This window comes from Mycobacterium sp. AT1, assembly GCF_002043095.1.
Taxonomy (GTDB): Bacteria; Actinomycetota; Actinomycetes; order Mycobacteriales; family Mycobacteriaceae; genus Mycobacterium.
The window spans coordinates 56,873-150,370 of the sequence record NZ_MVOC01000059.1 but is presented as its reverse complement, the minus strand read 5'-3'; the positions used below and the strand labels follow the sequence as shown (position 1 = coordinate 150,370).

Below are 93,498 nucleotides of genomic sequence, written 5' to 3'. Positions count from 1 at the left end.
CGGACCGCGAAGATGCCACGCCGCCGGCGCACCCGCGCCCACCAACGCGCCCACGACATCACCGCCGAACGAGCCACCAACCACCACGCGCGCACCACCACACCAACACCCGCCGTCGTGCCCGACGGAGACCTTCTCTACGAGGACACCTTTGGTAGTGATCCAAGCCCGCCGCCCTTCTGATACCCGACGGAGACCTACGGTCCCTACGCTCGCGATGTGCGAAGACTGTTCGCGGCGACAGTCCTCGCCCTCACCGCGGCGTTGACGGCGCCGTTGGCATCAGCGCTTCCCGACGCCGCACCGGCGGGGGCCGTCGTCGCCCCACCCGACGGTCCCGCGCAGGCCTGGCTGGTCGCCGACATGGACACCGGGCGCATCCTGGCCGCGAAGAATCCGACCGGTTCCTACGCCCCGGCGAGCACCATCAAGACGCTCTTGGCGCTGGTCGTGGTGGACAACCTCAACCCGAATTCCTTTGCCAGGGCCAACGCGTCGCACGACCGCGTCGAGTGCTCGTGCGTCGGCCTGACCCCCGGTCAGCCCTACACCACCCGCCAGCTGCTGGAGGGCCTGCTGATGGTGTCGGGGAACGACGCGGCAAACATGCTGGCCGACATGCTCGGAGGTCAACGGGTCGCCGTCGCGAGGATGAACGCCAAGGCCCAGCAGTTGGGTGCGCGCAGCACCAGGGCGGGTTCGCCGTCGGGGCTCGACGGGCCGGGCTGGGAGTCGTCTACCACCCCGTTCGACCTGGCGCTGATCTTTCGTGCGGCACTGGGCAACCCGGTGATCGCCACCATCCTTCGGCAGCCGACGGCCCAATTCCCCGGCAAGACGCTCACCGCTCAGAACGAGCTGCTCGCCCGCTATCCCGGTGACCTCGGCGGCAAGACCGGCTTCACCAACCTGGCCCGCAAGACGTATGTAGGTGCGGCGCAACGCGGAAACCGCCGCCTGGTCGTCGTGCAGATGTACGGCACGGGTGATCTTTACCCGCAAGCGGTCGGGCTGTTCGACTGGGGTTTCAGCCAGCCGGCGTGAGCCCGCCGTCAGTGACAGTGCACGTGCTGAGTTGCGGTGCCCGCACTGACGGGGTCTTCCGGCAACTCCGGCCCGATCCGGTCGACGAGTGCGCCCGCGGAGTGGACGGTCCTTCCGCCGACCACGGTCAGCTCGGCGTGCTGGCCGAGCAGCCCGGTCGGTGACTGCTCGTGGTCGTAGAGATCGCTCGACCACACCACCAGGTCGGCCAGCATGCCGACCGCGATCCGACCCCGGTCGTTCTCGAGGTGCCAGGCCCGGGCGCCGTGGACCGTATACGCCTCCAGAGCCCGGTCGAAGCCGACGCGCTCGTCGGGCGTCCACGAATTCGATCCGTCGAGTCCGGCCCGGGTGGCGGCCGAGTAGACGCCGACCAGCGGATCCATCTCGCCGACCTGCCAATCGCTCGAAAAGGCAACCGTCGCACCGGAATCGAGGAGGCTACGGAACCGCCACGCGCGGTTCCACCGCTCCTCGCCCACGTTCTCCATCCAGGTACCGGCGACCAGATCCGGCGAACAGTGCCGAGGCTGCATGGCCGCGGTCACCCCCAACGCCCTAAAGCGTGGCAGGTCGTCGGGATGCAGGCACTCGACGTGCACGATGCCGTGCCGGCGGTCGCGTGTTCCGTTGACCCGGGCGGCCTGCTCGATCGCGTCGAGCGTCAGCCGGATCCCCGCGTCGCCGGTGGCATGCGTGTGGGTCTGGAAGCCCATCCGGTCGAGTTCGCCCAGTACACCGACCAATTCGCGTCCGGGATAGCTGGGGCGCCCGCGAACACCGGGCCGATTGGCGTAGTCCTCGAGCATCAGCGCCGTGTGCGGCTCGATCACGTCGTCGGCGTACAGCTTCACCGGGCCGAGCCGCAGCATCGGGTCGGCACCGGCACCGTCGACGGCGTCCCGAAGGCGCTGACGGAAACCGCCGTCGGCACCCACCGGATGGAACAGCGCTGCGATCACCCGCGAGGTCAGGACGCCGTCGGCCAAAGCGCGCTCGAACAGCGCCAACTCGGCAAGCGGCACCTGGGGTTCGACGACGGTGGTGATTCCCAGCGCGGTGGCCATCCGCATGCTCGACCGGAGCTTGCGGTACCGGCGCTCCGGCGAGTACATCGGGATGTCGGCCTGCAGTGCGGTGAGGCCCGCCTCCGTCATCGCGCTGGTGTAGAAGTCGGTCACCCAGCCGGTCGGCTCGCCCGACTCGTCGCGTTCGGGGCGTCCCCATGCGACGTCGACGCCACCTGCGATGCCGAGCACGGCGAGTGCGGCGCGGTTCAGCCAGACCGAGTGCTGGTCGTAGGTGGTGACGAAGATGGGCTTGTCGGTGAGCCCGTCGAGGTCGGCGGCACTGGGGCGCCGACCCTCGACGATCGAATACACCGCATTCTCGGCACAGATCCACCCGAGATCGGTTCGGCGCGTGGCGAATTCGCCAATCCGTCGGCGCACCTCGGTGAGGTCGTTGGCGCCTTCGAGGGATACCGCGTCCTCGTCGAAGCCCAACAGCAGGTGGTTGTGACCGTCGACGATGCCGGGGGTGATCAACCGGCCCGGCGCCTCGATGCGGCGCGTGGCGGCCGGTGCGTCCGCCGCGGTCCCGACGTAGCTGATCCGCCCATCGGTGACGCCGACCGCTTCGGCCCACGGCGCCGCGGCGTCGAAGGTGCGCACACGCGCCCCGGTGAGGAGGAGATCGGTCATCGGTCGCCCTCCTCGTCGTCGACCTCGAGCAGCAGCAGATGGGTGCCGGCGCGGCTACGCAGATATCCGAAGTAGTACAGGTACCCGGCCGTGACGATGCCGACGGCGATGCCCAGACTCGGCCACTGGGTGGGGTCGAGCAGTCCCATCACGAAGATCGCCGCGATCGCGACGAGGGCGACGACCGGCGGCAGCGGCCAGAGCGGCATCGAATAGCCGGTCCGGCCCGACGTGCGACGCATCACGATCGCCGACAGCGCGATGAACCCATAGCTGAAGGCCAGCGTCGACCCGGTGGCGTTGAGCAGGAGGTCGACGGGAATCAGGCAGCCGCCGACGGCGAACACGCCCATCACCAGGGTCGCCACCCACGGCATCTTGGCGGTCTCGGAGACCCGGGTGAGCGGCGCGGCGATCGCCTGCGGCAGGGCCTGGTCCCGCGCCGCGGCGAACAGCAGCCGGCCGGACTGCAGGGCGATCGCGATGATGGCGTTGACGATCGCCAGTGCGATCGAGACGAAGACGAAGACCGTGACGGCATGACCGGCCCGCTCGTCGAGAAACGCCTCGACCGGTAGGTCCGCGCCGAAGAGGTCCGCGAGCGAAGTCGTGCCGAGCATGATCGCGGCCAGCGGGATGATCTCAGCGAGAATGGTGATGACCGCACTCCACAGCACGGCTCTGGCGATGGTACGGCGGGCGTTCTTCGTCTCCTCGGCGAAGTACACCGCACCGCCATATCCGTTGAACGAGAAGATCCCCTGGGTGACGGCGATGACCAGCCCGGCGATGCCCAGCGGCGCCAGACCACCGGTGGCGGCGTCGAGGGCCTGCGGCTCGAACAGTGCGGTGATCGGACGTTCGACGTGCACTAGACCGAGCACCGAGAGCAGCGCGAGCGCCGCCATCTCGATGAAGAGGAACGCTCCGGTGACCCAGGCGTTGGTTCGGATGTTCAGGCACGCGGTGCCCGTGGCCAGCACCGTCACGACGACGGCCGTCCACACGGGATCCAGGCCGCCGATCGCGACTCCCAGGTATTCCGCCACCCCGAGGGCGAAGACCGCCACGATCAGGGGCAACGTGACCAAGCCGACGAAGAAGACCGCCACCCCGGCGGACGGTCCGAGGGTGCGACTCACCAGTGAGTAGTCGCCGCCGGCGACCGGATGGCGCGAAGCCAACTCGGCATAGCAATAGGCGATCAGGATGCTGATCACGCCCGCGATGGCAAAGCCCCAGAACACGCCTGTGCCGTAGGCGCCGAGTGCGGCGCCACCGAGGACGAACACGCTGGAGGCGGGCGAGATGCCAGACAGCGTGATGAGCACGTTGCCGCCGACGCCCAGTGACCGGGACAGCGTGCCGTCGTAGGTCGGGGCATCGGTGGGGGGTGTGGTGCCGGCCGCGGTCGGCGGCGTCGCATGGGTCATGTCGTGGTCTCTGATGGTGGGGCCCGGGCTCGCCGGAATTCTTTGACGTTGTTGTCGAAGAATGATCCCGAGGTTGGCATGTGATCTCGATTACTGTCAACCCCATGGCCCGACCGCGTAACCAGGGAGCCCGACGCCAAGCCCTCATCGAGGCCACCTACAGCGCCGGCCAGAAGCATGGACTGCGCTCGCTGTCCCTGACCGACGTCGCCTTGCAGGCCGGCCTCAGCAGGGGCACGGTGCTCTACTACTACGACGACCTGGATGCACTCCTCGTCGAGGCGCACGCGGCCGGGGTGGAGCGATTCTGCGACCAACGCGATCGGTTGGTCGGGGCCACCGACGACCCGCGGGCAAAACTCGGCATCGCGATCGCGGCGGGTCTCCCGAGCGGCCCCGACGACGCACTGATGCGCATCCTGTACGAATTCGACGTGCTGGCAGGCAATTCCGCGCTTCACGATGACCTCGTCCAACGGATGTACCTGCGTCAGATGGACACCTACCGTGGAATCTTCGCCGAGGGTCGACGCAGCGGCGCCTTCACCCCCGCCTTGACCGACGACGTCCTCGCCATGAACTTCGTGGCGCTCGAGGACGCCTATGGTCTGCACGTCGTCGCGGGCAACGCGCTCGTCACGGTGGCGTCCGCCGAGGCTGCGATGCGCGCGGTCGCCACCCAACTCGGCTGCGCCCCCAGTTAGCCGACCACCACGCTGGCGCGGGTAGACCCCTACGGCCGCCCACCGTCAACTAAGGTCACCCTAATCTCATCCGCGCGGGCTGTTCCGCGCCCTCGACCAGGGAGCCACCGTGACCGGCCAACGCGACTTTTCACTGCTCGTCGCCTTCGGTACCGACATGGGAAACGCCGAGGACGCCGCCATGACGTTCACCGAGGCCGTCGCGACCATCGGCGTCGAGGCCGAAGCCGTCGAGTTGAACCAGCTCGACGTCGCCGAACTGCAGTCCGCGACCCACTTCGTGGTGGTCTGCTCGACCTTCGGCGACGGCGAGTTCCCCGACAACGCCGTGCTGTTCTGGGAGGCTTTCAGCGCCGACGACGCCGAGCGACTCGAGCACCTGAGCTTCGCGGTGTTGGCCCTCGGCGATCTCTCTTACGAATTCTTCTGCAACGCAGGCAAACTGCTCGACCAACGACTCGAAGCCCTCGGCGCAACCAGGCTGACCGACCGCGTCGACGTCGACGGCCCCTACGAGCAACCCGCGCAGGCCTGGACCACCGACCTGGTCAAGCTGTTGCAGAGCACCCGCACCCCGTCGGCGACGGAGACGGAGACCGCACCCCCGGAACTCTCCCCGGCACCGAGTCGCGACCGCCACCTGCCGGTCGACGCGCGCCTCGTCGTGAATCGGCGGTTGACGTCTCCACCGTCCGACAGGGAGGTACGCCACTACGAAATCGACCTCACCGGCTGCGAAATCGCCTATTCCGCAGGCGATTCCATCGCCGTGCACGTGACGAACGACCCCGCCCTCGTCGACGCGATCCTGGCGCACTTCGGCGTCGGCCGCGACCACGCCATCGCCGACCACGACGACCCGCTCGGAGTGCTGCTGGCCGAGCGCTTCGAGATCCGCACGCCGTCGCGCGCCCTTCAGTCGCTGGTCGCGGCGAGGACGGCCGACGAGGAGGCCGCGGCCGCGCTGAGCGCCGACGCGGTGGCCGCCCCGGGCTCGTGGGCCTACGGCAAGGACGTCCTCGACCTGCTCGAGCTTGCCGACGTCACGGTCGACGAACTGTTGGACACCCTGCGCCCGTTGCAGTTTCGCGACTACTCGATCGCGTCGAGCCCGTTGGTGCACCCCAACCACGTGCACCTGACGGTGGCGACCGTGCGCTACGACGCCGGGGTTCGCCGCCACGGCGGGGTGGCGTCGACCTTCCTCGCCGATCGCGGTGACGTGGTCGCAGTCCATCTGCGCCCGAATCACACGTTCCGCCTGCCCGCGGCCGACGTTCCGATCGTCATGATCGGCCCCGGCACCGGGATCGCACCGTTCCGCGCCTTCCTGCAGGAGCGCCAAGCCACCGCTGCCCCGGGACGTTCGTGGCTGTTCTTCGGCGACCGTCGCCGCGCGACGGACTTCCTCTACGGTGACGAACTCCGAGACTTCGAGGCGTCGGGCACGCTGACCAAACTCGACCTCGCGTTCTCCCGCGACCGTCCCGGTGACGGACCGAAGGAGTATGTCCAGCAACGCATGTGGGAGAACTCGGCAGAGTTGTTCGGCTGGCTCCAGGACGGTGCCTACCTGTACGTCTGCGGCGACGAGAAACGGATGGCCAAGGACGTGCACGAGACGTTGCACCGCATCATCGCGGCCGAGGGTGGCCTGGATGCAGAGTCGGCGCACGCCTACGTCAACGACCTCGTCAAGACCCACCGCTACGTGCGGGACGTCTACTAGCGGTAGACGCGTCCGCGCAGGACGATCACGTCAGGGTGGTCGAGCACGCCAGGCTCGCGCGGATCCTCGGCGTAGCAGACGAGATCGGCCGACGCCCCATGCTCCAGTGCGGGCCTGCCAAGCCAGGCCCTGGCGTCCCAGCTTGCCGCCCCGAGGGCATCCGTTGGGCTCATCCCGATGGCTGCCAACGCGGCGATCTCGTCCGCGATCCGCCCGTGGGCGACCGTGCCTCCGGCGTCGGTCCCCGCGAAGATCGGCACCCCGGCGTCATGCGCGGCACCCACGCGCGCCGAGCAGGAGGCGTAGAGGTCACGCATGTGTTTGGCATAGGTCGGGTACTTCGCCGCGGCCTCGGCGATGCCGGGAAAGTTCTCGACGTTGATCAGCGTGGGCACCAACGCGGTGCCGTGCTCGAGCATCATGGCGATGACGTCGTCGGTGATGCCGGTGCCGTGCTCGATGCAGTCGATGCCCGCGTTGACCAACCCCGGCAGCGCGTCCTCCCCGAACACGTGCGCGGTCACCCTGGCGCCCTCGGCGTGCGCGGCGGCGATGGCTTCGACCAGCACGTCGTCGGACCACAACGGCGCGAGATCGCCGACGCCCCTGTCGATCCAGTCACCCACCAACTTCACCCAGCCGTCGCCCCAGCGGGCCTGCTCGGCGACCACGGCAGGCAGCTGCGATTCGTCCTCGACGTCGATCGGCAGCCGCGGAATGTAGCGCTTCGGCCGAGCCAGGTGGCGACCCGCGCGAATGATCCGAGGCAGGTCGTCGCGGTCGTCCATGCTGCGAGTGTCGACCGGCGAACCCGCGTCACGCAGCAGCAGGGCGCCGACATCCCGTTCGGTCTCGGCCTGGGCGACCGCCTCGTCGAAGTCCGTCGGCCCGTCGGCACCCAGCCCGACGTGACAGTGCGCGTCGACGAGCCCGGGAATGATCCACCCGCCGTCGACGACCGTGACGGCGTCGGCCACCGGGTCAGAACTCAGGACACCGTTGACGACCCACCACTCGACGGGCTCCCCGTCGGGCAGCCCGCGGCCCCGAAGGTGGAGGCGCACCGACTTACTTCTGGCCGGGGAACTTCAGCTTGGACAGATCGAAGTTGGCCAGACCCGGAGGCAACTCGTCGAGACCCTTCGGCATGTTGGACAGGTCCGGGAAGCCGGCGGGCACGCCACCTGCGCCCAACGGATTGGGCGTCCTCGGTGGAGTGGGTCCCCGGCCCTTCTTCTTGCCAGCCTGCTTGTTCTTGCCCTTGGCCGCCTTGCGCGAAGAACCCTTGCGCGCGAACGGCATTCCCATCTGACCGGCCATCTGCGACATCATCTTGCGGGCCTCGAAGAACCGGTCGACGAGCGAGTTCACCTCGGCCACCGCGACACCGGAACCGTTGGCGATGCGCAGCCGCCGCGAGGCGTTGATGATCTTCGGGTCGGCTCGCTCGGCGGGCGTCATGCCGCGGATGATGGCCTGCACTCGGTCGAGCTGGGTGTCGTCGACCGCGGCCAGGGCGTCCTTCATCTGACCGGCGCCGGGCAGCATGCCAAGCAGGTTGCCGATCGGACCCATCTTGCGGATCATCAGCATCTGCTCGAGGAAGTCCTCGAGGGTGAGCTCGCCGGAGCCGATCTTGGCGGCGGCGGCCTCGGCCTTCTCGGCGTCGAACACCTGCTCGGCCTGCTCGATCAGGGTGAGGACGTCACCCATGCCGAGGATGCGACTGGCCATCCGGTCGGGGTGGAAGACGTCGAAGTCGTCGAGCTTCTCACCGTCGGAGGCGAAGAGGATCGGCACGCCGGTGATCTCGCGGACCGAGAGCGCGGCGCCACCGCGGGCGTCGCCGTCGAGCTTGGTCAACACCACGCCGGTGAAGCCGACACCCTCGCGGAAGGCCTCGGCGGTGGTCACGGCGTCCTGGCCGATCATCGAGTCGAGGACGAACAGCACCTCGTCGGGGTTGACGGCGTCGCGGATCGCGGCCGCCTGGTTCATCAACTCCTCGTCGATGCCGAGCCGGCCCGCGGTGTCGACGATGACGACGTCGTAGTGCTTGGCCTTGGCCTCGGCGAGACCGGCCGCCGCGACCGACACGGGGTCACCCGCCTTCATCGCGGCGATGTCCTCGCCACCCGGCGACACGCCGGGGTGCGGCGCGAACACCTGCACGCCCGCGCGCTCGCCGACGATCTGAAGCTGGTTGACCGCACCGGGGCGCTGGAGGTCGCACGCCACCAGAAGCGGCGTGTGGCCCTGGGTCTTGAACCACTTGGCGAGCTTGCCCGCCAGGGTCGTCTTACCGGAACCCTGCAGGCCGGCGAGCATGACGACCGTGGGTGGGGTCTTGGCGTAGGCCAGCTTTCTGGTCTCACCACCGAGGATGCCGACGAGTTCGTCGTTGACGATCTTGACGACCTGCTGGGCCGGGTTCAGCGCACCCGACACCTCGGCGCCCTTGGCACGGTCCTTGACGCGGGCGATGAAGGCCCGCACGACGGCAAGGGAGACGTCGGCCTCTAGTAGGGCCAGGCGAATCTCGCGCGCGGTGGCGTCGATGTCGGCTTCGGTGAGCCGACCCTTGCCACGCAGGCCGGATAGGGCCCCGGTCAATCGGTCGGAAAGCGATTCAAACACGTGGTTAGCCTAGCTGGCGGCCCACTAACTGGCCTCCGGCACTGCCTTTGGCGGGCTCGGCGTCGGAAGCACGGCGTACAGGTCGCGCTCGAGTTCCTTGCGCGCCTCGAAGACGTCGCGGGTCACATCCCCGGCCTCCTCGTCGGTGGCCAGGGCGGGCACCACGATGCCGAAGGCGTCCACCACCGTCGACCCCAGCGTCGTGACCTTCGCCCAGGCGATGTCGACGCCGTCGCGTTCGACGACGGCCGTGAGCCGCGCCAGCAGCCCGGCCCGGTCCGTGCTGCGGATCTGCAGCACGAACTCGCCGGGCGACGTGCCGTCGAACCAAAGGATCCTCGGGGGCGCGGGAGCGTTGATCGGCACGGCGTCGGGGATGTCCCCCGCCCTCGTCGTGTTGACGCTGGCGGACTCGCGGTCCCGGCGTTCCAGCGAACCGATGACGTCCAGGTCGCCACCAAGGGCCAGGACGAACTGTTCGCGCAGCAGCTCGGCAGCCGGTGGTGTGCCGAAGTGCGGCGAGACGACGAAGGTGGTGATCGCGACACCCTCGTGGATGGTGACCGACGCCGAGTGCACCCGCAGCGAGTTGAGCGCGAGCACCCCGGCGGCCTTCGACAGCAGACCGCGACGGTCGGGCGCGATCATCACGACGTCGAAGACGTGCGGACTGTCCGACGCCGTCAACTCGACGTGCACGCCGTGATCGGCGGCCAACGAAACATGCCGGGGGTCAATCGGATCGGGCGTTGGCAACGGCTCCCCCGCCATGACGAGCCGGCAGCGGCGCACCAGGTCGCCGATCAGCGACGCCTTCCAGTCTCCCCACACGCCGGGACCGGTGGCCAGCGAGTCCGCCTCGGCCAGCGCGTGCAGCAGCTCGAGGAGCACCGGATCCCCGTCGAGCGCGTCCACGACCGACGCGATCACCTTGGGGTCCTGCAGGTCGCGGCGGGTCGCGGTGTCCGGAAGGAGGAGGTGGTAGCGCACCATCTTGGACAACAGCGCGACATCGGACGGCCACAGCCCCAGCCTGGTGCCGATCTGGATCGCCAGATCCGCACCGATGACGCTGTGGTCGCCACCGCGGCCCTTGCCGATGTCGTGGGCGAGCGCGCCGAGCACCAGCAGATCGGGTCGCGACACGCGAGTGGTGAATGCGCTTGCGCGCGAGATGGTTTCGACGAGGTGGCGGTCGACGGTCCAGATGTGGACGACGTCGCGGGGCGGGAGGTCCCGCACCGCGCCCCATTCGGGAAACAGCCTGCCCCACAACCCCGTTCGATCCAGTGCTTCGATGGTGGAGACGGTGGCGGCACCCGCGGCCAGCATCACCAGCAGGTCCTTGAGCGCCTGCCGGGGCCACGGGGTGCGGAGTTCGGGTGCCGCCTCGGCGAGCCTGCTGAGCGTCGACGACGACATCGGCAATCCCGTGGTCGCCGACGCGGCCGCGACGCGCAGAATCAGGCCGGGATCGCGTTCGGGACGGGCGTCGCGGGCCAGCATGATTTCCCCGCCGTACTCGACGACGCCCTCGTCGACCGGACGCCGCACGGGTCGGCGCAGGACCTTCAAACCGCGGCGCGGCAACGCATTCGACGCGGTGCGGATTCCGGCGTCGACGTAGTAGCTGATGGTGCGGGCGGCATCGCTGAGCATCCGCGCCAGATCGAATCGGTCACCGATGTGCAATGCGGCGCCGATCTCGTCGGCGTACTGCGCCAGCAGCATCTCCCTGCCGCGGCGCGAGACGCGATGCAGTTCGGTGCGGACGTTGAGCAGGGCGAGGTGCGCGTCACCCAGTGACCCGGTCGGCGAGGCCAGCGACCGGCTCGGATATGCGTCGGCCAGCTGCGCGATGGCCAGTGCGTTGAGAAGTTGAACGTCGCGCAGACCCCCGCGGCCGTTCTTCAGGTCGGGCTCGGCGCGGTGGGCGATCTGGCCACTGCGCTCCCAGCGAGACCGCGTGTGTGCGACGAGTTCTTCGAACCGCGGCGCGATACCGGTACGCCACTGACGACGTGCGCCGCCGACCAACAGCGCCGAGAGGTCGGCGTCACCGGCGATGTGTCGCGCGTCGAGCATGGCCAGGCCAGCCGACATGTCCTCGCTGGCGACCTTCAGCGCCTCCGGCACGGTGCGGACGCTGTGGTCGATGTGAATGTTGGCGTCCCACAACGGGTACCAGAGCAGTTCGGCGACCTGGGACACCACGTCGCGCGGCATGTCGTCGTGGACGAGCGTCAGGTCCAGGTCCGAGTAGGGAAGCAACTCACCGCGCCCCAGTCCCCCGGTGGCGACGATGGCGAAACCACTGGTTGCCGTGATGCCGATCTCGGCAGCCTTTGTCGTGAGCCAGAATTCGTGCAGGTCGAGCAGCGCGTCACGCAGCGCCGCGGAGTCCAGCCGCGCGCCGCCGGTCAGCAGCTGGTCGGCCGCGGTGGCCAAATCCTTGGCCGGACGCGGCGATCCCGCCGCAGGCGCCACCCAACGAGAGGCGCCTGCGGCGGGATCTGGTGTCTGCCTGGTCATCTCGGTCCTCCCCGGACTCGCTGTTGGTCATCTGTCAACCACTTGCTGGGTGCGTGTCCGGGAGACGACGCCTAGATCACCGTTCTGACGTCAAATGGCGTCGGTCCCACGCTCGCCGGTACGAACCCGCACCACCGTGTCGACCGGGCTGACCCACACCTTGCCGTCGCCGATCTTGCCCGTACGGGCGGCCTGAACGATGACGTCCACCACCTTGTCGACGGCGGACTCGTCCACCAGGACTTCGACCCGCACCTTTGGCACGAAGTCCACCGAGTACTCCGCACCGCGGTACACCTCGGTGTGGCCCTTCTGCCTGCCGTAGCCCTGCACCTCGCTGACGGTCATCCCGAGGATGCCCGCCTGCTCGAGACCAGTCTTGACGTCCTCGAGGGTGAACGGCTTGACGATCGCCGTGATCAGCTTCATTTAGTCAGAGTCCTTTCCGGAAAACTCTTTGCACCTGTGATTATTTCCCGATCACGCGAGTTCATAAGCCGTTTCCGCATGCTCGGCCTCGTCGATGCCGTTGTGCTCTTCCTCTTCGTCCAGTCGCAACCCGATCGTGAACTTGACGATATAGGCCACGATGGCGGTGCCGATCGCCGAGTACAGCAGGACCGCACCCGCTCCGACTGCCTGCCGCCACAGCTGGTCGAAACCGCCGCCGTAGAACAGGCCCGCGACTCCGGCGCCCGTCTCGGGAGCGGCGACCAGGCCGACCAGCAACGTGCCGGCGAGACCACCGACGAGGTGGACGCCGACGACGTCGAGCGAGTCGTCGAAGCCCAGCTTGAACTTGAGTCCGACCGCCAGCGCGCACAGCACGCCTGCGACGACGCCGATCACCAGTGCGCCGACGACGTTGACCGACGAGCAGGACGGGGTGATGGCGACCAGGCCGGCCACGATGCCCGACGCCGCGCCGAGCGAGGTGGCGTGTCCGTCGCGGATCTTCTCCGTGAGCAGCCAGGCCAGCATGGCCGCAGCGGTGGCCACCGTCGTGGTGACGAAGGTCGAACCGGCCAAACCGCCTGAGCCGACGGCGGATCCGGCGTTGAACCCGTACCAGCCGAACCACAGTAGGCCCGCACCCAGCATCACGAAGGGCAGGTTGTGCGGACGCATCGGCGATCCGGGCCAGCCCTTGCGCTTGCCGAGGATGATCGCCAGCACCAAGCCGGCCGTACCGGCGTTGATGTGCACCGCGGTACCACCGGCGAAGTCGACCGCGGCGAGTTTGTTGGCGATCCAGCCGCCCGTCTCACCGGTGAAACCGTCGAACGCGAAGACCCAGTGTGCGACCGGGAAGTAGACGACCGTGACCCACAGGCCCGAGAACAGCAGCCAGCCGCTGAACTTCAGGCGGTCGGCCACGGCGCCGGAGATGAGGGCGACGGTGATGATGGCGAACATCAGCTGGAAGGCCACGAAGACCGACATCGGGATCGTGCCGGCCAACGGAATGTTCACGGCGTCAGCGGCTTCCACCCCGGCGCTGGGATCGGCGACCACGGCCGCCGCGGCGTTGCCGCCGATGATTCCCTTCAGACCCCAGTACTGCGTCGGGTCACCGACGAAGTTGAACTTGTCGTTGCCGAAGGCCATCGAGTAGCCGTACAGCGCCCACAGCACCGTGACCACGCCCATCGAACTGATGCTCATCATGAGCATGTTCAGCACGCCCTTGGCGCGAACCATGCCGCCGTAGAAGAAGGCCAGTCCAGGTGTCATCAACAGCACGAGTGCGGCGCTGGCCAACATCCATGCCGTGTCGCCGGTGTCCGGCGCACCCATTATCGGAAATCCGTCCACTCCCAGTTTCCTCCTTCGCCCATGCCACGGTTAGTCACCGATGACCTAGGCCAAGACAATGCGCACTCGTTGTTTCGCCAATGAGCCGCCCGTGTTTCGCCGATGTGAACGGATCGGGCGATTGCGTTTCGTCGGGGTTAACCGCCTCGTCAGCGCATTGTGGGCCGGGGTGAATTGCCCTAACCGAGGAGCGCGTCGACGAAGGCGGCGGGTTCGAACGGCGCCAAGTCGTCGGGGCCCTCCCCGAGCCCGACCAGCTTCACGGGCACGCCGAGCTCCTGCTGCACGCGAAAGACGATGCCGCCCTTCGCCGTACCGTCGAGCTTCGTCAGGACGACGCCGGTGATCTCGACGACCTCGGCGAAGACCCGCGCCTGCGGCAGGCTGTTCTGCCCGATGGTGGCGTCCAGAACGAGCAGGACTTCGTCGACGACGGCGCGCTTGGACACCACCCGCTTGACCTTGCCGAGCTCGTCCATCAGACCCGTCTTGGTGTGCAGGCGGCCCGCCGTGTCGACGACGACGACGTCGGCGCCGGTCGCGATGCCGTGGTCGACGGCGTCGAACGCCACCGACGCGGGATCGGCACCCTCGGGGCCGCGCACCACCTCGGCGCCGACGCGGGCCGCCCAGCTCTGCAACTGGTCGGCGGCCGCGGCGCGGAACGTGTCGGCGGCACCGAGCACGACGCGACGTCCGTCGGCGACGAGGACTCGCGCGAGTTTGCCGACGGTCGTCGTCTTGCCCGTCCCGTTGACACCGACGACCAGCAGCACCGACGGCTTGTCGGCATGCGGCAGCGCCCTGATCGCGCGGTCCATGTCGGGACGCAGTTCGTTGATCAGGACCTCGCGCAGAACGGCTCTGGCGTCGGCTTCGGACCGGACGCTGGCCGCGGCCATCTTGGCGCGCAATGCGGTGACCACCGATTCGGTGACCACCGGGCCGAGGTCGGCGACCAGAAGGGTGTCCTCGATCTCCTCCCAGGAGTCCTCGTCGAGGTCACCGCCGCCGAGCAGCCCGAGCATGCTGCGACCGAGTGCGTTCTGCGATTTGGACAGCCGCCCACGCAGGCGTTCCAGCCGGCCGTCGGTCGGCGCGATGGGGTCGATCTCGGGAAGGACGACGGGCGCCTCGGCGGGGGCCGCGGGAGGCGCCTCGACCTCGGCTTCGGGGGCCTCTGCTTCGGGGGCCTGGACCTCGAGATCCTGGACTTCGGGGGCTGACGGTTCCGGCAGCTGCACCTCGGAGATGGACCGCTTCGGCGCGTCGCGCGGGATCGTCGCGTCGTCCCCGACGGCGGGGAGACCCTCCACGTCCAGCAGGTTCTTGGGTCTCGTCGGCGGTGGTGTGACCGTACCCGTGGCCTCGGTGAACGAGATCGTGGACGACGCCGTGTACCCGCCGGACTTGTCGACGGGCTTCTCCAGCGCCGTCGTGTCCGTGGATGACAGGCTGATCCGTCGCCGCCGGTATCGCACCAGCCCCACGACGAGTGCAACCACGATGAGGACGGCGATCGCCGCGAGGGCGATGTAGAGACCTAACAGCTGACCTTGAGTCACCGGGTCATTCTCTCAGGGTGGGTTCCCCGGCCTGAGTCAGGTAGTCGTGGTGACGAGTTCCTGGCCACGCATCCGCTGGGAGATCACGGTGGTGATGCCGTCCTCGCGCATGGTGACGCCGTACAGCGCGTCGGCGATCTCCATCGTCGGCTTCTGGTGGGTGATGACGATGAGCTGCGACACCTCGCGAAGCTGCTCGAAGAGACTGATCAGCCGCCGCAGGTTGACGTCGTCGAGAGCCGCCTCGACCTCGTCCATGACGTAGAAGGGTGACGGCCGGGCCCGGAAGATCGCGACGAGCATCGCGACCGCCGTCAGGGACTTCTCGCCGCCGGACAGCAGGGACAGCCGTTTGATCTTCTTGCCGGGCGGCCGGGCCTCGACCTCGATGCCGGTGGTCAGCATGTCGGCGGGATTGGTCAGCACCAAGCGCCCCTCGCCGCCGGGGAACAGTGTCGCGAACACCTGGGTGAACTCGCGCTCCACGTCGGCGTACGCCTCTGCGAAGACCTGAAGGATGCGGTCGTCGACGTCGGTGATCACGTCGAGCAGGTCCTTGCGGGCGCCCTTGACGTCCTCCAACTGGGTGGACAGGAAGTTGTAGCGCTCCTCGAGCGCCGCGAACTCCTCCAGCGCAAGGGGGTTCACCCTGCCCAGCTCGCCGAGCTCGCGCTCGGCCTTCTTGGCTCGCCGCTCCTGGGTGGGACGGTCGAACGGCATCGGCGCGGGCGCCGTCACCTGCTCGCCGCGCTCCTTGGCCTGCTCGTACTCGGCCATCTCCAGCTCCGTCGGCGGAAGGGGCACGTGGGGGCCGTACTCCTCGATGAGGTCGTCGGTTGCCATGCCGAACTGTTCGAGTGCGTGCTGCTCGAGTTGTTCGATGCGAAGCGCCGCCTGCGCCTTGGCGACCTCGTCGCGGTGCAGGGAGTCGGTCAGCGCGGTGATCCTGGCGTTGAGTTCGTTGACCTCGTGGCGCACCAGGTCGAGCGCCTCGGTGCGATGACTGCGCTCGGTGGCCAGGGCGTCCCTGGTGCGACCGGCCACGGCGACAGCGACCGCCAACCGCGCGGCGACCAAGCGCCCCGACTCCGCGACCGCCGCCGCCACCGCGGCGGCATGCTCCCTGGCGACGCGCGCCCGCTGTGCACGCAGTCGTGCCTCGCGTTCGGCCGTGGCCGCACGACGGAGCGAATCTGCCCGCCCGCGAACGGCATTCGCGCGTTCCTCCGCGGTTCGCACCGCCAGCCGCGCCTCGAACTCGGCGGTTCTCGCGGCGTCGGCGGCGGCCACCGACTCGTGACGGTCGACGGGCTCGGAGTCGTAGGTCGGCACCTCTTGGGCGTTGCGCAGCCGCTCCTCGAGGGCGGTCATCTCCTCGACGGTCTTCATCCGGCCGGCTTCGAGCTCGTTTCGCTGACCGTTGAGCCGCTGCCATTCGCCTTCGGCGGCCCTGGCCTCCTGGCCCAGCCTGCCGAGTTGCTCGTAGATCGCCGAGATGGCGGCGTCGGATTCGTTGAGTGCCGCGAGCGCGTCCTCGGCGGCGTCGCGGCGGGACTCCTGCTCGGCGAGCGCACCCGACAGCGCGGCGGACAGCTCAGAGACCTGCCGCTCGGACGCCGCCAACTCCGCGCGTGCCTTCTCGATCTCGCCGGTGATCTCCAGGGTGCTCGGCTTGCGGTCGGAGCCGCCGGTGAGCCACCCCGCACCGACGAGATCCCCGTCGGTGGTCACCGCCCGCAGTTCGGGACGGGCCGCCACCAGGTCCAGCGCCGAGGTCAGATCGGGCACCACGACCACGTCGGCGAGCATGGCCGCGGTCGCACCGCGGAGCCGCTCCACCGGCTCGACGAGGTCGACCGCCCAGACGGTGTCGACGGGCAGGTCACGGTCCGACTTTCCTTGCGGCGCTGCACCTTCGGGCCAGTCGCCGAGAACGATGGCGGCCCGTCCGCCGTCGGCCGCCTTGAGCGCCGCGACGGCGGAGCGCGCCGCGCCGAAGCTTTCGGCCGCCACCGCGTCCGCTGCCGAACCGAGCACGGCCGCAACGGCCGCCTCGTAGCCCGGGCGCACCCGCAGCATCTTCGCCACCGAGCCGAGTAGTCCCGAGCCGTCGTGGTTCTTCTGCAGCCACGCAGCGCCGTCCCTGCGGTCCAGGCCCACCGCCAACGCGTCGATGCGTGCCAGCAACGACGCCACTTGGCGTTCGGCGGCCCGTTCGGCGGCCTGCAGTTCGGACACCCGCTCGTCGGCGAGCCGCAGGGCGGCGACGGTGCGATCGTGCTGGTCGTCGAGGCCGACCTCGCTCGCGTCGAGCTCGGCGACCCGGCTCTGCACGTTCTCGAAGTCCATCCTGGACTGTTCGACGCGCATCGCGGATTCTTCGAGGCTGACGGTGAGTCGCGCCACGCCCTCGTCGATCGACTCCACCCGGGTGCGCATGGTGTCGACCTGGCCGGAGAGCCTGGCCAAACCCTCGCGGCGGTCGGCCTCCGCGCGGGCGGCGGCCAGATGAGCACGTTCGGCCTCGGCCGCGAGGCGTTCGCGTTCGCTCAGCTCCGCGCGCGCCGCCTCTTGGCGGGCCCGGCACTCCTCGAGCTCGAAGAGCAGCTCCTGCTCGTGCTCGGCGACCATCTGGGCCTCGGCGTCGAGTTCGTCGGGATCGGGGCCCTGAGAAGCCTCGACGTCGGCGTCGAGCAGTTGAGTCCGCTCACTGGCGATCCGCACGGTCGCACTGACGCGTTCGGCGAGGGCGGACAGCCGAAACCACGTCTGCTGCGCCGCTTCGGCCCTTCCGCTCAGACTGGAGACCGCGCTCTCGTGGGTCGACAGCTCGACCGTCGCGATCTCCAGGCGGGTGCTGATTTCGTCGTGCTCGCGCCGCAGCGTCGTCTCGGCCTGATTGGTGTCGTTGAACTCGGTGCGCCGGGCGACCAGGTCGTCGGCCGCCAGCCGCAGGCGGGCGTCGCGCAGATCGGCCTGAATGGTCTGCGCCCGCCGGGCCATCTCGGCTTGGCGGCCCAGGGGTTTGAGCTGACGTCGCAGCTCGCTGGTCAGGTCGCTGAGGCGGTTGAGGTTCGCCGACATCGAGTCGAGCTTGCGGACCGCCTTTTCCTTGCGCTTGCGATGCTTGAGCACCCCGGCGGCTTCCTCGATGAACGCGCGGCGGTCCTCGGGGCGCGACTCGAGGATCTCGGAAAGCTTGCCCTGGCCGACGATGACGTGCATCTCACGGCCGATGCCGGAATCCGACAGCAATTCCTGGACGTCCATCAACCGGCAGCTGTTGCCGTTGATCTCGTATTCGCCTGCGCCGTCGCGGAACACCCGACGGGTGATAGACACCTCGGAGTACTCGATCGGCAGGGCGTTGTCGGAGTTGTCGATGGTCAGGGTGACCTCGGCGCGGCCCAGCGGCGCCCGCGAGGACGTGCCCGCGAAGATGACGTCTTCCATCTTGCCGCCGCGCAGGGTCTTCGCGCCCTGTTCGCCCATCACCCAGGTGAGGGCGTCGACGACGTTGGACTTGCCCGATCCGTTGGGGCCGACGACACAGGTGATGCCCGGTTCGAAGCGAAGAGTCGTCGGCGAGGCGAAGGACTTGAAGCCCTTCAGCGTCAGACTCTTCAGATGCATGACGTGCGAGCTTACCTGCGAGGTTGCTATCGCTCGGTGAAGCCCTCGATCGGATCGCCGGGTTCGGACCAGTCGTCGACGACCAGGTCGACGCTGCCCGGGGTGGTGCCACCCCGAAGCAGTTCGAGCAGTCGCTCACACGAGGCGCGGGGACCGCGGGCGACGACGTGCACGCGACCGTCGTCCTTGTTCGCCGCGAAGCCCGTCAGCCCGAGTTCCAGCGCCCGGGCGCGCGTCCACCATCGGAACCCCACGCCCTGCACTCGGCCGTGAACCCACGCGCTGAGGCGGACGTCGTCGCTCACTTCGGAGTGACCTCGAACGTGACCTCGGTGCCCTCCTTGAGCGTGCGGCCGACGGTGCACACCTTGTCGATCGACCGCTCGACGACGACGACGAGCTTCCGGATGTCCTCTTCTGACAGCGCAGAGAGGTCGAGTTCGAGCTTCTCCTCGAGCAACGGGTAGAGCTCCCGCTCGCGGTCGGCGGGGCCCGACACGTGAATGGTGGCCGCGTAGTCGTCCCCGAGTCGGGTGCGCAGGGGGTGGTCGCTGCTCATCCCGCTGCAGGCGGCCAGCGCGATCTTGAGGAGCTCACCGGGGGTGAACACGCCCTCGACGTCCTCGGAGCCGACGAGCACCTCTGCGCCGCGGCTGCTGTGGCCGGTGTAGCGGCGCACTCCGGTGCGCTCCACCCATAGATCTGTCATGCGATTCCCTCTCGGCGGTACTCGGTGGTCAGGTGCGTGGTCGTGGCTGGCGTGGTTTCGGCTGGCACCGTGGGCAGTAGAACGACGACCGGTTCATGAACTTGTCGCGCGTCATGACGGCGCCGCAGCGGCGGCACGGCTCGCCCTCCCGGCCGTAGGCGTCCAGCGACCGGTCGAAGTAGCCCGACTCGCCGTTGACGTTGACGTACAGCGAGTCGAACGACGTGCCGCCTTGGCCGAGCGCGTCGGTCATGACGTCGGCGGCGTGGCCGAGCAGGGCATCCAGCGTCGGCTTGGTCAACGTCTCCGCGATGCGCGCGCCGTTGACCTTGGCCCGCCACAGCGACTCGTCGGCGTAGATGTTGCCGATGCCGGACACCACCGTTTGGTCGAGCAGTTGGCGTTTGATCTCGGAGTGCTTGCCCCGCAACACCTTTACCACGGCGGCCCGATCGAACAGCGGGTCGAGCGGATCGCGTGCGACGTGGGCGACCGGCACGGGCACCTCGGTGCCGTCGACGGTGACCAGATCGGCCAGCATCCAGCCACCGAAGGTGCGCTGGTCGACGAAGCTCATCGCCGTTCCGTCGTCGAGCAGGGTGGCGACCCGCAGATGTTCGGTCTTCGCAACCTCGCCGAGCAGCATCTGCCCGCTCATGCCGAGGTGGACCACCAGGGCGTCGCCGCTGCCGAGGGTCAGCCACAGGTACTTTCCGCGCCTGCCCGTGCCGGTCACGACGTTGTCGAGCAGCCGCGCCGTCAGATCGACGGGGCCTTCCTGGTGGCGGCGCACCGCGCGGGGATGGTTGACCCGGACCGCGGTGATCGTCCGCCCGACGACGTGGGCGTCGAGGCCACGCCGGACGACCTCGACCTCGGGTAGCTCAGGCATCCCGCTCGGGCTTGCCTGCGGTGAGGGCGTCGGCAAGGTCGTCGGTGCCCAGTGCCTGAATCGCCTTGTAGGCCGCGGCGGCCGCCTGCTGCTCGGCTTCCTTCTTGGTCCGGCCCTCGCCGTGGCCGTAGTCCTCGACTCCGACGACGGCCCTGGCGGTGAAGTGCTTGTCGTGTTCGGGGCCGCTGGAGGCGATGACATAGGCGGGCACGCCCAGCCTGCGGGCCGCCGCCAGCTCCTGCAGGCTGGTCTTCCAGTCGAGCCCCGCGCCGAGGTTCGCCGCGGCCTCGAGAACGTCGGAGAACAGCCGGATGACGACGTCGCGGGCGACCTCGTGGCCGTACTGGACGTACGTTGCCCCCAGAAGCGATTCGACCGCGTCGGCGAGCAGGTTGGCCTTGTGCGCGCCGCCGCTGCCGACCTCGCCGCGACCCAGCAGGAGGTAGGCACCGAGGCCGTCGGGTGTCATGGTCCTGGCGATCTTGGCCAGCGCCTGGGTGTTCACCACGGCGGACTTCAGCTTGGCCAGCTCGCCTTCGCTGCGGTCGGGGTACCTGGTGAAGATCTCCGCCGTGATCACCAATCCGAGCACGGCGTCGCCGAGGAACTCGAGCCGCTCGTTGGTGGGCAGCCCGCCTGCTTCGTAGGCGTAACTGCGGTGGGTGAGGGCGAGGGTGAGCAGATCGTCGGGAAGATCGACGCCGAGCGCTTCGAGCAGCGGGGTCCGGTCGACCGTCACTCGCGGCCCCCGGCGTCCGGATCCGTCGGGTTCTCGTCGACGGGCTTCATCGCCGCGAGCTTGGCCCACCTGGGGTCGACGACGTCGTGACCGTGCGGCTCGGCGTCGTTCTCGAAGTCGGCGAGCGGGGCCCCGCACTCCGGGCACAGTCCTGGGCAGTCCTCGCGGCAGACCGGCGAGAAGGGCAGCTGCATGCCGACGGCGTCGATGATCGGCTGCTCGAGGTCGACGGTGTCGTCGACCACGCGTCCGACTTCGTCGTCGTCGTCGGTGGTGGCCTCGGTGGCGCTGTCGGGGTACGCGAACAGCTCGGTGAGGTAGATCTCGACGTCTCCCGTCACCGGGGTCAGGCAGCGGGCGCACTCACCGCTGGTCGGCGCCGACACCGTGCCGCTGACCAAGACGCCCTCGGACACCGATTCGAGGCGCAGGTCGAGGGCGACGGGCGCACCCTCGGGAATGGCGATCAGCTCGATGCCGATCCGCGACGGCGAGGACACCGTCTCGTCGTACGTGATCATCGAACCGGGGCGCATGCCCAGCCGCGAAATGTCCAGTACGAAGGGCGATTGGTGGCCGCCCCGGGTGATGCCACGGGCACCGTGTTTCGACTTTCCGGCCATTCGTCGATCCTACGGCGGCGGTCCACCCCGTCCCGAATCCGATCGGGGCGGGGTGGTTCCGGTGTGTCTACCGTTGGGCGTAGTCGTGCGTGCCTGCGGCGGTGCGCAGCTGGTGGCGTCCACGCCCGACGGAGCGCAGCGTGCCGTTGAGGTAGTCCTCGAATTCGGCCAGCTTGCTGTCGACGTAGATGTCGCATTCCCCGCGGAGCCGGTCGGCTTCGGCGTGGGCGGTGTCGATCAGGCGGGTCGCCTCCGACGTCGCGGTTTGCACGATTTCGGTCTGCGAGACCAACCGCTGTTGTTCCTTGATGCCCTCTTGGACGGCCTTCTCGTAGGAGAGGTTGCCGTTCTCGATCAGGCGGTCGGCTTCGGCCTTGGCCCGTCCGGTGCTGGCTTCGTACTCGCGCTTGGCGGTCGACATGATGCGGTTGGCCTCTTCGCGGGCCTCCCCGACCATGCGCTCGCTGTGCTGACGCGCCTCGCCAACCATGCGGTCGGCCTGCGCCTTGGCATCGGCGAGGATGCGGTCGGCCTCGCCGCGAGAGTGGTTGAGCAACGAGTCGGCCTCGGCGGTCGCGCTGGCGACCATGGAGTCGGCGTGATCCTTGGCCTCGCGCAGCATGCCGTCGCGGGCGTCCAGTACGTCTTGGGCGTCGTCGAGTTCGCCGGGGATGGCGTCCTTGATGTCGTCCAGCAATTCGAGCACGTCGCCGCGGGGCACCATGCAGCCAGCCGTCATCGGCACACCGCGGGCTTCCTCGACGATGGCTCCGAGCTCGTCAAGCGCCTCAAATACTCGGTACACGGCAACACCCTCCCGGCCTAGTTGGTCGTTACCAGTGTGCCTGGTGTTACTCGTGTGACTCGGTACGCCACGCCGGTGAGTTGCGCGTTTCCCGCCACGCCGCTTCCCCGGCGCGCCGAGGGTCAGCGGGCGGCGAGCTTGGACCGCAACCGCACGTTGACCGGCTCCGGCAGCAATTCCGACACGTCGCCGCCGAGCATCGCGACCTCCTTGGCCAGCGACGACGACACGAAGGAGAACCGCGGGTTGGTGGCGACGAAGAACGTGTCCACCCCCGACACGTGCTTGTTCATCTGCGCCATCTGCAGCTCGTATTCGAAGTCGGTGCCCGACCGCAGCCCCTTGACGATGGCCGACAGCCCGCGCGAGGTCACGAAGTCGACGACCAACCCGGTGCCGCTCTCCACGCGCACGTTCGGCAGGTGCGTCGTCGACTCGCGGATCAACTCCATCCGCTCGTCGGCGGTGAACATCCCCGACTTGTTGGGGTTGACCAGCACGGCGACGACGACCTCGTCGAACTGTGCAGCCGCCCGCTCGAACACGTCGACGTGGCCGAGGGTGACGGGGTCGAACGAGCCTGGGCATACGGCGCCACTCATGAGCGACGACGCTACGCGATCTCGACTTCGCCGAACTCCAGGCGGGTGTCTCCGTACCGGCGCTCCCGCCCGGCCACCCACCCGGCGGGCCAGACCACCACGGGCGCCGAGGCCGGGCGCTCGAGCACCGCGACGGCGCCGGGCGCCACCCAGCCCTTGTCGGTCAACGCCGAGAGCACCGCCTCCACGTCGGCCGACGGCACCTCGTACGGCGGATCGGCGAACACCAGGTCGGCGGATCGGCCTGCGCCCGCGGCGAGCACCGACGCGACGGAACCACACCGCACCGCAGCACCCGTCGCGCCAAGCGCCTTGACGTTCTCCGCGATGACCGCAGCCGCGCGCCGGTCGGCCTCCACGAAGACGGCGGTCGTCGCACCACGCGAAAGCGCTTCCAGGCCAAGGGCACCCGATCCCGCGTACAGGTCGAGAACCGTCAGGCCAGAGAAGTCGAGTCGAGCCGCCAGTACGTTGAACAAGGACTCGCGAACCCGGTCGGTGGTGGGTCGGGTGCCCGTCCCGGCACGACCCTGCGGCACCGCCAGCCGGCGGCCCCCGAACCGACCCCCGATGATCCGGGTCAGTGGATCACCGCCAGGAGGTCCCCACCTTCGACCTGCGCTGTCGCCGAGACCGCAACCCGTTCGACGGTGCCCGCCTTGGGAGCGGTGATCGCCGCCTCCATCTTCATGGCCTCGATGGTCGCGATCGTCTCCCCCGCCTCGACGGACGCACCGGCCTCGACGTTGATCGTCACCACCCCGGCGAACGGCGCCGCGACGTGGTCGGCGTTCGTCCGATCGGCCTTCTCGGCGGCGGGCACCGTGTCGGCGATGCTCTCGTCGCGCACCACGACCGGTCGCAGCTGGCCGTTCAGAATGCACATCACCGTCCGCATCCCCCGCTCGTCGGGCTCGGAGATGGCCTCCAGCCCGATGATGAGGTCGACGCCGCGGTCGATCTGGATGCGGTGCTCGTCGCCGTAGCGCAGGCCGTAGAAGAACTGGTTGGCCGACAACCGCGAGGTGTCGCCGTATACCTCGCGGTGCTCCTCGAATTCCCTTGTCGGCCCGGGGAACAGCAGCCGGTTCAGCGTCCGCTGCCGGACCGCGCCCGGCTCGGCGAGCAGCGCCTCGTCCTCGGCGCTGAGCTCCTCGGTCGGCTTGGCGGGCGAACGTCCGGCCAACGCCTTGGTACGCAACGGTTCCGGCCAGCCGCCGGGCGGATCCCCCAGCTCGCCGCGCAGGAACCCGATGACCGAGTCGGGGATGTCGAACGTGGCTGGATCGGCGGCGAATTCCTCGGCCGTGGCGCCCGCACCGACCAGCGCCAGCGCCAGATCGCCGACGACCTTCGACGACGGCGTGACCTTGACCAGATGGCCCAGCACCTTGTCGGCGCCGGCATAGGCGTTCTCGACGTCCTCGAACCGGTTGCCGAGGCCAAGCGCGTTGGCCTGCTGGCGCAGGTTGGACAGCTGACCACCGGGGATCTCGTGGCTGTACACCCGCCCCGTCGGCGCAGGCAATCCAGATTCGAAGGGCGCGTACACCTTTCGCAGTGATTCCCAGTACGGCTCCAGGTCGCATACGTTGCGCAGCGAGAGCCCGGTGTCGTACGGGGTGTGCATCGCCGCGGCGACGATGGAGGACAGCGCCGGCTGACTGGTGGTGCCCGCCAGCGGCGCAGCCGCACCGTCGACCGCGCTGGCGCCCGCCTGCCACGCGGCGGTGTAGGTCGCCAACTGCCCACCGGGCGTGTCGTGGGTGTGCACGTGCACCGCCACGTCGAACCGGCTGCGCAGCGCCGAGACCAACGTCGTCGCCGCGGGTGCCCGCAGCAGACCGGCCATGTCCTTGATCGCCAGCACGTGCGCCCCGGCCTCGACGATCTGCTCGGCGAGCCTCAGGTAGTAGTCCAGCGTGTAGAGCGTCTCGCCGGGATCGGACAGGTCGCCGGCGTAACACAGCGCCACCTCGGCGACCGCCGTGCCGGTTGCCCGGACGGCGTCGATCGCCGGTCGCATCGAGTCGACGTTGTTGAGCGCGTCGAAGATTCGGTAGATGTCGATGCCGGTGGCCGTGGCCTCCTCGACGAACGCGGCGGTCACCGTCTCCGGGTACGGGGTGTACCCGACGGTGTTGCGCCCCCGCAGCAGCATCTGCAGGCAGATGTTGGGCACCACCTCGCGCAGCGCCGCCAGCCGCTCCCAGGGATCTTCCTTGAGGAACCGCAGCGCGACGTCGTACGTCGCGCCACCCCAGCACTCCAGCGACAGCAGCTCGGGGGTCATCCTCGCGATGTAGGGCGCCACCACCAGCAGACCGGAGGTCCGCACCCGGGTGGCGAGAAGCGACTGATGAGCGTCGCGGAAGGTGGTGTCGGTGACGCCCACCGCCGGCGAGTCCCGCAGCCACGCCGCGAACCCCTCGGGACCCAACTCGAGCAGCCGTTGCCTGCTCCCGGCCGGTGGCGTCGACTCGGTGTCCCTGACCTCGACGTCGGGCAGCTTGTCCTGCGGGTAGACCCGGTCCCGGCTGCCATAGGGCGAGTTGACCGTCACCTCGGCGAGGTAGTTGATCATCTTCGTACCGCGGTCGGCCGAGACGTGAGCGGTCAGCAACTGGGGGCGTTCGTCGATGAACGACGTGGTGACCCGACCCGCACGGAAGTCGGGATCGTCGACGACCGCCTGCAGGAACGGGATGTTCGTCGAGACCCCGCGGATCCGGAACTCGGCAAGCCCTCGCCTGGCGCGCGTGACCGCGGTGCTGAAGTCGCGGCCCCGGGTCGTCATCTTGACCAGCATCGAGTCGAAGTGCGCACCGATCTCCGCACCCAGGGTCGTGCCGCCGTCCAACCGGATACCCGCACCACCCGGCGACCGGTACCCGGTGATGCGTCCGGTGTCGGGACGGAAACCCTTGGCCGGGTCCTCGGTGGTGATGCGACACTGCATCGCCGCACCCCGCACGCGAATCGAATCCTGGCTCAGCCCAAGGTCGGCGAGCGTCTCCCCCGCGGCGATGCGCAACTGGCTGGCGACCAGGTCGACGTCGGTGATCTCCTCGGTGACGGTGTGCTCCACCTGAATCCGCGGGTTCAGCTCGATGAACACGTGGTTGCCGCGCTCGTCGAGCAGGAACTCCACGGTGCCCGCACACGTGTAGCCGATCTGCCGCGCGAAGGCGACCGCATCCGCACACATCTTGTCGCGCAACTCTTCGGACAGGTTGGGGGCCGGCGCGAGTTCGATCACCTTCTGATGCCGCCGCTGCACGCTGCAGTCGCGTTCGAACAGGTGGATCACGTTGCCCTTGGTGTCGGCAAGGATCTGCACCTCGATGTGACGGGGGTTGAGCACCGCCTGCTCGAGGTAGACGTTTCCGTCGCCGAACGCCGACTCGGCCTCACGGCTGGCGGCCTCGATCGCCTCGGGCAGCGCGTCGGGATCGGTCACCCGCCGCATGCCGCGGCCACCGCCTCCGGACACCGCCTTGACGAACAACGGGAATGCCATGCCGGCCGACGCGGCCACCAGGTCCTCCACCGAGGCCGACGGTACCGACGACGCCAGCACGGGCAGACCCGCGTCGCGGGCCGCCGCGATCGCACGGGACTTGTTGCCCGTCAGCTCCAGGACATGGGCACCGGGGCCGACGAAGGTGATGCCCGCCTCGGCGCACGCGGCCGCCAGTTCGGGGTTCTCCGACAGGAAGCCATACCCCGGGTACACCGCGTCGGCACCCGCGTGGCGGGCCACGCGGATGATCTCGTCGATCGACAGGTAGGAACGCACGGGGTGACCCGGCTCACCGATCTGATACGACTCGTCGGCCTTCAACCGGTGCGGCGAGTTACGGTCTTCATAGGCGTACACCGCAACCGTCGCGATGTTCATTTCATACGCCGCACGGAAAGCCCGAATGGCTATCTCACCACGATTGGCGACCAGGAGTTTGGAGATCACGCGCGATACCCTAACGCGCGAGCCGCCGGCACCGGTCTAGATCAGCGTCGACCAGTACGCCCAGAATCGAATCACGATCAACAGGATCAGTCCCGTGAACCACAGCGCGACGAGCGACCATCGCCACTGATGCACGGCACGGGCAAAGGCGTTGCCCGCCAACGGCCGCAGGGCGATCGACGACACCACCGCCAACAGCGGGATCGTCATGGACCACACCACCATGCAGTACGGGCAGAGGGCTCCGATGACGTACAGGCTCTGGTAGATCAGCCAGTGGACGAAGACGGCGCCGAGAAGCGTTCCGACGGCGAGCCCGGCCCAAAACCACTGCGGCAACGACACTTTGGCAACTGCCAACACGCCGGCGACCACGACGACGCTGAACGCCACGATTCCGAGCAAGGAGTTTGGGAAGCCGAATTCCGACGCCTGCGGGGTGACCATCACCGAACCGCAGGACAGCACCGGGTTGATGCTGCACGACGGGACGTACGCGGGGTCGATCAGCAGCTCGATCTTCTCGATCGTCAGCGTCAGCGCCGCGGTGAGGCCGACGGCTCCGGCGATCAGCACCCAGACTGCGCTGGGCGTCCTCACCCGTACACCAGATCCGGACCGCGCCGGCAGGTCCGACGCGGTCTCGTCCGCAGCGGTCGACGTCATCTGGTGGTCGTGGGGGTCGCGGGCGTCGGGGCGGGCGCGGGGGCGGGTGCGGGTGCGGGTGCGGGGGCCGTCGCGGTGGGCGTGCCACCCGGCTGAATCGGGGCCTGTGCGGCAGGTGCGGCGGTCACGCCGGGAATGTCGCCGACGATCTCCTTGATCTTGGCCACCAGCGCGTCGGGCGTCGAGAACTTGTAGTCCTCGCCGTTGATCCGCACCGTCGGCGTGCCGGTGACGTTGGTCGCGGAGGCCAGCCCCTTCACCATGTCGAGGTAGCGACCGTTGTTGATGCACTCCGGCACCTTGCCGACGACGCCGGCTTGGCGCGCGGTCTCGATCAACTGCGCATTGGTCGGGAAGGTGGTGCCCGTCTCGCTCGGCTGCTGGGCGTACATCGCCGCGTGGAAGCGGCGGAACGCCTGCTTGTCCGGGGTGGTGTCCTCGTCGGCGACGCAGTAGGCGGCCGCACCGGACCGCGACGAGTAGTTCTGGTTCGCCGGGCGGTCGAGGATGGCGACCATGTAGAAGTCGGTGGCGATCGCGCCGCTGTCGATCAACTTGCTGATCGTCGGACCGAAGGTCTGCTCGAAGTTCCCGCACACCGGACAAAGGAAGTCCTCGTACAACGACACCACGGCCTTCGGCTCGGTGGTGCCCTCCTTGGTGATCACGTTGCTGGTCGCCACGCGGATCGACTTCGCCTCGCCGCCTGCGGGCTTCGTGCTGCCGGAGGTCACGATGTAGGCGACCAGAGCCACGGCGAAGATGACCACGACCGCGGTGAGCCCGACCTGGATCATCACGTTGCGCTTGCGGTCGGCAGCCTTCAGGTCGTAGCTGGCGGTCTTCTTGGGTTTCGTGGACACGGCACTAGGGTACCGGCGGTCCGCGAGTGCTCCGTCAGCCCCGGCTCAGGTGCGCCCGAACAGCCGAGACGACCTCTGCGGTGGCGGTGGCGCTGGCGCCACCGAGCGGAAAGAAGTTGGCGAAGGCGTGCACCACGGGGCCGAATTGTCGATGGTCGACGGCGACACCCGCCGCGGCAAGCGCCTCGGCGTACTGGTTGCCTTCGTCGCGCAGCGGGTCGAACCCGCCCGTGAGGACCATCGCGGGAGGCAGCCCAGACAGATCCTCGGCCAGCAGCGGGGAGACGCGAGGGTCACTGGTGTCCAGCGTCGACCCGGCCAGGTAGTTGTCCCTGAACCAGTCCATGTCCTTCTTCGTCAGGAAGTACCCGTCGGCGAACAGCGTCTTGGACCTGGTGTCGTTGGCGAAGTCGGTGACGGGGTAGAGCAGCAGTTGCAGGGCAGGCAGGGCGAAGCCGTCGTTGCGCGCCAACTGCGACACCACGGCCGCGAGGTTTCCGCCCGCGCTGTCGCCGCCGACGGCCACCCTGGCCGGGTCCGCGCCGAACTCGGTCGCATGCTCCACCGCCCAGCGGTACGCGGCGTAGCAGTCGTCGACCGCGGCGGGCGCGGGGTGCTCCGGTGCGAGCCGGTAGTCGACCGCAAGGACGTGAACTCCCGCGTCGCGGCAGAGCAGTCGGCACAGACCGTCGTGCGTGTCGAGGTCGCCCACGACGAAGCCGCCACCGTGGAAGAAGACCAGAAGAGGCCTCGGTTCCCCCGCCGCCGCGTCGGCGGGCGTGTAGCGCCGCACCGGAAGCGGCCCCGCCGGACCGGGGATCGAACCGTTCTCCACGTCGACGGCGACGCCGGAGTCGATCATCGACGACAGCTTCTGCAGCTGGGATCTGGCGACCGCGACGTCGCTGCTGGCGACCAGTCCGTTGACGCCCGCCGACCGCTGCGCGGCCAACATGAACTGCAGCGTCGTGTCGAGGGTGTTGCCGTCGACCGTCACGGTGCGGCGTCCCAGCAGAAGTCGCTTGACGGCGTCGGGCAGGTGCGGGAGAAGGCGCAGCATCACCCGACTGGAGGCGTTGAGGACCGCCAGCCGGGCCGCGCCGGGACGATCGGCCTCCGCGTGCGTCACAGGTGCGGCTGGCAGACTTCCCGTCATGGCTTCTCCTTCGAACACGTCGGTTCCCTCGGTCGCGCTGAACGACGGGCATTCGATCCCCGCCATCGGCCTGGGAGTGTGGCAGACCCCGGCCGGTGAGACCGAACGCGCCGTCAGCGCCGCGCTGGACGCAGGCTATCGGCACGTCGACACGGCCGCGGCATACGGCAACGAAGCGGAGGTGGGCCACGCGCTCGCCGGGGCGGCGAACGCGGGCCTGGCCAGGGACGACGTCTACGTCGTCACCAAGCTCTGGAACGCCGACCAGGGATACGACACGACGCTGCGGGCGTTCGACCTGAGCATGGAGAAGCTGGGCCTCGACTACCTGGACCTCTACCTAGTGCACTGGCCGATGCCCGAGGTCAACGCCTTCGTCGACACGTTCAAGGCCTTCGCCCACCTGCGTGACGAGGGCCGAATCCGCTCGATCGGCGTGAGCAACTTCCAGCCCGAACACCTGAGCACCCTGGTCGACGCGACCGGCATCGTGCCTGCGGTCAACCAGATCGAATTGCACCCGCTTCTCCCCCAGCAGGAGCTGCGAGAGGTCCACGCCAGGTTGGGGATCGCCACCGAGGCGTGGAGCCCGCTGGGCCAGGGCTCGCTGCTGGAGAACGCGACGGTCGTCGCCATTGCCGAGGCCAGGGGAAAAACGCCAGCGCAGGTGCTGATTAGGTGGCACGTCCAGCTCGGTAATATCGTCATCCCGAAATCGGTGAACCCCGACAGGATTGCGAGCAACTTCGACGTGTTCGACTTCGCACTCGACGAATCGGACATGGCGTCCGTCGCATCGCTCGAAGACGGGACTCGACTGGGTCCCGATCCACGGACTTTCAACTTCACAGGGTAGGTGACATGACCTCGGCGGCAATTCCAGCGGTGGCACTCAACGACGAGAACAGCATCCCGGCACTCGGGATCGGCGTCGGCGAGCTGACCGACGCCGAAACCGAACGCGCCGTGTCGACCGCACTCGAGATCGGCGTGCGGCTGATCGACACCGCGGCGGCGTACGGCAACGAGGCGGCGGTGGGGCGTGCCATTGCCGCATCTGGCATTCCTCGTGCGGAGATCTTCGTCACGACGAAGTTGGCGACCGCCGACCAGGGCTTCCGCGCCGCTCAGGACGCGTGCCGCGCCAGCCTCGACCGCCTCGCGACCGACTACGTGGACGCGTACCTGATCCACTGGCCCGCCGGCGACCCCGGTGTCTACCTGCACAGCTGGGGCGGAATGCTGAAGCTCCGCGAAGACGGCCTCACCAAGTCGATCGGCGTCTGCAACTTCTCCGCCGAGGACCTGTCCAACGTCATCGAGCTGTCCTACGTCGCACCGGCGATCAACCAGATCGAGCTGCACCCGTTGCTCAACCAGGCGGCGCTGCGCGCGGCCAACGCCGAGCACGACATCGTCACCGAGGCCTACGGGCCGCTGGGCGTCGGTCGCCTGCTCGACAACCCGACCGTGACGTCGATCGCCGGTGAGTACGGCAAGTCACCTGCGCAGGTGCTGATCCGATGGAGCCTGCAGCTCGGCAACGTCGTGATCCCCCGCTCGGCGACGCCGGAGCGCATCGTGGAGAACGCCGACGTGTTCGAGTTCGAGCTCGTGGCCGAGCACATGGACGCGCTCAACGGGCTCGACGACGGCACCCGCTTCCGGCCCGACCCGGCGACCTACACCGGCACCTAGGCAGCCGCCTGCGCGACGGGGCACGTTCCCGCCGCGTCGCGCAGCACCACCGCCGACCGGTCGTCGATCGGCAGCGCGTAACCACGGAGCACGGCGGCGAACTGCACCGCGTACTGGCACCAGAACGCGTGGTTCGGCGGCATCCAGTCGGCCGGTTCGGAGTCGCTCTTGTCCTGATTCGCTTTGCCTTGAACCGCAAGCAGATTGGCGGGATCGTTGGCGAACCGTCGGCGCATGTCGTCGGTCCAGCCGCGGGCGCCGAGGTCCCAGGCGAGCGCCAGCGGGACGATGTGGTCGATCTGCACCGACGCCCCGACTTGATTGCCTCTGGTGAACGCCACGGTCTGGTTGGTGTACGGGTCGTACAGCGTGCCGGTGGCGACCGCGGTGGGACACCGCGAGATTGCCGTGAAGGTCTTGTCGACGAGGTCGCGGTCGAGGATGTCGTTGCGGGTGTCACAGCCGTTGTGTCCACCGGGTGCGGTGGTGTCGTCGGTCCACGCGTCGCCGAAGGCCGCGCGGCGATAGTCGTGTCCGCGCACGCGTTCGGGGATCAACGGAATGCCCGCCAGGACGTCGACCCCGGCGGCCACGGTGGGCACGTCGGCGCCGGCGACGAACCGGTCCTCACGGTCGGCGGCCGTCCTGACCTGGACCGCGACGAAGACGGCCAGCGCCACCGCGACGATCAGCCAACCGGGCTTCTTCACGCCTTGTCCAGGTACTCGACACGATCGGTCTCGGCGAATGGCGCTGCCAGCATGGCGATTCCGCGGTGGTCGAGGAGTTTGGGGTCGGCGTCGTAGACGGTCTCGGCGAACGCCCGGGCGGCTTCGATGATGTCGCGATGTTCGGCCAGTGACAGCATCTTCAGCGTGATGGGTCGGCCCGACTGACTCAGCCCGAGCACGTCGCCCTCGCGTCGCTCCTCCAGGTCGAGGTCGGCGAGCACGAAGCCGTCCTGGGTGGAGGCGACGGCCTTCAGCCGCGCGCCCGCCTTGGTCTCCTCGGGAAGGTTGGTCGCCAGCAGACAGAGGCTGGGGTGCTGGCCACGACCGATCCGGCCACGCAACTGATGCAGCTGGCTGATGCCGAACCGGTCGGCGTCCATCACGACCATCACGGTGGCGTTGGGCACGTCGACGCCAACTTCGATCACGGTGGTGCACACCAGCACGTCGACCTCGCCCGCACGGAAGGCCATCATGACGGCGTCCTTCTCCTCGGCGGGGAGCCTGCCGTGCATGAGCCCGAGGCGCAGACCGCTCAGCGGGCCGCGGCCGAGGTTCTCGAACAGTTCGACCACGGAGGTGACCGGGGGGCCCGCCTCCCTGGCAGCCGCCTTCTTCTTGCCGGATTCCTTGCCGGCCCCGTCGTTTTCGTCGATTCGCGAGGCGACGACGTAGGCCTGCCTGCCGGCGTCGACCTCCTCGATGATGCGCTGCCACGCCCGTTGCAGCCACGCCGGCTTCTGACCGACGAAGACGGCGTTGGTGGCGATCGGTTGCCTACCCCTTGGCAGTTCCCGAAGAACCGACGTCTCGAGGTCGCCGTAGACGGTGAGCGCGACCGTCCGCGGAATCGGCGTCGCCGTCATGACCAACAGGTGCGGGGTGATTCCGGCGACTGCCTTGGCGCGCAATCGATCTCGCTGCTCGACGCCAAACCGGTGCTGCTCGTCGACGACGACCATGCCGAGGTTGCGAAACTCGACGGCGTCCTGCAGCAGCGCGTGGGTGCCGATGACGATGCCCGCCTCGCCGCTGGCCACCTCGTTGCGCACGTCCCGTTTCTGCGCCGCGGTCATCGACCCGGTCAGCAGCGCCACCCTGGTCGCCCCGTCCAGCCCGCCGAGCTCCCCGCCGGAGGCCAGCGGACCGAGCACGTCACGGATCGACCGAAAGTGTTGGACGGCAAGCACTTCCGTGGGAGCAAGCAACGCGCACTGATAGCCGGCGTCCACCATCTGTGCCATCGCGAGCACTGAGACGATCGTCTTGCCAGAGCCGACCTCGCCCTGCAGCATCCGGTGCATCGGCTTGGTGTCGGCGAGCTCCACCGTCAGCACGTCGAGAACCTCGCGCTGGCCCTCGGTGAGGTCGAACGGCAACTGCCGACCGAGCGCGTCCGCCAGTCCCCCGGCCCGCGGCGGCGCCGACGGCCCGGTCTCACTCAGCTCACCGTGCCGACGTTCCACCAGCGCCCACTGCAGCCCGACGGCCTCGTCGAACGCCAACCGCTGGCGGGCGAACTCCCTGTCGTCTTCGCGCTCGGCGAGGTGGATCGCCCGCAACGCCTCGTCCTCCGACACCAGACCCCACTGCTCCCGAACGGATTCCGGCAGCGGATCGTCGACGGGGTCCAGCACGTCGAGGACCTGGCGGACGCACGCGTAGAGGTCCCAGCTCTGCACCTTGGCCGAGGCCGGGTAGATCGGAAAGAAGTCTCGCTCGAAGGCCGACAGCAGCACTTCCCCGTCGGTCGCGCGCGACGTCTCGGCGATCTTGGCGAGCGACCGACTGCCCTTGCCCTGGCCGGTTCCCTCGAGCACCAGGAACGCCGGATGCGTCAGCTGCATCGTGCCGTTGAAGAAGCCGACCTCGCCCGACAGCATCAGCCGGGTGCCAGGAACGAGGATGTGCTTGCTGAACTTCGCGTTGAAGAAGGTCGCCGTGACCCTCGGCTTGCGGTTGGCCAACGTGATGACCAGGAATTCGCGCTTCGGTTGCCGGTTGGTCCAGCGGACGTCGGCCTTGGCGATCTCGTCGACGAACGTGACGTGCTCGCCCTCCGCCGGGGGCTCCCAGCCCTCGTCGAGCACAGACATGCCGTGGCTGTAGGTGCGCGGGTAGTGCCGCAACAGGTCGTCGACCGTCCGAAGGCCGAGGTGCTCCTCCAGCGGCTTGGCGGACTTGGCGCCGATGACTCGGTCCAGCGAGTCGCTGAGGGCGACCATCTACTCCACTCCAATCAACAGGGCGTCGCCCCGGTGCCCCGTGTGATAGGTCACCAGCTCGGCACCGAGATGGTGCTGGTGCACGTGATCCCGCAGCGCGGCGCCCACCGCGGGGTCGACCCCGTCACCGGTGAGGACCGTGACCAGTTCACCTCCCGCGCCGAGCAACAGGTCGATCAGACCCGCGCCCGCGGCGGTCACGTCACGCGCGACGATCAGCACCTCGTCACCGGAGATCGCCAGGCCGTCACCGGGGTGGCACGCGCCGGCCCACGTCAACGCCTTCTCGGTGGCCACCCGCACCGATCCGCTCCTGGCGCCGGCCGCGGCGCGGGCCATCGTGTAACCGTCGTCGACGGCTTGCCGGGCGGCGTCGTGGACGGCCAGCGCCGCCAGTCCCTGGACCATCGAGCCCGCGGGCACCGGCACGACGTCGATGCCCCACCCGATCGCCGCGGTGCACCCGGCCACCAGTTCCTCGGCGGCGACGTAGCCGTTGGGCAGCACCAGGATCTGAGCGGCTCCCGCGTCGATCAGCGCGCGCAGGAGTTGTTTGGCGCTGATCGCGGCGTCGGCCTCCCGGCAAAGGACGTGGGCGCCCTCGCCCTCGAACAGGGCCGACGCGCCGTCGCCGTCGACGACGGCAAGGACCGCCCGGTCACGGGTCCACCCACCGGACGGGTGGGTCCCCGGCCCCGTGAGCGCGGTGATCTGGATTCGGCTCGGGGTACCGGCGCCCATGCCGACTTCGACGGCACCGCCGGCGTCGTCGGTGTGCACGTGCACCGAGTAGCGGCCGTCGGTTCCGGACGCGGCGATGGTCACCGAATCCCCGAGCTGCTCGAGGCGCAGGCGGAGACCGTCGAGGCCGGTTTGGTCGCAGCCGTCGACGAGGTACATCACCTCGAACTGAGGTGGCGCCACTACCGTGACGTCGGTCGGCGGGGCGTCGGGACCGGACCGTTCATAGGTGGCGCGGTGCGGAGTGTGCCCGGTGAGGGTGGCAGTCATCGCGTCGAGCAGGACGAGCAGTCCGCGACCGCCTGCGTCGACGACGCCCGCATCGGCCAGCACGTCGAGTTGCTCGGTGGTCTTCTCCAATGCGACCACCGCGGCGTCGGCCGCCGTCGCGACCACGTCGGCGACGTCCGCGCCGTCGTCGGCGGCGCCCTCCGCGGCGCTCGCGGCGGAAGCGAGAACCGAGACGATGGTGCCTGGAACGGCCTGGCCGACGGAGGCGTCGGCGAGCACGACCGCGTGCCGCAGCGCTGCCGCGAGCAGCGGTCCGTCGACGTCGGCCAGCACCCCGTCTCGCTCCTCGGCAGCCCCGCCTGCGACGTCGGCGAGACCACGCAGGATCTGGGAGAGGATCACCCCGGAGTTGCCTCTGGCCCCCTGAAGCGCGCCCTCGGCCAGGGCGGCGGCGACCTCGGCCACGTCGGTGGTGCGCAGCGACTCCGCCCTGGCTCCGGCCGCCCGCATGGTGAACAGCATGTTGGTTCCGGTGTCCGCGTCGGCGACGGGGAACACGTTGAGGCGGTTGATCTCGTCGGTCCTGGCGATGAGGTGGGTGACGGCGGTGTGCGCCCACTCGTTCAACGCGGTGGCGTCGAGCCGGCGTGCGGACATGCCCAACCGCCTCTCCCTCGACCCAACGCGGCCACGTGCGCGTCAGCCTAGCCAGTGTGTCCGACGAGCCCCCGACGCCGTCGCGGTCATCCACGAGGATTCGCGTCGGTGGACACCGTTTTGGCGATACCAGGGGCGGCCGGTATCCTGGTCAGGTTGTTGGGTCACCCGCGGTTGCGGTTGTTGGCCCCCAGTTCCGATCAAGGAGTTTCACATGGCTGCGGTTTGCGATGTCTGCGGAAAGGGCCCCGGCTTCGGTAAGTCGGTGTCGCACTCCCATCGTCGGACGAACCGCCGGTGGGACCCGAACATTCAGACGGTGCACGCCGTCTCCCGCCCCGGCGGAAACAAGAAGCGCATCAACGCTTGCACCTCCTGCATCAAGGCAGGCAAGGTCGCGCGCGGCTGATTGCCGCTCCACTTCACCGTCGAGTGTGCGTCGGCCTAGGGCAGGCGCCAGTCGATCGGCTCTCCACCGAGCTCGGCAAGCAGTTCGTTCGCGCGGCTGAACGGCCGCGAGCCGAAGAATCCCCGCGACGCCGACAGCGGCGACGGATGGACCGATTCGATGGTCGCGCAGTGCGCACCCGTCAGCATCGGCTTCAACGTCTGCGCGTCGCGACCCCAGAGCACCGCCACCATCGGCGACGGCCTGGCCACCAACGCGCGAATCGCGCACTCGGTGACCGCTTCCCAACCCTTGCCACGATGTGACGCCGGGGTTCCCGACCGCACCGTCAGCACCCTGTTGAGCATCATCACGCCCTGTTCGGCCCACGGCGACAGGTCACCGCAACTCGGCGAGGGATGACCCAGGTCGCTGGCGTATTCCTTGAAGATGTTGTCGAGGCTGCGCGGCAGCGGACGAACGTCGGGCGCCACCGAGAAACTCAAGCCAACGGCGTGCCCGGGAGTCGGGTACGGGTCCTGGCCGACGATGAGGACGCGCACTCGGTCCAGGGGAAAGGTGAAGGCGCGCAGCACGTTTTCCCCGGCGGGCAGATAGCGCTGTCCCGCCGCGATCTCGGATCTGAGGAACTCGCCCATCTGGGCGACCTGGTCTTCGACTGGCTCGAGGGCAGTGGCCCAGCCGGGGTCGACGAGTTCTGAGAGGGGGCGCGCAGTCACGAGAGGTCAACCTAGCGTGCTCGCGCGGTCAGAACGACCGCCAGCCCCCTTGGCCGGTCCACTCGGCCCCGTCGACCAGTACCCGCGGCGGCCCCTCGACCACTACGCCGATCTCTCGCCACCCCTCGGGCACGGCCGCGGGGAACGTCGCGACGAGCGCGTGGTCCTCTCCACCGCCGAGCACCAGACTCCACGGGTCCTCCCCCGTCGCCGCGGCGGCCGCCGCGACGGCGTCACGATCGGCGCCGAGCGCGTTGCGGGACAAGTCGATCCCGACCGCGGACGCGTCGGCGACGTGCCGCAAGTCCGCCAGCAGCCCGTCCGAGACGTCCGTCATCGCGGTCGCGCCTGCGTCGGCGGCAACCCGCCCCTGCCCGTACGGCACCACCGGGACCAGGTGCCTGCGCCGCAGCTCGGCGAAGTCGGTGATTCCGTTGTGCAGGAGCGCGTATCCGGCCGCCGACCGCCCGAGGTCGCCGACGACGGCCACGGTGTCACCCGGTCGGGCGCCGCTGAGCAGCACGGCCGGCCTGCCATCCAGGTCACCGAGCACGGTCACCGAGATCACCCACTGCGGGGCGGCGACCAGATCCCCTCCGACGATGCTCGCCCCGAACGTGTCGGCCTCCGCCCACAGCCCGTCGGAGAGTGCTTCGGCGTCGGCGCCGAGGGTGGCGCCAGGAGCGCCGAAGCCGACGACGAACGACGTCGCGGCACCCCCCATCGCCTCGATGTCGGCGGCGTTCTGGGCGATCGCCTTGCGCCCGACGTCGTGCGGCGTCGACCAATCCAGCCGAAAGTGTCTGCCCTCGACCAACATGTCCGTCGACACCACGACCCGGCCGTCGGGCGCCGTCACCACCGCGGCGTCGTCACCGGGACCGACGAGGACGTTCGGCGGGTGCACGCGTCCCTCGACGAGGCGGTCGATCACCGTGAACTCGCCGAGGTCGGCCAGCGTCTCGGCGCGCTCGTCGTCAGCCATGTCACCCCTTGGTTGCGTGTCCTGAACACCGGCGCGACCTGCGGTACGTTTGGTCCCTGCGGCGTGGAGTCTATGCAGCCCGAACGGAGGACGGCGCGAGTGGTCGAGGCATTCATGCTGATTCAGACCGAGGTGGGTCGCGCCGAGGTCGTGGCCAAGCAACTCGCGGCGCTGGCCGGGGTGTCGTCGTCGGAGTACGTGACGGGCCCCTACGACGTCGTGGTTCGCGTGGCGGCGGAGACCGCGGCGGAGTTGCAGTCGGTCGTGGTTCCCAGTGTGCAAGGGGTGACCGGTATCACCCGCACCCTGACCTGTCCCATCGCCGACGGGATGCACTCCTAGAGTGCAGTGGTGACCGAGCCCGATTCACAGCCCGATCAGCAGCCCGATCCCGAGCCTGCCTCCGACGGTCCGCCCCGTCGAGTCCTCATCGCGGCGGTCGCCCTCGCGGTCGCGGCGGTCGTGGCCGTTCTCGCGGTGGCGGCAACCAGGGAGGCGGCTCCCGTACCGGGTCCCGTCGCCATCGCCGCGGCACCGGCACCCCAGGCCGACAGCGACGCCTGCAAGGCCCTGATGGCGGTCCTTCCCGACGACCTCGACGACTATCACCGCGCCGAGGCGATGGCACCCGCGCCTGCCAGTGCCGCGGCGTGGCAGAACGAACCGGGCAGCGATCTCGTCGTCCTCCGGTGCGGGATCGGCCGGCCCGACGACTTCTCGGCGAGCGCGCCACTGCAGGCGGTCGACGACGTGCTCTGGTTCCGCATCCCCGGCGTCGACCGCACCACGTGGGTCGCGGTGGACCGGCCGGTCTACGTCGCGTTGACGCTGCCCGAGGGGTCGGGTCCGACGCCGATCCAACTGCTCTCGCGGGCCGTGGCCAAGGCGATGCCCGCGGTCGTGCCCGATCCGGGACCGGTCCGCTAGCGCAGTCCGGTGCCCCGCGCCACCGCGGTGTCGACCATGGCGGCCAACAGCGTCGGGTAGTCCACGCCGCTGGCGGCCCACATCCGCGGATACATCGAGATCGTGGTGAACCCCGGCATGGTGTTGATCTCGTTGATCACCGGACCGTCGTCGGTCAGGAAGAAGTCGACGCGGGCCAACCCCTGGCAGTCGATGGCTCGGAAGGCCCTGATCGCCAATTGCCGTATCTCGTCGGCGATCTCGTCGTCGATCTTGGCTGGCACGTCGAGTTCGGCCGCGTCTTCGAGGTATTTGGTGGCGAAGTCGTAGAACGCGTCCTCACGGCCACGGACACCGGCCACCCGGATCTCGCCGACCGTGCTGGCCTCGACGTGACCGTCGGGGAATTCGAGGACGCCGCACTCCAATTCGCGACCGGGCACCGCGGCCTCGACGATCACCTTGGGATCGTGGCGGCGCGCGTTGGCGATGGCCGCGTCGAGATCGTCCCACCCGGTGACCCGGCTGACGCCGATCGAGGAACCGCCGCGAGCGGGTTTGACGAACACGGGCAGGCCGAGCCGCACTCGGGCGTCCAGGTCCAGCGTCTCGTCGTGGGCGCGCAAGACGACCTGGTCACCGATGGGCAGTCCTTCGGCGGCGAGGAGCTTCTTGGTGAATTCCTTGTCCATGCCCGCCGCGCTGGCCAGTACGCCGGCGCCGACGTAGGGCACCCCGGCGAGTTCGAGCAGCCCTTGGATGGTGCCGTCCTCCCCGTATGGGCCGTGCAGCACGGGGAAGACGACGTCGACTGAGGCGAGGACGTCGCCCGGTCCCTCACCGAGGGACACGAGTTGGCCGCGCCGGCCCGGGTCGGCGGCCAGCGCGAGGGCCGTGCCCGTCGCCGCGGTGACCTCGGGGAGCTGACCGTCGGTGATGGCGAGCGACTCGTGCCCACCGTCGGTCAGCACCCAGGATCCCTCTGGCGTGATGCCGACGGCGACCACGTCGAAGCGGTCCGGGTCGAGGTTGCGCAGGATGCTGCCAGCCGAAACGCACGAGATGGCGTGCTCGGAGCTTCGTCCGCCGTAGACGACGGCGACGCGGACGCGGGGGCTCGAGCTGGAAGTCACAACCTAGAGAGGCTACCGCTAGGCCAGTGCAGCGGTGATGTCGGCGATCAGATCGTCGGTGTCCTCGATGCCAAGCGACATCCGCACGAACCCGTCGGCAACGGGATCGCCCCAGCGTGCCCGCCGGTCCACCGACGTGTGAAGTCCGCCGAAACTGGTGGCGGAGACCACCAGGGCGCTGCGCTCCACCAGACGGTGCACGGCGGTGGCATCGGCAAGTTCGAACGAGACGAGGCCGCCGAAACGCCGCATCTGCGTGCACGCCACTGCGTGGGCCGGGTCTTCTGGCAGCCCGGGGTATCGCACCGACCGCACCGCGGGATGGTCACGCAGCATCAGCGACATCGCAAGGGCGTTGTGACACTGACGCTCGAAGCGCAACCCCGCGCTGCCGAGACTGCGCAGCGCCAGCCATGCCTCGAACGGGCCGAGAATCGCGCCGGCCAAGAGCCGTTCGCGTTCGACGGCCGCCATCACCTCGGCGTGACAGCTCGCGACGTAGCCGGCAAGCAGGTCGCTGTGACCGGAGAGCGCCTTGGTTGCACTGGCCACCACCAGGTCGGCTCCGAGCGAAAGCGGTTGCTGCCCAAGCGGAGTCGGCGCGGTGTTGTCGACGACCAGGGTGGCGCCGCGGCTGCGGCAGATGATCCCCAGCGCGTGCAGGTCGACGACGTCGAGGGTCGGGTTGACCGGCGTCTCCGCCATGACGACGTCGGCGGACTCGGCCGCCGCGCACATGTCGGCGGCGCTCACCTCGCGGACGGTGACGCCGAGCGGGGCCAGGTACTCCGTTGCGTAGAGGCGCACCTGGTAGTACCCGTCGGCCGGAACCACCAGGGTCATGCCCGGCTTGACGACGACGCGCAGGACCGCGGTGATGGCAGCCATCCCCGATCCGAACGACAGCGCGGAGGTAGCACCCTCGAGCTCCGCGAGCGCCGACTCCAGCTGCCGCCAGGTCGGATTGGAGCTGCGCCCGTAGGTGTCCATGGGCTGGGATTCGTCGGCCGACAGGTGGTAGGCCGAGACGGGAACCGGCGGAGAGGCCACCGGCTGGCCCGGAACATGCTGCGAGGCAGCCGCTTTGACGCTGCGTGTGGAGTCTCCGTATTGACCGTTCATGGTGTCACTCCGGTTTGGTGCTGCGACCGAGCAGCAAGGCCACCGCCTCGTCGACCGACAGGCCCTTGTGGCACACCCTGTGCACCGCGTCGGTCAGCGGCATCTCGACGTCGTAACTGTCGGCCAGCGCGAGCACCGACTGGCAAGAGGTGACACCCTCCGCGACGTGTCCGCCCGCGTCGCGCAGCGCGGACTCCATCGTTCCCCCGCGGCCGAGGCGCGCGCCGAACGCGCGGTTGCGGGATTGGGGCGAGGTGCAGGTGGCCACCAGGTCGCCGACACCGGCGAGGCCGGCGAGCGTCGCACCCTTGGCACCCAGCGCAAGTCCCAATCGCATGATCTCGGCGAGCCCGCGCGTGATGATCGCCGCCGCCGTGTTCTCCCCAAGTCCCACGCCCGCCGCCATGCCGCTTGCCAGCGCGATGACGTTCTTGCACGCGCCACCGATCTCGGCGCCGACGACGTCGGAGTTGGTGTACGGCCGGAAGTAACCGGTGGCCAAGGCGCGTTGCAGCGCCACCGCGCGGCCCGAGTCGGTGCAGGCGACGACCGTGGCCGCGGGCTGCTCGTCGAGCACCTCGCTGGCGAGGTTGGGACCGGTCACGACGGCGACCCTCGACGCGTCGACCCCGGTCACCTGGACGATCACCTGACTCATCCGCAGCAGGGTGTTCAACTCGATGCCCTTGGCTACGCTCACCAGCGTGGTGTCGGCACCGATGTGTTCGCGCCACGGCTCGAGGTTGACCCGCAACGTCTGCGACGGCACGGCCAAAAGAACCGTGCAGGCACCGTCGAGCGCGTCGGCGGCGTCACCGGTCGCGCGGATGGACGCGGGCAGTTCGACCTCACCGATGTAGCCGGTGTTGCGGTGGGTGTCGTTGATCTCGTCGGCCAACTCGGTCCGCCGCGCCCACAGCGTGACGTCGTTGCCCGCATCGGCGAGCACCTTGGCCAGCGCGGTACCCCACGCGCCGGCACCCATCACCGCTGCTTTCACCACGGGAACAAATCTAGCCTGACTTGCGCTGCTGGCAGGATGACGGGCATGAGCGGTCCCAGCAGCGCGCGAACGGCCAACCTCGGGCTGATCATCGCCGTCAAGCGACTGAGCGACGCGAAGACGCGGCTCGCCTCGGCGTTCTCCCCCGGCGACCGCGAGGGCGTGGTCCTGGCCATGCTGCTCGACACCATCACCGCGGCGTCGTCGGTGATGGCCGTCCGCACCATCACCGTGGTGACCCCCGACCCCGTGGCGGCCGAGGCCGTCCGCGAGCTCGGCGCCAGAGTCCTCGTCGACCCGACCCCCGCCGGCCACCCCGACCCGCTGAACAACGCGATCTCGGTCACCGAGGCGACGATCCGTGCCGAGACCCCGAACGTGGGCGTGCTGCAAGGCGATCTGCCTGCGCTACAACCACGCGAGCTCGCCGAGGCCATCGCGCGGGCCCGCCACCACCCGCGCAGCTTCGTCAGCGACCGGCACGGCACGGGCACCTCGGCACTCTTCGCGTTCGGCGTCCCGCTGGCGCCCCTATTGGGCACGGATTCCGCACGGCGACACAAGGATTCGGGCGCAGTCGAGCTGACGGGCCGGTGGCCGGGACTGCGGTGCGACATCGACACACCCGACGATCTCGCGACCGCCCTCGGCCTCGGAGTGGGGGCGCTCACCAAGAACACAGTCGGCGGCACCTAGCACGCCCGACCGGACATAGGGGATGATCTCCTCTGTGACCGAAGCCGAGACACGACCTTCCAACGCGGGCTGGACATCGGACGGCAACACGCCCGACGCCCCGCCGGCGACCACCACGGGCTCGGTCGACCCCTCGGGGTCGGAGGCCCTGCCCGACGACCGCTACCTCAACCGCGAATTGAGCTGGCTCGACTTCAACTCGCGCGTGCTCGCGCTCGCGGCCGATCCCTCCCTGGCGCTGTTGGAGCGAGCCAAGTTCTTGGCGATCTTCTCGTCGAATCTCGACGAGTTCTACATGGTTCGCGTCGCCGGCCTCAAGCGCCGCGACGAGATGGGACTGTCCGTTCGCTCGGCCGACGGGTTGTCGCCACGCGAGCAGCTACGCCGCATCGGCGAGCGCACGCAGCAGTTGGCCAGCAGGCACGCCAAGGTGTTCATGGAGTCGGTACGACCCGCGCTCGCCGACGAGGGCATCATCGTGGTGACGTGGGCTCAGCTCGACGACGACGAACGCGCGCGGCTGTCGGTGTACTTCCACGAACAGGTGTTCCCGGTCCTCACGCCACTGGCCGTCGACCCCGCGCATCCGTTCCCCTTCGTCAGCGGGTTGAGCCTGAACCTGGCGGTCACCGTCAAACAGCCCGAAGACGGCACGCAGCACTTCGCGCGAGTCAAGGTTCCCGACAACGTCGACAGGTTCGTCGAACTCGGTCCCCGTGAGGGCGGCGCGGCCATCCGGTTCCTTCCGATGGAGGAGCTCATCTCTGCCTTCCTCTCGGTGCTGTTCCCCGGGTTGGAAGTCGTGGAGCATCACGCCTTCCGCATCACGCGCAACGCCGACTTCGAGGTCGAAGAGGACCGCGACGAGGACCTGCTTCAGGCGCTGGAACGCGAACTCGCGCGCCGCCGCTTCGGTTCGCCCGTGCGGCTGGAAGTCGCCGACGACATGACCGAGAACATGCTCGAGCTTCTGCTGCGTGAGCTCGACGTCCACCCCGGTGACGTGATCGAGGTGCCCGGCCTCCTCGACCTGTCGTCGCTGTGGCAGATCTACGGTGTGGACCGACCCAAGCTCAAGGACCCGCCGTTCGTACCCGCGACGCCTCCCGCGTTCGGCGAACGGGAAACGCCCAAGAGCATTTTCGCGACGCTGCGGGACGGCGACGTGTTGGTCCACCACCCGTACGACTCGTTCTCCACGACGGTGCAGCGCTTCATCGAGCAGGCGGCCGCGGATCCAAATGTGCTTGCCATCAAGCAGACGCTGTACCGGACCTCCGGCGATTCGCCGATCGTCAGCGCACTCATCGACGCCGCCGAGGCGGGCAAGCAGGTCGTGGCGCTCGTCGAGATCAAGGCTCGCTTCGACGAGCAGGCCAACATCAAGTGGGCCCGGGCGCTTGAGCAGGCAGGCGTCCACGTGGTGTACGGCCTGATCGGCCTCAAGACCCATTGCAAGACATGCCTGGTCGTGCGGCGCGAGGGCTCGACCATCCGGCGTTACTGCCACATCGGGACGGGCAACTACAACCCCAAGACCTCTCGACTCTACGAAGACGTGGGTTTGTTGACGGCATCTCCCGACATCGGCGCCGACCTCACCGATCTCTTCAATTCGCTTACCGGCTATTCCCGCAAGGTGTCCTACCGCAATCTGCTGGTCGCTCCGTATGGCGTCCGTCGGGGCATCGTCGAGCGCATCGAGCGCGAGATCGCGGCACACCGGGACGGGGCCGACGCACGGATCAGGGTGAAGGCCAACGCCCTCGTCGACGAGCAGGTGATCGACGCGCTCTACCGTGCGTCGCAGGCCGGAGTGCCGGTGGAGGTCGTGGTCCGCGGGATTTGTGCGCTCAGGCCCGGCGTCGAGGGATTCTCGGACAACGTCACGGTGCGGTCGATTCTCGGGCGGTTCCTTGAACATTCACGGATCATTCACTTCCGCGCCATCGACGAATTCTGGATCGGCAGTGCCGACATGATGCATCGTAATCTGGACCGTCGCGTCGAGGTGATGGCACAGGTGAAGGATCCGAGGTTGGCTGATCAACTCAACGACGTCTTCGAGTCGGCGATGGATCCGACCACCAGGTGCTGGGAACTCGGTGCCGACGGTCACTGGACCGCGTCCCCGCACGCGGGTCAGACGGTGCGGGACCACCAGGTGTCCCTGATGGAACGTCACCGGCATCCGTGACGTCGTCTGGTCACCCGCGGGTGACGTTCTGCTCGTCGCGTCCCCGAATGAGTTGCAGGAGTTGAGGTGACGAAGAAATCGCCGTCGTCGGCGGCCACCAACGTGACGTCCGCGGCGGGCGCGGTGTTGTGGCGCCCGGACGAGGACGACTCGAATGAGGTTGCCGCGCCGTTGGTGGCAGTGGTGCACCGACCGCGTTACGACGACTGGTCGCTGCCCAAGGGCAAGGTCGATCCCGGCGAGACCGAGCCGGTGACCGCGGTGCGGGAAGTCCTCGAGGAGACCGGGTACGCATCGGAGTTGGGTCGCCGATTGGCGGCGGTCAGCTATCCCATCGAGTCCGGCGTCAAGCACGTGCGGTATTGGGCTGCTCGCGCGGTGGGAGGTGAATTCACCCCCAACGACGAGGTGGACGAACTCGTCTGGTTGTCCCCCGCGCAGGCGCTCAAACGACTGCAGTATCCCGATGATCGGAAGGTGCTGCGTTGCTTCGCCAAGAAGCCCGCCGACACCCGCACGGTGTTGGTCGTCCGCCACGGGACCGCGGGCAGCAAGGCCAGGTACAAGGGCGACGACCGCAACCGCCCCCTGGACAAGCACGGTCGCGCGCAGGCTGAATCTCTGGTGGGGCAGCTGTTGTCGTTCGGCGCCACCGAGGTTCACGCCGCCCCCAGGGTGCGCTGCCATCAGACGGTCGGACCCCTGGCCGAGGAGTTGGGCGTCCCGATCCGCGACGAACCGACGATGACCGAGGAGGCGTACGCCGACGGTCACGGGGCGGCGCGACGGCGTCTCCTCGAGATCGCGACGTCCGACGGCACGCCGGTCATCTGTTCGCAGGGCAAGGTCATTCCGGATCTCATCGCGTGGTGGTGCGACCGCGACGGGGTACGACCTGACAAGTCACGCAACCGCAAGGGCAGTACGTGGGTGCTGTCGCTGGCGGGCGAGACGTTGATTGCCGCCGATCACATCGGCAGCCCCTTGGCCGCCGACAGGTAGTTCCACACGCAGACACGCCGTGGATCTGAGCGATCCACGGCGTGCCTTGTACCGGAACTGATTCCGGAGATGTTGCTACTTACGGCCCTTCTTGGCGGGGGCCTTCTTCGCGGGCGCCTTGGTGGCGACGGTCTTCTTGGCCGGAGCCTTGGTGGCAGCGGCCTTCTTGACCGGAGCCTTCGTGGCGGCGGCCTTCTTGACCGGAGCCTTCGTGGCAGCGGTCTTCTTCGCCGGCGCCTTCGTGGCGGCGGTCTTGGCCGGCGCCTTGGTGGCAGCGGTCTTCTTCGCCGGCGCCTTCGTGGCAGCGGCCTTCTTGACCGGAGCCGCCTTGGTGGCGACGGTCTTCTTGGCCGGCGCCTTGCTGGCAGCCTTCTTGACCGCCTTCTTGGCCGCAGTCCGCTTCGCGGGTGCAGCGGTGGCACCGCGCTTTACGGCGGGACCTTCCGACGGGAGACGCTGTGCGCCAGACACAACCGCCTTGAACTGAGCCCCTGGGCGGAATGCCGGGACGGACGTCGGCTTGACCTTGACGGTCTCACCGGTGCGCGGATTTCGCGCAACACGGGCGGCGCGGCGACGCTGCTCGAACACGCCGAAGCCGGTGATGGTGACGCTGTCGCCCTTGTGGACGGCACGCACGATGGTGTCGACGACGTTCTCCACGGCGGCGGTCGCCTGCCGACGATCGGTGCCCAACTTGTCCGTGAGGACGTCGATGAGCTCTGCCTTGTTCATGCAAAACCTCCGAAGCCTGTGGCCCACCTTGAGCCAACTGAGAGCTACGGTAAACCTTCAGACGCCTGATTTCCAAGAGCCACGCCCAATTTCAGGAATAGCTGGCACCAATTTCAGCAATCGGGTTGCCCCACACCACCGGTGGTACGGCAGTCCCAAAACGGGCTTGCTGGGCAGGATTTCGGCCCCACCCAGCCCCCCGTCACACCGGAATGGTGCGCGGCTTCCAGCTCGGCCGCCGCTCCTCGAACGCCGTAATGTCGTCCTGTTTCCGCAGCGTAAGGCCTATATCGTCGAGGCCCTCGAGCAGTCGCCATGCGGTGTAGTCGTCAATCTTGAACGGCACCATGACCGTTCCCGCGTGGATGCTTCGATCTTCCAGGTTCACAGTGATTTCCAGCCCCGGTTGCTGCTCGATCAACTTCCACAGGAGTTCCACATCGTCTTGGGCGACTTCGGCGGCCAAAAGGCCCGCCTTTCCGGAATTCCCGCGGAAGATGTCGGCGAACCGGGACGAGATCACCACCCGGAATCCGAAATCCATGAGCGCCCACACGGCGTGCTCGCGGGACGACCCGGTGCCGAAGTCGGGGCCCGCCACCAGAACCGAACCCTTGTCGAAGGGCGGAAGGTTCAGGACGAACGACGGATCGTTGCGCCACGCGGCGAACAGTCCGTCCTCGAAACCCGTTCGGGTGACCCGCTTCAGGTAGACCGCAGGGATGATCTGGTCGGTGTCGACGTTGGACCGGCGCAGGGGAACACCGATCCCGGTGTGGGTACGGAAGGCTTCCATGACTGTCTCCTAGCGATTCTGGGGGAGGTCGGCGGGCGAGGACAGGGTTCCGCGCACGGCTGTCGCCGCGGCCACTGCGGGCGACACCAGGTGGGTGCGGCCCCCCTTGCCTTGGCGCCCTTCGAAGTTTCGGTTGGACGTCGCAGCGCAACGCTCCCCCGGTGCGAGCTGATCCGGGTTCATGCCAAGGCACATCGAGCAGCCGGCCTGTCGCCACTCGGCACCCGCAGTGGTGAAGATCTCGCCCAGGCCTTCGGATTCCGCTTGGACGCGGACCCTCATGGACCCCGGCACGATGAGCATCCTCATCCCGTCGGCGATCTTCCTGTCCCGCAGAATGTCGGCGACGATCCGCAGATCTTCGATGCGTCCGTTGGTGCAGGAGCCGACGAAGACGGTGTCGATCGCGATGTCGCGCATCGCGGTGCCCGGCTGAAGATCCATGTAGGCCAACGCCTTCTCGGCCGACTGGCGCTCGTCCTCGTCGAACATCAGTTCTGGATCGGGGACCGAAGCGCTCAGCGGGACGCCCTGGCCGGGATTGGTTCCCCAGGTGACGAACGGGCTCAGTTCCGCCGCGTCCAGGTACACCTCGGTGTCGAATTCGGCTCCCTCGTCGGTGCGCAACTGTGTCCACGCCTCGACGGCGGCGTCCCAGTCGGCACCCGCGGGGGCGTGCGGGCGGCCCTTGAGATAGGCGAACGTGGTCTCGTCTGGCGCGACCATGCCTGCCCGCGCGCCGGCCTCGATGCTCATGTTGCAGACGGTCATCCGGCCCTCCATCGACAGGGCTTCGATGGCGCTGCCGCGGTATTCGATGACGTAGCCCTGCCCGCCGCCGGTTCCGATCTTGGCGATGACGGCCAGGATGACGTCCTTTGCGCTGGTGCCGGCGGGCAGAACGCCGTCGACGTTGACCGCCATCGTCCTAAAGGGGCGCAGCGGCAACGTTTGCGTGGCGAGCACGTGCTCGACCTCGGAGGTGCCGATGCCCATCGCGAGCGCGCCGAACGCACCGTGGGTCGAAGTGTGGCTGTCGCCGCAGACGACCGTCATACCCGGTTGGGTGAGGCCAAGTTGCGGGCCGATGATGTGGACGATGCCCTGCTCGACGTCGCCCATCGGATAGAGGCGGACGCCGAATTCGGCGCAGTTGCGGCGCAACGTCTCGACTTGGGTGCGTGAGATCGGGTCGGCGATCGGCTTGTCGATGTCGAGCGTCGGGACGTTGTGGTCCTCGGTGGCGATGGTCAGGTCGGTGCGGCGAACTGGCCGACCCGCCAACCGAAGTCCGTCGAAGGCCTGCGGACTGGTCACCTCGTGGACGAGGTGCAAGTCGATGTAGATGAGATCGGGCTCACGCGCGGCGTCTTCCCCCGCGCCGGCGGACACGACGTGGTCGGCCCAAACCTTCTCTGCCATGGTGCGTGGTGTGCCTGGGGTTCCAGTCATGACCATCTTTCGTCCCTCCGGGCGACGCCGCAGAGGGCGCTGCGGCCGTCGCACTGGATCTCAGTAGCGGGGCATCTCATTATTCGAGACGCTAGTATCTCCCTATGAGACAGGATAGCGGTATCGGCGTGCTCGACAAAGCGGTGGGCGTACTGCACGTCATCGCCGAGTCACCCTGCGGGCTCGCCGATCTGTGCGACCGCACGGGACTGCCACGGGCCACCGCGCACCGACTCGCCGCGGGCCTCGAAGTCCACCGACTGCTGGCCCGCGACGCCGACGGCAGATGGTGCCTTGGCCCGGCACTGAACGAACTCGCCGGGCGGGTCGACGATCCACTGCTCGCGGCGAGCGCAGCAGTGTTGCCCAAGCTGCGCGAGATCACCGGCGAGAGCGTGCAACTGTATCGACGGGAGGGTCTCTCGCGGGTCTGCGTGGTCGCCCTCGAGCCGCCCGCCGGGCTGCGCGACACCGTGCCCGTCGGCACCCGCCTGCCGATGACCGCGGGCTCGGGAGCCAAGGTGCTCCTCGCCTACAGCGACCCCGCGACGCAGCAGGCGGTGCTCCCAACGGCCATGTTCACCGACCGCACTCTGACGGAGGTGCGCAAGCGCGGTTGGGCGCAGAGCGCGGCCGAACGCGAACCCGGCGTGGCGAGCGTCTCGGCGCCGGTGCGTGACGCCCGTGGCGACGTGGTGGCCGCCATCTCGGTGTCGGGGCCGATCGACCGAATGGGACGCCGGCCGGGCGCGCGGTGGGCGGCGGACCTGCTCGCCGCAGCCGAGGCGCTCACCCGTCGGCTGTAACCACCGACACCCGAAGACGACGAAAGGCGCCTACCAAGGTAGGCGCCTTCATCGTGTGTACCCCCGATGGGATTCGAACCCACGCTACCGCCGTGAGAGGGCGGCGTCCTAGGCCGCTAGACGACGGGGGCTAGAACTAATTCCGGTTGGTCAGCATAGCTCAGGTGACCACGCCGACCTAATCAGTCGACGCCTCCTCCGGAGCTACCGGAATTGGCTGGGGTACCAGGACTCGAACCTAGAATGGCGGTACCAGAAACCGCTGTGTTGCCAATTACACCATACCCCAATTGCCGTCTATAACCGCTGGTCATAGACGTCGTGGCCGTCGAACACCCGCTGGCGCGAACCAGCGTGTGCAATCACCGACCGACGAGCACACTACCAAAGATTTCGGCGCTCGATTTCACGCCTGGGCGGCAGCGTGGTCGCGCCCACCGCGCAACCTGGCCAGGCTGCGGTCTCGACCAAGCAATTCCATCGACTCGAACAGCGGCGGGCTCACCGACGAACCGGTGACCGCCACCCGGATCGGGCCGAACGCCTTGCGCGGCTTCAGTTCGAGGCCGTCCAGCAGCGCCGCCTTCAACGCCGCCTCGATGCCCGCAGTGGTCCAGTCGCCGACGGCCTGCAGCCCCTCCAGCGCCGCGTCGAGCACCGGTACTGCCTCGGCGCGCAACTCCTTGGCCGCAGACTTCTCGTCGAGCCCGTAGGACGCCTCGTCGAAGAACTTCAACAGATCCCACGCGTCGCCGAGCACCACGATGCGCGTCTGCACCAGAGCGGCCGCCTCGGCGAAGCTGGCGTCGTCCAAACCCGTGTCGTGGCCGTGCCCCACGAAGTAGTCACGCAGCCGGGCGGTGAAGTCCGCGCCGTCGAGCATCCTGATGTGTTCGGCGTTGATCGCGTCGGCCTTCTTCTGGTCGAAGCGAGCCGGATTGGAGTTGACGTTCGCGACGTCGAAGGCGGCCACCATCTCGTCGAGACTGAAGAGGTCGTGATCGTCGGCGATCCCCCAGCCAAGCAACGCCAAGTAGTTCAACAGACCCTCGGGAATGAAGCCACGATCGCGGTGCAGGAAGAGATTCGACTGCGGATCGCGCTTCGACAACTTCTTGTTGCCGTCCCCGAGAACGCTTGGCAGATGGGCGAATTCGGGAACCCTGTCGGCGACGCCGATGCGAATCAGCGCCTGGTACAACGCGATCTGGCGCGGGGTGGACGGCAGGATGTCCTCCCCGCGAAGGACGTGGGTGATCTTCATCAACGCGTCGTCGACCGGGTTGACCAAGGTGTACAACGGATCCCCGTTGCCACGGGTGATCGCGAAGTCGGGCACGACGCCCGCGGCGAACGTCGTCGGGCCGCGTACGAGGTCGGTCCAGGTGATGTCCTCGTCGGGCATCCGGAGCCGCAGGACGGGCTTGCGCCCCTCGGCGGCGAAGCGGGCCCGGTCCTCGTCGGACAGGTTGCGGTCGTGGTTGTCGTAGCCCAACTTCGGGTTTCGGCCGGCGGCGACGTGGCGGGCCTCGACCTCCTCGGCCGTCGAGTACGCCTCGTAGACCTCACCGGCGGCAAGGAGACGGTCGATGACGTCGCGGTACACCTCACTGCGCTCGGACTGCCGGTACGGCGCGTACGGCCCGCCGATTTCCGGGCCTTCGTCCCAGTCGAGTCCAAGCCACCGAAGAGCGTCGAGGATGGCCGCGTAGCTCTCCGCGCTGTCCCGCGCGGCATCGGTGTCCTCGATGCGGAACACGAACGTGCCCCCGGTGTGGCGCGCATAGGCCCAGTTGAACAGCGCCGTCCGAACCAGCCCGACGTGCGGGGTTCCCGTCGGCGACGGGCAGAACCGGACTCGCACCTCAGATGTCGGCGATGTCATGACTTACCCTTGCGCACAACGGGATTGGTGAGCGTACCGATGCCCTCGATCGTGATGCTCACCGTGTCGCCGTCCTCGATGGGACCGACGCCCTCGGGCGTCCCCGTCAGAATCAGGTCACCGGGCAGCAGGGTCATCACCGACGACGCCCACTCGATGATGGCGCCGATGTCGTGGATCATCAACGAGGTTCGGCTGTGTTGCCGAATCTGTCCGTTGACCTCGGTGCGCAGGTCGAGGTCGAAGGGGTTGACGTCGGTGTCGATCCACGGCCCGACCGGGCAGAAGGTGTCGTGCCCCTTGGCCCGCATCCACTGCCCGTCCTTCTTCTGCTGGTCGCGTGCCGAGACGTCGTTGGCGATGGTGTAGCCGAGGATGTTCTCGGCGGCCTTCGACGCGGGGACGTCCTTGCACGGCCTGCCGATGACGGCGGCCAACTCCCCCTCGTGGTGCACGGGATGGGCATCGGCGGGTAGCTGAATGGGCACGTTCGGGCCGATGATCGAGGTGTTCGGCTTGAGGAAGATCACCGGGTCCTCGGGGGCGACGCCGCCCATCTCGGCGGCATGAGCCGCGTAGTTCTTACCCATGCACACCACCTTGCTGGCGAGGATGGGGGCGAGAAGTCGCACGTCGGCAAGTGGCCACGACCTCCCGGTGAAGGTGGGAGTGCCGAACGGATGCTCCGCGATTTCGCGGGCCCGTGCCTCCAAGGCACCGTTCTCGACGTCACCCTCGATGCTCACGAAGGCGACCCCGTCTGGACTGGCAATTCGACCGAGGCGCATTTTTCACAGCCTAGGACACCGACCACCGCGGCCCACATCGCTGCGAGCCAGTTCACCGAGCGCTTCAGCCGCCGGAATCTTCGCCAAAATCTCGCGCGGGCGCCGGCGGCAAAATTGTCGTCCACGACAGTTCCAGCAAACCCGACCTCATTACCCTCGAGTAAGTTCAGCGCTAATTGGACTGCCCACAACCTCGCAGGACGGACCATTGCACGTCGAGAGAAAGGCTCCTACGACGCAACTACCAGCTACATCGACGGATGCCTCGCCAATAACGAACAGATCACGTGCAATGGATTCGCAGGAAAAATTGGTCGCCCATTTGGTGCTTACTCGTTGGTAAGTTCCGCTACGGTCCTGGCCACGGGGGTCCGTTCGACAAAGGGAGAAAAATGTCAGTGCACGTAGCGGTTCGGTCCTACCTCACGGCCGGTGTCGCGGTGGTGGGCGCAAGCGCCCTCATCGCCGCGCCGCTCGCGGTGCCGCCGCCAGAGATCCACCTGCCTGCGATCCACGCGTCCTCGGCCGAGGTACAGCTCGCGGCACTGGCGAACCCGATCGCCGAATGGGTGACCGTCGTCCAGACCACCTTCGCCAACGTCGCGGCGCTTGGCATCCAGTTCCAGAACGATCCGGCGCCGATCCTGGCGGAGATCCTGAAGAACCAGTTGGCCAACGCCTCCACCCTTGCGACGGCCCTCGAGGGCACGGCGGGTGTACTCGGGGCCCAAGTTGCCGCGCTGCCTGCTGCCACCCTTCTTGCCGCCCAACAACTCGCCGCAGGCCAGTTCAGCGCGGCGGTCGGCACCCTGTTCCAGGCCGGGATCGGGCTCATCCTGGGGCCGGCGATCAGCCTGATCGGGGCGACGTCGATCATCACCGACAGCGCCCAGCGCTTCGCCAACGTCGTCGCCGCCATTCCGAACGCCCTCCTGCCAATCGGCCTTGCCGCGATCTCTCCGATCGCCGGCGCGGTCTACTCGTTCGGAGACGCCGGCCAGGCCGTGATCGACGCGGCCCGGGCGGGAGACGTCGCGGGAGCACTCAACGCCCTCGCCAACATCCCCGCCATCGTGACGAACGCCTTCCTCAACGGGTACCCGCCGCAGTTCACGACCGGAATCTTCAGCCCCCTGGTCGAGGGTGGCTTCGGCTCGGGATTGATTGCCGCCCTGCTGGACGTGCGGAAGACCTTTGCCAACGCTCTGAGTTCAGCCCTTCCGCCCGCGGCAACCGCGGCAAGCCTGCCGAGCTCCGCCACGTTGATCAGCCTGACGGAAGCGCCGACCGACGCCGCTCAGGTCGGAGACACGGCAGCCAAGACCGGCGCGACGACGGCCAGCGTCACGACGGAAGGTACGACGGAGGCCGCGACCGACGTTACGACCGCCCCGACGGCTGCCGTCGTCACCGAACCTGCCGCGGTCACCACCGAGCCGACCACCGCGGAGCCAACCACCGCAACCGAGCCGGCCACCGCCGTCACGGAACCGGCGGCAAGCACGCCGGTAGGGTCTGCTGCTGACACCGCCAAGAGCGAAAGCGAATCGACCGGGACCTCGACGGGCACCGAGTCGACGGGCACCGAGTCGAGCACCTCGACGAGTACCAAGCCGAGCACCAAGTCGTCCAATGACGACAAGGCACCGTCGGCCACGAGCTCGTCGACCCCGAGCACGTCATCGTCGAGCACGGCGTCCGACGCCACCAAGTCGACGTCCGCGTCGACCGGTAGCACCGGCAAGCCGGCCGCCTCGACGAAGAAGACGACGAAGGATGCTTCCGCGGGATCCTCCAGCTCGGGCTCCGAGGGCTCGGGAGCCTCCAGCGCGAGCTGACCTCACGCCGTATGAGAATGCCCCTTCTCCGCAGCCAGCGGAGGAGGGGCATTCTCATTTGCCAGTCTCACTTCGTGGGATGACGATTCGGCATTGTGAGATCACCGTGTCACGATGGAGACATGTCCGAACCCACGCTCGGGACCGCACGCCGGTGGTCGATGTTGGTCATCGCACTCGCCACGACGCTGTGCGCCAACGTCTTCATCAACGGGGTGGCGTTCCTCATCCCGACCCTGCACACCGAGCAAGGCCTCGACCTCGCCGAGGCGGGCCTGGTCTCTGCACTGCCCAGCTTCGGCATGGTCGTCACGCTCATCGCCTGGGGCTACCTCGTCGACAGGTTCGGCGAGCGCGTCGTGCTGGCCGTCGGTTCGGCACTGACCGCGGCCGCGGCCTTCGCCGCCGCGTCGGTCGACTCCCTGGTCGCGGTCGGCATCTTTCTGTTCCTCGGCGGCATGGCGGCTGCCAGCAGCAACTCGGCAAGCGGACGGCTGGTCGTCGGGTGGTTTCCCCCGCATCAGCGAGGCCTGGTGATGGGCATCCGCCAGACGGCTCAGCCGCTCGGAGTCGGGTTGGGCGCGTTGGTGATTCCGCAACTCGCCCAGGCCAGTGGTGTGTCGGCGGCGCTGCTGTTCCCCGCGATCGCATGTGCTGCGGCCGCCGTCGTCAGTGCGGTTGGCGTCGTGGACCCACCCCGGCCACCTCGGGCCGAGGCGTGTCCCGAGGATCTCGAGAACCCGTACCGCGGGTCGTCGACCCTGTGGCGAATACACGCCGTCTCGGTGCTGTTGGTCGTACCGCAGTGCGTGGTCTGGACCTTCACGCTGGTCTGGTTGATGACCGACCGCGGATGGTCGGCGGCCTCGGCGGGCGCGATGGTGACCTTCGCCCAAATCCTCGGCGCGGCGGGCAGAATCGCCGCCGGTAGGTGGTCGGACAAGGTGGGATCGCGATTGCACCCGGTCCGCACCATCGCCATCGGCGCCGCCGTCGCGATGGGCCTGCTGGCGGTGACGGACCTGTTCGGTTCCCCGCTGTCCATTGCGGTGATGGTGGTCGCATCGGTGGTAACGGTCTCCGACAACGGCCTCGCGTTCACCGCCATCGCTGAAATCGCGGGACCGTTCTGGAGCGGCCGCGCACTGGGCACCCAGAACACCAGCCAGCTGCTCACCGCAGGCATCGTGCCTCCGGTGTTCGGCGCACTGATCACGATGGCGAGCTTCCCGCTGGCGTTCGCCGTGTGCGCGCTGTTTCCGTTGATCGCGCTACCGCTGGTGCCCGTCGCGGCCGATCCGCTCCGGAATCACGCGCCGCCGGACTGAGCGACGAGAGGCCTTGCCAAGATCCGGGCCGCCTGGTGAAGTCGAAGAGGATGCCACCACTACTGCTGCACAACGCCACCCTCGTAGACGGCACCGGAACCACCCCGAAGCCGTCCGCCGCAGTCCTGATCGACGAGGGCAAGATCACCTGGGTCGGTTCCGAGCAGGATCTTCCCACCTCCACCTCCACCGCATCTCCGACCCGAATCGATCTGGCCGGCAACACGATCTGCCCCGGCTTCTTCGATTGCCACGTCCACCTCGGGCTGCCCGGTGCCGGCGGGCTCCCCCTCGATCGGATCCTGCATCCGTTGTCCTACCACTACTTTCAACTCGTCGAACGCCTGCGGGTCACGCTGCACAACGGTGTGACGACGGCTCGGGACCTCATGGGCGTCGACGCCGGGGTACGCCAAGCGGTAGCCGACGGACTGGTGGCGGGCCCGCGGCTACTCGTCGCGATCGACATGATGAGCCAGACGTCCGGGCACGCCGACTTTCACCTGCCCTCCGGCGTCGACTTGACCCCACTGGTGGGTGGCTCGCTGGTCGACAGCGTCGACGAAGCCCGCCGTCGCACGCGGGAGCTCATCGCCGCGGGGGCCGACGTCCTCAAGATCGCCTCGAGCGGAGGCATTGCCTCGCCCAGCGATCAACCCGAATGGCTTGGCATGCGAACGGAGATGATCGCGGCGGTGGTGGCCGAGGCAAGGTCCTACGGGAACAAGTCCGTCGCCGCCCACGCCATCGGCTACGCCGGGATCGAGGCCGCCGTGGAGGCCGGCGTGACGAGCATCGAGCACGGATACCAGCTCGACGACGCCTTGCGGAAGCGCATGGTGGATCAGGGGATCTTTCTCGTGCCGACGCTCCTGGAAACGATGTCGGACGTCACCGTGTCGCCCGCGGCGCGCGAGAAGAGCGTGCGCTGGCATCGGATGGCCCAAGAGGCGGTGGCAGCGTCGGCGGCCGCGGGCGTCAAGATCGCGCTCGGCACCGACGCCGGACTCAGCCCAAACCACGGCACCAACCTTCAGGAGCTTGGCTTGCTGGTGCGGTTCGGTGGTCTCACGCCGATGCAGGCGATCGTGGCTGGCACCAGGACGTCAGCCGAATTGTGCGGCCTCGACCACGAACTCGGTACCGTCGAAGCGGGAAAGATCGCCGACGTGGTGGTGGTGCGCGGTGATCCACTGGCCGACGTCGACGCCGTCGGAAGGCCCGAGAACATCCTGCTCGTGCTCAAGGACGGCGCCGTCGCCGTGGATCGCGGCGGATTCGTCACCGGGACGGCGTGACGGCGCCGCCCCGCGGCAGCACCAGCAGCGCGGCGGCCAGGAAGCACAGCGCCCCAATGAACGTGCCGAGGTTGGCCAGCGCCACGTCGGCGACGCTCCCGGTCCGGTAGACGAACGCGCCCACCGCGCTCGCGGCGAAGGCGATGCAGCCGATCATGTTGACCCACTGGGCCTGCCAGTCCCGGGACGCCGGCTGCCAGCCACCGACGCTCGCAGTGACGGCGACGACCCCGATAGCGGCACTGACCAGGAAGGCCAGCGATCCCGTCGCGTCCGGCGCCCATACCAACCGCCGCTCGGCCATCACCTCGTGCGCCCACACCGCCGCGCCGGTGCTGACGTTGAACAGGACGGTGCCACCGAATTGGACGGCGGCGGAACGCCACTCGGGACTGCCCTCGGGCCGGGACAGGACCAGCTGGATCCACGCCGCGCTGGTGAAGAACCACGACCCGACGAAGCAGAGCGCGTTGGCCGCACCGGCACCAGCCACGGCGGCCATGCCGGGCACCGTGGCGGCAGCGAAGAACGCCGATCCGACGACGAACAGCCAGCATTGGTGGGTGAGCGTCACCATCGACGGCAGCCTGGGCGTCACCATGACGAGAACCTACATCGCACTGCCTGCGAACCGGTGCGCGGTCACCGTCGTCACCACTTCTTGGGCAGCCCTGGCGGATTGATCTCCGACTGCGGGACCGCCTCGCCGCCGAGCCCCCAGCGATCGAGGGCCTTGCGGTACGTGCCGTTCTGGATCACGTGGTTGAGGGCCTGGTTGACCGCCTGAATCTGCCCGTTGTCCTTCTTGGTCAGAACGGCGATCTCGCCCTGCAGCGCCAGTCCCGCTCGTCGAGGTGGACCGGGTGAAGCGCCGAATCGCGATGGGTGCGAACGGTTTCCGTGGTGCCCACAGCCACCCTTTGGATCAGCCCGAGTATCTGGCCATCAGGTCAGAGCAGACCGACGATGCGGTCGCCGGTCTCGGAGGTGGAGAGCTTCGCACCGTCGAGCGTTGCGAGGTGTTTGGCCACCGCAGCGTCGACCCGCGCTGCCGCGGCGTCTTCACCCAAGTGCGCCAACAGAAGCGCGACCGACATGACCGCCGCAGTGGGGTCGGCGATGCCCTTGCCTGCGATGTCCGGCGCGCTGCCGTGCACCGGCTCGAACATCGACGGGTTGGTCCCCGTCGCGTCGATGTTGCCGCTGGCGGCCAGCCCGATGCCACCGGACACCGCTGCCGCGAGGTCGGTGATGATGTCGCCGAACAGGTTGTCGGTGACGATCACGTCGAAGCGTCCCGGGTCGGTGACCATGTGGATCGTGGCGGCGTCGACGTGCTGGTAGGCGACCTCGACGTCGGGAAACTCCCGACCCACTTCGTCGACGATGCGCGACCACAGCTTGCCGGCGAACGCCAGCACGTTGGTCTTGTGCACCAGGGTCAGGTGCTTGCGCCGCTTGGACGCCCGTGCGAACGCGTCGCGCACCACGCGTTCGACGCCGAACGCGGTATTCAGGCTGACTTCGGTGGCCACCTCGTGCGGCGTGCCGACGCGAATCGCACCACCGTTGCCGGTGTACGGGCCCTCGGTGCCCTCGCGGACGACCAGGAAGTCGAGGTCCACCTCACCCAGCGGGCTGGTGACCCCGGCGTGCAGCTTCGACGGGCGCAGGTTGACGTGGTGGTCGAGCTCGAACCGCATCCGCAGCAGCAGCCCGCGCTCGAGTACGCCGCTGGGCACCGACGGATCGCCGATGGCGCCCAACAGGATTGCGTCGTGGGTGCGCAATTCGTCGACCAGGCCGTCGGGCATGACCTCACCCGTGGCGTGGTAGCGGCGGGCGCCGACGTCGTAGGTGGTCTTGTCGACCCCGGGGGTGACGACGTCGAGCACCTTGAGCGCTTCGTCGACCACCTCGGGTCCGATGCCGTCGCCGGCGATGACGGCCAATCTCATGACAGGTCCACCAATTCCAGTGTCGTGGCGCTGACGTCGGCCCCCAGCGCGGCGAGCACGTCACCGGGCACCTGGCGGTCCAATCGCAGCATGATCGTCGCGCCGTCACCGTCGGCGTCCTGACTGAGTTGCGCGGCAAGGATGTTGACCCCGGCACCGCCCAACCTGGTACCGATGGTGCCGAGCGCCCCTGGCACGTCGCTGTAGTTGACGATGAGGTTCACGCCCTCGGCGCGCAGGTCGAGGTTGCGCTCGTTGATCTGGACGATCTTCTCCACCTGCTGTGGTCCCGAGAGGGTGCCCGCCACGTTGACCGTCGACCCGTCGGCGGCCACCGCACGCACGTCGACGACGCTGCGGTGGTTGGGACTTTCCGGGGCGGTTGTGATGGCGGCCTCGACACCGCGCTCCGCGGCCAGCGACGGCGCGTTCACGAACGTCACCTGATCTTCGATGACGGCGGAGAACAGCCCGCGCAGCGCCGAGAGCTTCAGGACCTCGACCTCTTCGGACGCCAGCTCCCCGCGGACTTGAACGGACAGGTTGGTCGGCAGCTCGGCGGACAGCGCACCCACCAGCAGCCCAAGCTTGCGCACCAGGTCCAGCCACGGGGCGACTTCCTCGCCGACGACGCCGCCACCGACGTTGACGGCGTCGGGAACGAACTCGCCAGCCAGCGCGAGCCGCACACTGGCCGCCACGTCGGTGCCCGCGCGGTCCTGCGCTTCGGCGGTCGACGCCCCGAGGTGCGGGGTGACGACGACCTCGGGCAGCTCGAACAGCGGGCTGTCGGTGCACGGTTCGGTGGAGAAGACGTCGAGTCCGGCGCCGCGGACGTGGCCGCTCTTGATCGCGTCGGCAAGGGCATGCTCGTCGATCAGTCCGCCGCGGGCGGCGTTGACGATGATGACGCCGGGCTTGGTCTTGGCGAGCGCGTCGGTGCCGATCAGGCCGGCGGTCTCCTTGGTCTTGGGCAGGTGCACCGAAATGAAGTCGGCGCGTCCGAGGAGCTCGTCGAGGGTCAGCAGTTCGATGCCGAGCTGCGCGGCGCGAGCCTGCGAGACATAGGGGTCATACGCGGTGATGTGGGCGCCGAACGCCGCCAGCCGCTGAGCGACGAGCTGTCCGATGCGGCCGAGCCCGACCACGCCGACCGTCTTGCCGAAGATCTCCACACCGGAGAACTTGGACCGCTTCCAGGTGTGCTCGCGCAGTGTCGCGTCGGCGGCCGGAATCTGCCGCGCCGCGGCCAGCATCAGGGCAATCGCGTGCTCGGCGGCGCTGTGGATGTTCGACGTCGGCGCGTTGACGACCAGCACCCCGCGTGCGGTGGCGGCGTCGACGTCGACGTTGTCGAGACCGACGCCGGCGCGGGCGACGATCTTCAACTTGGGGGCCGCGGCGATGACCTCGGCGTCCACCGTCGTCGCCGAGCGCACCAGCAGGGCGTCGGCTTCCGGGACCGCGGCAAGCAGCTTTTCGCGGTCGGGGCCGTCGACCCAGCGCACCTCGACCTGGTCTCCCAGGGCGGCAACTGTCGATTCGGCAAGTTTGTCGGCGATCAAGACAACGGGCAGGCTCACGCGAACAGAGTAGTGGGCTGTAATAACTAGATGGACGTCACGGTCGTCGGTAGTGGACCCAACGGGCTGAGCGCGGCGGTCATCTGCGCCAGGGCAGGGCTCCGCGTACGCGTGGTGGAGGCGCAGTCCACCGCTGGCGGCGGGGCGCGGACGATGCCCGATCCCGAATATCCCGGCGTCAGTCACGACGTCTGCTCGGCCGTGCACCCGCTTGGGGTGGCGTCACCGTTCTTCGCCGAGTTCGACCTCGCGGCGCGCGGGGTGCAGCTGACGGCCCCCGAGATCTCCTACGCCAATCCGCTGCCGGGCAGGCCCGCGGCGGTGGCCTACCGCTCGTTGGACCGGACGTGCGCCGAGCTCGACGAGGGCGGCTCGTGGCGGCGGCTGTTCGGTCCGTTGGTCGAACACGCCGACGGGGTGCTCGGCTTCTTCCTCGGCGACAAGCGCTCGCTGCCGCCCGATCTGGTGACGACGGTGCGCACGGGGCTGAGGGTGCTGGCCCAGGGCAGCCCGGCCTGGGGCGTGCTCCGCGGCGATGACGCCAGGGCGTTGTTCACCGGCGTTGGCGCACATGCCATCTCGACGATGCCGTCCCCGGTCAACAGCGGAGCCGGGTTGATGCTCGGCACGGTGGCACATACGGCGGGGTGGCCCGTGCCGGTCGGCGGCACCCAGACGATCGCCGACGCGCTCATCGCGGACCTGCGCGCCCACGGCGGGGAGTTGGTGGTCGGCGAGCCGGTGACCACTCCCCCGGCAGGTGTGGTGGTCTACGACACCGCGCCGACGGCGCTGCTGGACGTCTACGGCGACGCCGTTCCGCCCCGGTACGCAAAGGCGTTGCGCCGCTATCGATTCGGACCCGGCGTGTGCAAGGTCGACTTCGTCCTCTCCGGCGAGATTCCGTGGCTCGACGAGCGGGTCGGACGGGCGTCCACGGTGCACATGGGCGGGAGCCGGGCCCAGATGGCCCTGGCCGAACGCGAGGTCAACGCGGGTCGCCACGCCGAGTGGCCGATGACGCTGGCATCCCTTCCGCACCTGTCGGATCCGTCCCGCGTCGACGCGCAGAGACGGCGGCCACTGTGGACGTACGCCCACGTCCCGTCGGGGTCGACGGCCAATTTGGTCGAGACGATCACCGCCATGTTCGAGCGGGCCGCGCCCGGCTTCCGGGACCTGGTGGTGGCGGCACGCTGTGTGCCGGCTGCCCACATGTCGGCCCACAACGCCAATTACGTCGGCGGTGACATCATCGTTGGCGGCGCGACCCTGTTCGGCGCCATGATCGGCCCGACGCTCCGGCTCGACCCGTGGACCACGCCGATCCCGAAGGCGTACCTCTGCTCGTCTGCCACGCCGCCGGGCACTGGCGTGCACGGCATGGCCGGCTACTACGCGGCGCGCACCGTGCTACGCCGCGAGTTCGGACTCACGACGCTCCCCAGCCTGGCCCCGTGACGATCTTCCTTCTGGTGCCCGGTGCCGCATGCGATCCGTCGTGCTGGCGCTTCGTGGTCGACGAGCTGGACCGTCGCGGGCACCGCGGGATCGCCGTCGAACTGCCGTGCGAGGAAGATTCGGCCGACCTCCACGCGTACGCCGACGCCGTGGTGGCGCAGCATCGTGACGACGGCGAGCCGCCGGTCGTCGTCGCCCATTCCTTCGGTGGCTTCACCGGGGCGCTCGCCTGCTCCCGAGTGGGGGCGTCGGCGTTGGTCTACGTCTCGGCCATGATCCCCCGGCCGGGCGAACGGCCGGCCGACTGGTGGGACGCCACCAATTGCAGTGCCGCCCAACGCGCGGCTGCCCTGGCAGGCGGGTACGACCCGGACGACGAGAACGAGCTGTACTACAACGGCGTCGACCCCGCGGTCGTCGCCGAGGAAGTGCCACGCGGCCAGTCGGATACGCCGACGGTCGCATTGTGGCCGGCCTCGGAGCTTCCCCGGATCGCGACACGGTTCGTGCTGTTCGCCGACGACAGGTTCTTTCCGGAGGACTTCATGCGCGGCGTCGTCGCCGACCGGCTGGGCGTCGTACCCGAGCGCACCCCCGGCGGGCACATGGCGATGCTGTCGCATCCGGTCGAATTGACCGACCGCCTCCTGGCCCAGACATGACTTCGGCGCGTAAACGATCGCTGAGCGAGCGTTTACGCGCCGAGATCTGACCCGCTAAGCGGTTTCGGTGATGGGGCGGTCGACCCAGCTCATCAGGTCGCGCAGCTTCTTGCCGGTCACCTCGATCGGGTGCTCGGCGTTCTCCGCGCGGAGCTTCTCGAGCCGCTTGTTGCCGCCTTCGACGTTGGCGACGAGCGCCTTGACGAACGTGCCGTCCTGAATGTCCTTGAGGATGCCGCGCATCCGCTCCTTGGTGTCGGCGTCGATGACACGGGGACCGGAGACATAGCCGCCGAACTCCGCGGTGTCGGACACCGAGTAGTTCATCCGGGCGATGCCGCCCTCGTACATCAGGTCGACGATCAGCTTGAGCTCGTGCAGCACCTCGAAGTAGGCCATCTCGGGGGCGTAGCCCGCCTCGACCATGACCTCGAAGCCGACCTTCACCAATTCCTCGGTGCCGCCGCACAACACGGCCTGCTCACCGAAGAGGTCGGTCTCGGTCTCTTCCTTGAACGTCGTCTTGATGACGCCGGCGCGGGCGCCGCCGATGGCAGCGGCGTAGGACAGCGCGAGCGCCTGGCCCTCGCCGGTGGGGTCCTGGTCGACGGCGATCAGACAGGGCACGCCCTTGCCGTCGACGAACTGACGGCGGACCAGGTGGCCCGGTCCCTTCGGGGCGACCATGCCGACGGTGATGTCGTCGGCCGGTTCGATCAGGTCGAAGTGGATGTTCAGGCCGTGCCCGAAGAACAGGGCGTTGCCAGCCACCAGATTCGGCTCGATGTCGTTCTTGAAGATCTCTGCCTGCGCGGTGTCGGGTGCCAGCAACATGATGACGTCGGCCCACTTGGCGACCTCGGCGGGCGTGTCGACCTCGAGGCCCTGCTCGGTCACCTTGTCGCGGGACTTGGAGCCCTCCTTGAGGCCAACCTTCACCTCGACGCCGGAGTCACGCAGCGACAGCGAATGCGCATGCCCCTGGCTGCCGTAGCCGATGACGGCGACCTTGCGTCCCTGGATGATCGACAGGTCTGCGTCGTCGTCGTAGAACATCTCAACTGCCATTGTGTAATGCCACCTTGCTCTTCCTGGTCTCTACTTCGTTGCGAACGGTTGACTACTTGACGCCTGAGATGCCGCGCGGTCCGCGGGCGAGCGTCACCATGCCGGACTGTGCGATCTCTCGTATGCCGTAGGGCTCGAGAAGCGCCAACAGCGCCTCCAGCTTGCCAGGCGTCCCGGTGGCCTCGACCACCAGCGACTCGGCAGACACGTCGACGACCTTGGCCCGGAACAGGTTCACCGCTTCGATGATCTGCCCGCGGGTGGCCGCGTCGGCGCGGACCTTGATCAGCGCCAGTTCCCGAGAGACCGAATTGTCCTCGTCCTGCTCGACGATCTTGATCACGTTGATCAGCTTGTTGAGCTGCTTGGTGATCTGCTCGAGCGGGAAGTCCTCCACCGAGACGACGATCGTCATCCGGGACAGGTTCTTCTGTTCGGTGGCACCGACGGCCAGCGACTGAATGTTGAAGCCGCGCCGCGAGAACAACGACGCCACGCGTGCGAGCACGCCCGGCTTGTCCTCGACGAGCACCGACAGGGTATGGGTCTTGACGGCCATTAGGCTGCTCTCTTCTTCGCGCAATCGCTCATCAGGCGTGTCCCTCGTTGCCCTGATCGTCGAACAGGGGCCGAATTCCCCTGGCCGCTTCGATCTGGTCGTTGCTCATGCCCGCGGCGACCATCGGCCACACCTGGGCGTCGGCGCCGACGATGAAGTCGATCACCACCGGACGGTCGTTGATGGCTCGCGCCTGGTTGATGACGTCCTCGACGTCTTCGGCACGCTCACAACGCAATCCGACGCAGCCCAGCGCCTCGGCCAGCTTGACGAAGTCCGGGATGCGGTGGCTGTGCGTGGACAGGTTGGTCTGGCTGTAGCGCTCCTCGTAGAACAGCGTCTGCCATTGCCGCACCATGCCCAGGTTGCCGTTGTTGATCAGCGCCACCTTGATCGGTGCGCCCTCGACGGCACAGGTCGCCAGCTCCTGATTGGTCATCTGGAAGCACCCGTCACCGTCGATGGCCCAGACCTCGGCCTCCGGACGGGCGAACTTCGCACCCATGGCGGCGGGCACGGCGTAGCCCATCGTGCCGAGACCACCGGAGTTGAGCCACGTCTTGGGGTTCTCGTACTTGATGAACTGCGCGGCCCACATCTGGTGCTGCCCAACGCCCGCCACGTACACCGCATCCGGACCGGCGATGCGGCCCAGGGATTCGATGACGAACTCGGGGCTCATGCTGCCGTCGCTCTGCGGTCCGTAGCTCAACGGGAACGTCTCCTGGACGTTGTGCAGGTATCCCCACCACTCGTCCAGGTCGAGCGTCGTGGAGTCGGTGCCGTCGCGCCGCAGCGCGTCGAGCAGGTCGGCGATCACGTTCTTCACGTCACCCACGATCGGCACGTCGGCATTACGGTTCTTGCCGATCTCCGCCGGGTCGATGTCGGCGTGGATCACCTTCGCGTCGGGGGCAAACGAGTCCAGCTTGCCGGTCACGCGGTCGTCGAACCGGGTGCCAAGCGCGATCAGCAAGTCGCTCTTCTGAAGGGCGCCGACGGCCGCGACGGTGCCGTGCATGCCCGGCATGCCGAGGTTCAGCGGATGGCTGTCGGGGAACGCGCCGCGCGCCATCAGCGTGGTGACCACCGGGATGCCGGTCAGGTTGGCGAGCTCCAGCAGTTCGTCAGAGGCCTCCCCGCGGATCACGCCGCCGCCGACGTACAGCACCGGCTTGCTGGCCGCCGCGATCAGCTTGGCGGCCTCGCGCACCTGCCTGCTGTGTGGGCGGGTGTTCGGCTTGTAGCCGGGCAGGTCGATCTTCGGCGGCCAACTGAACGTGCACTGCGCTTGCAGCACGTCCTTGGGGATGTCGACGAGAACGGCCCCGGGACGTCCACTTCGCGCGATGTGGAACGCCTCGGCGATCTGCTGGGCGATCTCGTCGCCGTTGCGAACCAGGAAGTTGTGCTTGGTGATCGGCATCGTGATGCCCGAGATGTCGGCTTCCTGGAAGGCGTCGGTGCCGATGAGCGCGCGGCCGACCTGGCCGGTGATCGCGACGACCGGGATCGAGTCCATCTGCGCGTCGGCCAGCGGGGTCACCAGGTTGGTGGCGCCGGGACCGGAGGTGGCCATCATCACGCCGACCTTGCCGGTGGCGTGGGCGTATCCGCTGGCGGCGTGTCCGGCGCCCTGCTCGTGACGCACCAGCACGTGCCGGAGCTTGATCGAGTCGAACAGCGGGTCGTAGACCGGCAGCACGGCGCCACCTGGGATGCCGAAGATGACGTCGACGTCGAGTTCTTCGAGCGAGCGGATGACGGCCTGGGCACCCGTCATCTGTTGCGGGGCAACCTTTCTCGGCTGCGGTGCGGGCGGGTTTGCAACTGCCGGCGTGCCGTTGGCTCGGGTGCCCGGCTCCGGTGGTCGCGTGGTCGGTGCGCTCACGATGTCCTCTACGTCCTCATTGGGGTGGTGCGGGTCTGGGGTGCGGTTCTAATCATGTTCTCGGGCAACAAAAAACCCCCGTCAGCGGATGCTGCACGAGGGTTGCGCGTCGGCTCGTAGGCTCTGACTGGTTACTCAGTCGGGTTACGCTCCAACGCGCGAACCAAGTACTACGAGAATCGAGACGGTCTTCATACCCGCGACGGTAGCCTCCATACTGCTCAAAGGTCAAATTCCGTCGCCTCGGCCCGCGGGCGAGCAACGGGGCGACGGTCACCGGCTCGCAGATGACTGAAAAGATGACCACGTGAGTCCTTCCCCCGCTTCCGCGTCCCCGGCCCCGGTCGTCATCAGGATTTCGCCGATGGCCCACTTCGCGGTCGGCTTCCTGCTGCTGGGAGTCCTGGCCCTGGTGCTCGCCAATCCCACGTGGTTTGCCGTGCTGTTGGTTCTTCCGATCGTGGCGTCGTTCGCGGTCGCGCGCTACCGCACCACCGCGGACCGCGACACCGTCACGGCACGCTCATTGGTCAGCAGCCGGACGGTTCAGTGGGAGGACGTCGACGGATTGCGCTTCGACCGCAGCGCATGGGCGTCGGCGCATCTCAAGGACGGCTCCGACGTCCGGCTGCCCGCGGTGACGTTCGCGACGCTGCCGCAGTTGACGGCCGCCACCGACGGCCGCGTGCCCAACCCGTACGAGTAGGTCTCAGGCGAGCGGGTTGGCGCCGTTGAGCAGCACCCACACGCCGATTCCCACGCCGATGCCGAGCACCAGCGCCACGCCCGATCCCACGAACGGGCGACGGGACCAGCCACGACCCGCGTCGAAGCCGTACTTGCCCGGGCCCGTCAGCACCAGGGCGGCGGCGAGGACCAGAAGCATGACGAGGTACTCGTGCCCGTCGGGCAGGAAGAACGCGAAGTAGCCACGGTCCGGCTGCGCCGCGACGGCCGCCAGCAGGGCGTTGATCAGGTAGGCGACCGCTCCTGCGGCGGCTACCGGGGTGAACAGTCCGAGCACCAAGAGCACGCCTGCGCCGATCTGGCCTGCGACGCCGACGTAGGTCAGGATGTTGGCGTGCTGGTAGCCCATGTCCACCAGTGACTGCTGAAAACCGTTGAGGCCCTGACCGCCCCACAGCCCGAACGCCTTCTGCAGACCGTGTGCGATCAGCAGGGCACCGAGGCCGACGCGGAGCACCATCAAGCCGAGGTCCTGGGTACCCCTGCGGCCCGCCTGGTCGGACGTGCCGAAGCCCGTGTCGGGTTCGATCTCGGTCGGCTCGACCGACTGCGCCGGCTGCCTGTTCGCGGGTTGGACGTAGGGCAGCGGCTCGGGCTCGTTGAGCAGTCCGTAGCCGGAGTGCTCCGGGTTGGGCGTGTTCGAGTCGTACCGCGGGATCGCGGTGGTCTCGAAGTCGCCCGCATAGGTCGATGAGGGGAGGTCGTCCTCCGGGTCGACCAGGCGCGCCGACGCAGGACGCGCGGCGGAGTCTTCAGGTCTCTGCCACGCGCGCGGATCGTGAGAAGTACTGGTCACGTTTTCCAGCGTAAGTGCTAGTTACCTGCGAATCGTGGATTGGCGCGGCGCATTTGCACCGATCTTGCCCAAGCCGTGACCCCGCGACCGGCCACCGACGTGGCGCGCACTGCCCGGCGATCCGTAATCTGGCGTGCATGAGTGTGCAGCGGCCGACGCGACGTGTCCTGGTGCTGCTGTGCGCGGCGTTGCTGGTCGGGTCGGGCTGCGCCCGCTTCGACGACAACCAGTCCCAGCCGTTCACCACCCAACCCGAGATGGGCCCTCCCCCGAGCGAGGAGCCGCCCCCGCCGCCTCCGCTGCCCGCCCAGCCCTTCCCGAAGGTCTGCGACGCGAAGGGGGTCATGCAGGGCTGCCTGGAGAGCACCAGCGGTCTGATCATGGGCCCGGACAGCAAGTCGGCGCTGGTGGCGGAGCGGACGACCGGCGCGGTGAAGGAAATCGCCACCAACGCAGAACCCAAGGTCAAGATGGTGATTCCCGTCGACCCGTCCGGCGACGGCGGGCTGATGGACATCGTGCTCTCCCCCACCTATTCGCAGGACAAGCTGATGTACGCCTACGTCAGCACACCGTCGGACAACCGCATCGTCAGGATCGCCGACGGTGACGTTCCCAAGCCGATCCTGACCGGCATCCCAAAGGGCGCCACCAACAACATGGGTGCGCTGATGTTCACCAGCCCCACGACGCTGGAATTGCTCACCGGCGACGCCGGGGACCCCGCCCTGGCATCCGATCCAAGTTCGCTGGCCGGCAAGCTGATCCGCATCGAGCAGCCGACGACCGTGAACCAGGCTCCCCCGACGACCGCGCTCAGTGGAATCGGTGGCGCAGGCGGGTTGTGCATCGACCGGGCGGACGGTTCCCAATACGTCACCGATCGGACACCGACCGGTGACCGACTGCAGCGCATCACAAAGGATTCCGTCGTGTCGACGGTGTGGACGTGGCCGGACAAGCCGGGGATCGCCGGGTGCGCCGTCACCGACGGCAGCGTCTTGGTGAACATGGTCAACACCAAGCAGACCGTCGCCATCCGCATGGCACCCGACACCGGCGCCGTCACCGGTGACCCAGAAGTGGTCCGTCAGGACACCCACGGGCACGCATGGGCCCTGAAGCTCTCGCCGGACGGCAACGTCTGGGGTGGCACGATCAACCGGACCTCCGGTGACGCCGACAAGGTCGACGACGTCGTGTTCCCACTCTTCCCGCAGGGTGGCGGATTCCCCCGCACCAACGCGGAGAACACCTAGCCGCCGGTGGGCGCCGGCCCCGGGCAACCGGGCTGGCGCGTCCGTCAGCCCTGCACGCCGCAGGCGGCCAGCACCAGTTCCCTGACCCGCGCGGCGTCGGCCTGACCCTTGGTGGCCTTCATGACCGCGCCGACCACCGCGCCGGCAGCCTGCACCTTGCCGCCGCGGATCTTGTCCGCGATGTCCGGGTTAGCGGCGAGCGCCTCGTCGACTGCGGCCTGAATCACCGAGTCGTCGCGCACGACGGCCAACCCGCGGTCGGTCATCACCTGCTCGGGTTCACCCTCACCGGCGAGCACGCCCTCGATCACCTGACGCGCCAACTTGTTCGACAGTTTGCCTTCGTCGACGAGCTTGACCACCGCGGCGACCTGTTTGGGCGTGATGGCCAATTCGGCTGCCGTCACCCCCGCTTCGTTGGCCTTCTCCACCAGGAAGTTGCCCCAGAGCGCCCTGGCGGCCTCACTCGATGCGCCCTCGGCGACCGTGGCGGCGACCAGATCGATGACCCCGTTGTTCACCAGGTCTCGCATCACCTCGTCGGAGATGCCCCAGTCCTGCTGAATCCTGTTGCGCTGCAGCCACGGCAGCTCGGGGATGGTGGCCCGCAGCCGTTCGACGAGTTCGGGGCTCGGCGCGACCGGCTCGAGGTCGGGCTCGGGGAAGTACCGGTAGTCCTCCGCGGTCTCCTTGCGCCGTCCGGCGCTGGTGTACCCGTCCTCGTGAAAGTGCCTGGTCTCCTGGATGATCTCGCCACCTGCGTCGAGAACGGCTGCCTGCCTACGCATTTCGTAGCGGACGGCCACCTCGACGCTCTTGAGCGAGTTGACGTTCTTGGTCTCGGTGCGGGTGCCGAACTCGGGAGCGCCGGTGAGCTTGAGGGACAGGTTCGCGTCGCAGCGCATCGAACCCTGATCCATCCGGACGTCGGACACGTCCAAGCCGCGCAACAGATCCCGCAGCGCCGTCACGTAGGAGCGGGCGATCTCCGGAGCTCGCGCTCCCGCACCCTCGATGGGCCTGGTGACGATCTCCACCAGGGGAACGCCGGCCCGGTTGAAGTCGAGCAGCGACGTGGTGGCGCCCGCGATGCGACCCGTGGCACTGCCGAGGTGCGTCAGCTTGCCCGTGTCCTCCTCCATGTGCGCGCGCTCGATCTCCACTCGCCACGTCGTGCCGTCGTCGAGGGGAACGTCCAGGTAGCCGTCGACGGCGATCGGCTCGTCGTACTGGCTGATCTGGTAGTTCTTCGGCTGGTCCGGGTAGAAGTAATTCTTGCGCGCGAAGCGACCCCACGGGGCGATGGAGCAGTTCAGCGCGAGGCCGATGCGGATCGCCGACTCGACGGCGGCGGCGTTGACCACCGGCAGCGCGCCGGGAAGCCCGAGGCACACCGGGCAGACGTTGGTGTTCGGCTCGGCGCCGAAGTTGTTCGCACAACCGCAGAACATCTTGGTCGCCGTCGACAGTTCGACGTGGACCTCCATGCCCATCACGGGGTCGTAGCGAGAGATGACCTCGTCGTAGTCGATGAGTTCGGCGGTGGCGACAGTCATGATTCGATCCTAGTTAGTGGGTCGGCTCTCCTCGCGAGCAGACACAAAAGGCCCTGAAACAGGCCAATCCAGGGCCCTTTGCGTCTGCTCGCGGGAAGGCGGGGTCAGCCGAAGAACTCGGCGGCGTCGTCGTACCGGCCCTGCGGCACCAGCTTCAACTGCTTGACGGCCTCGGCCAGCGGGACCCGGCCAATCTCCTGGCCACGCAGCGACACCATCATCCCGTACTCGCCGGAGTGCGCTGCGTCGGCGGCGTTGACGCCGAACCGGGTGGCGAGCACCCGGTCGTAGGCGGTCGGGGTGCCACCGCGCTGCACGTGGCCCAGCACGGTCGTCCGCACTTCCTTCTTGATCCGCTTCTCGATCTCGACGCCCAACTGGTGCGCCACGCCAGTGAACTTCACGTGGCCGAACTCGTCGATTCCGCCGTCGCGCAAGTGCATCGACCCCTCGGCGGGCTTGGCGCCCTCGGCGACGACGCAGATGAAGTGCGAATCACCGCGGACGAAGCGCTGTTTGATGAGCCGGCAGACCTCTTCGACGTCATAGGGCTGCTCCGGGATCAGCGTCATGTGCGCGCCGGAGGCGAGCCCCGCGCTCAGCGCGATCCACCCGGCGTGGCGACCCATCACCTCGACGAGCATCACCCGCTGGTGCGATTCCGCCGTGCTGTGCAGCCGGTCGATCGCATCGGTGGCGACTTGGAGGGCCGTGTCGTGGCCGAAGGTCACGTCGGTGCAGTCGATGTCGTTGTCGATGGTCTTCGGCACGCCGACGACGGGGACGTTCTCCTCCGACAGCCAGTGCGCCGCCGTGAGCGTGCCCTCGCCGCCGATCGGAATCAGCACGTCGATCCCGTTGTCCTCCATCGTCTGCTTGATCTGGTCGAGGCCGGCCCTCAGCTTGTCGGGGTTGACCCGCGCAGTACCGAGAATCGTGCCGCCCTTGCTGAGCAGTCGATCGTTGCGATCGTCGTTCGCGAGCTGGATGCGGCGATCCTCCATCAGACCCCGCCAGCCGTCGAGGAACCCGACGACCGACGAGTTGTACCGGACGTCGCACGTCCGCACGACGGCCCTGATGACGGCGTTCAGCCCGGGGCAGTCGCCACCTCCGGTGAGCACTCCAATCCGCATCTAACTCACTGCTCCTCGCGTGCGCATGCCCCTATCTTCCCCCGTCAGATCGCCGACGGCAGCGCACCGCGGGCCACCTCGTAGGCCGCACCGACGCGGTAGAGCCGGTCGTCGGCGAGTGCGGGCGCCATGATCTGCAGGCCGACGGGCAATCCGTCGTCCTCGGCGAGCCCCGACGGGACCGACATTCCGCAGTGCCCGGCCAGGTTCAGCGGCAGCGTGCACAGGTCGAAGAGGTACATCGCGAGCGGGTCGTCGACCTTCTCACCGAGACGGAACGCCGTCGTCGGCGTGGCCGGCGAGACCAGGACGTCGACGCTCTGATAGGCCCGCTCCAGATCCTGGGCGATCAACGTGCGTACCTTCTGCGCCTGGTTGTAGTAGGCGTCGTAGTAACCCGCCGACAGGGCGTAGGTGCCAATCATGATGCGGCGCTTGACTTCTGGACCAAAGCCCGCGGCCCGCGTCATCGCCATCACCTCTTCGGCGCTGTGGGTGCCGTCGTCGCCGACGCGCAGGCCGTAGCGCATCGCGTCGAACCGGGCGAGGTTGCTCGACACCTCCGACGGCAGGATGAGGTAGTAGGCCGCCATCGAATAGTCGAGGTTCGGGCAGTCGACCTCGCTGACCTCGGCACCCAGTGCGGTGAGCTGCTCGACGGCGGCGTTGAAGGAATCCAGAACCGCGGGCTGGTAACCCTCTCCGCTGCGCAGCTGCTTGACGACGCCGACCCGGACACCGGTGAGATCGCCCACCGCGCCCGCCCGTGCCGCGGCGACGACGTCGGGCACCCTCGCGTCCACCGAGGTCGAGTCGCGAGCGTCGTGACCGGCGATGACCTGATGCAGAAGCGCGGTGTCGAGCACCGTGCGCGCACATGGCCCGCCCTGGTCGAGCGACGAGGCGCAGGCGACGAGCCCGTACCGCGACACCGTTCCGTACGTCGGCTTGACGCCGACGGTGGCGGTCAGGGCCGCCGGCTGGCGAATCGAACCACCGGTGTCGGAGCCGATGGCGAGCGGCGCCTGGAACGCGGCCAGCGCCGCGGCGCTGCCACCGCCGGAGCCACCGGGCACGCGCTCGACGTTCCACGGGTTGCGGGTCGGACCGTAGGCGGAGTTCTCGGTCGAGCTGCCCATGGCGAACTCGTCCATGTTGGTCTTGCCGAGGATCGGGATGCCCGCCGCCCGCAGCCGCGCGGTGACCGTCGCGTCGTACGGCGAACGCCAGCCCTCGAGGATCTTCGAGCCGCAGGTGGTGGGCATGTCGACGGTGGTGAAGACGTCCTTGAGCGCCAGCGGGACGCCGGCCAGCGGCGACGGCAACGTGTCGCCGGCCGCGACCGCGGCGTCGACCTTGGCCGCTTCTTCCAGCGCGGCATCGCCCGCGACGTGCAGGAAGGCGTGGTACTCGCCGTCGGTGCTGGCTATCTGCTCGAGGTGCGCCGTGACGACCTCGGTCGAGCTGACCTCCTTGGCGGCGATCTTGGCGCCGAGGGTGGCCGCGTCGAGACGAATCAACTCGCTCACTGCTCCTCCCCAAGGATGCGCGGCACCGCGAACCGACCGTCGACGGCATTGGGGGCAGCCGCCAGCGCCTGCTCCTGGGTGAGGCTGGGCACGACGACGTCGGGCCGGGTCACGTTGACGTCCTTCAGTGGGTTGTCAGTGGCTTCCACACCGGTCACGTCGACCGCCTGAATCCGGCCGACGTGCTCCAGAATGGCGTCGAGTTGGCCGGCGAAACCATCCAGTTCGCCGTCGGTCAGGGTGAGACGGGCCAGACGTGCCAGGTGGGCGACGTCGTCCCGCGAGATCTGCGACACGACACCGAAGCCTAGTCACCGCGGTCGACGGCCCGCGCCGGAGCCTGCCGGGAGCGACGTGGTCCGGCTTTCGAGTCGCTCCGCTCCCACCCTCCGTGAAACAGTGTTGCCCGTGCCGTCATATCTGCTGCGGGTCGAGTTGGAGGACAGGCCGGGCAGCCTGGGCTCCCTCGCCGTGGCGTTGGGCTCGGTCGGCGCGGACATTCTGTCCCTCGACGTCGTGGAACGCGCCGCCGGCTACGCAGTCGACGACCTGGTCGTCGAGCTACCGCTGGGCGCCATGCCGGACATGCTCATCACCGCCGCCGAGAAGCTCACCGGCGTCTACGTCGACAGCATCCGACCGCACACCGGTCTGCTGGAGGCCCACCGCGAGCTGGAGTTGATCGACCACATCGCGGCCGCACCCGGCAAGCAGGACAAGCTGCAGGTGCTGGTGGACGAGGCTCCCAAGGTGCTGCGCGTGGGCTGGTGCATGGTCATGCGGCTCGGTGCCGACGGGGTGCGGATGGTGGCGGGCAGCCACGGCGTGCCCGAGACTGCGGCCACCTCCGCGCCCTGGCTGCCACTGCAGCACGCCGAGGCCCTCGACGGCACCGCCGAGTGGATTCCGCAGGTGTGGCGGGACTTCGACACCACGTTGGCCGCCGCACCCCTGGGTGACCACGACACCGCGGTCGTACTCGGCCGCCCCGGCGGACCTGCCTTCCGGCCGTCCGAGGTGGCCCGGTTGGGCTACCTCAGCGGCATCGTCGCGACGATCCTGCGCTAGGGAGTCAGCCCCCGGCAGGCACGGGATAGCGGTCGTTGACGTCGGCGTTGCTGTCCTTGCGAGCGCAGTGGGCGCAGCAGAAGATCGCGTCCTCGGTCTCGATGCCATGGCCGAGAATGCGGCACCCGCAGTGCGCACATTCTGGCGCCAGTTGAGCCGCGGCGCATTCCACGCTGTCGAACGTCGCGGTGCGGCCGTCGGCCCACGTCACCGTGAACGCCTTGTCGTAGTGGTTGCCGCAGGTGTCGCAGATCGCCGCCATCGTCAGTCTCCTCGAAGTCGTTTCCGAAGGCTTTCCCCGGACGCCGGCGATCAATCCTGGTCGGGGCCGTTCTCCAGAAGTCGACGGAAGCCGTCCTCGTCGAGCACCGGGACGCCGAGCTCGATCGCCTTGTCGTACTTGGAGCCCGGCGCGTCGCCCGCCACCACGTAGGCGGTCTTCTTGGAGACCGAGCCGGCCGCCTTGCCGCCACGCGCCAGAATGGCTTCCTTTGCCTCGTCGCGCGAGAACCCCGGCAGCGATCCGGTCACCACGATCGACAGGCCCTCCAACGTCCGCGCGACGCTCTCGTCGCGCTCGTCGTGCATCCGCACGCCAGCCGCCCGCCACTTGGCGACGATGGCGCTATGCCAGTCGACGGTGAACCAGTCGATCACCGCGGCCGCGATCGTGGGACCCACGCCCTCGCTGGCCGCCAGTTGCTCCTCGGTCGCGGCTTCGATGGCGTCCAGGCTGCCGAACTCACCGGCCAGCGCCCTGGCCGCCGTCGGCCCGACGTGGCGGATCGACAGTGCCACCAGCACGCGCCACAGCGGCTGCTGCTTGGCCTTGTCCAGGTTGGCGAGTAGACGCTTCCCGTTGGCCGAGATCACCCCGCCCTTGACGGTGAACAACTCGGTGCTCAGCAGGTCGTCCTCGGTCAGGTCGAACAGGTCGCCCTCGTCGGTGATCACGCCCGACTGCAGCAGCGCGATCGCGGCCTCGTAGCCGAGTCCTTCGATGTCGAACGCGCCGCGTCCGGCCACGTGGAACACCCGCTCACGCAGCTGCGCCGGACACGTCCGCGAGTTGGGGCACCGAATGTCGGCGTCGCCCTCCTTGGCTGGCGCGAGCGTGGTGCCGCACTCGGGGCAGTTCGTCGGCATCTCGAACTCGCGCTCGGTGCCGTCGCGCACGTCCACCACCGGGCCGAGGACCTCGGGGATGACGTCGCCTGCCTTGCGGATCACCACCGTGTCGCCGATGAGAACGCCCTTGCGCTTGACCTCGGAGCCGTTGTGCAGCGTCGCCAGCCCGACCGTCGAGCCGGCGATCTTCACCGGTTCCATGTAGGCGAACGGCGTGACGCGCCCGGTACGACCAACGTTGACGCGGATGTCGAGCAGCTTGGTGGTGGCTTCCTCCGGCGGATACTTGTAGGCGATCGCCCACCGCGGGGCGCGGGACGTCGCACCCAGCCGCCGTTGCAGCGCGACGTCGTCGAGTTTGACGACCAAGCCGTCGATTTCGTGCTCGACGTCGTGGCGGTGCTCACCCCAGTAGACGACCCGCTCGGCGACCGCGTCGATGCCGGTGACCCGCGTGGTGTGGTCCGACACCGGCAGTCCCCAGGCCTTCAGCGCGAGGTACGCGTCGTGCAGCGTGGCGAACGGAAAACCCGCCGTGCTCTCGATGCGGCCGAGACCGTGGCAGATCATGTGCAGTTTGCGCCGCGCCGTCACCGCGGGATTCTTTTGCCGCAAGGAGCCGGCGGCACTGTTGCGCGGGTTCGCGAACGGCGCCTTGCCCTCCTCCACCAGCCCGGCGTTGAGGTCTTCGAAGTCGGTGAGGCGGAAGAACACCTCGCCACGCACCTCCAGCACCTTCGGGATCGGGTAGTCGTCGCTGGGCGTCAGGCGTTCCGGGATGTCGGTGATGGTGCGCGCGTTCAGCGTCACGTCCTCGCCGGTGCGTCCGTCGCCGCGGGTGGCGGCGCGGACCAGAACGCCGTCGCGGTACACCAAAGCGAGCGCCACGCCGTCGATCTTCAGTTCGCACAGGAACTCGGGGTCGGCGCCGATCTCACCGGTCAGCCGTGCCGCCCAGGCCACCAGCTCCTCGGGGTTGAAGACGTTGTCGAGGCTCAGCATTCGTTCGAGGTGGTCGGCCGCACTGAAGTCGGTCGCAAAACCCGCTCCCCCGACGAGCTGCGTCGGCGAATCGGGTGTCCGCAGCTCGGGGTAGCGCTCCTCGAGGGCGTTCAGCTCGCCGAGCAGCCGGTCGAACTCCCCGTCGGACACGATCGGTGCGTCCTTGACGTAGTAGCGGAACTGGTGACCGCGCACGTCGTCGGCCAGCTGTTGCCATTCGCGACGGACGTCGGCATCAGGTGAGCTCACCTTGGTGAGGTTATCGGAGAGGTCCGACGTGTCCGCCCCGCTCGGGGCGACCCCGGCCGCCCGGGCCGTCACGACGCGGGGAAGGCGTTGCCGGACAACGGGATCGCGACGTCTCCGACCACGTCCGGTGGCTCCGTTGCGGCGATAGGCTGGCGGCGTGCCGCACCCGCTCGTGTTCCACGACGACGATCCGGGACTCGCCGAGTTGCGCGCGATTGCCCTCGCGTTCCCCGGCGCCCACGAGAAGGTCTCGCACGGCAGGCCGGCGTTCTTCGTCACCAAGATGTTCGCGATGTACGGCGGCAGCTCGAAGGAGACCGGTGACATGGTCGGCGTTCCCCACTGCGTGATCGTCAAGGTCGACGACTCCGACCGCGCGGCACTTCAACGCGACGAGCGGTTCTTCTACCCGGCCTACGTGGGGGTGGCCGGGTGGCTCGGCCTCGACTTCACCGTGGCGGCCGTCGACTGGGACGAGGTGCGCGAGCTCGTCGACGCGTCCTTTCGGCTCGTCGCGCCGGCGCGGATGGTCTCCGCCCTCGACGAGCGACCGGTCACCGAAGAATGGCGGCACGACCGCCGATTGTGACGCCATTCCCATGCGTCGATTGTTTCGTCGGTGGAAATTCTTCGACCCTGCTTTCCATCGGCGCCGAACGCCGTCGCCGCGCCGTCGCGAAATGGCGAATGATGCACCCGGTGTCAGGTAAGTGCTGCGATCGCCGCGGCGCGGATTCTTCCGCCGCAATAGCTACGAACCCACGATTGCTGTGCCGACGCGTCGACCAATTCGAACCCGAATCGCAAAGCATCCGCGCGTCCGACACGAGCCCACGCGGGCGGGAACGTCGGAATGACGCCCTCGCAGCTATGTGCAGAATGACACGCGAACGGCACCGGGTGATTCGCCGTCACCGCGCGGTGACGTCACCCATTCGAGTTCACCGAACATTGCCGGTGTCGGACGGTACGAATACACGGCGAATTCAATCAAGATCTAAATGTCACGCGGGCCCTCCACGAAATTCTTGCACCGAATATTCGCGTTACAAAAAGCCTTGGTAACACGCCTTTTCCTCGGGTAGCTTCTGCTCACGGGGGAATGGTTTTCCGACCTGACCTCCGTGGCAGTGGGCCCCTGGGGGGAGGGTCCACTGTCACGGCCCCCGCGAGTTGGGCACGCCGTGGCGCACCGAACGCCGACCGGTGAGCGCCCGGCCGTGGTTCGATCGGAGGCACGATGAGTTTCTCGAGCCCCTTCCCCCAGGTCCACGTTCCCACCACCAGCCTCCACGAGTACCTGTTCGCCGACCTCGACGACGCCGACGCCGACCGCATCGCGTTGGTGGACGCCAAGACCGGTGTCGAGACGACCTACCGCGAGATGATTTCGCGCGTCGACGCGTTCGCCGGAGCCCTCGCTGCCCGCGGGGTGGGCGTCGGCGACGTCGTGGGTCTGTTGGCCCCCAACAGCTCGGCGTTCGCGATCGCGTTTCACGGGATTCTGCGGGCCGGCGCCACCGCCACCACCATCAATGCGCTGTTCACCGCGAAGGACATCGCCAAGCAGTTGACCGACGCGAAGGCGTCGATGCTCGTCACGGTGACACCGCTGGTGGCCCAGGCCGCCGACGGCGCCACTTCGATCGGGCTGACCGCCGACAGGGTCGTCGTGCTCGACGGTCCCGGGGAAGCCGCCGACGGCCATCCCAACGCAGACGACCTGCTCGGCCCCGCACTGCCCGCGCCGGAGGTGACCTTCGACCCGTCCACTCACCTTGCGGTGCTGCCCTATAGCTCCGGGACGACGGGCAATCCGAAGGGCGTGATGCTCACGCATCGCAATCTCGCGGCCAACGTCGCGCAGATTCGTCCGCTGCAAGGAATGCGCGCCGACGACCGCATCCTCGCAGTGCTTCCGTTCTTCCACATCTACGGCATGACCGTACTTCTGAATGCGGCGATGCACGCCCGTGCGCGCCTGGTCATCATGCCGAGCTTCGACCTGACGGAGTTCCTCGTCAACATCCAGACGCACCGGTGCACCTACGCCTTCATCGCTCCCCCGGTCGCCGTCGCGCTGGCCAAGCATCCCCTCGTCGAGCAGTACGACCTGTCCAGTCTGCGCGGCATCATGTCGGGGGCGGCACCGCTGGACGAGGAGCTCGGCAGCGCGGTCAAGAAGCGGCTTGGCTGCCAGGTCGTGCAGGGCTACGGGATGAGCGAGCTCAGCCCCGTCAGCCACGTCGCTCCCTTCGACGGGGGCAAGGACCTGGTCGGCACCGTGGCTCCGTTGAGCTCGTGTGGGTGGACCGTGCCGAACGCCGTCAGCAAGATCGTCGACGAGTCCGGCGCCGAAATCGATCCTCCCGCATCGGGACTCAGCGAAACGGGCGAGCTCTGGTTCAAGGGCCCCAACGTGATGCCCGGGTACCTGGGCAACGAGGAGGCCACTCGGTCGACCATCGACGACGACGGGTTCCTGCACACCGGCGACGTGGCCCGCGTCGACTCGTCGGGGTGCGTCTACATCGTCGACCGGCTCAAGGAACTCATCAAGTACAAGGGTTATCAGGTGCCGCCCGCCGAACTCGAAGCGGTGCTGCTGACCCACCCCGCCGTCGCCGATGCCGCCGTCATCGGCGTCACCGACTCGGCCTCGGGTGAGGAGATCCCAAAGGCGTTCGTCGTCAAGGTGTCCGGTGCCGAGCTGACCGAACGCGAGGTGATGGACTTCGTCGCCGAGCACGTCGCCCCCTACAAGAAGGTTCGGCAGGTGGCCTTCATCTACGCGATTCCGAAGTCCGCGTCCGGCAAGATCCTGCGAAAGGATCTGCGGACCCCGTGAGAATTCATCTGACGAGCATCGTCGTCGACGACCTCGACGCGGAGTACCGCCGCCTGGTCGAACGTGGCGTCGTCTTCACTCAGCCGCCAGTGGACGTCGGCGAGGGCATGGTCGACGTATTCGACGACACGTGCGGCAACCTCATCCAGCTGTACGCGGCGAAGCCGTGAGCTAGCGACTGACCAGCTGCGAGGCCGACTTGGCCGCGCGCGCCTGCCGGTGTCCCAGCCACATCCCGGCGATCGGTGCCAGCAGCAAACCGGCCATGCCGAAGATCGCGCCGGTGGGCCAGGCCGGCTTCACCTTCGCCCACAGCGCCGCCGCGGGCGGTTCGGATCGCGGTTCCGGTACGGACACGGCTTGCTCGGTCACGGGCTGCGGCGGCGCGACGGGTGGGGCGACCCGTGTGAGCAGCCGAGGGGCCACCGCGACGGGAAGCGGTTGCGTCGGCACGAAACTCGTCTCGACGCGCGCCTCGGATGTCCGCCCGTTGCCGACGACGACGCGCGGCGCGTCGACCGCCGCGGCGGGCACGACGGGCCTGAATCCCGCACGTCCCGTTCGCACGGGCTTCTGCGGCGCGCTCGCGGGGACATCGGGAGCGAGCGCCGGAGCGGAGACGACTCCGCGCGACGCCGTCGGGGCCGCAGTCTCGACGACGCCGGGATTGTCCCGCGCGCGCTCGCCGCGGGAATTGCCGCGTTCGTCGCGGTCGCGGTAATCGCCGCCGCGCGGGCCGCGGTCGTGTCGGGGGCCGCTGTCGTGCCGGGAGCCGCCGAAGCCGTGGGAGCCACGGGAATCAGCACGAGAATCTGACCGCGAATGGCCACCGTCGCGCGAGTGGCCATGGGACGATCCCGAAGATCCCGGATCCGCAGCGGCAAGGACCGCGCCGGGGCCACCGGCCACGGTGATCGCCAACGCTAGGGCGACACCGGCCGCGAGGCGCATCGTCGACTTGGCCACGGCCCTCCTCGACCGATCGGGTGTAACTGAGCAAACACTACGCCGCGCTGGGATCCTGGTCGATCTCATCGGCAACCTTCTGCGCCAATTCGACGGCGGTACGTGCCCACTGCTCGGTCGCGCCTGCGAGGCCACACGCCGGGGTGACGCCGGTGCGGTCGCGCAGCACCTCGCGGGAGAAGCCCAGTCGGTCGGTGATCGACGCCGCCGCCTTGGCCACTTCCTGCGGTGAGGTTGGACGGTCCGGCGCCTGCACAGGGATCACCCCGAGCATCACCACGCGACCCGATTCCACGAACTCGCCGATACCGTCGAGGTCCGCGGCGGTCAGTGTGCCGACGTCAACCGAAACGGCAGCCAAACCGCTGCGCTGCAACATCTTCCACGGCAGGTTCGGCGCGCAGCAGTGCAGTGCGACGTCGCCGCCGATCCTCTCGACACACCCGTCGAGAAGGCTCTGTGCCACCGCTTCGTCGACTGGATGCACCGGCGAGAAGCTCGTCACCCCGGTCAGGCGCCCGGCCAACGCGGCGGGCAGCGTCGGCTCGTCGAGCTGCACCACGACCGGCACGTCGAGCCGACGCGCGAGCTCGGACCGGTGCAGCGCAATGCCTTCGGCGAGACTTGCCGCAAGGTCGCGTACTGCACCGGGGTCGGTGATCGCGCGGTGTCCGTTGGGGAGTTCGAGGTGTGCCGCCAACGTGATCGGACCAGGCGCCTGCACCTTGACGGTCCGCGAGCCGCCTCGCAAACCGGCCCGCTCCCAAGCCTCTTCGAGGGCGTCGACGTCCTCGTCCAGCAGGCTCACCGCGCGGCGCAAGGCGGCGCTTCGGCCGGGGGCCAGCCGGTAGCCGCGGGGCACGGTGTCGATGCCGACGTCGACGAGCAGGGCGCCGGCCCGGCCGATCAGATCCGCGCCGACCCCACGGGCGGGCAGCTCGACGAGGTGGGTCAGCGTATGCAGCTCACCCACCACCACTTCGGCGGCCTGACGCGCCGTCGTGCCTGGCCAAGATCCGATGCCGGTTGCCGCGGCGAAAACGCTCACGCGGCCAACAGTATTCGATCGCTGGGTGGACGAGTTACCGTCGAGCATGTCCGCGTCTCGCCCGAAGGTGCTGCTGGCGCTCTGCGCGGCCGTGCTCGCGGTCGGGTGCACCACCACCGTCGCAGGCACTCCCGTGGCCTCTGCGCCGGGATTCGACGAACCGTCACGGTCCGCAGTCGACGCGGACGACGTGCTGCTCGCCAAGACCCAGATGCGGGCGATCACCGGTGGCGGCGACGATCTCACGGTCATACCGAGCATGGACGGCACGTCTCCGGTCGACGTCGGCGTGCTGGCCGACCGCGTCCCGCCTCAGTGCGCGTGGCTCTTCGCCGAGACGCAGACTTTCGGACCCGAGCTCGAGGACTTCCACAAGACGACCTATCAAAACCCACCCCGGGGGGCGCTGATCTCACAGGGCGCGGGGGCGTACCGGGACGTCGCGTCGGCGCGCGGGGCATTCGACGGCCTGGTCGAACGGGTCGACGCGTGCGGATCGTCGACCGCCGGGTACGTCGGCGAGTGGACGGCCGGGCCCGACGCCATCCGCACCCGCACCAGCACTGAATGCGGCCGCGACTACCGGCTGAAGTCGGTGGTACTCGTCGAGGTCACGTTCTGCGCATATCCGCCGTCCGTGCCCGACATCGTGATGACGAACATCCTGGAACGGATCCCCGGCTAGCGCTGCCGGTCGGCGACCGCGATCGTCGCGCTCGCGAGGACCTCGTCACCCTCGGGATCCGGGCGGTAGAGCACCATCGTCTGACCGGTCGCGACGCCCCGCAGCGGACTGCGCAGTGCGGCGACCAGGGTGCCGTCGCGGACCTCCACGACGGCCGCCGCGATGCCCCCGTGCGCCCGAACCTGAACCTCGCACTCCACGGGTCCGTCCAGCGGAGAACCGGCCGTGAACACCGGCCGCTCGCCGACCAGACGCCACACGTCGAGATCGCTCGCGCCGCCGACGTGCACGGTGCCGCTCTCCGCGTCGATCGCGGTGACGTACCTGGGGAGTCCGTCGGGACCGGGTCCTTCGATGCCGAGACCCTTGCGCTGCCCGATCGTGAACCCGTGCACGCCGTCGTGCTCGGCGAGGACGGTGCCGCCCGCGTCGACGACGGCACCGCGACGGACACCGATCCGCGCGCCGAGGAACGCCTTGGTGTCCCCCGACGGGATGAAGCAGATGTCGTGGCTGTCCGGCTTGCCGGCCACGGCGAGGCCACGCTCGGCGGCCTCTTCACGGATCCGGGGCTTGGGGGTGTCCCCGATCGGGAACATCGCCGTCGCCAACTGATGCGCGTTCAGGACGCCGAGGACGTAGGACTGGTCCTTGTCGCCGTCGACGGCGCGGCGCAGGCGGCCGTCGACGAGGCGGGCGTAGTGACCGGTGGCCAGCGCGTCGAAGCCCAGCGCCAGCGCGCGGGCCGACAGCGCCGAGAACTTGACCTTCTCGTTGCACCGCACACAGGGATTGGGCGTCTCGCCGCGCGCGTAGGACGCGACGAAGTCGTCGATCACGTCTTCCTTGAAACGGTCGGCGAAGTCCCAGACGTAGAACGGGATGTCGAGGATGTCGGCGACGCGGCGGGCGTCACCTGCGTCTTCCTTCGAGCAACACCCACGGGAGCCGGTGCGCAACGTGCCCGGCGCCGACGACAGTGCGAGGTGAACCCCGACCACGTCGTGGCCGGCGTCGACCATCCGCGCGGCGGCCACCGAGGAGTCGACGCCACCGCTCATCGCAACGAGGACGCGCATGCTACTTCTGTCCCGCACTGGCCAACGCAGCCTGCCGGGCCCGGTCCACCGCCGCGGGCAGCACGGCGAGCACGGCATCGACGTCGGCGTCAGTGCTGGTGTGCCCCAACGAGAATCGAAGCGAGCCGCGCGCGCTGACGGGGTCGGCGCCCATGGCGATCAGAACGTGTGACGGCTGCGCGACGCCTGCCGTACAGGCCGAACCGGTGGAACACTCGATTCCCTTGGCGTCCAACAACATCAACAACGCGTCGCCCTCGCAGCCGCGAAAGGTGAAGTGGGTGTTGCCCGGCAGCCGCGCATCACCGTCGGCGCCGTTGAGGTCGACGTCGTCCATCGACGCCATCACGCCGTCGACGAGCTTGTCCCGCAACGCCGAAATCCTGGCCCGATTGGCGTCGAGGCCGTCGACCGCCACCTGTGCTGCCGCGGCCATCGCCACCGCGCCTGCGACGTCCGGGGTGCCGGAGCGAACGTCGCGCTCCTGGCCGCCGCCGTGCAGCAGCGGCACACACGCGGTGTCGCGACGCAGCAGCAGGGCGCCCGCACCGGTGGGACCGCCGAACTTGTGGGCGGCCACGCTCATCGCGGACAGTCCGCTGGCGGCGAAGTCGACTGGCAGCTGACCAACGGCCTGGATGGCGTCACTGTGCATCGGTACGTCGAACTCGGAGGCGATGGCGGCCAGTTCGGCGATCGGCATGATGGTGCCGACCTCGTTGTTGGCCCACATGACCGTCACCAGCGCGACGTCGTCGTGAGTCTCCAACGCCTCCCGAAGGGCGGTCGTGGCGACCGCTCCGTCGGCGTTGACGGGCAGCCAGGTCACTTCGGCGCCCTCGTGCTCGACCAGCCACTCCACCGCGTCGAGGATCGCGTGGTGCTCGACCGGTGAGGTGATGATCCGACGACGCTTGGGGTCGGCGTCGCGCCGAGCCCAAAAGATGCCCTTGACGCCGAGGTTGTCGCTCTCAGTGCCGCCCGCGGTGAAGATGATCTCGGAGGGCCGTGCGCCGAGGACCCCGGCCAACGTCTCGCGCGCCTCTTCCATCCGGCGACGGGCCGCTCGACCCGTGGTGTGCAGCGACGATGCGTTGCCGACCGTCGCCAAGGCCGCCGTCATCGCCTCGACGGCGGCGGGGTGCATCGGGGTGGTGGCGGCGTGATCCAGGTAGACGGCGGTCATGGCCCGTCAAGGATACCGGCAGGGCGGTCGGTGTCAGGCGACCAGCGCACGCCCGTGGACCGGCCGGGCCTCGAGCAGCGTTTCCCCGCGCACCGCGGCCTCGCATCTGGCCGCCAGGTCGCGGCGATCGTCGCCCGGCAACTGCAAGGACTGGACACGCACCTGGCACACGGTGAGGCGAGCGGTGACGACCCGTCGCACCGACTCCAACAGCGAGTCGTCGCCGATGAAGGCGGGGATCGTCGACGGCTGCCCGTCCCGGTGGTGATAGGTCAACCGCAGCGGCTGTACCGGCCGTCCGGAGTCGACGGCCCCTTGAAACATCGCGGGCCGAAACGTGCCGTAGGCGAGGCCACACCACGTCGTCCCCTCGGGGAACGCGACGACCGTCTGCCCGCTGGACAGCCGGTCGGCCACGGTGCGGACGACCTCGGGCAGTCGGCGCAGATTGGCCCGCTCGATCGGGATCACCTTCATGAGGCGGGCGAGGGCGCCCAGCGCCGGCCATTCGACCAAGTCCGCCCGTGCGACGAACGAGCCGGGCAGCACCGCGCCGATGACGAACACGTCGACCCAGGACACGTGACCGCTGACCACCAGCACGCCGCTGAGGTTGCGAATCGGACCGCCCGAGGTGCTCACCCGGACTCCGAGGCACCGCAGCATCAGTCGGCAGTACAGGCGCTGGGCCCGCGCCTTACCGGGCAGGGGCAGTGCGAGCAGGACCGCGGTGGGAAGCACCAGCAGCGCACACACGACGCGGACGGACGTGCGCACGGCCACCACGATGCGACGCGCGCCATGGACGGCGTCGCAGCGGACGCACGACGCGTCGCACGACGCCCGTGGCAGCCAGGGACTTTCGACGACCGAGTGACTACTCATCGGCCCATCCCGTCGGACATCTCGCTCGCCTGCGACACCGAACGCAGGCGCTGCAGGTAGCGGACGTCGGCGTTGCGTTTGTCGAGCAGCGCCGGAAAGTCGCCGACGCCGAAGTCGGGGTCGTGGGCCGGGTCGCCACACACCTCGGCGCCCAGCCGGAGGTAGCCGCGCATCAGCGGCGGGAGGGTCGTCCTGGCGGGCGGCTCGATGTCGTCGAGTCCCTTGCCGTCCAGGACGACCGGTCGACGCGGGTGAACGGTGAACGGCGACGCGTGGCGTTTGCGCACGAAGTCGCGGACGGCACGGATGTGGGAGCCAGGGGTTTCCTCCGGGGTGCCCTGGACGGGCACTGACACGCAGCCGGTGACGTAGTCGTATCCGCTGCGGTCGAGGTAGGCCAGGATGCCCGCCCACATCAGCAGGACGACGCCGCCGTTGCGGTGGTCCTCGCGCACCACTGCGCGGCCCATCTCGACCAGGGACGGTCGCAACGAATCGAGCTCGGCGACGTCGAACTCGGTGGCGCTGTAGAGCCCGCCTGCGGCGATCGCGCCGGGCGGCGGCAGCATCCGGTAGCAGCCGACGAGTTCGCCGGAGTGGTCCTCCCTGACCAGGAGGTGGTCGCAGTATTCGTCGAAGCGATCGGAGTCTCGACCGTCAGCGCGTCCGACGAGGTCGAAACCCGGCTCGGAGGTGAACACCTCGTGACGGAGGCGCTGGGCGTCGTCGACGAGCGTGGGGTCGGTGGAGAGCAGGAGGGTGTAGCGCGGCGTCGTCGTCGAGGCGTTGGACGATCCGGCGGTGGGTTGATCAGCGGCGATGAGTACGGAGGCGGTGCTCATGGCGGCCACGGTGCTTCAGCAGGACAGCGCCTGAGCAATCACAGCGTGACGTGTCAATGCACGCCAGGTGACGAGTTGACCTCGGAGGTGGTGCCGATGGGCCGCGAGGCGGCGGTCAGACGGCCTTGTCGAGCAGCCGCAGGGTGCCGGTGCGTTCGGTGGGGCGTTCCGCGGGAACCGGGGCGGGACGGGCGACTCGCGATGCGCGCGAACGCATCTCGACCTGGGAGCTGGAGCGCACGACGCCGATTGGCCCGGAGCCGACGAACCGCGAGATGGCCGTGTGCGGGAGCGCGGACGCCGCCTTGGCCTGCCGGTAGCCGACTCGAACGCCCGCGGCGCAGGTGGTGAGCAGTCCGAGCAGCCCTGGCAGCGCGACGGCGGCCAAGGCGGTCAGCGACACCGTGGCGACGAACGCGCCGATGGCGTGCTCCACCTGGGTCAGCACGTCGCTCTTGCCGGACGGTTCCGGGATGCTCGCCGGCGGTGTCTCGGCGACGGGGATGCTGGCCGGGCCGCTGGTCGCGACGTCCAACGGAATCACGGGCGCTGCGGGCACGGCGACGACGGGATGGATCGGCGCCACGGCCAGCCCTGGGAGTTCGGGCAGCGCCGACCAGACGGGCGTCCCTGGTGCGGGCGCCGGAACGCTGGTCGTCCGGCTCAGGCCGGTCGACGCACCGATGGACGGTGTCGTCTCCGAAACGCCGGGCAGGAGGAGTCCGGCGAGATCGGACGGGAGCTCCGTGAGTGAGGTGCCCGCGTTACCGGCCGAGGTGACCACGTTTTGGATGGAGGCGAGGAAGTCCGACACCGGCGTGGCCGAAGTGGGAAGCGACGCGACGACGCCGGGGACCGCGAAGACCGAGTTGGCGAACGAGGTGACGGAGGTGACGGCCTTCGTCACCGGCTCCGCTGGATTCTTCACCGGCTTGGGGTTGACTACGGGCGCCGTCGGCACCGTGACTACGGGCGCCGTCACCACGGGCACGGTCGGTTCCTCGACGGGTACGGGGTCCACCGACGGGGCCTCTGGCGGGGTCTCCTCCGTGGCCTCGGAGTCCGGGGTGGTGACCGGACTGGTGCCGAACACCGTGGGGCTGCCGCCGAACGTCGTCTTCGGCGACGCGGGGATGCTCGACGGGAGGTGACCCGGTTTGGTGAGAGTGCTGAGCGTGCCGGTGACGCCTTGCACCGTGCCGTGCAGCGAGTTCTCGACGGCCTTGCGCACGTTGTCGGCGAACGTCCTGACCGGGTCGCGGGTGGGGCCGGCGGACGGGCTGCTCGTCGAACCGCTGGCTTCCGTGTCGGCTGCCGCGACCGCGCCACCCGCACCGGCGATCATGAAACTGGTCGAGAGCACGCCGAGGGTCGCCGCAATGCGCATGTGCGTTGACAAAGCGACCTCCCGTTCGCAGCTAGTGGCCCTCACGTTGGGCGATTGACGACAATCGTTCCACATCATTGAGGCCAGCTACCGGCATTCTGCCGTGAATTCGCTGCCGTGACTACCGGCGGCAAACAACTCGTGTGGGCGTCGTCCGCCGAGTTCACAGACGCGGCAGGAACCCGTTCCGCACGTCAGCGGCACCTTTGGTCGCTGAGTTTCTACTGCGAAGCTGAAACCGCAGCTAGACGCCCGGGAAATTCCAAAATGGCAAGTGGCTGACGCAGCCAATTTCGGCGCAAACCGCCAGCCGCGAATATCAGCGCGCGACGGACTCGGATTCGTACCCGCAAATCGCGTTGACCTTGTCGGCCGAGGCGCTCGTCGGATCGAACTCGTAGCCGAGCCATTCGCGGGCCAGTCGCCGGGCCAGCTCGAGCCCGATCACCCGCTGCCCGAAGCACAGCACCTGCGCGTCGTTCGACAACACGGACCGCTCGACCGAGAACCCGTCGTGTGCGGTGACCGCCCGGATTCCTGGCACCTTGTTGGCGCTGATCGCCACGCCGAGACCGGTGCCGCACACCAGTAGCGCACGGTCGGCTTTGCCCTCGGCGACGAGCCGGGCGGCGGCCACCGCGACGTGTGGGTAGGCGGTGTGTTCGTCGGTGCCGACACCGACGTCGGTGACCTCGGACACGCGGTCGTCGGCCTGCAGGTCCGCCTTGAGTGCTTCCTTGTATTCAGATCCCGCGTCGTCGCAGCCGACGACGATCCGTAGTCCGGTCATGATGTCTCTCCCTCGGATTTACGTGCGAAGCAATCCGCGACGGTGTGGGCGATCATCGCCAACGACGTCGCACCGGCATCGGCGGTTCCGACGCTGCGCTCCGCGAGCGGTCGGGCCCTGCCGACCTTCGGTCTCATGTCCGCGGTGGCGCGAGCGGCCTCGGTGGCCTTCTCGGCGGCAGCCCGCCACGAAGTCTGCCACGACTCGCCGTCGGTCACCCGACGCTGCAATTCCTCGACGAACGGCAGCATGGCGTCGAGCATCGTCTTGTCCCCCGGCGAGGCGCCGCCGAGTTGGATGAGTGCGTCGTACCCGTCGCGCATGGCCACCGCGACGGTCTCGGAGTCCGGTCGCCCGGTGTCGCCGAGGCGGCCACCGACGGCGGTCAGCAACGCGCCCCACAGCACTCCGGACGTACCGCCCGCCTTTGCCGCCCACTCCCGCCCCGCCGCAGCGAGGACGGAACCTTGGCCCGCCCCACCCTTGGCGGCGGCGGACCCTGCGGCGCGGGCCGCCGACGATCCCTTGACCATGCCGCGACCGTGGTCACCGTCACCGGCGACGGCGTCGATGCGGCCCAGTTCTTCCTCGACACCGGCGAGCATGCCCGCGACGGCGTCGAGCGCCTTGACGACGAAACGCCCGCCTGCCCGTCCGTCGTCGTCGGCCAGCTCAGCCACGTCCTGCGTGGGAGCGGCCGCGTCGGCGGCGGCGTCGGTGCGTCGCTCACCGGAATCGGACTGCGCCGCAACACCCTTGCGGTACGCCGGGCTGTCGGCCGGCGCCGTCCAGTACTTCTCGAGTTCGTCGTCGAGCCACATCACCGTCAACGAGCAGCCGGCCATGTCGAGGCTGGTGACCAGTTCGCCGACTTCGGGTTCGACGACCTCGTAGCCGCGTTCCCGCAGCAGTCGCGACGCCGTGCCCCATACGACGAACAGCTCTTCGTACTTCGTGCGGCCAAGCCCGTTGAGGATCACCGCGATCCGCCGCGAATCGGTCTTCGGCTGGTCGTCGAGCACGCCGTCGACGAGGGTCACCGCGAGGTCGGCGGCCGACGGCATCGGCTCGTCGCGCACCCCGGGCTCACCGTGGATTCCGAGGCCGACACCCATCTGCTTGTCGGGCACCGTGAACAGCGGGGCGTCGGCTCCGGGCAGAGTGCACCCGTCGAACGCGACGCCGAGGGTTCTGGTGGCGGCGTTGGCGGATTCCGCGACACGGATGACGCCGGCGATGTCCAGGCCGTCCTCGGCGGCGGCCGAGGCGCACTTGAACACGGTGAAGTCGCCCGCGATACCGCGCCTCTTGACTTCTTCCCCCGCCGGCGCACTGGCGATGTCGTCGGTCACCGCGAAGTAGTGTGCGTCGATTCCCTCGCCGCGGAGTTGGGTGACGGCGAGGCCGAAGTTCATCACGTCACCGGCGTAGTTGCCGGTGGTCAGCAGAACGCCCGCGTCACTGTGGGCGGCGCGCGCCACCGACGCAGCGTCCTCGGCGGACGGCGAGGTGAAGATGTTGCCGACCACGGCACCGTCGGCGAAGCCCGGCCCGACCGTTCCACAGAACGCCGGGTAGTGCCCCGAGCCGCCGCCGATGACGACGGCGACCTTGCCCGGCGGAGTCTGGTTCGCCCTTACCACTCCGCCGGGGACACCCGTGACGTACTTGGCGTTGGCGTCGAGGAACCCGACGAGCATGTCCTCGGTAAACCGGGCAGGGTCGTTGAACAGCTTCGTCATCGCAATCGCTCTCCCGTGTCGGTGTCGAAAAGGTACACCCGCTCCGGCGGCGCACCGATGACGACCTCCTGCTCGGGTTCATAGCGTTCCTGGGCGGGCGTCTGGACGACGATGCCCTCCTCCACGCCTGCCACCGTGGTGGTGGCCAGGCCGAACTCGAGGAGGTGCTCGAAGTACGCGACGGTGGTGCGCAACCCCGTCCCGTGACCGGCCGACATCGTCGCGTCCTGCGGGCGAATGCCCACGGCGACCTCGGTGCCGTCGGCCACGCCGGTCACGGTGGTCTCCAACGACCCTGCGCCCGAGCCGATCTCGACCCGGACCCGGCCACCGTCGGATCTCACCACGCCGTGGACCACGTTGATCTGCGGTTCACCGACGAACTGGGCGACGAACAGATTCGCCGGGTCGTCGAACACCTCGTCGGGGGTGCCGAACTGCTGCACGACACCGGCATCCATCACCGCGAGGCGATCGGCCAACGACAGCGCCTCGACCTGGTCGTGGGTGACGACGATCGTGGTGTAGCCGAATTCCCTTTGCAGAACCTTCAATTCACGTCGAACCCGTTGGCGGGCCGAGGCGTCCAGGTGGCTGAGCGGCTCGTCGAGAAGCAGGACCGGTGGGTTGCGCACCAGCGCACGGGCCAGCGCCACGCGCTGCTTCTGACCGCTGGACAGCCCCGCGGGGCGCAGGTCCATCAGATCGTCCATCTCCAGACGGGTGCTGATCGACGACACCATCTGCTCGGCACCCTTGACCTTGCGGGCCTTCAGTCCGTACAGCAGGTTCTCGCGCACCGACATCGGTGGGTACAGCGCGTAACTCTCGAAGCCGACCCCGATTCCGCGCTTGGACGCCGGCAGCTGCGAGATCTCCCGATCGCCGATCTTGATGGACCCGCTGGTCACCGTCTCCAACCCGGCGATCATCCGCAGCGTCGTGGTCTTGCCGCAACCCGAGGGCCCAAGCAGGGCGATCAGCTCACCCGGCGCGATGTCGAGGTTGATGCCCTTCACCGCGGCGAAGCTCTCCCGCCCCTTCGCCATGTAGGTCTTGACCAGGTCGGTGAGGGTGAGGCTTTGGGCGGTGGTGGTCTTCGGGGCCGCTGTCGTGGTGGTCACTGTGCTGCCTCCAGAGTCTCGTGGTCCGCGCCCAATCGTCGCGTGTCACCCTCGCCAGCGGCGAACACGTGAATGTCCTGCTCGGCCACGGTCATCGAGACCTGGCCGCCCTCCTCGACTCCTTCGCGCCCCGAGGACAGCACGATCAGCTGCTCGCCGCTCATGTCAACCGTCAGCTCGATGTTGCGGCCGAGCCGCTCGGCGAGGGTGACCGTGCCGGTCAGTCTCGGCGCTGAGCCGTCCTGGCTTGGACCGGCGACGACGTGAATGTCGCAGGGCCGCAGTCCGACTCGAACGCGGTCTCCCCCACGGACGTCGACACCGGCGGGCACCGGCACGTCGAACGCGCCGCCGCCGAGCCGCATTCGGCCGTCCTCGACCTCACCGTCGAACAGGTTGATCTCCGGCTGCCCGAGCGCACGGGCGACGAACGTGTCGGCGGGACTGCGCCAGATTTCCTCGGGGGTGCCGATCTGCACCAGCGAGCCCTCCCGCAGCACCGCGATGCGGTCACCGAGGGCAAGCGCCTCCTGGTAGTCGTGGGTGACGTAGACCGTGGTGGTCTTCGACATGGCGCCGAGCTGCTTGAGCTCGGCCCGCATCGCCGCCCGCAGCTTCGCGTCGAGGTGACTCAGCGGCTCGTCGAGCAGGTAGACGTCGGCGGGCCGCACCAGCACCCGACCGAGCGCGACCCGCTGCCGCTGACCGTTGGACAATTCCCGCGGAAAGCGCTTGAGCAGGTGGTTGATTCCCAGCGTGGTGGTGACCTGGTCGATGCGTTCCTTCTGCTGCGCGTCGGTGTACTTGCCCGTCCGCCCCGACTTCAACGGCGACGCCAGGTTCTCGCTGACCGTCTTCTGCGGGTAGAGCGCGTAGCTCTCGAACGCCATCGCCACGTTGCGGTGGTAGGGCTCCACCAGGGTGACGTCGTTGCCGCCGATCGTGACGGATCCGCCGTCGACGTCGACCAGGCCGGCTATCGACTTCAGCGTCGTCGTCTTCCCAGCCCCACTGGGCCCGAGGATGACGAAGAATTCGCCGTCTGCGACGTCGACGGAGAGGTCGCGCACCGCCTGCGTCTTCCCGTAGGACTTGGACAAACCGTTGAGCGACACGGTGGCCATCAGGCTTTCACCGCCCCAAAGGACAGGCCCCGCACCAGATATCTCTGGATGGTGAGCGCGAGTATGAGTGGTGGCAGGGCGGCGATGATGGCTGCCGCTGCGGTGAGGTTGTAGTACGCCTGTCCGCCGCCGCCCAGGAACTTGGTGATGGCGACGGTCACCGTGCCCGCGTTGCTGTCGGCCAGGATCAGCGGGAAGACGTAGTTGTTCCAGGCGAAGATGAAGGCGAGCAGGGCAGCAGCCGCAATACCGGGACGCACGATCGGCAGCGCCACCATGACGAATGCCCTGGTGCGGCTGTAGCCGTCGAGCAGTGCCGCCTGCTCCAGATCCTCCGGCAGGTCCTCGAAGTAGGACCGCAGGATCCACACCACCAGCGGCATGGTGACCAGCTGCAGCACCCAGATCATCCCGACCTTGGTGTCGAAGAGCCCGATCTGGTTGTAGATCACGAACAGCGGAACGATGACCATGAGTTCGGGCGCGAACCGGAACGACAGCATCTGGAACATCAAGTCGTTGCTGCCCTTGTACTTCCAGCGTCCCGCCGCGTACGCCGCCGGAATGCCGATGACCAGCGAGACGATGACGGCCCCGCCGCAGTTGATCAGGCTGGTCAGCATCGCCGACTTGAAGTCGACGCTCGTCATCTGAGTGCCCTTGTCGGACAGCACGGTGGCGAAGTTCGACCAGCTCGGACTGAACTGGAAGTACGTGGTGGTCTGCTCCTCGGCGTTCTTCAACGCCAGGATGACCATCCACACGATGGGGAACAACGAGAAGACGAACCAGCCGACCACTGCGACGTCGGCGACCACCGACCCGACACCGAGGCGCTTCTGCCCGGGCAGCAGTTCGGTTCGGGTGGGCTTGAACTTCACGAGTGTCTTGGGTGCCATGAGCTAGGACTCCGCTCCCGCAGCACGACGCTGCGCCTTG

84 protein-coding genes, 2 tRNA genes and 2 pseudogenes (1 of these 88 running past the window's edge) are annotated in these 93,498 nt (G+C 68.5%); 25 read left to right on the top strand and 63 right to left on the bottom strand.

The window, feature by feature from the left end:
* Positions 1 to 183 (top strand): annotated as a pseudogene (locus tag B1790_RS34805) (hypothetical protein); the annotation flags it as partial.
* 36 nt (positions 184 to 219) lie between these two features.
* Positions 220 to 1,044: a D-alanyl-D-alanine carboxypeptidase family protein gene (locus B1790_RS26525; RefSeq protein WP_079926272.1), complete on the top strand. Its 825-nt coding sequence runs from the start codon at positions 220 to 222 to the stop codon at positions 1,042 to 1,044.
* Between the two features lie 8 nt (positions 1,045 to 1,052).
* On the opposite strand, the gene B1790_RS26520 is transcribed toward B1790_RS26525, so the two are convergent.
* Complete coding sequence (locus B1790_RS26520; protein WP_079926271.1) at positions 1,053 to 2,747, bottom strand: amidohydrolase; 1,695 nt, start codon at positions 2,745 to 2,747, stop codon at positions 1,053 to 1,055.
* Positions 2,744 to 4,180 (bottom strand): APC family permease, encoded by a 1,437-nt coding sequence (locus B1790_RS26515; RefSeq protein ID WP_079926270.1) that lies wholly within the window; start codon positions 4,178 to 4,180, stop codon positions 2,744 to 2,746. The genes B1790_RS26520 and B1790_RS26515 overlap by 4 nt, the downstream gene beginning before the upstream one ends.
* A 104-nt stretch (positions 4,181 to 4,284) precedes the next feature.
* On the opposite strand from B1790_RS26515, the gene B1790_RS26510 reads away from it, so the two are divergent.
* On the top strand, positions 4,285 to 4,884 hold the full coding sequence (locus tag B1790_RS26510; protein ID WP_079926269.1) for a TetR/AcrR family transcriptional regulator: 600 nt from the start codon (positions 4,285 to 4,287) through the stop codon (positions 4,882 to 4,884).
* Between the two features lie 109 nt (positions 4,885 to 4,993).
* Entirely contained in the window at positions 4,994 to 6,613 is a 1,620-nt protein-coding gene (locus B1790_RS26505; RefSeq protein ID WP_079926268.1) for a sulfite reductase flavoprotein subunit alpha, read from the top strand.
* Here the strand turns inward: B1790_RS26505 and B1790_RS26500 are convergent.
* The 19 genes from B1790_RS26500 to B1790_RS26410 form a co-directional block, all read right to left on the bottom strand.
* The gene (locus B1790_RS26500) at positions 6,610 to 7,677 is read right to left on the bottom strand and encodes an amidohydrolase family protein (protein WP_079926267.1); all 1,068 of its coding nucleotides are present in this window, start codon (positions 7,675 to 7,677) and stop codon (positions 6,610 to 6,612) included. The genes B1790_RS26505 and B1790_RS26500 overlap by 4 nt on opposite strands.
* 4 nt (positions 7,678 to 7,681) lie before the next feature.
* The gene (gene ffh / locus B1790_RS26495; protein ID WP_079926266.1) at positions 7,682 to 9,250 is read right to left on the bottom strand and encodes a signal recognition particle protein; all 1,569 of its coding nucleotides are present in this window, start codon (positions 9,248 to 9,250) and stop codon (positions 7,682 to 7,684) included.
* A 24-nt stretch (positions 9,251 to 9,274) separates the two neighbouring features.
* Positions 9,275 to 11,782 (bottom strand): [protein-PII] uridylyltransferase, encoded by a 2,508-nt coding sequence (locus B1790_RS26490; protein WP_079926265.1) that lies wholly within the window; start codon positions 11,780 to 11,782, stop codon positions 9,275 to 9,277.
* Between the two features lie 90 nt (positions 11,783 to 11,872).
* The gene (locus tag B1790_RS26485) at positions 11,873 to 12,211 is read right to left on the bottom strand and encodes a P-II family nitrogen regulator (RefSeq protein WP_079926264.1); all 339 of its coding nucleotides are present in this window, start codon (positions 12,209 to 12,211) and stop codon (positions 11,873 to 11,875) included.
* A 51-nt stretch (positions 12,212 to 12,262) separates the two neighbouring features.
* Complete coding sequence (locus B1790_RS26480) at positions 12,263 to 13,597, bottom strand: ammonium transporter (RefSeq protein WP_198952123.1); 1,335 nt, start codon at positions 13,595 to 13,597, stop codon at positions 12,263 to 12,265.
* A gap of 179 nt (positions 13,598 to 13,776) precedes the next feature.
* Positions 13,777 to 15,147 (bottom strand): signal recognition particle-docking protein FtsY, encoded by a 1,371-nt coding sequence (gene ftsY, locus B1790_RS26475; RefSeq protein ID WP_198952127.1) that lies wholly within the window; start codon positions 15,145 to 15,147, stop codon positions 13,777 to 13,779.
* A gap of 51 nt (positions 15,148 to 15,198) precedes the next feature.
* Positions 15,199 to 18,795, bottom strand: a complete 3,597-nt coding sequence (smc, locus tag B1790_RS26470) for a chromosome segregation protein SMC (RefSeq protein ID WP_079926261.1) — start codon at positions 18,793 to 18,795, stop codon at positions 15,199 to 15,201.
* Between the two features lie 26 nt (positions 18,796 to 18,821).
* Positions 18,822 to 19,100, bottom strand: coding sequence for an acylphosphatase (locus B1790_RS26465; protein WP_079926260.1), 279 nt, complete (start codon positions 19,098 to 19,100; stop codon positions 18,822 to 18,824).
* On the bottom strand, positions 19,097 to 19,504 hold the full coding sequence (locus tag B1790_RS26460) for an OsmC family protein (protein ID WP_079926259.1): 408 nt from the start codon (positions 19,502 to 19,504) through the stop codon (positions 19,097 to 19,099). The genes B1790_RS26465 and B1790_RS26460 overlap by 4 nt, the downstream gene beginning before the upstream one ends.
* Before the next feature lie 28 nt (positions 19,505 to 19,532).
* Entirely contained in the window at positions 19,533 to 20,396 is an 864-nt protein-coding gene (mutM, locus tag B1790_RS26455) for a bifunctional DNA-formamidopyrimidine glycosylase/DNA-(apurinic or apyrimidinic site) lyase (protein ID WP_079926258.1), read from the bottom strand.
* Positions 20,389 to 21,135, bottom strand: coding sequence for a ribonuclease III (gene rnc / locus B1790_RS26450; protein ID WP_079926257.1), 747 nt, complete (start codon positions 21,133 to 21,135; stop codon positions 20,389 to 20,391). The genes mutM and rnc overlap by 8 nt, the downstream gene beginning before the upstream one ends.
* A complete protein-coding gene (locus tag B1790_RS26445; protein WP_079926256.1) occupies positions 21,132 to 21,758 on the bottom strand; it encodes a DUF177 domain-containing protein in 627 nt (208 codons plus the stop codon). Before B1790_RS26445 ends, rnc begins: the two co-directional genes overlap by 4 nt.
* Positions 21,759 to 21,825: 67 nt before the next feature.
* Positions 21,826 to 22,563, bottom strand: a complete 738-nt coding sequence (gene sepIVA / locus B1790_RS26440; protein ID WP_079926255.1) for a cell division protein SepIVA — start codon at positions 22,561 to 22,563, stop codon at positions 21,826 to 21,828.
* Between the two features lie 122 nt (positions 22,564 to 22,685).
* Entirely contained in the window at positions 22,686 to 23,165 is a 480-nt protein-coding gene (coaD, locus tag B1790_RS26435; RefSeq protein ID WP_079926254.1) for a pantetheine-phosphate adenylyltransferase, read from the bottom strand.
* Between the two features lie 11 nt (positions 23,166 to 23,176).
* Positions 23,177 to 23,749, bottom strand: a complete 573-nt coding sequence (rsmD, locus tag B1790_RS26430; RefSeq protein WP_079926284.1) for a 16S rRNA (guanine(966)-N(2))-methyltransferase RsmD — start codon at positions 23,747 to 23,749, stop codon at positions 23,177 to 23,179.
* Positions 23,746 to 27,135 carry a pyruvate carboxylase gene (locus B1790_RS26425; protein WP_079926253.1) on the bottom strand — a complete coding sequence of 1,130 codons (3,390 nt, stop codon included), beginning with the start codon at positions 27,133 to 27,135 and terminating at the stop codon, positions 23,746 to 23,748. Before B1790_RS26425 ends, rsmD begins: the two co-directional genes overlap by 4 nt.
* A gap of 36 nt (positions 27,136 to 27,171) precedes the next feature.
* Complete coding sequence (locus B1790_RS26420) at positions 27,172 to 27,801, bottom strand: vitamin K epoxide reductase family protein (RefSeq protein WP_079926252.1); 630 nt, start codon at positions 27,799 to 27,801, stop codon at positions 27,172 to 27,174.
* Positions 27,798 to 28,664, bottom strand: coding sequence for a thioredoxin domain-containing protein (locus B1790_RS26415; protein WP_079926251.1), 867 nt, complete (start codon positions 28,662 to 28,664; stop codon positions 27,798 to 27,800). Before B1790_RS26415 ends, B1790_RS26420 begins: the two co-directional genes overlap by 4 nt.
* A gap of 34 nt (positions 28,665 to 28,698) precedes the next feature.
* Positions 28,699 to 29,820: an alpha/beta hydrolase gene (locus B1790_RS26410; RefSeq protein WP_079926283.1), complete on the bottom strand. Its 1,122-nt coding sequence runs from the start codon at positions 29,818 to 29,820 to the stop codon at positions 28,699 to 28,701.
* Here B1790_RS26410 and B1790_RS26405 point away from each other — a divergent pair.
* Together B1790_RS26405 and B1790_RS26400 are read left to right on the top strand one after the other, a co-directional pair.
* Positions 29,819 to 30,676, top strand: coding sequence for an aldo/keto reductase (locus tag B1790_RS26405; protein ID WP_079926250.1), 858 nt, complete (start codon positions 29,819 to 29,821; stop codon positions 30,674 to 30,676). The genes B1790_RS26410 and B1790_RS26405 overlap by 2 nt on opposite strands.
* 5 nt (positions 30,677 to 30,681) lie before the next feature.
* On the top strand, positions 30,682 to 31,518 hold the full coding sequence (locus B1790_RS26400) for an aldo/keto reductase (protein WP_079926249.1): 837 nt from the start codon (positions 30,682 to 30,684) through the stop codon (positions 31,516 to 31,518).
* Here the strand turns inward: B1790_RS26400 and B1790_RS26395 are convergent.
* The 3 genes from B1790_RS26395 to B1790_RS26385 are packed head-to-tail and all read right to left on the bottom strand — an operon-like array spanning position 31,515 to position 36,103.
* Entirely contained in the window at positions 31,515 to 32,228 is a 714-nt protein-coding gene (locus B1790_RS26395; RefSeq protein WP_079926248.1) for an HNH endonuclease family protein, read from the bottom strand. The genes B1790_RS26400 and B1790_RS26395 overlap by 4 nt on opposite strands.
* The gene (gene recG, locus B1790_RS26390; protein WP_079926247.1) at positions 32,225 to 34,474 is read right to left on the bottom strand and encodes an ATP-dependent DNA helicase RecG; all 2,250 of its coding nucleotides are present in this window, start codon (positions 34,472 to 34,474) and stop codon (positions 32,225 to 32,227) included. Before recG ends, B1790_RS26395 begins: the two co-directional genes overlap by 4 nt.
* On the bottom strand, positions 34,475 to 36,103 hold the full coding sequence (locus B1790_RS26385) for a DAK2 domain-containing protein (RefSeq protein WP_079926246.1): 1,629 nt from the start codon (positions 36,101 to 36,103) through the stop codon (positions 34,475 to 34,477).
* 214 nt (positions 36,104 to 36,317) lie between these two features.
* Between B1790_RS26385 and rpmB the strand changes: the two genes are divergently transcribed.
* On the top strand, positions 36,318 to 36,512 hold the full coding sequence (rpmB, locus tag B1790_RS26380; protein WP_079926245.1) for a 50S ribosomal protein L28: 195 nt from the start codon (positions 36,318 to 36,320) through the stop codon (positions 36,510 to 36,512).
* A 35-nt stretch (positions 36,513 to 36,547) separates the two neighbouring features.
* Here rpmB and B1790_RS26375 read toward each other — a convergent pair whose 3' ends face one another.
* Positions 36,548 to 37,231 carry a uracil-DNA glycosylase gene (locus B1790_RS26375; protein ID WP_079926244.1) on the bottom strand — a complete coding sequence of 228 codons (684 nt, stop codon included), beginning with the start codon at positions 37,229 to 37,231 and terminating at the stop codon, positions 36,548 to 36,550.
* 28 nt (positions 37,232 to 37,259) lie between these two features.
* A complete protein-coding gene (locus B1790_RS26370) occupies positions 37,260 to 38,216 on the bottom strand; it encodes a thiamine-phosphate kinase (protein WP_079926243.1) in 957 nt (318 codons plus the stop codon).
* Between the two features lie 99 nt (positions 38,217 to 38,315).
* On the opposite strand from B1790_RS26370, the gene B1790_RS26365 reads away from it, so the two are divergent.
* Both B1790_RS26365 and B1790_RS26360 read left to right on the top strand, forming a co-directional pair.
* Positions 38,316 to 38,558 (top strand): Lrp/AsnC ligand binding domain-containing protein, encoded by a 243-nt coding sequence (locus B1790_RS26365; protein WP_079926242.1) that lies wholly within the window; start codon positions 38,316 to 38,318, stop codon positions 38,556 to 38,558.
* Between the two features lie 9 nt (positions 38,559 to 38,567).
* A complete protein-coding gene (locus B1790_RS26360) occupies positions 38,568 to 39,143 on the top strand; it encodes a DUF3515 domain-containing protein (RefSeq protein ID WP_079926282.1) in 576 nt (191 codons plus the stop codon).
* Here B1790_RS26360 and B1790_RS26355 read toward each other — a convergent pair.
* From B1790_RS26355 to B1790_RS26345, 3 genes are read right to left on the bottom strand one after another with little or no spacing between them, the layout of a single operon-like run.
* Complete coding sequence (locus B1790_RS26355) at positions 39,140 to 40,255, bottom strand: D-alanine--D-alanine ligase family protein (protein ID WP_079926241.1); 1,116 nt, start codon at positions 40,253 to 40,255, stop codon at positions 39,140 to 39,142. The two genes, B1790_RS26360 and B1790_RS26355, sit on opposite strands and share 4 nt — an antisense overlap.
* An 18-nt stretch (positions 40,256 to 40,273) precedes the next feature.
* Positions 40,274 to 41,377 (bottom strand): cystathionine gamma-lyase, encoded by a 1,104-nt coding sequence (locus B1790_RS26350; RefSeq protein ID WP_079926240.1) that lies wholly within the window; start codon positions 41,375 to 41,377, stop codon positions 40,274 to 40,276.
* A gap of 4 nt (positions 41,378 to 41,381) precedes the next feature.
* A complete protein-coding gene (locus B1790_RS26345; protein ID WP_079926239.1) occupies positions 41,382 to 42,362 on the bottom strand; it encodes an NAD(P)H-dependent glycerol-3-phosphate dehydrogenase in 981 nt (326 codons plus the stop codon).
* 54 nt (positions 42,363 to 42,416) lie between these two features.
* Here B1790_RS26345 and cofC point away from each other — a divergent pair, with 54 nt between their 5' ends.
* From cofC to B1790_RS26330, 3 genes are all read left to right on the top strand, one after another.
* On the top strand, positions 42,417 to 43,076 hold the full coding sequence (cofC, locus tag B1790_RS26340; protein WP_142271517.1) for a 2-phospho-L-lactate guanylyltransferase: 660 nt from the start codon (positions 42,417 to 42,419) through the stop codon (positions 43,074 to 43,076).
* Positions 43,077 to 43,110: 34 nt separating this feature from the next.
* Positions 43,111 to 45,273: an RNA degradosome polyphosphate kinase gene (locus B1790_RS26335; RefSeq protein ID WP_142271516.1), complete on the top strand. Its 2,163-nt coding sequence runs from the start codon at positions 43,111 to 43,113 to the stop codon at positions 45,271 to 45,273.
* Between the two features lie 66 nt (positions 45,274 to 45,339).
* A complete protein-coding gene (locus B1790_RS26330; protein ID WP_079926236.1) occupies positions 45,340 to 46,275 on the top strand; it encodes an NUDIX hydrolase in 936 nt (311 codons plus the stop codon).
* A gap of 75 nt (positions 46,276 to 46,350) precedes the next feature.
* On the opposite strand, the gene B1790_RS26325 is transcribed toward B1790_RS26330, so the two are convergent.
* From B1790_RS26325 to leuC, 3 genes are all read right to left on the bottom strand, one after another.
* On the bottom strand, positions 46,351 to 47,010 hold the full coding sequence (locus B1790_RS26325) for an HU family DNA-binding protein (protein ID WP_079926235.1): 660 nt from the start codon (positions 47,008 to 47,010) through the stop codon (positions 46,351 to 46,353).
* 202 nt (positions 47,011 to 47,212) lie between these two features.
* On the bottom strand, positions 47,213 to 47,806 hold the full coding sequence (leuD, locus tag B1790_RS26320; protein WP_079926234.1) for a 3-isopropylmalate dehydratase small subunit: 594 nt from the start codon (positions 47,804 to 47,806) through the stop codon (positions 47,213 to 47,215).
* Between the two features lie 9 nt (positions 47,807 to 47,815).
* Complete coding sequence (gene leuC, locus B1790_RS26315) at positions 47,816 to 49,258, bottom strand: 3-isopropylmalate dehydratase large subunit (RefSeq protein WP_079926281.1); 1,443 nt, start codon at positions 49,256 to 49,258, stop codon at positions 47,816 to 47,818.
* A gap of 104 nt (positions 49,259 to 49,362) precedes the next feature.
* Between leuC and B1790_RS26310 the strand changes: the two genes are divergently transcribed.
* Positions 49,363 to 50,064 carry an IclR family transcriptional regulator gene (locus B1790_RS26310; RefSeq protein ID WP_079926233.1) on the top strand — a complete coding sequence of 234 codons (702 nt, stop codon included), beginning with the start codon at positions 49,363 to 49,365 and terminating at the stop codon, positions 50,062 to 50,064.
* Positions 50,065 to 50,122: 58 nt separating this feature from the next.
* Here B1790_RS26310 and B1790_RS26305 read toward each other — a convergent pair.
* From B1790_RS26305 to B1790_RS26290, 4 genes are all read right to left on the bottom strand, one after another.
* Positions 50,123 to 50,195: transfer RNA gene (locus B1790_RS26305), tRNA-Glu, on the bottom strand.
* Between the two features lie 83 nt (positions 50,196 to 50,278).
* Positions 50,279 to 50,353, bottom strand: a tRNA-Gln gene (locus B1790_RS26300).
* Positions 50,354 to 50,470: 117 nt separating this feature from the next.
* Complete coding sequence (gene gltX, locus B1790_RS26295; protein ID WP_079926232.1) at positions 50,471 to 51,949, bottom strand: glutamate--tRNA ligase; 1,479 nt, start codon at positions 51,947 to 51,949, stop codon at positions 50,471 to 50,473.
* Entirely contained in the window at positions 51,946 to 52,737 is a 792-nt protein-coding gene (locus tag B1790_RS26290) for a fumarylacetoacetate hydrolase family protein (protein ID WP_079926231.1), read from the bottom strand. The genes gltX and B1790_RS26290 overlap by 4 nt, the downstream gene beginning before the upstream one ends.
* Positions 52,738 to 53,129: 392 nt before the next feature.
* On the opposite strand from B1790_RS26290, the gene B1790_RS26285 reads away from it, so the two are divergent.
* From B1790_RS26285 to B1790_RS26275, 3 genes are all read left to right on the top strand, one after another.
* The gene (locus B1790_RS26285; protein ID WP_079926230.1) at positions 53,130 to 54,575 is read left to right on the top strand and encodes a hypothetical protein; all 1,446 of its coding nucleotides are present in this window, start codon (positions 53,130 to 53,132) and stop codon (positions 54,573 to 54,575) included.
* A 122-nt stretch (positions 54,576 to 54,697) separates the two neighbouring features.
* A complete protein-coding gene (locus tag B1790_RS26280; protein WP_079926229.1) occupies positions 54,698 to 55,903 on the top strand; it encodes an MFS transporter in 1,206 nt (401 codons plus the stop codon).
* Between the two features lie 50 nt (positions 55,904 to 55,953).
* A complete protein-coding gene (locus B1790_RS26275; RefSeq protein ID WP_079926228.1) occupies positions 55,954 to 57,201 on the top strand; it encodes an amidohydrolase family protein in 1,248 nt (415 codons plus the stop codon).
* Here B1790_RS26275 and B1790_RS26270 read toward each other — a convergent pair.
* From B1790_RS26270 to serA, 4 genes and pseudogenes are all read right to left on the bottom strand, one after another.
* Positions 57,185 to 57,802, bottom strand: coding sequence for a hypothetical protein (locus B1790_RS26270; RefSeq protein ID WP_233165325.1), 618 nt, complete (start codon positions 57,800 to 57,802; stop codon positions 57,185 to 57,187). The genes B1790_RS26275 and B1790_RS26270 overlap by 17 nt on opposite strands.
* Before the next feature lie 50 nt (positions 57,803 to 57,852).
* A pseudogene (locus tag B1790_RS26265) lies at positions 57,853 to 58,047 on the bottom strand (ABC transporter substrate-binding protein); the annotation flags it as partial.
* A 104-nt stretch (positions 58,048 to 58,151) separates the two neighbouring features.
* Positions 58,152 to 59,159 carry a 3-isopropylmalate dehydrogenase gene (locus tag B1790_RS26260; protein WP_079926227.1) on the bottom strand — a complete coding sequence of 336 codons (1,008 nt, stop codon included), beginning with the start codon at positions 59,157 to 59,159 and terminating at the stop codon, positions 58,152 to 58,154.
* A complete protein-coding gene (gene serA / locus B1790_RS26255) occupies positions 59,156 to 60,742 on the bottom strand; it encodes a phosphoglycerate dehydrogenase (RefSeq protein WP_079926226.1) in 1,587 nt (528 codons plus the stop codon). Before serA ends, B1790_RS26260 begins: the two co-directional genes overlap by 4 nt.
* 30 nt (positions 60,743 to 60,772) lie before the next feature.
* On the opposite strand from serA, the gene B1790_RS26250 reads away from it, so the two are divergent.
* Positions 60,773 to 62,203: an NAD(P)/FAD-dependent oxidoreductase gene (locus tag B1790_RS26250; protein WP_079926225.1), complete on the top strand. Its 1,431-nt coding sequence runs from the start codon at positions 60,773 to 60,775 to the stop codon at positions 62,201 to 62,203.
* The gene (locus B1790_RS26245; RefSeq protein WP_079926224.1) at positions 62,200 to 62,865 is read left to right on the top strand and encodes an alpha/beta fold hydrolase; all 666 of its coding nucleotides are present in this window, start codon (positions 62,200 to 62,202) and stop codon (positions 62,863 to 62,865) included. The genes B1790_RS26250 and B1790_RS26245 overlap by 4 nt, the downstream gene beginning before the upstream one ends.
* A 54-nt stretch (positions 62,866 to 62,919) precedes the next feature.
* Here the strand turns inward: B1790_RS26245 and ilvC are convergent, their stop codons facing one another.
* The 3 genes from ilvC to B1790_RS26230 all read right to left on the bottom strand — a co-directional run bounded on the left by ilvC (position 62,920) and on the right by B1790_RS26230 (position 66,383).
* Positions 62,920 to 63,921 (bottom strand): ketol-acid reductoisomerase, encoded by a 1,002-nt coding sequence (gene ilvC, locus B1790_RS26240; protein ID WP_198952125.1) that lies wholly within the window; start codon positions 63,919 to 63,921, stop codon positions 62,920 to 62,922.
* 64 nt (positions 63,922 to 63,985) lie between these two features.
* Complete coding sequence (gene ilvN, locus B1790_RS26235; RefSeq protein WP_079926222.1) at positions 63,986 to 64,492, bottom strand: acetolactate synthase small subunit; 507 nt, start codon at positions 64,490 to 64,492, stop codon at positions 63,986 to 63,988.
* Positions 64,493 to 64,523: 31 nt separating this feature from the next.
* Entirely contained in the window at positions 64,524 to 66,383 is a 1,860-nt protein-coding gene (locus tag B1790_RS26230; protein WP_079926221.1) for an acetolactate synthase large subunit, read from the bottom strand.
* Between the two features lie 364 nt (positions 66,384 to 66,747).
* Here B1790_RS26230 and B1790_RS26225 point away from each other — a divergent pair, with 364 nt between their 5' ends.
* The gene (locus tag B1790_RS26225) at positions 66,748 to 67,089 is read left to right on the top strand and encodes a PH domain-containing protein (RefSeq protein ID WP_198952124.1); all 342 of its coding nucleotides are present in this window, start codon (positions 66,748 to 66,750) and stop codon (positions 67,087 to 67,089) included.
* 3 nt (positions 67,090 to 67,092) lie between these two features.
* Here B1790_RS26225 and B1790_RS26220 read toward each other — a convergent pair whose 3' ends face one another.
* Positions 67,093 to 67,926 carry a DoxX family protein gene (locus tag B1790_RS26220; RefSeq protein WP_079926219.1) on the bottom strand — a complete coding sequence of 278 codons (834 nt, stop codon included), beginning with the start codon at positions 67,924 to 67,926 and terminating at the stop codon, positions 67,093 to 67,095.
* A gap of 137 nt (positions 67,927 to 68,063) precedes the next feature.
* Between B1790_RS26220 and B1790_RS26215 the strand changes: the two genes are divergently transcribed.
* Positions 68,064 to 69,185, top strand: coding sequence for a PQQ-dependent sugar dehydrogenase (locus tag B1790_RS26215; protein WP_079926218.1), 1,122 nt, complete (start codon positions 68,064 to 68,066; stop codon positions 69,183 to 69,185).
* 44 nt (positions 69,186 to 69,229) lie between these two features.
* Here the strand turns inward: B1790_RS26215 and gatB are convergent, their stop codons facing one another.
* The 4 genes from gatB to gatC all read right to left on the bottom strand — a co-directional run bounded on the left by gatB (position 69,230) and on the right by gatC (position 73,702).
* Positions 69,230 to 70,741: an Asp-tRNA(Asn)/Glu-tRNA(Gln) amidotransferase subunit GatB gene (gene gatB, locus B1790_RS26210; RefSeq protein ID WP_079926217.1), complete on the bottom strand. Its 1,512-nt coding sequence runs from the start codon at positions 70,739 to 70,741 to the stop codon at positions 69,230 to 69,232.
* Between the two features lie 104 nt (positions 70,742 to 70,845).
* Positions 70,846 to 71,877: an ATP-dependent 6-phosphofructokinase gene (locus B1790_RS26205; RefSeq protein ID WP_079926216.1), complete on the bottom strand. Its 1,032-nt coding sequence runs from the start codon at positions 71,875 to 71,877 to the stop codon at positions 70,846 to 70,848.
* Positions 71,878 to 71,921: 44 nt separating this feature from the next.
* A complete protein-coding gene (gene gatA, locus B1790_RS26200; protein ID WP_079926215.1) occupies positions 71,922 to 73,406 on the bottom strand; it encodes an Asp-tRNA(Asn)/Glu-tRNA(Gln) amidotransferase subunit GatA in 1,485 nt (494 codons plus the stop codon).
* Entirely contained in the window at positions 73,403 to 73,702 is a 300-nt protein-coding gene (gene gatC, locus B1790_RS26195) for an Asp-tRNA(Asn)/Glu-tRNA(Gln) amidotransferase subunit GatC (protein WP_079926214.1), read from the bottom strand. The genes gatA and gatC overlap by 4 nt, the downstream gene beginning before the upstream one ends.
* 112 nt (positions 73,703 to 73,814) lie before the next feature.
* Between gatC and B1790_RS26190 the strand changes: the two genes are divergently transcribed.
* On the top strand, positions 73,815 to 74,474 hold the full coding sequence (locus B1790_RS26190; RefSeq protein WP_142271515.1) for an amino acid-binding protein: 660 nt from the start codon (positions 73,815 to 73,817) through the stop codon (positions 74,472 to 74,474).
* Between the two features lie 4 nt (positions 74,475 to 74,478).
* Here the strand turns inward: B1790_RS26190 and B1790_RS26185 are convergent, their stop codons facing one another.
* Both B1790_RS26185 and ligA read right to left on the bottom strand, forming a co-directional pair.
* On the bottom strand, positions 74,479 to 74,736 hold the full coding sequence (locus B1790_RS26185) for a hypothetical protein (RefSeq protein WP_079926212.1): 258 nt from the start codon (positions 74,734 to 74,736) through the stop codon (positions 74,479 to 74,481).
* A gap of 50 nt (positions 74,737 to 74,786) precedes the next feature.
* Positions 74,787 to 76,853 carry an NAD-dependent DNA ligase LigA gene (ligA, locus tag B1790_RS26180; protein WP_079926279.1) on the bottom strand — a complete coding sequence of 689 codons (2,067 nt, stop codon included), beginning with the start codon at positions 76,851 to 76,853 and terminating at the stop codon, positions 74,787 to 74,789.
* 157 nt (positions 76,854 to 77,010) lie between these two features.
* Between ligA and B1790_RS26175 the strand changes: the two genes are divergently transcribed.
* The 3 genes from B1790_RS26175 to B1790_RS26165 all read left to right on the top strand — a co-directional run bounded on the left by B1790_RS26175 (position 77,011) and on the right by B1790_RS26165 (position 79,871).
* Positions 77,011 to 77,442, top strand: a complete 432-nt coding sequence (locus B1790_RS26175) for an MmcQ/YjbR family DNA-binding protein (RefSeq protein ID WP_142271514.1) — start codon at positions 77,011 to 77,013, stop codon at positions 77,440 to 77,442.
* A 651-nt stretch (positions 77,443 to 78,093) separates the two neighbouring features.
* Positions 78,094 to 79,701 (top strand): AMP-binding protein, encoded by a 1,608-nt coding sequence (locus B1790_RS26170; RefSeq protein ID WP_079926211.1) that lies wholly within the window; start codon positions 78,094 to 78,096, stop codon positions 79,699 to 79,701.
* Positions 79,698 to 79,871 (top strand): VOC family protein, encoded by a 174-nt coding sequence (locus B1790_RS26165; RefSeq protein ID WP_142271513.1) that lies wholly within the window; start codon positions 79,698 to 79,700, stop codon positions 79,869 to 79,871. Before B1790_RS26170 ends, B1790_RS26165 begins: the two co-directional genes overlap by 4 nt.
* A gap of 1 nt (position 79,872) precedes the next feature.
* Here the strand turns inward: B1790_RS26165 and B1790_RS26160 are convergent, their stop codons facing one another.
* Both B1790_RS26160 and B1790_RS26155 read right to left on the bottom strand, forming a co-directional pair.
* Positions 79,873 to 80,667: a hypothetical protein gene (locus tag B1790_RS26160; protein WP_079926210.1), complete on the bottom strand. Its 795-nt coding sequence runs from the start codon at positions 80,665 to 80,667 to the stop codon at positions 79,873 to 79,875.
* A 37-nt stretch (positions 80,668 to 80,704) separates the two neighbouring features.
* Entirely contained in the window at positions 80,705 to 81,715 is a 1,011-nt protein-coding gene (locus B1790_RS26155; protein WP_079926209.1) for a methionine synthase, read from the bottom strand.
* 46 nt (positions 81,716 to 81,761) lie between these two features.
* On the opposite strand from B1790_RS26155, the gene B1790_RS26150 reads away from it, so the two are divergent.
* Positions 81,762 to 82,400 (top strand): sensor domain-containing protein, encoded by a 639-nt coding sequence (locus B1790_RS26150; protein WP_079926208.1) that lies wholly within the window; start codon positions 81,762 to 81,764, stop codon positions 82,398 to 82,400.
* On the opposite strand, the gene mnmA is transcribed toward B1790_RS26150, so the two are convergent.
* The 11 genes from mnmA to B1790_RS26095 all read right to left on the bottom strand — a co-directional run.
* Complete coding sequence (gene mnmA / locus B1790_RS26145; protein WP_079926207.1) at positions 82,397 to 83,479, bottom strand: tRNA 2-thiouridine(34) synthase MnmA; 1,083 nt, start codon at positions 83,477 to 83,479, stop codon at positions 82,397 to 82,399. The two genes, B1790_RS26150 and mnmA, sit on opposite strands and share 4 nt — an antisense overlap.
* Position 83,480: 1 nt before the next feature.
* Positions 83,481 to 84,665, bottom strand: coding sequence for a cysteine desulfurase family protein (locus B1790_RS26140; protein WP_079926206.1), 1,185 nt, complete (start codon positions 84,663 to 84,665; stop codon positions 83,481 to 83,483).
* 33 nt (positions 84,666 to 84,698) lie between these two features.
* Positions 84,699 to 85,550 (bottom strand): 1-acyl-sn-glycerol-3-phosphate acyltransferase, encoded by an 852-nt coding sequence (locus B1790_RS26135; protein ID WP_079926205.1) that lies wholly within the window; start codon positions 85,548 to 85,550, stop codon positions 84,699 to 84,701.
* Positions 85,547 to 86,392: a GNAT family N-acetyltransferase gene (locus B1790_RS26130; protein ID WP_079926204.1), complete on the bottom strand. Its 846-nt coding sequence runs from the start codon at positions 86,390 to 86,392 to the stop codon at positions 85,547 to 85,549. Before B1790_RS26130 ends, B1790_RS26135 begins: the two co-directional genes overlap by 4 nt.
* 115 nt (positions 86,393 to 86,507) lie before the next feature.
* Entirely contained in the window at positions 86,508 to 87,779 is a 1,272-nt protein-coding gene (locus B1790_RS26125; protein WP_079926203.1) for a hypothetical protein, read from the bottom strand.
* Positions 87,780 to 88,098: 319 nt separating this feature from the next.
* Positions 88,099 to 88,569: a ribose-5-phosphate isomerase gene (locus B1790_RS26120; RefSeq protein WP_079926202.1), complete on the bottom strand. Its 471-nt coding sequence runs from the start codon at positions 88,567 to 88,569 to the stop codon at positions 88,099 to 88,101.
* Entirely contained in the window at positions 88,566 to 90,311 is a 1,746-nt protein-coding gene (locus B1790_RS26115) for a dihydroxyacetone kinase family protein (protein ID WP_079926201.1), read from the bottom strand. The genes B1790_RS26120 and B1790_RS26115 overlap by 4 nt, the downstream gene beginning before the upstream one ends.
* The gene (locus B1790_RS26110) at positions 90,308 to 91,435 is read right to left on the bottom strand and encodes an ABC transporter ATP-binding protein (RefSeq protein ID WP_079926200.1); all 1,128 of its coding nucleotides are present in this window, start codon (positions 91,433 to 91,435) and stop codon (positions 90,308 to 90,310) included. The genes B1790_RS26115 and B1790_RS26110 overlap by 4 nt, the downstream gene beginning before the upstream one ends.
* Positions 91,432 to 92,559 (bottom strand): ABC transporter ATP-binding protein, encoded by a 1,128-nt coding sequence (locus tag B1790_RS26105; RefSeq protein ID WP_079926199.1) that lies wholly within the window; start codon positions 92,557 to 92,559, stop codon positions 91,432 to 91,434. Before B1790_RS26105 ends, B1790_RS26110 begins: the two co-directional genes overlap by 4 nt.
* Positions 92,559 to 93,458 (bottom strand): carbohydrate ABC transporter permease, encoded by a 900-nt coding sequence (locus tag B1790_RS26100; RefSeq protein WP_079926198.1) that lies wholly within the window; start codon positions 93,456 to 93,458, stop codon positions 92,559 to 92,561. Before B1790_RS26100 ends, B1790_RS26105 begins: the two co-directional genes overlap by 1 nt.
* A gap of 3 nt (positions 93,459 to 93,461) precedes the next feature.
* Positions 93,462 to 93,498, bottom strand: partial view of a carbohydrate ABC transporter permease gene (locus B1790_RS26095; protein ID WP_079926197.1) — the final stretch only. The gene runs 920 nt beyond the window's last position; only the last 37 of its 957 coding nucleotides appear in the window; its start codon lies off the right edge, out of view; it ends in the stop codon at positions 93,462 to 93,464.

Excerpts from the sequence above, each read along its gene's own strand:
- B1790_RS26325 (WP_079926235.1), bottom strand. The coding sequence starts at position 47,010 with ATGAACAAGGCAGAGCTCATCGACGTCCTCACGGACAAGTTGGGCACC.
- smc (WP_079926261.1), bottom strand. The coding sequence starts at position 18,795 with ATGCATCTGAAGAGTCTGACGCTGAAGGGCTTCAAGTCCTTCGCCTCG.
- B1790_RS26400 (WP_079926249.1), top strand. The coding sequence starts at position 30,682 with ATGACCTCGGCGGCAATTCCAGCGGTGGCACTCAACGACGAGAACAGC.
- B1790_RS26510 (WP_079926269.1), top strand. The coding sequence starts at position 4,285 with ATGGCCCGACCGCGTAACCAGGGAGCCCGACGCCAAGCCCTCATCGAG.
- leuC (WP_079926281.1), bottom strand. The coding sequence starts at position 49,258 with ATGACTGGAACCCCAGGCACACCACGCACCATGGCAGAGAAGGTTTGG.
- leuD (WP_079926234.1), bottom strand. The coding sequence starts at position 47,806 with ATGGAAGCCTTCCGTACCCACACCGGGATCGGTGTTCCCCTGCGCCGG.
- B1790_RS26140 (WP_079926206.1), bottom strand. The coding sequence starts at position 84,665 with ATGACCGCCGTCTACCTGGATCACGCCGCCACCACCCCGATGCACCCC.
- B1790_RS26205 (WP_079926216.1), bottom strand. The coding sequence starts at position 71,877 with ATGCGGATTGGAGTGCTCACCGGAGGTGGCGACTGCCCCGGGCTGAAC.
- B1790_RS26350 (WP_079926240.1), bottom strand. The coding sequence starts at position 41,377 with ATGAACGGTCAATACGGAGACTCCACACGCAGCGTCAAAGCGGCTGCC.
- B1790_RS26445 (WP_079926256.1), bottom strand. The coding sequence starts at position 21,758 with ATGGCCGGAAAGTCGAAACACGGTGCCCGTGGCATCACCCGGGGCGGC.
- B1790_RS26310 (WP_079926233.1), top strand. The coding sequence starts at position 49,363 with ATGAGACAGGATAGCGGTATCGGCGTGCTCGACAAAGCGGTGGGCGTA.
- ilvC (WP_198952125.1), bottom strand. The coding sequence starts at position 63,921 with ATGTTCTACGACGACGACGCAGACCTGTCGATCATCCAGGGACGCAAG.
- B1790_RS26185 (WP_079926212.1), bottom strand. The coding sequence starts at position 74,736 with ATGGCGGCGATCTGCGACACCTGCGGCAACCACTACGACAAGGCGTTC.
- B1790_RS26290 (WP_079926231.1), bottom strand. The coding sequence starts at position 52,737 with ATGCGCCTCGGTCGAATTGCCAGTCCAGACGGGGTCGCCTTCGTGAGC.
- recG (WP_079926247.1), bottom strand. The coding sequence starts at position 34,474 with ATGGTCGCCCTCAGCGACTCGCTGGACCGAGTCATCGGCGCCAAGTCC.
- B1790_RS26125 (WP_079926203.1), bottom strand. The coding sequence starts at position 87,779 with ATGCGCATTGCGGCGACCCTCGGCGTGCTCTCGACCAGTTTCATGATC.
- B1790_RS26420 (WP_079926252.1), bottom strand. The coding sequence starts at position 27,801 with ATGACGTCGACCGCTGCGGACGAGACCGCGTCGGACCTGCCGGCGCGG.
- B1790_RS26485 (WP_079926264.1), bottom strand. The coding sequence starts at position 12,211 with ATGAAGCTGATCACGGCGATCGTCAAGCCGTTCACCCTCGAGGACGTC.
- B1790_RS26275 (WP_079926228.1), top strand. The coding sequence starts at position 55,954 with ATGCCACCACTACTGCTGCACAACGCCACCCTCGTAGACGGCACCGGA.
- B1790_RS26105 (WP_079926199.1), bottom strand. The coding sequence starts at position 92,559 with ATGGCCACCGTGTCGCTCAACGGTTTGTCCAAGTCCTACGGGAAGACG.
- B1790_RS26280 (WP_079926229.1), top strand. The coding sequence starts at position 54,698 with ATGTCCGAACCCACGCTCGGGACCGCACGCCGGTGGTCGATGTTGGTC.
- B1790_RS26130 (WP_079926204.1), bottom strand. The coding sequence starts at position 86,392 with ATGAGCACCGCCTCCGTACTCATCGCCGCTGATCAACCCACCGCCGGA.
- B1790_RS26270 (WP_233165325.1), bottom strand. The coding sequence starts at position 57,802 with ATGGTGACGCCCAGGCTGCCGTCGATGGTGACGCTCACCCACCAATGC.
- B1790_RS26520 (WP_079926271.1), bottom strand. The coding sequence starts at position 2,747 with ATGACCGATCTCCTCCTCACCGGGGCGCGTGTGCGCACCTTCGACGCC.
- coaD (WP_079926254.1), bottom strand. The coding sequence starts at position 23,165 with ATGAGTGGCGCCGTATGCCCAGGCTCGTTCGACCCCGTCACCCTCGGC.
- B1790_RS26490 (WP_079926265.1), bottom strand. The coding sequence starts at position 11,782 with ATGACCAGGCAGACACCAGATCCCGCCGCAGGCGCCTCTCGTTGGGTG.
- mnmA (WP_079926207.1), bottom strand. The coding sequence starts at position 83,479 with ATGCGCGTCCTCGTTGCGATGAGCGGTGGCGTCGACTCCTCGGTGGCC.
- B1790_RS26225 (WP_198952124.1), top strand. The coding sequence starts at position 66,748 with ATGGCCCACTTCGCGGTCGGCTTCCTGCTGCTGGGAGTCCTGGCCCTG.
- gatB (WP_079926217.1), bottom strand. The coding sequence starts at position 70,741 with ATGACTGTCGCCACCGCCGAACTCATCGACTACGACGAGGTCATCTCT.
- B1790_RS26385 (WP_079926246.1), bottom strand. The coding sequence starts at position 36,103 with ATGTCCGCACGCCGGCTCGACGCCACCGCGTTGAACGAGTGGGCGCAC.
- cofC (WP_142271517.1), top strand. The coding sequence starts at position 42,417 with ATGACGGGCATGAGCGGTCCCAGCAGCGCGCGAACGGCCAACCTCGGG.
- B1790_RS26460 (WP_079926259.1), bottom strand. The coding sequence starts at position 19,504 with ATGACAGATCTATGGGTGGAGCGCACCGGAGTGCGCCGCTACACCGGC.
- B1790_RS26410 (WP_079926283.1), bottom strand. The coding sequence starts at position 29,820 with ATGACGGGAAGTCTGCCAGCCGCACCTGTGACGCACGCGGAGGCCGAT.
- B1790_RS26120 (WP_079926202.1), bottom strand. The coding sequence starts at position 88,569 with ATGACCGGACTACGGATCGTCGTCGGCTGCGACGACGCGGGATCTGAA.
- ilvN (WP_079926222.1), bottom strand. The coding sequence starts at position 64,492 with ATGGCCGTCAAGACCCATACCCTGTCGGTGCTCGTCGAGGACAAGCCG.
- B1790_RS26370 (WP_079926243.1), bottom strand. The coding sequence starts at position 38,216 with ATGGCTGACGACGAGCGCGCCGAGACGCTGGCCGACCTCGGCGAGTTC.
- B1790_RS26115 (WP_079926201.1), bottom strand. The coding sequence starts at position 90,311 with ATGACGAAGCTGTTCAACGACCCTGCCCGGTTTACCGAGGACATGCTC.
- B1790_RS26150 (WP_079926208.1), top strand. The coding sequence starts at position 81,762 with ATGTCCGCGTCTCGCCCGAAGGTGCTGCTGGCGCTCTGCGCGGCCGTG.
- rpmB (WP_079926245.1), top strand. The coding sequence starts at position 36,318 with ATGGCTGCGGTTTGCGATGTCTGCGGAAAGGGCCCCGGCTTCGGTAAG.
- B1790_RS26260 (WP_079926227.1), bottom strand. The coding sequence starts at position 59,159 with ATGAGATTGGCCGTCATCGCCGGCGACGGCATCGGACCCGAGGTGGTC.
- B1790_RS26515 (WP_079926270.1), bottom strand. The coding sequence starts at position 4,180 with ATGACCCATGCGACGCCGCCGACCGCGGCCGGCACCACACCCCCCACC.
- mutM (WP_079926258.1), bottom strand. The coding sequence starts at position 20,396 with ATGCCTGAGCTACCCGAGGTCGAGGTCGTCCGGCGTGGCCTCGACGCC.
- B1790_RS26250 (WP_079926225.1), top strand. The coding sequence starts at position 60,773 with ATGGACGTCACGGTCGTCGGTAGTGGACCCAACGGGCTGAGCGCGGCG.
- B1790_RS26135 (WP_079926205.1), bottom strand. The coding sequence starts at position 85,550 with ATGAGTAGTCACTCGGTCGTCGAAAGTCCCTGGCTGCCACGGGCGTCG.
- B1790_RS26170 (WP_079926211.1), top strand. The coding sequence starts at position 78,094 with ATGAGTTTCTCGAGCCCCTTCCCCCAGGTCCACGTTCCCACCACCAGC.
- B1790_RS26405 (WP_079926250.1), top strand. The coding sequence starts at position 29,819 with ATGGCTTCTCCTTCGAACACGTCGGTTCCCTCGGTCGCGCTGAACGAC.
- B1790_RS26215 (WP_079926218.1), top strand. The coding sequence starts at position 68,064 with ATGAGTGTGCAGCGGCCGACGCGACGTGTCCTGGTGCTGCTGTGCGCG.
- B1790_RS26100 (WP_079926198.1), bottom strand. The coding sequence starts at position 93,458 with ATGGCACCCAAGACACTCGTGAAGTTCAAGCCCACCCGAACCGAACTG.
- gltX (WP_079926232.1), bottom strand. The coding sequence starts at position 51,949 with ATGACATCGCCGACATCTGAGGTGCGAGTCCGGTTCTGCCCGTCGCCG.
- B1790_RS26345 (WP_079926239.1), bottom strand. The coding sequence starts at position 42,362 with ATGGGTGCCGGCGCGTGGGGTACCGCGCTGGCCAAGGTGCTCGCCGAT.
- B1790_RS26285 (WP_079926230.1), top strand. The coding sequence starts at position 53,130 with ATGTCAGTGCACGTAGCGGTTCGGTCCTACCTCACGGCCGGTGTCGCG.